Here is a 115,343-nt window from a genome sequence, read left to right as displayed (position 1 = left end):
ACCAAAAATATTTTGGTGAATACCCTTTTATTGACGACGGTTATAAATTAATTCAGGCACCTTATACCGGCATGGAACATCAAAGTGCAGTGACTTATGGTAATGGTTTTCAAAATGGTTATAACCGTGGGCCAGACGTTACAGCCGATTGGACCGGTGTTGGTGTGTCGCTGAAATTCGATTTTATTATTATTCATGAAACAGGCCATGAATGGTTTGGTAATAGTTTAACCAGTTATGATTTTTCTGATTCTTGGATCCATGAAGGCTGGTGTACCTACGCAGAAGCTGTTTATGTTGAAGATCAATTTGGCTACGACGATGCAATAAAATATATAAACGGTTATAAAAATAAGGTTGAGAATAAATTTCCTATCATAGGGCAGCCCTCGGTAGCTCATTGGCCAACATCAGATATCTATTTTAAGGGGACATTATTTATCAATACCCTAAGGCATATAGTTAATGATGATGAAAAATGGTGGGCAGGCGTGAAGGCGTATACCACCGGTTTTAAGAAATCGCATTTATATACAGTTGATGTGTTGAATTTCTTTAATCAATATTTTAATGATGATTTTGAAAAGGTATTCGATCAATATTTATATTTTAATACTATACCTACACTCGAAGTATCAAAATCGAAAGGGCAGGTCAGATATCGATGGCAGTCAGATGTTGATGATTTTAATATGCCCATTGATGCAAGAGTTGGCGGTGATAAAATTCGACTCTATCCCAAAAATACTTGGCAAACTATAGCTACTACTGGCGATTTTTCAGTGTTGGAAGAGCTATTTTATATCCACGTGAAAGAGGTATAACAATGTAAATATGAAATATGTGCTAACTTCAGGCAGTTGATGTTGGCGCATTTCAGATATACTAAACGTGAAGTTTACTTAGCCTTATTTTTATAACTTTGGTCAAATAAGCTAATATCTAGTTCACTTAACAAAAACTTACACTTACTTGTTTTATAAGTTGTTGAATTTATATGTTTATATTTATGGCGCAACATTTGCTTTATCTGTTAATAAATAACAACTCGTTAACTCATTAGTTTTAGTTTGCCTTTAAATAAAAATGACAGTTCAGGCTTAAATTTAGGCTCAGACAAGGTATAGCTTCAGCTTAAACAAGGAAAAGATATGTCAGTAACTCTTGAAGATAGACCGATTGAAACCGTACGTAGTGAAGTGATTGATCAACTGATCATGAACTATAGCCATGGTGAAATATCTTTTGAGGCATTTGAGCGCAGATTAGACCAAGCTATGGAATTGGCTAATCATCAAGATTTAGTTGAGCTAACTAACGATTTATCTCTTGCAGTTGATAAAGCTTTTGTCGAAAGTAAAAAGCAAGATTTATCGCCAAACTATGTTGCCGGTGAAGCGGAAGAGTTAGACTATATGGTTAATGTTTTTAGTGGTAGTACCCGTGGCGGTGTTTGGAAGGTGGCTAAAGAAACCCGCTATTTTAGTGTTTTTAGTGGAACAGATATCGACTTCACCGATGCTCAGTTTAGCCAAGAAGTGGTGCGCATTAAAATATTTAGTTTATTTAGTGGTGATACTATTTACGTACCTGAGAATATTAATGTTATTTCAAAAGCATTTTGTATTTTTGGCAGTATTGATAATTTAGCACCGAGCCAAACAAGGTCGTCATTGGTAAATAAAAATAGTGCTAACAGGCCAACCATTATTATTGAAGGTTTTGCTATTTTTAGTGGTGTAAGCATTAAAGTAAAACGCAGTATGAAAGAACGTTTTGTTGGGCTAGCCGATAGCTTAAAAAATATGTTTTCGTAATATCAACTTGTTTAGTGATTTATAAATAGTGAATGTTAAATAGAAAGTTATAAATAATGAGATTACGCTCGAATCGTTCTTTAGGGCATGCAAAGCTTTAAGATACAAAGCGATAATCTCAATATTAATGGCTATCTACTGGCATACAATAATATCCGAATAGAGTAGTCTACTTTTCATAACTCGCTATTATAGTGGCGCTACCAACGGAATTAACAAAGTACTTTTCTTTAACCACTAAGTATTGTGGCTCTGAGAAAAACCCTTCCATTTTATTCTTACTGCTAAAATTTATAGTAAATACCCGGTTTATATCGATATCGCTATTTTCAGGTGAAATTAATACCTCTGACACGGTAAAATCATAACCAAATGCTCCCTGATAATCAGCCAGAATTGGTTTCATGGCTTTGCGGTAATCTTCATATTTCAGATCATCTAAAACATGCAAACCGACGAGTATTTCATACGACATATAACTTCCCTAAGTTTAATTTTTAGTATTTACAAGTAACCGTTTTGTGTTTTATCGTAAGTAACCTGAACTCTGGATAAGCAGCATTTGTTCAATATTCCCCTTTATCCAATTATCAGCGTTAAAACGTCGATAAATAACTCGTTATTCATAAACGTTTTGCCTTGAAAACCGAATAAATTGAAACATCGATAGAGTATATCGCTATTTAATTCGGTAAATGCTATTTTTTAATAACTGTAAGTTGTTGTTTTTACTTAAACATCAAGTGCTCATTATCCAGAGTTCAGGTTAAGTACTTATTTTGTATTATTTTCCATAACTTGTATCTGCTCTTTTTCTGCATCGGTTAATACCTTGTACCATCTAGGGTACGACCAGCCGTAACCCCAACGAAATGATGTTGGCAGATATGGACTGCCGCCAACACGAACACCCGCTAACATAAGGCTGGCGATGTAAGGTTCACCAACTTTGGCAACACACTGTTGCAGCTCTTTATCAGCAAGCAGCCTTTCTTGGTAAGTGCCACCTTGCCAATAAGCATAATCATGAGCGGTACAGCACGATAGCCATAATTGATTATGCTCAAATGTTCCATCAGGAAATGAGCTACAGCCGTCAGAGGTGAAGGGCTCGATATTCTCTGCATTTAGATGAAATGAAGTAAACAAAAGTAAAAATACAAAAAATATACGCATATAACCCCTACTGGTTAAAGTTAGCTGTTTTGGTTCGGTTCATGGTTCGGTTCATGGTTCGGCTCATAGTCATACCAAATGCCATAGCGATCACCATGCCATATAAGTCCATGATATAAATAAGCAGTAGCCAACATGAGTAAACCACCAACGAGTGCTGCTTCACTTATTAGACCTAAACTACAAAATATAAAGCCACTTATATGACCAATAACTTCAATTCGATGGGCTGATTTTCTGCTGGGTCTGGTTTGTAAAAAGTTAAAAACAAACCAACATTTTAATAACAAAGGTAAATTCTTCCAGTTATCTGATTTTTTATCTATCATAAGCTTCTCCTGATTCAAGGTTGTTACATCAACATCAAGTGCAGCAGCAATACATTTAAGAGACTCTAAGCTAGCATTTTTTCCGCTTTCTATACGTTGGATTGTTCTAACATTTAGTCCAGACATTTGAGCTAATTGCTCTTGTGAAAAGTGCCGGTTAATACGCAGTTCTTTGAGAATCATTAAATTTACCCCTGTACTTAAGAATCACAAGTATTCATTAATTTTGTTATTGTCGGTGACGATTTATACCTGACTTCCCCCCGACATGCACCCGACAGCGTCAGTTTACTGTGTTTATTAGCTGTTGTTCTCCTTCAATGACTCAGCAATACGTAGCCTAAGTGTTGGCAGCAATTCAATTTCAAACCAGGGGTTCTTCTTAAGCCAGATATTATTTCTAGGGCTAGGGTGTGGCAGTGGAACGATATTTGGCCACAAGCTTCGCCATGATTTTACCAATTGTGTCACTGAGGCATTTGTGTCATCTAAGTGATATTTCTGCGCATAACTACCGAGTACAATAGTGAGCTCTATTTGTTTAAGATGAGCGAGGATTTTACTTCTCCAAGCCGGTGCGCACTCTTTTCGTGGTGCAAGGTCACCTGTTTTACCCGTACCAGGAAAACAAAACCCCATAGGTAAAATAGCAACTTTTTGTGGATCATAAAACTCTTCTCGAGTTAACCCTAACCACTCACGTAAGCGCTTACCGCTGGCATCATCAAATGGCACGCCTGAATTATGCACTTTACGCCCGGGAGCCTGACCAGCAATCAAAATCTTTGCTTCGGGATGAGCCTGTACAACAGGCCTTGGTTCTTGGGGTAAAGCCGAAGCACAAATGGTACAACGTCGAACTTCGCTGAGTAGAGATGAAAACTCTGTCATGAATACTCCATAAGTCCTTATTCGCTAATAGTAAAATATGCAACTTAGTCGAACCAGCTGTATTTGGAGCCGTTGCAACTGGTTTTAGCGAGATACAACGACCTCTATTTTACTCGGTGTCTTTTTCTTCTGTTTTAGTGATTTTAGTTCTTAAACTATGAAATAAAGAGGCAAACATCAGGGTTGTGAATAAGAGTGTTGAGCATAACAATTTTATCCCAATACGCTCGGCCTCAATAAATTCATTCAATATGGCTGATAGTAAAATAAAAGCAAGCAGATAATAACTTTGTATGTCTTTCACATAAACTCCTAGGCAGCTACATTTTCGTTAATAGGTAAAAATATATATGTAGTAGTTGGCTAACATTCGTGGCGGTGATGAACAAAATGGCAACAGTATTTTAGTCTGATTTAACCGTTTGTAATTATGGCTAAATAATAAGAATAAGTTAATTTACATGAAATTTTATTAAATTCAAGTTGTTGAGTGAAGAATTTAGATAAATCACTTAGGCGATATTGATATTCTTAAACGTTACCTATAATTTATTTTGAACAAATAACCAATTAATGATTGGAGTTAATACTCAATGGATAATAAGCGGTGCTACAACAGGTCATACCACTTACATATGCTGTTAGCCAAAGGTCTGTTATGCGCTTTCTTTCCCGCCGTCTTGTTATGCCCAATGATTTAAACTACGCCAACTCTTTATTTGGTGGTAGGGTCCTTGAATGGATTGATGAAGAGGCGGCAATTTATGCTATCTGTCAATTAGAGACTAACTGCTTAGTGACTAAGCATATCGGTGAAATTAATTTTGAGTCAGCTGCTATGCAAGGAGATGTGGTTGAGTTTGGTTTAGAAACTAAAAAGGTTGGCCGTACTTCTATCACGATCACTTGTCTAGTACGTAATAAGGCCACTAAAAAAACATTTGTTTAGCTGATGATATTGTTTTTGTGTAAATTGATACGAAAACTCGTTTACCTATACCCCATGGTAAAACTCTGGACATTTTAGAGCAGCAAACTGAAGTATAAATTGATACGCCTAAAATATCGGTTACTGCTAAGCACTCAGTGTTGCTAACCCTCATCTCACTCTTGCTGATTCCCACTATTGCTAAGTAGAGTGCTTAGCAATACACTTACCTCATTATTTACTTATTAATGTCCTAAATATTATGTCTTCTGATCGCTTTGGTACCAGTGCCAACTACAAACAACAAGAAAAAGGTTATCGTGACCGAGCATTAAAATTATTCCCTTGGGTATGTGGCCGCTGTGCCCGTGCTTTTGAGTTTTCTAACTTAAGAGAATTGACCGTACATCATATGGATCACGATCATACTAATAACCCTAATGATGGTAGTAACTGGGAGTTGTTGTGTATTTACTGTCATGACAATGAACATGCCAAGTATACCGATCATGCTAACTATAAAACAGAAGTTAAAGCGGGCGATACCAATCAAGATACCGCTACTTATAATCCATTTGCTGATCTTAAGTCGATGTTAAAGAAATAGGCTACTATCTGGGCACATCTTCTTGGCTAAGATATTGTTCGTAGCCTGAAATGCCAAAAAAGCGAATGGATTTATGCTGTTTGATTTTTTTGGCAATCAGTAATTCACCGCAATAAATTTTAACTATCTGTTTATCACCATTACTGTCGGTTTCATAATCATGTTTACTATTAAGTCTAAGGTTATCAAACTCAGTTTTCATAATTAGTTTCATCGGTTAATGACTCCTGATTAATCAAGAAAAGTTATAACTCACCTAATAGGATTTTTATAACTTATTGATGTCTTTTTGTACTTGATAACCTTCCTCAGTAACAATGGTTTCAAGTACTTGTACACGCTCGGTTAGTGCTAGTATTTCTTTGCTAAGATCATCACTTTTACCATCAGCATCATGATTGTGGGCAATTGTTTTGGCTTTGAATTCGAGATGTTTGTTGTACATCTTATATAAAACACCAAAAACGACACTGACAATAACAACCACCATAGTTGTACCACTCATAATTATCTCCTTTTTATTTTTGTTTTTAGATCTTAACTACTTATTCTTAACTATTTGCTCCTAGTTATGAATTTTGTATTAAGTACAAGGCTGACGACTTTATCAGCCTGCATATTGTTTATATTAGCAATATAACTGCTTAATGCTTTACTGGGAACTTTTCTCCTTCAAAGACAGTACCCCAAATTTTAATATCTTTAAGTTTTTTCGTATCTACTTGATACGGGTCTTGCTCTAAAATAGCAAAATCTGCTTTTTTACCGGCGACAATTGAACCAATTTTATCTTCCCAGCGCATGGTCCAAGCTGCATCAATAGTTATGGCTCGAAGCGCCTCATCAACCGTTAGCTTTTCACCTGCAATATTTTTATTACCGTTAATAGTTGTTCGGTTAACAGCAGTCCAAACCAATGTTAATGGACTTAATGGCGCCATAGGCGCATCAGAATGCAAAGCGATTGGTAGGCCATGTTTTTTAGCGGTACCTAACGGCACCATTTTTCTGGCTCTGTCTTCACCTAGCCATTGCTCAGCATAGGTGTCAGCGAGGATGTATTGGTAATATGGGTTTGCCGAAACCATCATGCCTATTGCACTCATTTGCTTTAATTGCGCCTCAGTAGCATAAGCAAAATGCTCAAGCGTGGTGCGATGATCTACTCTTGGATGTCCAGCTTGTAAGCGGCGAACCATATTGATTAATTCTTTGGTACTGCCATCACCATTGGTATGAGCATGAAGTTGATAGCCATTATCCCAAAAGACTTTTGCATAGTTATAGGTTCTTTCAAGCGGTGCCATCCACATGCCTTTATGGCCATCTTTATAACCTGGGAAGTCCATTTGAGATGCGCCAGAGAAGATAGCGCCATCCATCATCAACTTAAAATGTTTATCATATACAACTCTGTGGCTATTTCCCTCTGTCCATTGCTCAACTTCTTTTAGAGCATTTTCAGGGGATATCCCACGAGCAATGAAATCAGTAACTAAAGGAGTTAATACTAAACGTGCTGGTGCTTTACTTTCTTCGGCAACTTTTCTGATCAGTGCGGTTTCACCAACAGGATCACCAAAAACGCCCATGCCCATATCCATTGCCGTGGTGGTGCCACTTTGGTGCATCATTTCGAAGAAGTTCTTCATACCTTGACCATAACGCTTTGGTGCAAACATAAATGACATTTTAGGCAGCATTAATTGCATGGCACCATTTTCCCAAAAGTGACCTTTATCCCAGTCGGCCTCATGATGGGCAATAGTTGCGGTTTTATCTACTTTCAATAGTTTAAGTGCGGCATCATTCGCAATTAATTCGTGAAATGAGCGATGCCAAAGCATGACCGGTTGGTTGGGGAATAATACATTGAGTTCTTGCTTGTAAACATCCCCATGCCAAAGAGTATGATAACCCCAAGTAACAAACGGGATAGCAGGGTTATGTTTTGGATCGTTATAATGCTGATTAACCAGCTCAGTTAATCGATCAATATAGCCTTTTTTTGTTGTTTCACCGGGAAACTCCCCAGTAGGTAGCGACCAATCATCAGGGGCAATGAAAGGGAATTGTGTTAATACTGCCGGTAAAGAAGGGTGCACGTGCGGGTCAATTAAACCCGGCATGATAATTTTATCTTTAAAAGTAGGGTCTATGGTTGCGCCACGCTCTTTAATCCAACCTTGTAGGGAATCAAGACTACCCACGGAAACGATTTTTCCATCGGCTACCGCAACAGCGGTGGCGTAAGGTTGGCTGTTATCCATAGTAATAATTTTTTTAGCAAGGTATACGGTAAGTTTGGAGGGCTTAGTACTTTGTGCAGCATGGTTGCTTAAACTAATAACGGCCAAAGAACTGGTAATTAGCAGTACGATAATTATATTTGAAAATTTCATTTTTTCTCCGTAATAGATGAATAGTGCTTAATAGGAAATTTTTACATTACATCGGCAACAACTTTACTTGGGAAACAACATAGTAAACATTAATCTAATACCAACACCTTCTGGGCCATTGTCAGTACTTTTAGCCCAATACCTAAGACCGCCGCCAACACTTATCAGCTGACCGCCTACTTTTATCATTTGCGTGACGGTGAAATTAACAGGTACTGCCCATTGCTTAGATTCCCAATCATAAGTTGATTCAGTATTTAAAGCATAAGTTGTTGCTTTTTTTGTAGTGTAAACCAAAAAAGGTTGCATAAAGGTGGCATTTACATCGGCTCTATCACTTCTTCCGCCAACAGACCAGATATGGTTACCTAAGGCGCCATAAGTCCATGGACCTTGTTGTTTTAATGCTACCGCCGTTGGGCCAAGACCAAACTTATCTGCGGTTAACTTGTCGTCAGAGCCTGTAGGTAGCAGTAATACTGGACCTGCGCCCAAAATCCAACCATTATTAGTTGGTGCTTTAGGTGAAAAAAATATGCTCTGTACAATGTCGCCAACGCCAGATTGAGTACCAGCATTATTATGAATACTCTCTTGGTCTATTACCGGCAGAATTGTCCGGGAGATGAGATTCCAATTATCACTGATAGAGAAGGGAATGACAGGTTGAATATTAATAGTGGTTCGACTGCCTTTATCATCAGCACCAATATTTTCATCAAAATTATATTGAATTGGCGCACTAATGAGCGCAGCTACAGGATTGTTTAATTTTTTAGCTAATGCCTCTTTATTTTGTGTATCTTTTGGCAATGCATCACTTTGTCCGTATGCAAAGCTTGAACAGCTAAGTGAGGAAAGTAGTATCAGTTTACCGAAGGGTATTAATTGCAGAGCTAGTTGTTTACTTAGCAATGTCCTTTTTAGAACGCTTTTTTGTGCGTTGTTCATATCTATATCCTTGATATAAAAAGTTATTATGCTATTTTTTATTGACGCTAAAGTAGATGAATTATTCATATTCTCCTACTTAAGCGCTTAAGTTTAATTTATTTTCGCGGCAGCTTGTATTGCTAACGATTTTTTATGATAAAAGCCAACGACAATAAAGAGTACAACAATAAAAGGTAGGCTTGTTATCACTACCCAGTGCCAACCAGCGTTAAATAATACCCAGCCTGCTAATAATGATGCTGCGGCTTGAAAGCCAAATAAAACAAAGTCATTGGTTGCTTGTACTTTATGGCGCTCACTGGCGTGATAACTTTGTGGCAATAAAGAAGTACCGGTTAAAAATAAGAAATTCCAACCAATGCCAAGCAAAATCAATGCCCACCAATAATGCATCACTTCATGGCCTGACAGTGCGATAAAGGCAACTACCGTATAAATTAAGGTGCCTATGAGCATAAGTCCTTTTAATTTTAAGTACTTTACTAACCAAGGAGCAAATAGAGACGGTAGATACATGGCGGCAATATGACTTTGGATAACCCACTTTGTCTCATTTAAACTGTGACCTTGCATATGGTGCATGCTAATTGGGGTTGCGGTCATTAAGTAACTCATCAGTGCAAAACCTATGGTCGCTGTACAAATGGCAATCAAAAAAATGGGCTGTTTAGCAATTTCACTTAACGGTCTTGCTTCGCCAACGGCTTCATCGTGATTGCTAGTAGGGTTTATAAAAGCCAGCATTATCAACATGGCACAAAGAGTAAGGCAGACCATTAGTAAAAATGAGCCAGCATAACCGTAAGGGGAGTTGAGTAAATCTTTGCCAACAACGGCTATTTCAGGGCCTAAAAATGCAGCGAAAACACCACTTAGCATTAATATAGATAATATCTTAGGGACATCGTCGCTGTTTAAGCTACTTTCAATAGCAGCAAAACGTAATTGTTGACCGAAGGCTCCACCCACACCAATTAACAAACTAGCGAAACAAAACAGTTCAAACAGTGCCAGTTTTGCAGCAAATATCGCAGTAATTGACGCCAATAATGAGCAAGTTAAACCGGTATAGACGGCAAACTTTCGGCCTTTGTTTTTTGCTAACATAGCGGCAGGAATAGATCCTGCAGCAACTCCTAGAATCATCAAGGTTAATGGTAGCGTTGCCAATGAAGGATCATTGGCCATTTTACTTGAGAGAATGCCGCCAATAAAAACGATAATGGGCGAAGCTGACATCACGAGCGGCTGAGAAATAAATAATAACCAGATATTTCTCGGCAGGGTAAATATTCGAGAAAGAACAAAGGCTGTTAATAGTAAAAGCGCGATTGTGATCAGGATATTAATTGGCATAGTTAATTTAGTAGCTCAGTTAGTTTAAGCTTAATATCGCTTAGTTTCGCTTAGTTTTTGGCTCAGTTCAGGCTGGTATTTATATCAAAATGGCTTAACCAGATTGCATCGCAAGAATGCTTTTAATATCTAATGTTTCACTGTAGCGGATCATCGCTTCTTGTCGCTTAACTCTGGCTAACACCGCCATTCTGTCAGATAGTTCATTACCTTCTATATTGGCATGACCTTTAACGTGACGGATAGTAATCTTAGTGTGTATGGTTTTATAAAGCGCGTAACATTGCTGTACTAGAGCTAAGTTTTTAATTTCTTCGCCTTTACCGCGAGTCCAACCTTTCGCTTGCCAGCCTTTCGCCCACTTGGTAATACAGTCAATTGAATATTTTGAATCAGAGAGTATGCAAATACTTTTTTCGCTATCTTTATCAATAAAGTGTTGTGCTATTTGAAATGAAGAAAGCAGTCCGTTTAACTCGGCAGTGTTGTTGGTGCCATTTGCTTGATACAGGCCGTAATATAACGAAGTTACTTTACCCAACTCGTAAACAGCAAGGCCAGTACCTGATTTACCAGGATTAGGCGAACAAGCGCCATCACAATATATTTCAATATCTCTTGGGCCATTAGCGCTAATCGTGGCATTTTTAGCGCCGGTACTTTTACTCGCGCTTTTACTACTCGTTTTTCGGCTAGAAGTAGGTGCAGCACTTGTCCCGCCTTTTTTACTTAAAGAGCGCTGCATCAATGCTTTGGTATAGGTTGACGTGAATGCTTGCTCGGCTGCTGCTTTGGATTCAAAACCCATATATTGTGCGTCTGAACGACCGGCAGTATGTTGTTGAACTTCAGGCCAAGTGGTGAAAACACCTGTTTTTGCACCTTTCCAGATGACGTAAAATTTTTTACTCATAACTTAATTAAAAACTCTTATTAACAGAAAATATATAATGATGAATATACATATTGCTTAATGTACTTAATAATTAGCATTATCATCAATATGTTCATGCTTAGCTAGTAAAAGAATGGTCGAGTTGTAAGAAAATTTTTAGCTAAAGAATAGTTAAGTACGCGTTAAGTAATAGGAAAGATCGAGACAAGTGTAAAGTAAAAAAGCCCTCTTAGTTTCTATGAAAGAAAAACTAAACGGGCATAAAGCGTCTGCTATTTTTTGTGGAGGATTCGATGAAAGTTAGAAAAAACCGAGTGGGTTAACATCATAGCTAACCAATAGATTTTTGGTTTGTTGGTATTGCTCTAACGCCATTTTATGGGTTTCACGACCAACACCTGATTTTTTATAACCACCAAAAGCAGCATGAGCAGGGTACATATGATAACAATTTGTCCAGACACGGCCAGCCTCAATTTTTCTGCCCATGTGATAAGCACGGTTCATATCTCGTGACCAAACACCCGCACCTAGACCAAATTCAGAGCTATTGGCTAACTCAAGTGCTTCGGCTTCATCTTTAAAAGTAGTTAATGAAATAACGGGGCCAAAAATTTCTTCTTGGAAGACACGCATATCATTTGTACCTTTAAGTAAGGTTGGTTGAATATAAAAACCACTGTTAAGCTCATCGGTTAATTGTTCAACGTTACCACCCATAAGCACTTCAGCACCTTCATCTTTACCTATTTGAATGTAACTTAGGATCTTTTCGAATTGCTGTTTAGATGCTTGTGCGCCAACCATGGTTGCTGTATCTAATGGATTGCCTCGAGTAATGGCTTTGGTACGTTCAATGACTTTTTCGACAAATTTATCATAAATATCTTCTTGTACAAATAAACGTGATGGACAGGTACATACTTCACCTTGGTTAAAGTAGGCAAGTACAGCGCCTTCAATACATTTACTTAAATATTCATCTTCATGATCAAGCACATCTTCAAAGAAAATATTTGGTGATTTACCGCCAAGCTCAACCGTTGACGGGATAATGTTTTTTGCAGCGGCTTGCATGATTTTTTCACCAACAGGTGTTGAACCAGTAAATGCAATTTTAGCTATGCGTGTACTTGTGGCTAATGCTTCCCCTGCCTCCGCGCCAAAACCATTAACAATATTGAGTACACCTGCAGGTAATATGTCTTCAATTAATTCCATCAACACTAAAATTGAAGCAGGGGTCTGTTCGGCCGGTTTCAATATGACACAGTTTCCTGCAGCTAGTGCTGGCGCCAGTTTCCAAGCTGCCATAAGAATGGGGAAGTTCCATGGGATAATTTGACCGACAACACCTAACGGCTCATGAAAGTGATAAGAAACTGTTTTCTCATCTAGTTCAGCTAATGAACCTTCTTGGGCGCGTAAACAGCCAGCAAAGTAACGGAAATGATCAACTGCCAGTGGAATATCGGCGGCTAAGGTTTCTCTTATGGCTTTACCATTATCCCAAGTTTCAGCAACAGCAAGTAATTCTAAGTTTTGCTCTAGACGGTCAGCAATTCTTAATAAAGTATTTGAGCGTTCGGTTACCGATGTTGTGCCCCAGTCATCTTTTGCTTTATGCGCCGCGTCGAGCGCAAGTTCAATATCAAGGTGATCAGATTGTGGTATTTGACAAAATACTTGACCATTTACCGGACTAATATTATCAAAGTATTTACCATTTTGTGGTTCTACCCATTGACCACCAATAAAATTTTGGTAGCGTGATTTAAAGTTGATTAGGGCATTTTCTGAACCGGGTTTTGCATAAATCATAACATTTCCTTTCATGGGTAATTACTAGTTAAGCGGCTTATTCTTGTTGTATTTTACTATTGCGTTTTTGTATGAGGTTATTTACCTTAGTCAATAAGCGATTGCTTAACTGTGCTGTAAATTCAAAAAACTTGCCTACTAGTTCAAATTAGCGGATAAACTTTTATGATCACACAAGCTATAGATAGTGTTAGAAAACCACCTAATGTGTTGGTTGAAAATAAACTTACCTTTGCCGGTCCTGAGTCTGAGTTAAGTATTTATGATACCTATCAACCGGCTAAGAAGGTTAAGTTACTATCTGATCAATTACTTTTCTGCGCGATGGTGACAGGAAAAAAAGTGATGCATAGCTCATCAGATAATTTTCATGGCGAGTTTTTACCTCATGAGTCTTTTATTATGGCGCCGGGCAGTGAGGTCGAAATTGATTTTCCCATCGCTAAAATTGCAGAGCCGACTACGTGTTTAGCCATCGAAATTTCAAGTGACAGGGTGCATCAGGTTTCTGCGATGTTGAATCAACAGCAACCGCTGAATAAAGTCTTTGGTCATTGGCAATACGACAACAAACTTGTGCATACTCAGCATAATAGTGAAACACAAAACGTGTTAAACCGTATTGTGCAGATTTATTCAGAAAACCATCCTGATCGCAGTGCCATGGTGGCGCTGGCAGTATCAGAGTTAACCATTCGGCTGTTGCATCAACAAACACGTGAGTTTATTTTAGCCTTTTCTCAGCAAGAGCCTGATAACAACGGCCTTAATGCAGCTTTAAATTACATTGAATTACACTTAAATGAAAATGTAGATATTGATGATTTAGCGCGGATTTCTTGCATGAGCCGAACCAAATTTTTTCATGAGTTTAAGTTGCACTTAGGCTGTACTCCGATGGCTTATCAATTACAAAGTCGCCTTAAACAAGCTGCAAACTTATTGAAGAAAGGCCAACAGGTAACCCAAACGTGTTATGCCTTAGGTTTTACTAATAGCAGTCATTTTAGCCGCTGTTTTAAAAAGTTTTATGGTATTAGTCCTCGTCAGTACAAAGATCGTCACTTAGCAAGCTTGCTATAATCAGCAGGTTTAGTCAGCTTTGGTAAGTCACCTAGCTTTCATACGAAAGCTTTATTCCTTTAAATTGTCACTATGGCTAGCCACACTGGTCAAAAGCTTGTTAAAATTGCGCCATTATATTTAGCTACTTTAGGATTTTCATGGCGATTAATTGGTTCCCAGGCCACATGCACAAAGCACAAAAAGAAATAAAAGAGATATTACCTCAAATTGATGTGGTGATTGAAGTGTGTGACGCGCGTTTACCCTTTAGTAGTGAAAACCCTATGATCACTGAGATCAGAGGTGATAAGCCACTGATAAAAATCCTCAATAAAAGTGATTTAGCCGATCCTGCGAGCACCAAAGTTTGGTTAGATTATTTAGAATCTCAGCATAATGTAAAAGCAATCGCTTTAACCACTGAGCAGCCGAGTGTCGCAAAAAACCTTGTTCATTTAATTCGAAAAATGGTGCCAAATAAAGATCAAGAAGGTAAGCAAATTAACGCGATGATAATGGGTATCCCCAATGTTGGTAAATCAACATTACTTAATACCTTAGTAGGCAAAGCAAAAGCAAAAGTGGGTAATGAGCCCGCAGTAACTAAAGGTCAACAGCGTATTCGTCTCGAAGAAGGTCTTTATCTTTTTGATACGCCGGGCATGTTATGGCCTAAAATTGCTAATGAAAATTCAGGTTATCGTCTAGCGGTTTCTGGTGCAGTGAAAGATACTGCTTTTGATCATGATGATATTGCTTACTTTGCTGCGGAATACTTACTTAAAAATTATCCTAAACGTGTTATGGATCGTTATAAACTTGAAGAGTTACCGCTGCACGAAGAAGACTTAATTGAAGCCATAGGCCGCAAACGTAGCTGTGTTAAAAGTGGTGGCCGTGTTGATTTACATAAAGCGTCAGTTATCTTAATCAATGAAATACGTGATAAAACCCTAGGTGCTATTTCTTTTGAGTTACCGGATATTATTGATGCAGAAAATTCTCACTTTGCCGAATTAGAAGAAAAGCGCATTGCGGCTCGAGAAGCTAAAAAGACTGCACGTGGTCGAGGTCGTAAGAATAAACGTTAATTTCCTGAAACTCAGTTCGAGTCTTGAAGTTGATGCTGAGAGTTTGAAGAAAAGCGCATTGCACCGGCTAAAGAGCTGAAGCTAAAAAGACTGCACGTGGTCGAGGTCGTAAGAATAAACGTTAATTTCCTGAAACTCAGTTCGAGTCTTGAAGTTGATGCTGAGAGTTTGAAGAAAATCGCATTGCACCGGCTAAAGAGCTGAAGCTAAAAAGACTGCACGTGGTCGAGGTCGTAATAATAAACGTTAACAATACTTTTTCACAACAAGGTTTCAATCATGACTGAAGCAACAACATTCACTTTACATGCACAATTAGCGACTGACGGTATTGAGTTGGCCGATTTGCCTTTGTGTAAATTACTATTGTGTAACGATAGTGCCTATCCTTGGTTTATTTTAGTGCCTAAAGTTGCCGATATTAGTGAAATATATCAATTAGATTGGCAGCAACAGCAACAATTACTAAATGAGTCTAGCTTGCTAAGTGAATTACTTATGCAAGTATTTACCGGTGATAAAATGAATGTTGCCGCATTAGGTAATGTGGTTGAACAATTACATGTTCATCACGTTGTTCGCTTTAAAGATGACGCGCAATGGCCAAAACCTATTTGGGGCCAACAAGCATTAACACCTTATTCAGAGGAAGCACTAGCGGTAATAAAAGCTAAGTTATTACCGCAATTAGCAGTGGTTTTTACTGAGGAATAACCTTCTAGGTAAGTAGTTATTAGTGAAGTGTTTTTTAAATTAGTATCTTTCAGTTAAGTCGCTTCAATTAACAAATTGCGACAGCTAATAATCAATAAGCCCCATATGTTATGCACATAATGGGGTTTTTGGGTTTAGATTTTTAGTCAAAACTTTTATTAGCCTTTATAGACCACTAAATTATTTAAGAGTTGCTAAGCAGCATTAGATGCCGTGATACTGGTAACTTTATCTGAAGTCGTTTCAGAGACCTTTGCTAGGGCTTGAGTTAAATCAGCAATAATATCATCAACATTTTCTAACCCGACAGAAATTCTGATCAAACTATCACTAATACCTGCATTTGCTCGCTCTTCTGGTGTGTAAGGAGAATGGGTCATCGAAGCTGGGTGTTGAATCAATGACTCGGCATCCCCTAAACTCACCGCAATTGAGAACAACTCCATAGCATCAATAAATGCGGTTCCACCAGCAAGGTCGGTATGTAATTCAAATGCGATAACACCACCCGCAGCTTTCATTTGCTTGCCAATAAATTTATATCCTGAGTGGCTCTTAAGTCCTGGGTAATAAACTTCAGATACCACTGGGTGCTTCTCTAAAAACTCAGCGACTGTTTGCGCATTGCTGCAATGTCTGTCCATGCGAATCGGTAATGTTTTCAAACCGCGCATAATTAACCAAGCATCGTGCGGGCTTATGGTTGCGCCAATATCTTTAAGCGTGGTCATTTTTATTTCGTTAATCATTTCAAAACTAGCACAAACAATACCAGCAACCACATCGCCATGACCATTCAGGTACTTAGTGGCACTGTGCACTACAATATCGGCGCCAAATTTAGCTGGCTGCTGTAATACTGGGGTGAGAAAGGTATTATCTACTATCGATAATAACTTATGCTCTTTGGCAATCGCGCAAATTTTCTCTAAGTCTAATACCACTAGGTTAGGATTAATTGGTGTTTCTAAAAACACTAACTTGGTATTTTCTTTTATCGCCGCTTTGATATTTTCAGGCTCCGTCATATCGACAAAAGTAACTTCGATAGCAAACTTTTTAAGCATGTGACTCATCAAGGCAAATGAACAGCCATAAACAGCCTTTGATGAAATCATATGATCGCCAGCTTGTAAGTTAGTCAGTAGTGCCGCTGAAACAGCAGCCATGCCTGTAGCCGTTGCTGCAGCGTCATCCATGCATTCCATAGCAGCCACACGTTGCTCTAATTGGCGAGTGGTAGGGTTTCCTAAGCGTGTGTATATATAACCCTCACTTTCTCCGGCGAATCTATCACCACCCTGTTGAGCACTATCAAAAATAAAAGTAGAGGTTTGATATAAAGGCGTTGCTAGTGAGCCGAACTGCTTATCATCAATTCTGCCGGCGTGAATAGCTTTAGTTTCTATATTTTTGCTCTTAAACTTGGTCATTGTGTCTTCCATAATAGGTGAGGTGATTATTGTTATGCTTAAAATTTCTATATATTTACGGTGGTCTTATATAAAGTGTTGCAATTATGTTGCCAATTAATAAAACTGTTACTTTTCAACGAGGTAGGGTTTTGTTTTGAAAGAGTGATTATAGGTTGTAATATTTTTAGTACGTTTTTTAGGGGGGGTAATTGATTTATTGGTATATGTGATACGCTAGGTGTAGGTTTTAAGGCATTAATGGATTTATTTTAGTACCTTATGAGTTTGTACTATTAATATTACTGTGTCATATTTATAGTACGAATTATTTTAAAGCGTACCTTTTTATGCGTATTGTTATTGAATCGAACGACCGGATTGGTATTTCACAAGAAATATTAGCGGTGTTCGCCAAACAAGCTTGGAACCTAAAAGCTGTGGAAATTACCAGTTGTTTTACCTATCTACATCTTGAGTATGATGAATTGACGCTATCTAAAATTAAGTTTTGCTTAATAAATATTGTCGGGGTAATAAGTGTTGAGCCTATTAGTTTATTACCTAGTGAGCAGCGGGCAAGTCACTTGCAAGCTCTATTAGATAAAATGCCAGAGCCTATCATTGATGTTGATAGCCAAGGTTTGATTTTAGCGATGAATAAGGCGAGTCATAAACTTATACCAAAAGTCGCCGGCTTTAAGTCTGATTCGATTGCTACAGACTACTTGGGTAAACCTATTGATGAGCTTATTGGTAAAATAAATACCTCAATGCTGACTAATACTGCAACGAGTCAGGCTATTACCATTCAGGGTAAAGCATACATTCTAGATATAAGCCCCGTCTTAGCTAACACATTATCAAATTCATCCACTGATACTTTCTCGCATACAGAAGATAACAAAGTAACACAGGTAACGGGCTCAGTATTACTGCTACGGTCTATGAATACTTTAGGACGGCAAATATCATTATTGCAAAGTCATCAAGAGCACAGTTTTGACAATATTATCGGTAAATCAAGCAGTATCAGTTTAATTAAAGAGCAAGGGAAACGTTTTGCTGAATTAGATTTACCTGTCCTGATCAGTGGTGAAACTGGCACCGGTAAGGAGTTAATTGCCAGAGCTTTACATCAGGCTAGTTCAAGAGCTAAAGCTCCTTTTTTAGCAATTAATTGCTCAGCATTACCAGAACACTTATTAGAAAGCGAACTTTTTGGTTATGAAAGTGGTGCCTTTACTGGCGCACAAAGAGGCGGAAAGCCTGGGCTAGTGGAACTAGCGGAGGGCGGTTGCTTGTTTTTAGATGAAATTGCTGAAATGTCACCGTATTTACAAGCTAAGCTATTACGTTTTTTACAAGATCTGACTTATCGCCGTGTTGGCGGTACTAAGGAGCTGATCGCTAATATTCGAATTATCAGTGCCAGCCATCAAAACTTAGCCAAATTAATAAATCAGAAAACATTTCGAGAAGATCTATATTATCGTCTTAACGTGCTCAGTATTGAACTGCCGCCGCTGCGTGAGCGAATTACAGATATGAGTCTATTAGCCAACTTATTCATTGAAAATGCAGCAAAACAAGTCTGTAATAGTCAGCAAATAAATTTTGTTAAACCCAAACTTACTGCACAAGCGCTGGTTTTATTACAGCGTTTTTCCTGGCCAGGTAATATCAGGCAACTACAAAATGTGCTATTTAGTGTGGTCGCTTTAAACCGTGGCGGCGATATTAGCGCTGACGACTTGCAACAAGTACTGCAGAAACATTCTGCTAATGCTGTAGAGGTTGCCGATGTTATTATGGAAAATGTGCAAGATTGGTCTAGTGCACAAAGTGAGTTCGAAGCTAAATTATTGACCCATTTACACCCCTTATTTCCAACAACACGTAAACTCGCTGACCGTTTGAAGGTGTCGCATAATAAAATTGCCATGAAACTAAGACAACATGGAATTAAGTAAAAATTATCCTGACTTGTCGTTCAAATTATATCTTAATAGTGTACATAAAGTGTTAATCAGCAGTGAGCAATAAAAGTGACTAATAAAAAATTACAGCATTTCTACATTGCTCAAGAGCAATCTATATATTTACTCAGTCATAAAGACGCGACTAAGTTAAAAGAGTGGGTTGATCTTTGCCAGCAACAATTAAAGCAACTTGGCTTTGAATACGTTGCTCTTTTAGGTAAAGGGGCGTATGGCTTTGTTTTTTCAGGTATTAAATCTACCGATGGTTTAGCAGTTGAATTACCCGTTGTTTTTAAGTTCTCTCGTATTAACTTACCGCAACACGTTCAAGACCGTTTAGCAGAAGAAGCCGATATTCAAGGTCAACTCGATCATCCTCAAATTCCCAAAGTGATTGATTATCAGAAGATAAAGCGACAATCAATTTTACAAATGGGTCGAGCTCCAGGTTTAGATTTGGAGAAATTATCTTTGCGAGTGGGGCCATTACCGCCTGAATTGGTAGTGAGTATTGCATTACAATTAGCTGATATACTTCTGTATTTACGTCAAGCCAATAACCACAGGCAGTTGAAGCCCATAGTACATGGCGATATCAAACCCTCTAATTTGGTTTACGATGAAGATACTGGCAAGGTACAGCTGATTGATTGGGGATCATCGGTGAGTGCTCAGCTCGACTGTAATCAACAGAGTACCAGTACCAACGTAATGGAGTTGATGAGTAGCGATTTACAAAATAGTAATGCCCGCTTAGGAGATGTTTATTTTATTGGTCCAGAGCAGCTAAATGGTGGTTTATCGACGCCCCGTTTTGATGAACAAGGTTTAGCCGCAACTTTATACGCCCTGGCATCAGGGCAATCATGTCGTTATGGTGTCAAGGTTATATCGCCTAATGCCCTAGGTTTACCTAAGTTGCTCGCGCAGGTATTAACCGGCATGTTAAGTGATGATGCTAAACGGCGGGGTCAAGCAGGGGATTACTTTTTTAATAACCTTAGTTATTTGAAAAAAGTTGTCTTGTCAGATAAACCAACAAAAGTTGACGCTATCGCACAAATACCTGTTTGGGTGAAAGCTCAAAGTGAGCAAATAGATACGGTAGTTTACGGGTCGCGCAAGTCATTTTTACGTGAACAAACAGATTATGATAATTTATCGGGTATTGATGATGCGCAGCTAGATAAATATTATAAAAATTATCTTATGGGCATGGGAGACAATGAAAAGGCCTTGATTGCGGCGTTAAGCCGGTTAGGTAATTTTCCTGTTGTTGGCGGCATTGCCATTCGATGGGCAAAAGAGGGGGTTTATATTGACTCTAACTTAACCTTATTTGATGAAGCACTGAAAACATCTTTTACTAGCGCGGTGAACAATATTGTTTATTTGGCTCAGGGTATATATCGCGTCGGGGTATTTAAAAGCTGTTTATTTAATGCCCGTAATACACTACATGTTGAACGTCAGAGCGAAGACCTGCCATTTATTGCTGACGGTAACCAAGAAATAGGCTTTGAGATAAGTGCTGTACCTGACGTTGATGATGTGACCCGATTACACTCTTACTTTGAAGATGGTAAAGACCCTGATGAGTATTTATATCTTCCTGATGAGCTAATGTCGGTTTTAGCTGAGCTAAACCTTATTCACCACACAGGCTGTATTATTTTTGAAGTACTGCCAACACATTTAAAAATTCATAGCTACTTGATGTTATTAAATCATGAAAAAGAAGCTGAATTTAAAGCTTGTTTAGCGCAATTTTTAGCGCTATTACCTACTATTGATGGTATTGGTATCTCAGGCTTTATGAAACTACCTTATAAAGATACTCGATTTTTTGAACATATTAGTAGCATGCCTGATAAGTTTTACCCGAGAAATCCTAAGTTAATGAGTGTTTCTCATGAGAAAAATTAAGGTCTCAAAGCCGCGGTGTTATCAAGTACGCGGTCTAATTTAATTACTAAGGAGAATTGTTATGTATGGAGAAGGGCTAGGCGAAATGGCTTGGATGGATTTATCCGTTCCCGATGCACAAGCGGTAAGTGCTTTTTATCAAAACGTTTTAGGCTGGGATAGAGAGCCCATGGCAATGACCTTAGACAATGAAACTTATAATGATTTTATTATGACTTCAGCGATTAAAAGTGATGAATTAAGTGAGGTAACAGGGACAGATAAAGATGACAGTGTTAATGAGGGGGAGTCAGAAAATGCATCATCATGTCTTAAGTCATCAAGCTTAGTAACCGGAATTTGTCATGCAAGAGGTGAAAATAAAGATATGCCAGCGATGTGGTTACCTTATTTTCTGGTAAAGGATCTTGATGAGTCTATCGGGAAAGTTGTTGTGTATGGTGGTAGTTTATTTACAAACATTAAAAATGTTGGAGAGGACCGTTATGTAGTATTCAAAGATCCTGCTGGCGCTATGGCGGCTATTTATCAAAAAGCTGAAAAGTAACGAGTAATGCTCTCGTTACTTTAGATTACAAACAAAATGTCAAAGATCCCGTTTAATTTTAATAAAGTATAAACGGGACCCTCAAAAAGAGTGATCTTATTAACGCTTCTTAATCATTATTATATACATTAAGCCAATAATCATCGTTAGGGCTATACCTGACAGTAAGAAAGGATCTACAGGAAGTTTCAGTACAAACTCACCAGCAGAGACCTTTTTCCAACCCATGAAGTGTTGGTTTGCGGCAACAACAGCACCAAAAAAACCTATGACCAGCGCTGCATATTTTCCAAGCCAATGAGATGAGATAGGTAGAACCAAAATCAAGCCTAATATGCCTATTACCGAACGTTGCACACGACAATACGGGCATTCATAAACCATACCGCTTACATCCATAAGCCAAGCGATGATAGCAATGACAATGGCAATTAGTGCGATAATTTTACTCTGTTTTATATAAGTCTCTAATTTCAATAAATTCATGATTTTCCTGTGTTCGTTGTTTGTTTAATGATTATTATAGGAGGTAATTATACTATGAAAAATAAAGATACATTAGCCGTTAGTCCGTTTTACATTGAATGAATGACTCTTATAGGAAGCCTAAATAAATCATGCATCAAAAAAATATTGATAAAATATCAACTATAAAAAAACCAGTATAAATATACTGGCTTTTTATATTTCATTTATTTACGGATAATTCACTTCGGCGTTATTTAACTTCTTCACCGGCAGCTTGTTTATCGGCATGATAACTTGAACGAACTAAAGGCCCACAAGCAGCATGCACAAAGCCCATCTTTTTAGCTTCACGTTCAAGCATGGCAAAATCATCTGGATGCACGTAACGCTCTACTGCAAGATGATCTTTACTGGGTTGTAAGTATTGGCCGATAGTTAGCATAGTGACGCCATGGTTACGCAAATCTTGCATTACTTCTAAAATTTCTTCGTTGGTTTCACCTAAACCGACCATTAAGCCAGATTTAGTTGGCACCGTAGGGTTAGCTGCACCAAAATTTTTCAGTAAGTCTAATGACCATTGATAGTTTGCACCAGGACGAACCTTGGTATAAAGGCGTGGCGCAGTTTCCATATTATGGTTAAAAACATGTGGTGGATGTTGATTAAGTATTTCTAATGCTCTATCCATACGGCCACGAAAGTCAGGGACTAAAATTTCAACTTTAGTATTTGGCGCTTGCTCACCAATTTCTTTTACGCAATCGGCAAATTGTTGCGCACCACCATCTCGTAAATCATCTCTATCTACTGAGGTGATAACGACATACTTTAAGCCCATATCTTTTAAACTATTGGCAAGTTTTTTTGGTTCATCTTTATTAGGTGGTAGTGGGCGACCATGGCCAACATCACAAAATGGACAACGTCTGGTACATAGATCACCTAAAATCATAAAGGTAGCCGTACCGTGGTTAAAACATTCTGCTAAGTTAGGGCATGAAGCTTCTTCACACACCGAGTGCAAGTTGTTTTTACGTAAATTAGCTTTGATGGCATCAATACGTTCACTCGAGCGAGGTAACTTGATACGTAACCAACTGGGTTTACGTAACATAGTAGCTTTTGTTGAACTGACAACTTTAATTGGAATGTGAGCTAATTTATCTGCATCGCGAAATTTTTCGCCCGCTGCACGATTGGCTGTTTTTGTTGCTGAAATTAAATCACTACTCATGATGCGTGTTATTCTCGTTTGGTAAACCTGTTTGATAACTAACATCATTAGCATCAAGTAAGGTTATTAAATGTTTCACTAAGGCAGTACTTGCACTAGCGGTATCTTGTGGGCCTTGTAAATCGGCAGTTTGTACCATTTCTAAACCGGCATAACCACAAGGATTAATACGTAGAAAAGGTGATAAATCCATATTCACATTGATGGCTAAACCATGAAAGGAGCAACCTTTACGTACTCGTAATCCTAATGAGGCAACTTTTTTCTCATCGACATAAACACCCGGTGCGTCAGCCTTGGCATACGCGTTAATATTATAATCAGCTAAAGCCGAGACAATACTTTTTTCGATCAAAGTTACTAACTGCCTTACGCCAATTTTTTTACGGCGCAGGTTAATCATAATGTAAATTACTTGCTGACCTGGACCGTGATAAGTGACTTGACCACCTCGGTCAACTTTCACTACTTCAATATCGCCAGGTAGGAGCAAATGTTCAGCTTTACCTGCTTGTCCTTGGGTAAAAACAGCAGGATGCTCTACTAGCCATAATTCATCAGCAATAGTGTTATCACGGTTATCGGTAAAGTCTTTCATGGCATGCCAAACTTGACTGTAATCCATGGTATCTAATTGTCGGATGACTAATGAGTCAGCAAGGTTAATAGTCTCTTGCTCGACCGTTGAATTTGAGTGCACTAGGCAAACCTCGTTAATCTAGAGTTTGGAAAACTAATCGCCTTAAAAGGCTACCCACATAAAGTCCCATTGTTGTTCACTATAAAACGTATCGTACTTGTTCAATCGCTGTTAACGTTTCATAGATAGTTTCAATGTGTTTTTTACTGGTAACGGTTACCGCAATAGAAACTGAGAGGTAAGTACCTTTCGAACTAGGCTTAATTTTGGGGGCATAATCACCAGGGGTATGCTTTTGTAGTTCAGCAATGATCAAGTCAGGCAACTCGTCACAGGCAAGGCCCATCACTTTAAAGTTTAATACCGTTGGGAAATCTAATAATTCATCAAAATGGGTTTTCATGGTCACTTACTTCTTTATCTAGCTAGGTTTGTACTTTGACGTCATTTTATCATCAATTATCATGGGCTGATATTGTTTTTATTCTCTGCCTTATACGTTTTTTGGTTAAGGCCATAAAAGTTTTCTTTAAGTGTATAGATTTTTTTCGAGGCAAAAACAAAAAAGCCTCAATAAAGAGGCTCTTATAGTTTGCTAATCAAGTTGTTAATTAGCAAACTGCAATTTAACATAATCTACTAAACGGCTGAACATACTACCTTCATTAACTTCTTCTAAAGTAACCAAAGGGTATTGAGCAATATCTTCATCATCAAGTTGTAAAAATAAAGTGCCAACTACTGTGCCTTTTGCTAAAGGCGCGGTCAGTTGTTTATTTAGCTCAAAATTTGCTTTCAAATTTTTACGTTGACCACGAGGAATGGTGATTGGCGTATCTGAAATAATGCCTAAATCGACATTTTCTTTGTCACCCATCCATACACGGTTGGCAATAAATTTTTCACCGGCTTTATATGGGGTGATTGTTTCAAAAAAGCGGAAACCATAGTTTAATAATTTTTTACTTTCTACTTTTCTTGCTCGTTCACTTGCGGTACCCATAACAACGGTAACTAAACGCATATCGCCTTTAGTTGCAGAGGTTACTAAACTGTAGCCAGCATTTGATGTATGGCCAGTTTTCATGCCGTCAACATTTAAGCTTTTGTCCCACAATAAACCATTACGGTTATACTGTTTGATATTATTATATTTGAATGATTTTTGTTTATAAATGGCGTACTCTTCAGGTACCTCTCGAATAAGTGCGATAGCTAACGTAGCCATATCTCTAGGCGTAGTCATATGAGAGTCGCTGTCTAAACCATGACTATTTTCAAAAAAGCTACTCGACATGCCCAATTGCTCAGCATGAGCATTCATTAAATCAGCAAAAGCACTTTCGCTACCGGCAATATGTTCAGCCATAGCAACACACGCATCATTGCCTGAGGCAACAATAATACCTTGGTTTAACAAGCTAACAGGTACTTCAGTACCAACTTCAATAAACATTTTAGATGAATCAGGAAAGTTCTTAGCCCAAGCATTTTCACTGATCATCACTTTATCAGTGTTTTTAATATTGCCGTTCTCAAGCTCTTTACCAATAATATAACTGGTCATTATTTTAGTTAAACTTGCCGGTGCTAACTGTGTATCGGCATTTTCTTCAGCAATGATTTTACCTGTGGTGTAATCAATTAAGATAAAACCTTTAGCGTTAATTTGTGGGGCGTCGGGAATAATAGTAATAGCATTAGCGGCTGGTGTAAGCACAACTGCAGCGCTTAACAAAGCGCCACTGAAAAAGGTAAATAATTTGTTGGCGTTAAATTTGCCAGAAAATCTTTTTGATTGGGTCATAGTGTTAGTCGTGTGTGAAAAGTAAGGAAAATCAACTGGACGAAAGTATACCACTTCTAAAAAGCTTGGCTATGGGCAAAAAATAGAAATGACCAATAATTTCGCAGAAAAGCTATTAAAAATGTAACAACTTTTATGAAATTTCATTTTATCTGTTTGCACAAACTATTTTTTAAGGCTTTATGGTGCTGTTCTGGGATAAGCATTAGGGTAACCATTTGCTTTTAACGACAGCAATAATGCATTTAATGTTGCAAGATCGCTGATAGGTCCCAATTGAATACGATATATGCCTTGCTTCTCAACATAACTACTGTCTTGTTTATATTGCGTCTTGAGCTTATTTGCTGTGCTAATCGCCAGCTCTTTTTTACTGGTGGCAAATACTTGAATGTAGGGGGTAGTAATGCCCATGACTATTTCTTTTGGGGTGCTCCCTTGCTTTGATTTTTCAGCCTTAATAACAGCAAGGACTGTTGGGTTAGCGTCAGGCGAAACTTTTTCAGTTGAAACCGGGTTTACTAATAGGGTTTTGACCTTACCTGTTTTTTTATCAAAATCAGTTATGGCAGTGATCTTGACCTCTGCAGTACCTGTTTTTAACATATCGAGCTTATAGGCGGCGCTGTAGGATAAATCGATAATCCGTGATTGATGAAACGGACCTCTGTCATTTACTCGCACGATGACTGATTTATCATTGGCAGTATTAGTCACTTTTAAATAAGTAGGCAAAGGTAAGTTTTTATGTGCTGCGCTCATGGCGTACATGTCATAGATTTCACCATTAGAAGTGAGATGACCATGGAATTTTTTGCCATACCAAGAGGCGGTACCGGTTTGTTCAAAACCATGAGCTGATGTTAATACTTTATAGGGCTTACCAAATACTTGATAATCTTTATTGCCACCACGACTATGTGCTTGTGCTCGTGGTAAAGCATCTTTTAACTCGGCTTGGCTGGGTAAACGTGTTGGTGTACTGTCATGTTTTTGTTGATAACGTCCAGAAGTACAGGCACTTAACAACGTTAGTGTTAATACTAAACTGAGTAAAATGAGTGCTTGCTTGTAAACTTTTATTCGATTCATATTTTCAATAACTTTCATAAAAGGAAATAGGGTGGCTTGTGGATTATTTTGCTTAAACGTGAAAACGTCGGTGAGTACTAATAGCCATTAACATGCCAAAACCTAACATCAGTGTCACCATGGATGTACCACCATAGCTGACTAACGGTAGTGGCACACCTACTACAGGTAATAATCCAGATACCATGCCAATATTTACAAACACATAAACAAAAAAAGTTAAGGTGAGACTACCAGCGAGTAATTTGGTGAAAGCGTGTTGTGCATTGACGGCAATCCACAAGCCGCGCATTACGACAAATAAATAGACGGCAAGCAGGGCGGCAACGCCAATTAAGCCAAACTCCTCACTAAAGACTGAAAAAATAAAGTCGGTATGGCGCTCAGGTAAAAACTCTAACTGTGATTGGGTGCCTTGCAGCCAACCTTTACCGTTAATACCACCGGAGCCTATGGCTATCTTTGATTGAATAATATGATAACCCGAGCCAAGTGGGTCTTGCTCTGGGTTTAAGAAAGTCATCACACGTTGTTTCTGATAAGGTTTCATCAAAAACATCCATAAAATGGGCACGAATGCAGAGGCTAAACCAAGACAAACACCAATTAGACGCCAACTTGCACCAGCAAGAAAGATAACAAAAATTCCGGAGCTGGCAATTAGCAGGGAAGTGCCTAAATCGGGCTGTTTAGCAATAAGTAAAGTGGGTAATAATACTAAGATAAAGGCGAGGATCACCGTCGATATTTTTACTGGTAAATTTTCTTGACTAACAAACCAGGCAATCATAATAGGCACTATCAATTTCATTATTTCAGACGGCTGGAATTTTATGAAACCCAAATCTAACCAGCGCTGTGCGCCTTTACCAACATGACCAAAGAGCAAAACGCCAACTAACATTAATAAACCTAAAACAAAAACAGGCACGGCCCATTTTCGATAAACCAGCGGCGGTATTTGCGCAACAATAAACATGCCTACAAGCGCGACACCGATACTTCTAGCTTTACGATATACAACGGCAGTTTCTTGCCCTCCAGCGCTATAAACAAGAAATAAACCTAATGCCAATAATGTCAAAAGCCCCAATAATAACGGCACATCTATATGAAGTCGCTGCCAAATGTTGTGGATTTTTTGTTGGTCTTGTCCGGTACTGCGCATCAGTCAGCCTCTTGTGATGTTTTTGCGATAACTGTAGGGGACTTGGCTTTTATTTTAGACAATTGACTGGTAATCACTCTATCGCCGAAATACTGGTCCATAATCTGTCTAGCCACTGGCGCAGCATTAGTAGCACCACCACCTTTAGCGACATTTTCAATGGCTACCGCAATAACAATTTCAGGTTTTTCAAAAGGCGCAAAAGCAATAAACATAGCGTTATCACGTTTGTTTTCTGAGGTGGATTTAGCATCATACTTCTCACCTTGTTTACGTCGAGCTACTTGTGCCGAACCAGTTTTACCTGAAGCATCATAGGTACTGCCTTTAAATGGTTTATGAGCTGTAGCACCAAATTTCTGTACGGTATTATGCATAGCGTTTAGTACGGTGTCCCAATTCTTTTCATTTCTAAGTTTTAAGGGCGCACGGGGCTCATATTCAATTGGTGTAATTTGATGATACGCATTGCCACTACTCTCAATAATTAATTCACTTTTTGCCTTGAGTAAATGAGGGATTTTTCGTTCACCTCGGTTTACCAAAGTGGTTAAGGCTTGTGTTAATTGTAGTGGTGTTACTGTCCAAAAACTTTGCCCTATACCAACAGAAAGCGTTTCGCCTGTGTACCAAGATTTATTGTATCGAGCACGTTTCCAAGCAACACTGGGCATAATGCCTTTATTTTCTTCGTGGATATCGAGACCGGTATAATCACCAAAACCGAATTTTTCCATCATATCGCTGATTTTAGTAATGCCTAATTTAAAAGCGAGATCATAAAAATAGATGTTACAAGACTGCTCAATAGCCTTGGTCAAATTAACCTTGCCATGACCCCAAGGTAGCCAGTCACGATATTTATTAGGTAGACCATTTAACTGATACCACCCCGGATCGTTAACTTCAGTTGTCGGGGTAATTACATTCTCTTCCAAACCCGTCAGAGCAAGAAAAGGTTTGACGGTTGAAGCTGGAGGATAACCACTTTGCACACTGCGGTTAATAAGTGGTAAATCTTTTGATTCGAGTAACTTTTTATAGTTTTTAGTGCTGATACCATGAACAAATAAGTTACCGTCGTAACTCGGATTGGAATACATGGCTAATATACCGCCTGTTCGAGGGTCCATGGCAACAATAGCGCCACGCTTACCAGACAAGGCGCGTTTAGCAATCATTTGCAATTCAATATCTAAGGTTAAAGTAAGATCTTTACCAGGTACTGGTGGTGTGTAATTTAAGGTACGAATCACTCGTCCTTGGTTATTAACTTCTACTTCTTGATGGCCAATGGTGCCGTGCAGCATATCCTCATAGTACTTTTCAATACCGAGCTTGCCGATACCGTAAGTGGCGGCGTAGTTTTCAGCTTTACCAGCTTGCTCTAATTTATTGGCATCTTTTCTATTTATTCGCGCCACATAACCAAGGTTATGGGTGGTTAAATCGGAAAAAGGGTAATAGCGCTTTAAGCGGGCATTAACAAAAATGCCTGGATATTTATGTTGATTTACCGAGAATAGCGCAACTTGTTGGTCACTTAAACGGGAATGTAATTCGACAGGTTTGAAACGACGTTTACGTTTCATAGATTTAAAAAACTTATTTTGTCGATCGGCGCTGATATTAAGTAACTGACTAACTTGTTCTATGCTAGTTTTAATATCACCAACATCTTCGGCGATAACTTCTAAACTATAAACCGGTTTATTATCGGCGAGTAATACACCATTCCGGTCATAGATTAATCCACGGTTTGGCGCTACCGGTAATAGCTTGATACGGTTAGAATTTGAACGTGTTTGGTATTTCTCGAATGACTCTACTTGTAGGGTATAGAGATTGGCAAAGAGCAGCAGTAATACCAAGACAACGACGGCAAAGGCAATAAAGGTACGTCGGGCAAATAAGTTTGCTTCAGCGGAGTGGTTACGTATAGCAACACGACGTGGAGACATCAGCGCACTCGATTAAACATAAGTCTATTTACTAAAAGTATCGCCAAAGCATTTTTTAACAAAAGTTATTCTCTATGGTATGGGTGGTTAGTGTTTACACTCCAAGCACGATACAGGCTCTCTGCAATAAGTATTCGTACCATTGGGTGAGGAAGCGTTAGCGCCGATAACGACCACTTTTGCTCAGAAGCTTTAATACAAGCAGGTGCTAATCCTTCAGGGCCCCCAACAAGTAATGCAACATCTCTGCCATCAAGTTGCCAGCTTTCTAGTTGCTTTGCAAGTTTTGGTGTTGTCCAAGGTTGCCCTTCGACTTCTAAAGTGACAATGCGGTTGCCTTTAGGGATAGCAGCCAGTAATAATTCACCCTCTTTAGCGAGGATGCGTGTTATATCCGCATTTTTACCACGTTTACCTGCTGGGATTTCTACTAAATTAAAGCTTAAATCACGAGGAAAACGGCGACTGTACTCAGCAAAACCTTGGCTAACCCATGCAGGCATTTTGCTACCAACGGCATATAAAGTGAGTTTCATAAGAGTAGTTTTAGTTGATTATTTAAAGGAGATTATATTAATTACAGGGCTTAAAATTGTAAAATCATAACTGTTGAGTAAAATAACGAGGGCAGGTGGTTGATAGAGTAATAACACTCTATTTAAATTGACACCAACGCAGCACTCGTTTTATTACTAGGCAAAGTTAATAAGTAACTTATTCAGCCCAAAGTTGCTCAAGGTTATACTTATCACGTTGTTCATCGGTCATAACATGAACAATTATATCGATTAAATCGACTAATGCCCATTCACCAACATCATTGCCTTCCATGCCGCGCGGTTCAATTCCCGCAGCACGACATTCCATCGCTACAGATTGAGCAATAGATTTTACATGGCGGTTTGAGTTACCTGAACAAATAATCATGTAATCAGCAAAGCTTGCTTTGTCGCTAATATTAAGGGCAATGATGTCTCTGCCTTTCATGTCTTCAAGTTTTTCTATGACAAATGCTTTAAGTTGTTCAGTTTGCAAGGGGCTATTCCTATCGTTAATCGTAACTTTTGATGCGCTCTTTTAGAAGCGACAATATATAATATTGCAATATTAACACTTTTTACGCGCAGGGTTAACGGTAAAGCTTATTTTTGTGAATATATTCTGAAATTTCTGGCATCAGTTGTAAATTCCAGCTTGTTTTGCTCACTAAATGATGGCGGATTTGTGTGGATGAAACATCAAATAAGTTTGTTTTAGCAAAGTATATATTACCGGATTCAACATTTTTCAGCTCAGCTAAATTAGAAGTTTGATGTTTTTTTAGTAAGGCTATTGTCGCTTGATTTAACTGTTCAAAGGCATAGTTAGGCCTGCTATTAACGATTAAGTGACATAAAGTCAAAATTTCTCGATATTGATACCAATGGGTAAAAGTCATCAGTGAATCCATACCGATAATAAAATACAAAGGTCGGTTGGGATTTTCTTTTTTTAACGCGGTAAGGGTATCTACCGTATAAGAGTGGCCTGAGCGTTTTAATTCTCGTTGGTCACAAGAAAATAGTGTACTGCCATGACAAGAAATTTCTACCATCGTAGCGCGTTGCTGTGCACTTGCATGGGGAACAAGCTCCTGTGAAGTTTTGTGGGGAGGAATATGTGCAGGTATTAATAGTACTTTTTTCAAATCTAACTCATCAGCCACTGCTTGAGCTGATTGAGTATGGCCTAAATGGATTGGGTCAAAAGTTCCGCCTAAAATTCCTATTCCAGGTTTTAGTGGACTCAATTGCTTATTTTGATTAGCCATTAAGTTTGTCTCAGTGTAATTATCAGAGTTAAGCTAGCTACAGTTAAATTATCATCGCTAATTGAGCCATAGTTTAGCCATAGTTAAGACTAAAGGCAGCTGTTTTTTCACCGTGATACAAGGTGATACATAAATCAGCTAACAAAATAAAAATATTAAACTCACTGCTGGTTTTACTCAATAAGTCTATGTCTGCAATGCGTATCATGGCACGTTTGACATTAGCAAGTTTGATGTGTGTTAGTGCGTGTTGGTACAAAGGTTTACGTTTGTCCCAGATACGGTATTGCTTATAAACATTGGCAATGCCTTCACCTTGCTCTAATTGATTTAGCATGGTGTACAACTGATTTACTTCTTTATGGAAAATCCAAATTAGTTGTGCGGGAGCCATACCTTCTTGTTGTAGCTGATCAAGCATGGTTATACATTTAGCGCAGTCCCCTTTTAGTAACGCATCGATAACTTGAAAAGGGTTAAACTTTGCCTGTTTTAGAATTAACTGCTCTGCTTGTTCAATACTAATAGGTTGAGAGCCAAAAAGTAGCGCTAGTTTATCTAACTCTTGGCCGAGGGCGAGTAGATTACCTTCAAACAGTTCTGTTAACAGCGCGTTTAATTCGGCAGATATGGTGAGTTGTCGTTGCCTTGCTTGATTGTTCAACCATTGCGGCATGGCTTTCAACTCAATATCGTACAAGGGCAAGTAACAGCCCAATTGAGCCAGGCTTTTAAACCATTTTCTATTTGCGCTAGCCGCATCAAGTTTCGCACCATGGAAAATAAACATCACATCCTGTGGTGCATTATTGCTATTGAAGTCTTGTATTAAGCGTTCAGCCAAAGCTAATAGCGCTTTGTTGCCAGCATCACCTACTTTTACAGTTGTTAGCTCAACTTCAATAATGCGTTGGCTGGCAAAAAGGCTTAACGCTTGGTACTCGTCAAGTAACTGTTGCCAATCAAAGCTAATGTCACTGCTAAAGCGAATGATTTCACTAAAGCCTTGTTTTTTTGCATGGCTTTTAATAACAGCTAGGCTGTTATCCTTTTGCCAAGGCTCATCTCCAAAAACTAACCAAACCGGTTTAAAACCCTGTTGTAGGGTATTGTCTAGCTGGTTATGGTAAATTTTCATGAAAACCTTATAGAGATGTTGCAGCAAGTTATGATGCTAACAAATGTATTATTGCTAAAAACGAATTACTAGCGTTGTATTCTTGCTAAATCACGTAATATTTTATCTGCGGCCGAGGTTCTCATTTCACTTAATAATAGTGATAACTCACGACTTTTTGCGAGGGCAAGGTTAGGATCGTCTTGGTAATCGCGATACAGCTCAAAGCGGAACTCTTGAGCATCTTCACCAGTAAAGCGCACTTGATAATGTACTGAATAAATCAATTCATATTCAGCCACTTGACCGTTAGAGAAAAGTGACAAGGTGCGTCTGTCTAATTTATCAGAAATTATACGTAATTCAGGTATGTCAGCTTTAGAGTGTTTTAATACTTTAACTTGGTTGCGCGTTAAGTTTAGTTTAACTAAACGTGTCAACTCACCATGGACATCAGTTGAGCTCAAGTAAAGTGTTTGCAATTCATCATCAAGTAGATAATCACCACGCAGTTGAAAACCACAAGCTGACAATAAGCTTGTGGTTAACAGGGCTATAGCAAAAGTTCTAATGGTTAAGCTTTTAATGGCAAGGCTTAATTTATACATTTGTTATTTACCCTTAATGGCGGACACAGGTTGATTAGGTGTAACAAACTAGTTAGCGACAATATTAAGTAACTTACCTGGAATATAGATAACTTTGCGTATGGTATTACCGTCAGTAAATTTCAATACACTTTCATCATTTAAACCCAAGACTTCAACATCTTCTTTGCTTGCATCAGCGGCGACAGTTATTTTTGCACGTAACTTACCATTTACTTGTACAATGATTAACTTTTCATCTTCTACCATAGCGCTGTCATCAACAACAGGCCAAGTGGCATCTTCAACATTTACATCACTACCACCAACTAATTGCCATAAATGATGACAAAGATGTGGGGTAATTGGCGTTAACATTAATACTACAGCACGAACAGCTTCTTGCATTATCGCTTTGTCTTCATCACTTTCTAATTTAGCTTTACCTAAGTGATTCATCAACTCCATGATGGCCGCAATAGCCGTATTGAAAGTATTACGACGACCAATATCGTCAGTAACCTTAGCAATTGTTTTGTGTAACTCACGGCGTAATTTTTTCTGATTAGCGTTTAAGGTTAAATCAGCAAGGTTAGCAATGTCTGCTCCTTTAGTTGTTTCAACAAAGTCAGTCGCTAGTTTATAAACACGCTTAACAAAGCGGTGCGCACCTTCAACACCGGCATCAGACCATTCTAGGGTTTGCTCTGGCGGCGAAGTAAACATGATAAATAAACGTACAGTATCTGCACCGTACTTTTCTATCACTTCTTGTGGGTCAATGCCGTTGTTTTTAGACTTAGACATTTTGCTCATACCGGCAGAAAGCACTGGCAGACCATCAAGTTTACTGATTGAAGAAGTTACATTGCCTTTCTCATCACGTTCTGAAGTAACATCACTTGGTGCAATCCATTCTTGTGCGCCATTATCAGCTTCACGGTAATAAGTCTCTGCTAATACCATGCCTTGACATAAAAGCTTTTTAAATGGTTCATCACAATCTACTAAACCAACATCACGTAATAATTTATGGAAAAAACGTGAGTAAAGTAAATGTAAAATAGCATGCTCAATACCACCAATGTATTGATCTACCGGTAACCAATAGTTGGCTTTGGCAGGATCAATCATTTGTGTATCGTCATTCGGTGAACAATAACGCGCGTAATACCATGAAGATTCCATGAAGGTATCAAAGGTATCCGTTTCACGTAATGCTTCTTCACCGTTATAGGTGGTTTTTGCCCACTCTGGGTCGGCTTTAATCGGTGATGTTGTGCCGTTCATTACGACATCTTCAGGTAACACTACCGGTAATTCATTTGTCGGTACTGGTACTGACTCACCATTAGCAAGGTTCATCATTGGGATTGGCGTGCCCCAGTAACGTTGACGAGAAACGCCCCAATCACGTAAACGATAATTAGTTTTTATCTTGCCTTTGTTTTCACTGGTTAGTTTTTCGCTAATTGCAGTAAAAGCTTGCTCAAAACCTAAGCCATCAAATTCACCTGAATTGATTAAGGTAGACTTCTCAGTAATGGCAGCAGTGTTAATATCATCGCCTTCTTGACCAGCAATAACTTGTTCTATAGCTAAACCATATTTAGTGGCAAACTCGTAATCACGTTGGTCATGACCCGGTACCGACATTACAGCGCCTGAGCCATAATCCATTAATACAAAATTCGCAGCCCATACTGGCACTAATTTATCAGTAAGCGGGTGAATAGCTTTAAGACCCGTATCAACACCTTTCTTTTCCATTGCAGCCATATCGGCTTCAGTGGTTTTACTACCTTTACACTCTTCGATAAAAGCAGCTAATTCAGTATTCGTTTTTGAGGCAGCTAATGCTAGCGGATGCTGAGCAGCAAGCGCGACATAAGTAACACCCATTAACGTATCTGGACGTGTAGTGTAGATATCAAATTTTTCATCTGAATCGGCAACTTCAAAAGTCATCTCAACACCTTGAGAGCGACCAATCCAGTTACGTTGCATAGTTTTTACTTGTTCAGGCCATTCAGTTAACTGGTCTAAATCATTCAGTAACTCTTCAGCGTAATCAGTAATTTTGATAAACCACTGTGGTATTTCTTTACGTTCAACCTTTGCGCCAGAGCGCCAACCGCGACCATCAATAACTTGCTCATTTGCTAATACAGTTTGATCAACAGGATCCCAGTTTACTGTAGCATTTTTCTTATACACTAAACCTTTCTCAAAAAGTTGAGTAAAGAACCATTGCTCCCAACGGTAGTAATCAGGTTTACAGGTTGCTAACTCACGACCCCAGTCATAACCAAAACCAAGCGATTGCAGTTGATTACGCATATAATCAATGTTTTCGTAGGTCCACTTTCCTGGCGCGGTCTTATTTTTAATCGCTGCATTTTCAGCAGGTAAACCAAAAGCATCCCAACCCATAGGTTGCATGACGTTTTTGCCTTGCATACGCTGGTAACGAGAAATTACATCACCTAAACTGTAATTACGCACATGACCCATGTGTAATCGACCGCTAGGGTAAGGGAACATAGCTAAGCAATAAAACTTTTCTTTGTCCGGATTTTCAATAGCTTGAAAGGTGTTGTTATCAGTCCAAAATTTTTGTACTGTTGCTTCAATCGCTTGAGGATTATAAATGGCTTCCATTAAGGTTTTCTCGAATGCTTTTAAGGTGTTATCAACTCGACTACTAGACAATATATATTTGCCTGAATAGTGAAGGAGCCGACGTTAGATTATCGCAGTAGAATACCTTATCTAGCTGGGTAACAACAAGCATATATTTCAACTTTTCCTATACTTAAACCTGAACACTTGAGGGAAATACTAATGGCACATCAAAATGATTACTTTGCTGATATATATCGAAAACTTAACAACTGGTTAGTTGAAGTAAAAGCGGAGCAAAAGCCACACATTGACGAGTTTATTAAACAGGCAAAATTGTATGCGGGCGCCGCTGAGACTATGTCAGAAGAAAAGCTGAAACAATTTGTTGATAATTTAAAGTATGACTTACGTGACTTTTATCAATTAAATAGAACCCAAGCTGAACACTCGCTCTACTTGGGGTTATTAAGTGAAACACTGTGGGATAATCTCGCCAAATTAACCGATAAATCGCAAGTCGAATGGGCAGAACTTATTGAAGACTTTAATCATGATGGTTTATATAAAAGTGGCGATTTCATTGGATTTGGTGAACTGCAATGTGAACAATGTGATGAAAAAATAACTATTATGCATTTTAGTGAAATCGCTGACTGTGCTCATTGTGGTTCAACTGATTTTATTCGCCTACCGCTCATGCCTTAACCTTAATACCTATGCATAAATTGGTTTTAAAGCAGCTATGTTGGGATGTCTGTGCTAACTATGCACTTCATAGCCTGCTTTCTTAAGGCAATGAAAATGACTAAAGGAGATTGCTTGAACATGAGTTAGCTCAGGCTTACTGAAATACACATTTGTTAGTCGTTGGGCTAAAGAAGTAGAACGGTTATATAATCAACTTGTTAGCGAAAAAGTTAGCAAGTACACTAACACTAAATTTTGATACGATAATATTTTCAATATACCCTTAGATACTTTATTTATTAGGAGCGAGACTCAAAAACGCTCTTTAAAGGACTTACATGACTAAAACTGCTATTTGCTCTGCAGATCAAACTCTTCTTGGTGTTGATGATCTCACTTCTCCTTTATCAGCTTCATTATTCGCCCAAACTAAAAAATCAACCAGTAAAATCAATGATTCTTGCGTGCAAGGCTTTGTTGGCCATGAGCGGGCAAAGGAAGCGTTGGAATTTGGTTTATCTATGTCAGCACTCGGTTTTAATGTTTTTGCTCTGGGTGAGCACGGCACTGGTCGACAGACACTAATTAAGCAGATGTTAACCTCGCTTGCTAGTGCAAAAACAACACCTGATGAGTGGTGTTATACTAATAATTTTGACGAAAGTCATATTCCATTAACGCTGTCAATGAAGCCTGGAGACGGTAAGCAATTATTGAAAAGTATGAATAAGTTTATTGATGCTTTACTCAGCTTATTTCCTGAAGTTTTTGATAACCCAAAATATCAAAGACAAAAGTCAGCCATTGATAGAGAGTTTAATCAAAAATACGACCAAGCAATTTCTGTAGTAGAAGAGTTGGCTTTAAAAGATGACGTTGTTTTATATGAAGAAAATGGTGAGGTGGGCTTTTCGCCTTTAGTTGAAGGTAAGCCGCTAAATGATAAGGAGTTCTCTAACTTAAATGAAACGGACAGGGCTAATTTTTATAAATCATTAAATGAATTAGAAAATGTACTTTCTGAGCAATTATTAGAGTTACCGCTATGGAAAAGGTTGTCTTTTGATCAATTAAGAAAGCTTAAAAATGATACTGCTGAGCAAGCCATTCAGCCTTATATTACTGAATTAGAAAAAGAGTTTAATAAGAATAAAGACGTATTAAAGTATTTAAGTAAAGTGAAAGGCCATGTGGTCGATGCAGTCTTAGAAATTTTAGTTACTGATTCTGATGATACACCTACAGACAAAGAGCTACGCAAGTTAATGGTTGAGCGTTTTCTACCTAACTTACTGGTGACACACGATGAAACTCAAGGCGCACCTATTGTTTATGAGCAAAACCCCACGTATCAAAATTTATTTGGACATGTTGATTTTGCTAGCTTTCAAGGGGGAAGTTATACCAGTTATCGTTTAATCAGACCCGGTGCTTTACATAAAGCTAATGGTGGTTACTTATTATTAGATGCTGATAAAGTATTAAGTCAACCTATGGTGTGGTCGCGCTTGAAGCTGGCCTTAAAAACTCAGCAAATAACCATTGAAAATCCTTATTCAGAATATGGCCAATCAAGTGGCTATAGCCTACAACCAGAAAAAATCCCTCTGCAAGTAAAAGTAGTGTTACTTGGTGATGCCGAGATTTATTATACCTTGCAAGACTATGATCAAGAGTTTACTGAGCTATTTAGAGTGTTAGCTGATTTTGACCGTCATCTTGATAAAACGGATAGTAATTTAATCGCTTTTGGCCAATTAATCAGGCAACGCGCCGATAAACATAATTACCCTGAGGTAAGCAATGAGGCTGTGTTAGAGCTTGTACGTTATGCACTTAGACGCGGCGAGCATAAACATAAGGTTTCAGCCAATATAGTGCAGGTTAATGATTTACTTGATGAAGCAAACTACTGTTGGCAGAAGCAAGGCAGTGAAGGGCCACTATCTGCTCAGCATATCGCTTTGGCACAAACAGCGAGAAAACGTCGTATTGGCCGTTTAAGTGAAACTTGGCTCAGTGAAATTAAAGAGCAACAAGTATTAATCAGCACTGAAGGTGAGTTCGTTGGTAAAGTTAATGGTCTAACGGTACTTGAGATAGGTGATAGTGTTTTTGGTACCCCTGCACGGATAACGGCAACCGTTTATGCGGGTAGTGAAGGTGTAACCGATATTGAGCGTGAAGTAGATTTAGGCAAGTCAATTCACTCAAAAGGGGTGTTACTATTAACGGGATATTTAGGTCATAAATATGGGCAAACATTTCCTGTTACTATTTCAGCTAATATTGCCATTGAACAATCTTATGGCCATATTGATGGCGACAGCGCGTCTATGGCTGAACTCTGTGCCCTTATTTCGGCCATTACCTTATTGCCTATAGATCAAAGTTTAGCTATTACAGGTTCAATAAATCAACATGGTGAAGTGCAATCAATTGGCGGGGTTAACGAGAAAATAGAAGGTTTTTTCCAATTATGTCAAGACAAAGGGTTAACGGGAAAACAAGGGGTGATTATACCTAAAACTAATGTCATCCATTTAATGCTTAATGATGAAGTGTTAGGTGCCGTCGCTCGCGGTGAATTTAGCATACATGCTGTTGAAAGCATTGATCAAGCATTACAGTTATTAATGAATGTTGATGCTGGTATCATTAGCCGAACAGGTCGTTACCCGCGTAAATCTATTCATGGTTTAGCCCTTGATAAGCTCGAGAGCTTTGCTGATATACTCAATGGCCCTGAGGAATAAGACTAACGTACCATTATTGAGGTCGAAATATGCACGTCTACTGCTTAATAATTGCACTCTTGTTGGCCTTTTGTTATTGTAATTAGCATAAAAATAACAGGCGGTATTAATCAGGCGGCACTAACAAAATGGAATTCTCTACAGAAGAGTTGAATTTCTTCAATGATGTGTTTACCGAAACATCATCAGAGCAGATGATGAGTGATTCTCAACATCAACTCAGTATAAAAACGGATGTACCTCAATATTTACAGCAAATCCTAGTGGGCAGTAAACTGACACTTCTGGCTGAAGTTAGTCATTATCAATTGTGGTTCCCTGTTTCTTTGTCAATTAATAAGCAGGGTGACTTTTTACCCAGCTTAGGTACCCCTGAAATAATCGATGTCAAAGGCAATGAACGTAGTTGGCGAGTTAATACTCCAAAAAATGTTGCACTCGTTGACGTCTTTCATGATCAAGAAATTGAAGTTTTGTCACTTTCTGCTACAGGATTAACGCTGAAAATTCCTAACTCTAAAAAGAATGTTATAAATCTACAGCAGTCTTCCTTAGAAATGAGTTTAGCAGGTGAAAAGCCGCTTAAGCTTGAGCTTGACTTGGTTCGACACGAGAAAGATGTTGTCGCAGCCAAGTTTAAAGACTTACAAAAGGGTAGGGAATCATTAAGGAAATTTCTATTTAACTCACACAAAAGTAAATACTCGAACCTTTATCAAGATATTATTTTATAAAATAACTTGTTAATTGTCTGAGGAGCTGTATAATGCGCGCCTCGATGACAGAGTGAATGATTTTTACTCTGCGTTAGTCCAAAATGACTTACTTATACCAACTATCAAATAGTTAAATGGATGTATAAGTATATCGAGATGAGTGGGGTTTTACCGCCCAATAGACTTGCCCAGCTAATTCGCCCCTAGAATTAGCAAGAAATATAGCGTAAATAAAACGCTATGCGCCTAAAGTCTTCCTGGTGGTTTCCTCGTATATATTTTACGCAGGTTAAGACTTAGCAATTTAAATCAAATGCTATTAAGTGCAGCTAATTAACAGCCGTTAATTTGGCGGCAGCTTGGTGATTGATTTTTATAATTACGCCCAAGTAATTATGCTCAAGTAATGCGCCTGCCTTGCGAAGATGAAAATTATTTATGACTGATCAAAAAACTGAAACTGTAACTGAAGCTGTTGCTTTTGCCTCTTTAGGCTTACCTGAAAACTTATTATCTGCTGTTCTTTCTATTGGCTTTGAATCTGCTACCGATATTCAAGCACTTACCATACCGCCGCTACTTGCCGGTAAAGACGTACTAGGTGAAGCACAAACAGGTACAGGTAAAACTGCTGCCTTTGGTTTACCTGCATTAGCAAAAATTGATACTTCAATTAGAAAACCACAATTAATGGTGTTAGCACCTACACGTGAATTAGCGATGCAAGTTGCTGAAGCAATAGAGTCTTTCGGTAAAGATATGAAAGGTTTACGTGTTGCTACATTGTACGGTGGTCAATCTTACGGACCACAATTTCAACAACTAGAGCGTGGTGCACAAGTTGTTGTTGGTACTCCTGGTCGTTTAATGGACCATTTACGTCGAAAAAGCCTTAAATTAGATGACTTACGTGTTTGTGTGCTTGATGAAGCAGATGAAATGTTAAATATGGGCTTTTTAGAAGATATTCAATGGATTTTGGATCACATACCAAAAACTGCACAAATGTGTTTGTTCTCAGCAACAATGCCACCAGCGATTCGTAAAATTGCTAACCGTTTCTTAAAAGATCCTGAGCACATTAAAGTTGCTGCTGTTAAAAAAGCCAAAGCTAATATTACTCAGTATGCCTGGAAAGTTAGTGGCATCACTAAGATGACTGCATTAGAGCGTATTGCTGAAGTGGTTGAATATGATGCAATGATTATTTTTGTTCGTACTCGTAACGATACTGTTGATATTGCAGAAAAATTAGAGCGTGCCGGTTATCCTGCATTAGCGCTAAATGGTGATTTGAACCAAGCACAGCGTGAACGTTGTATTGATCAAATGAAATCTGGTAAATCATCTATCTTAGTTGCTACAGACGTTGTTGCTCGTGGTCTAGATATACCTCGTATCTCTTTGGTAATTAACTATGACTTACCTGGTGATAACGAAGCATACGTTCACCGCATTGGTCGTACTGGTCGCGCTGGTCGTGAAGGTATGTCAATTGCTTTTGTACGTCCACGTGAAATGTACTCAATTCGTCATTATGAGCGTTTAACCTCTGGTACTGTTCTTAACTACGATTTACCAAATATCCAAGATATTGGTAAAATACGTATTGAGCGTACTCGTGTTGAAGTTGCCAAGATTGTTGCTGACAAAGATATCTCAAGCATGCGTGAAATTGTTGAAGCTATGGCTGCAGAGTCTGAAGTTTCTATGATTGACCTTGCTGCAGCCTTACTTTTCCAAAAACAAATGAAGCAACCACTGCAACCTAAAGAAGATCCTAAGCCACGTCGTGATGCTCGTGAGCGTAACGACCGAAATGACCGTGGTGATCGTAATAGTCGTGATCGCAATAGCCGTGGTAACGATAGCCGTCGTGATGCGCGTGGTGGTGAACGTGGCGATCGAAATAGCCGTGGTGCACGTGATGAAAGACCTCGTAAAGAAAAAGTAAACCGTAATGATGTTGATTGGCAGACTTACCGCCTTGAAGTAGGTAAAGAGCATGGTGCACGTCCAGGAGATATCGTTGGCGCAATCGCTAATGAAATTTCACTTGATAGCAGCTATATCGGTGCGATTAACTTGCACGAGAAACATAGCTTTGTACAATTACCTAAAGGTATTCCTACAGACTTGTTCAATCAATTGAAAGGTGTACGTGTTCGTCGTCAACCTTTAGCAATTACTACTTCAGACGAAGCTGTTGTTAGTCAAAAACGTGCTCCTCGTCGTACTGAACGTGCACCACGTCATAGTTAATTATTGATTATTGATTAACTATTTAAAAAGCGCCTTTTGGCGCTTTTTTTGTTTTTATGCTTGAAATATTAACCATTAATACTTTTTCTGCTAAAAATTGTCATTTATTATCTTACTTTCCTTGTTTGCTTATCGCATTATCTATTACTATAGAGCCACTTAGCAAAATTGAATCGCTTAACCCTAAAGTAATACTAATAGTAATGTCTGAAGAAGTTTCTAAATCCATAACAGCTCATCATTTTGCTATTCGTGTCTACTACGAAGATACAGATGCGGGTGGTATTGTTTATTATGCTAACTATTTAAAATTTTTTGAGCGCGCGCGAACCGAGTGGCTTAGAGAAATAGGTATAAACCAAGCATTCTTTTTGCAACAAAACTTAGGTTTCGTGGTCAGAAGGGTTGAAATGGATAATCTTGCTTCGGCAAAACTTGATGATTTACTTGCCGTAAGCTCAACCATAGTAACCTTGAAACGTGCGAGTTTAGTGTTTCAACAAAAAATAACCAACCAAGCAAAACAAGTACTTTGTACCGCCAATGTACGTATTGCTTGTGTTGACTTTAGCCAGCATAAACCCTGTGCTATACCCGAATCAATACTAGGAGCGTTTAAACGTGTCAGCTGAAATTTCCTTTTTCCACTTAGTCATGGAAGCAAGCATATTAGTGCAATTTGTTATGCTTATCTTACTTACCTTCTCAATTTTGTGCTGGGCGATGATCTTTCAGCGCAGAAAAATACTGAGAACAGCCGCTTTAGAATTAAAGGCGTTTGAAGATAAGTTTTGGAGTGGTGCTGATTTAAGTAAACTATACAGTGATGTTTGTACCAAGCCGCAAGTACAAGGTATTGAAAACTTATTTGTTGCTGGTTTTAAAGAATTTGCGCGCTTAAGAAAAAGTCATATTGATAATCCTCAAATTATTGTCGATGGTACTCATCGTGCCATGCGTGTTGCTTTATCACGAGAAGTTGATAGCTTAGAAACTCACTTGCCCTTTATGGCAACTGTTGGCTCTATTAGTCCATATATTGGCTTATTCGGTACAGTTTGGGGCATCATGACTTCATTTGTCGCCTTAGGTGCGGTAAAACAGGCAACACTTGCTATGGTAGCGCCGGGTATTGCCGAAGCGCTAATAGCTACCGCTATGGGCTTGTTTGCTGCCATTCCTGCTGTTATAGCATTTAACCGTTTTAGCCATAAAGTTGAAAAACTAGAAAATAGTTATGGTAACTTTATGGATGAATTCTCAAGTATTTTACAACGTCAATCCGCTGCGGAGCAATCTGCGAATAAGGCATAACTATGTATCAAAGAGTTAGACGCCGCAAAGTGGCTGAAATTAATGTTGTACCTTATATCGATGTGATGTTGGTATTATTGATTATTTTTATGATCACCACGCCATTAATTACTCAGGGGGTTAAAGTTGACTTACCCCAAGCTGAGGCTGAGCTGTTAGATGTAGACAGCAAGCCGCCTTTGGTGGCCAGTATCGACGCGCAAGGACGTTATTATTTAACTGTTGGAGCGAATGATAAAGAGCCAATGTCAGCCGAAGAAGTTGCTGTATTAGTGAAAGCACATTTAGCTGTTGAACCAGGTACCCCTGTGGTTGTTAATGGTGATGGCGCTGTTTCATACGATGCTGTAATACAACTTATGGTCATGTTGCAAACTGTTGCCGGTGTGCCATCGGTCGGTTTAATGACAGATTCTATAGGGGAATAGCGTGGTACAGCAACGAGCATCTTTTCTTTCCATTAAATCAGCTTATTTAAAAGCTATATGGCTGAGTATTGCTTTACATCTGGTCTTGCTTTTTGGTTTGTTTGCGGGGGAGTTTACCTCTGTGTCTAAACCAAAACCAACCCCGACAGTACAGTCCAGCGAGCCGATTAAGGCTGTTGTTATTGATACGGCTAAGTATGAACAAGCAATTAACAAGATAAAGAAACAAAAAACGGCACAGCACGATGCTGAAAAGAAACGGCTTAAAGCGGTAGAGAAACGTGCTAGTGATGCTAATAAACGTCGTACTAGAGAAGAAGCCCGCATTAAGAAGTTAGAAAAACAGCGTAAGAAAAAAGAACAAGAAAAAATTAAAGCAGATAAAGCGGCCAAATCATCAAAAGCCAAAGCGGCCAAAGCTGAAAAAATTCGTAAACAAAAGGAACAAGAAAAACAAGTTGCTGAAAAAGCTGCTGCTGCGGCCAGATCAAAACGATTGAAAGAGGAAGCCGCCGCGAAAAAAGCCGAAGATCTGCGTCTGGAAAAAATTGCTGAGCGTAAACGTCAAGAAATAGCCGCTAAAGAGCAAGCTATTCAAGATGCAATGTTAGCTGAGCAAATGGCTAACGAAATGGCGAGTCGTAATCAAGCTAGGCAAAAACAAGTGATGACTGAAGTTCAGCGCTACTCGGCTTTAATCACACAAACCATTAACCGTAATATGATTAAAGACCGTAGTACTATGGCGAATAAATCTTGTAAGTTAGCCATTACGCTAGCCCCTTCAGGTTTCGTTATTGATGTTAAAATTGGCCAAGGAGATAAAGTGGTCTGTGATGCAGCCAACATAGCAATTAGTAGAGCTAACATCCTACCGGTATCGAAAGATCCTGAGGTATTTAAGGAGATGCGTAAGCTTGCGGTGACAGTTACACCAGAATTTTAATGCAGCAGTAGTACTTCGCAGCGTGGCGGGGTATTTACATTAAATTAAACTGTAAATCTTGATAGCAATACATGAAGCTATTTAAAGGGAATAACAAAAAATATGAAATTATTATCAGGCGTTTTATTTAGCGCTGTTATTGCGTTTACCTCAAGTAATGCTATTGCAGCATTAGAAATTGTTATTACGGGTGGTGTAGACAGCGCAAGACCCATTGCCATAGTACCATTTCAATGGACAGGAACCGGAGAGCAACCCGAGTCATTATCAAAAGTGATAAGTGATGATTTACTACGTAGTGGTAAATTTAGTCCTATTAGTCATGACAAGTTTCCGCAATCAATTTCAGACGCAAAAAGCATAGATTACAGTGCTTGGGCAAATTTAGGTGTTGAAGCCGTTGTTGTTGGTAAAATTAATGAAATTTCACCGAGTCGTTATCAAGTTAGCTACCAGTTAGTTGATGTAATACGTGGGCAGATCACCGGTGGTGAAACGTCAATGCTAAGCAATGGCGAACTTGTTAATACAAAAGATCATATATTGGCGCAAAGTGGTGCCAATATTCAGCTAAATCAAGCTCGCCGATATGCGCACAGTATTAGTAATGTCATTTATGAAAAACTTACCGGCAGTAAAGGTGCATTTTTAAGTAAAATTGCTTACGTTATTGTTCGCGATCAAGGAAAGTACCCATATCAACTCGCTTTTGCCGATTATGATGGTTTTAATGAACATGTATTGCTAAGTTCTAAAGAGCCTTTAATGTCGCCATCTTGGCGTCCTAATGGCGAGCAATTGGCTTATGTGTCTTTTGAAAATCGTCAAGCACAAATTCATACTATTGATATCTACACAGGCGACAGAAAATTAATTAGCTCTTTCAGCGGTATAAACAGTGCGCCACGCTTTTCTCCTGACGGCAAAAGTATGGCCATGGTATTGTCTAAAGACGGTAATCCTGATTTGTATGTGATGGAATTAGCGACCAAGAAATTGCGCCGAATAACCCGTAATAGAGCCATAGATACCGAACCAAGTTGGACACCCGATGGTAAATCATTGATATTTAGTTCAGAACGGGGTGGAAAACCGCAGCTATATCGCGTAGATTTAGCCGGGGGGAAAGTAAGACGTTTAACCTTTGATGGTGAAATGAACCTAGGAGGTTCTGTAACACCTGATGGTAAACAACTGATCATGGTCAATAGAACTCGCGGTAATTATCGTCTAGCGAAGCAAGAGTTGGCGTCTGGATTATTCCAAGTGTTAACCGAAACTCGTTTAGATGAGTCGCCGAGTGTGTCACCTAATGGTGGTATGATCATATACAGTACCTTACATAATAATCGACAAGTGTTGGGGTTAGTGTCGGTTGATGGTCGTTTCAAAGCTAGATTGCCAGCACTTGATGGTCAAGTGAAGGCACCAGCTTGGTCGCCATTTTTATAATAATAAAAATGTACAAAACAACTTATTAAATTTTAACTTATAATTTTAGAACAAAGGATAAATAAAAATGCGCTTTAATAACATAATGAAAAGCTTAGCTATTGCTTTACCTCTTACCATTTTATCGGCTTGTAGCTCAAACTCAGATACCGATGAGAACAGCCAAGTAGATACTAATGCTCAAGTTACTCAAAATGCAGAAGATGCTAAAAAAGCAGAAGAAGCAGCAACTCAAGTTACTGCAGCAAAACGCGCAGCTGAAATTGAAGAGCAAAAACGTCAAGAGCTAGAACAATTACGTTCAGAGCATATTGTTTATTTTGATTTTGATGTTTCAAATGTAAATGCTCAATATTCAGCTGTTTTAGATGCACACGCTACATTCTTAAATGCTAATTCAGACGTGAAAGTATTAATTGAAGGTCATGCTGATGAGCGTGGTACTCCAGAGTACAACATTGCGCTAGGCGAACGTCGTGCTAAAGCCGTAGTAACTTACCTAACAAACATGGGTGTTGACGCTAGCCAACTTACCGTTGTTAGCTATGGTGAAGAAAAACCTATGGTTAAAGACCGTAGTGAAGATGCTTTTGCTAAAAACCGTCGTGCAGTTTTAGTTTACTAAGACCTTATCAGCCTCACATAAGCAGGTAACTGAATGAAACTAAATAAAGTTTTATTTGGCATGATATTTACAGCTAGCGCCGTTAGTGCGTTAGCTGTAGCTAAAGCGCCAGTCATTGATGTTAACGCCAATTATATCGACTCTGCTGCGTTAACAGAGCAACTATCTTCTTTATCACGTAAGTTAGATTCGCGTAATAAAGCTCAAGTAAATATTCAACGTCAGTTGGACCAACTGCAAACTGAAGTGAATGAACTTCGTGGCGTAACAGAATTACATACTCATCAATTAAGCCAAGTATTAGACCGTCAACGAGAGCTCTACAAAGAAATTGATAGGCGAGTCAATGAAGTACTTGAGGCGACAGCTAAAACAAGCCCTGTTGTTACAATTCCTAACACAGGTATAAACACCACAGTCAATAATGCTGGTTATAGTGATAACCTAACTGAAAATGAAGCATATGACCGTGCACTCAATCTGGTATTAAAAGACAAACGTTATCAACAGGCAATACATGAGTTTAAAGCGTTTAATAAAAGCTTTCCCAATTCTAGCTACGCACCTAACTCGCATTACTGGTTAGGTCAGTTGCTTTTTAACCAAGGTGAGCTTGTTCAGGCCAATCAAGAGTTCTTAATTGTTGTTAACAAACATAAAGACTCAACTAAGCGTCCTGATGCTTTATTGAAACTAGCCATGGTTGCTCAAAAGCAAAAAGATAATAAAAAAGCGATAGCTAGCTATCAACAATTATTAAAAGAGTACCCTGAATCAACAGCGGCAAAACTTGCCAAGCCTAGACTAGCTAGTTTAATAAAGTAAGATATTTACTGGTCAATCTCATAGTTAGCTCTTTATTTGCTGATAAAACTAGCGTTTTGCTGACAATTTACTCTAACAGTAAATAAAAGCTAAAAAAACGAAGTTTATTGTTGCACTTAAAAATATTATGAGTATTATATGCCCCGCGTTGAGGCAGTGACTCAACACAACGTCGGCCGTTAGCTCAGTTGGTAGAGCAGTTGGCTTTTAACCAATTTGTCGAAGGTTCAAATCCTTCACGGCCGACCACTTTCTAACTTGAACTGATTAGCTTTTGAAGCGTTTAGTTTTAGTTTGAATAAAAGTCTCCTTATCGTTTTCGATGGTGGAGCAAGTAAATCGAAAAATAAAATCTTGAATCGGCCGTTAGCTCAGCTGGTAGAGCAGTTGGCTTTTAACCAATTTGTCGAAGGTTCAAATCCTTCACGGCCGACCAATTCAAGACTGTTATTCGTTTACTCATCATTAGGAACGGCCGTTAGCTCAGTTGGTAGAGCAGTTGGCTTTTAACCAATTTGTCGAAGGTTCAAATCCTTCACGGCCGACCACTCCTGATTGATTAGAAAAATATAAGTATAAAAGTTACAGAGATAGGAACGGCCGTTAGCTCAGTTGGTAGAGCAGTTGGCTTTTAACCAATTTGTCGAAGGTTCAAATCCTTCACGGCCGACCACTCCTAACTTGTATATTTAGAAAATGTAAAAGCTATCACTTTACTTGATGATTAAAGTGAATAGTTAGTTTATTGAGATTAGGAACGGCCGTTAGCTCAGTTGGTAGAGCAGTTGGCTTTTAACCAATTTGTCGAAGGTTCAAATCCTTCACGGCCGACCACTCCTAATAATCACCTCGTGTAAAAATACAAAGCCAGAGCTTTTAACCGCTCAATCAAGATAGTTCGCAGTTTAAAACCTTCACGATCGACCACTTCTAATAATTACTCTTCTTAAAGATAGAAAGCCAAGGCTGTTAACTATATTATCTAATAGAATAGTTGAAGCTTAAAATTCTTAATAAAAAATTACTCTATACATACAGAGTGTAACTAAATACCTGTTATTGAGCCTAGCTTGTTTATTTAAGTCAATTTATCTTGTTAAAACATCTTATTAGCACGTCTTGATATATAGTGGACATTTCCTCTATAACGAAGCACTCATCCAGACCATTATCTACTACACATTAGCGGTGCTTTACCTTATAATTGCCGCGTTTGAACGTGTCCTGAATTAGAGAGAGCTCATGAGTGTAAGTAATACCGCGATAGATTTTGACTTTCAATTTCCAGCCAAACCAAAACCTTTAGCCAGTGATGAAAAGGTGCAATACATAGAGAAAATAAAAAAACTCTTAATTGAAAAAAATGCCGTATTGGTTGCGCATTATTACACTGATCCTGAAATTCAAGCCCTTGCTGAAGAAACGGGCGGCTGTGTTGCTGATTCTCTCGAGATGGCGCGTTTTGGTAAACAACATTCTGCAGAAACATTAATTGTTGCAGGTGTTAAATTTATGGGGGAAACCGCTAAAATTTTAACACCTGAGAAACTTGTTTTGATGCCTGAGCTCGAAGCGACTTGTTCGTTAGACCTAGGGTGTCCAATTGAAGAGTTTTCTGCTTTCTGTGACGAACACCCAGATCATACCGTTGTAGTTTACGCCAATACTTCTGCTGCCGTTAAAGCCCGAGCCGATTGGGTGGTAACATCGAGTATTGCCCTTGAAATAGTTGATATGCTCGAGAGTGAAGGCAAGCCTATTCTATGGGGACCTGACCGTCATTTAGGCTCGTATATAGAAAAAGAGACAGGCGCGAAAATGCTAATGTGGCAGGGCGCTTGCATCGTTCATGATGAATTTAAAGCGACAGCACTTCGAGATTTGAAATTACAATATCCAGATGCTGCCGTACTTGTTCACCCAGAGTCACCAGCTAATGTCGTTGAAATGGCCGATGCGGTGGGCTCAACCAGTCAATTGATTAAAGCTAGCCAAGAAATGCCCAATCAGCACTTTATTGTTGCCACTGATAAAGGCATTTTTTATAAGATGGAACAGGCTAATCCTGAAAAGACCTTTGTCGCTGCCCCTACAGGCGGTAACGGCGCAACTTGTAGAAGTTGTGCTAATTGCCCTTGGATGGCAATGAATGGCTTAAAATCGATTCATGATGCGTTAGTGAGTCCGATAGGTAAAGAGATTCATGTAGATGAAAGTTTGGCAGAAAAAGCATTAATCCCTTTGAATAGAATGCTTAACTTCGCCGCAGAAAATAAATTAAAAGTAAAAGGTAATGCTTAACTTTGTCGGGTGATTTATTCATTTTTTGGTATTTATGAATAAATAAGCAGCAATCAAACCATTTTTTAAAGATAAACTTAAAATAGCCTTGCACCAGCAAGGCTTTTTTTTTACCATAGCGCCTGTAAAATCTGGTGAGCTGGCCGAGTGGCTGAAGGCGCACGCCTGGAAAGCGTGTAAAGGTTTATCCCTTTCGAGAGTTCGAATCTCTCGCTCACCGCCATATTATATAAAACGGGCACTTCATTAGAAGTGCCCGTTTTTGTTTCTAAAACTATTAATTATAAAATGCATTAATTAACTGCTCGTAATAGAAGTAACTGTGATGATTTTGATACAAAATGATCATAGATTACGTAATCTTCTCCATGAAGCCCTATATCAGTAACATAGTCATTAGTTGTCAACGTAAACAGCTTTTTGGGCTTATGTTTGACCATCTCACTAAGCGCAGTCGACATGACCTGAATGCTTTTTGGTTTTTTCTCTACATAATATAGATGATCGCTCTTATTATTTATTTTGATACTGTGCGGCCTAAATTGCAAAGCGATACCTTTAAAGCTCTTGATAATTGACATGACGCCATCGGGCTTCTTTAGCATTAAATTTTGACTTTTGATGTCAGCGAAAATTAAATCGTTATTTGTTTGTTGTTTTGCTATTAGGCCCGCAGAGAGTAATATTTTTTTAGGCTGTTTACTATCTATGTCGAATTGCCAAATATCGTAGAGATTTTCGCTGGCAATGCTCATATAAATATAGTTACCTTCAGCTGACCAAGATAGAAGGTGGGCTTCTTTAGAAATATTTTGATTAACTATAAGGTGCTCTGTATCTATATTGTAAATCATAAGCTTGAGTTGATTATTTTGACTAGCGACAAACGCAAGTAGGTTCTGTTGCTTGTTTAAAATAGGCCGTCTGATACTATCGGCCTTAACACCAGTCAGCTTAGTGTTTTTATTATTTTTATGACTCCATAACTCATAATTACCTGTGCGTTGTGATACGAAGTAAAGGGTACTTGTTGATGTTGACCAAACGCCATTTAAGTCATTTGCATGGCTATTAACTTGCTTTAAATCGATATGTTGTGTTAAACCTTGCGCAGCAATATTAATGTTTGAGCTCTTTTTAAGATAAAAGAATTCTTGAGAAGCTTTATTTGAAGTTAACTCGTATGCATGACTACTTGCTGGTATTAATATCGCTTGCGACACTTCATTTTTTTGTAAGTTTAAACGCCAAATTGAATACAAACTGTCAAGTTGACCAGCAATAAGCAAGCTGTTGTCATCTTCTAAGTGTAAGCTTGTAATTTTAGAGAACCTAGTTGATATTACAGTACTATTTGTAGTTTCTAGGTTGTAACTATTTATTGTTGATTGTGCGTCACTTTGCTGAACATAAAACAATTCAGGCTTAATTTTACTAAATGTTGCAGCATAGTAACTGGCATTTTCGACAAGTTTTAGTGGTGTTTCTTGTTGGGATATTAGTGGTAATAGTGATATTGACAGGCGTTGACTCTCTATCGTTGTTAACGCTAATGTTTTTCCTTTTGGTGATAGCTTAATCGTTCTTATTTTATTTTTTGTTTTATATACCTCCTGTAAAATTCCAGAATCAATAAACAATTTATTTATCTTACATGTAGAAATTTCACATTGAACAAAATAACTAACATTGCCTTGCTCAGCCCAAATAACTGAACGATATACATCGTTACTTCTTTGTAATATTGAATATTTATGGTTAACGACATTCTTTAGTACCAATACTGATTCATCAGTATTGGTATCAGTTTCTATAAAGAGTACTTTGCTTCCATCAGCAGAAAGTGAAGCTGATTGAATCTCAGTTCTACCGTCAGAAAGAACCATTTCCTGGTAACTAACTGGTTTTGTAGCACTGCTCTGAAAATTATCAAGGAGGGTTGTTGGGCCAACAAAGAGAAAAAAAGTAAAAATAAAGAGTAGAGATACAGAAACGGCTACGTTTTTAATATTTGGCTTAGACAAAAAAGAAAGAGGGAAATATGGTCTATTCTGCGCTGTATTTAGTGGCTCAACCTTTCCTATAAAGCAATAACCCTTTCTCGCAATAGTTTCTATATATTTCGGTTTTTTTGGATCATCGTTAAGTACCTTTCTAAGTTCAAAAATCGCACGAGTTATGACTTTTAAACCTACTACATTATCAGGCCAAAGATTATCAGCAATATACTCTCTACTGAGAACTTCACCTTGGTGTTGAACAAGAAAACAAAGTACTTGAATAATTTTGGGTTCAAGAATTGTCACCTTATTTTCACTGATGATTTTATTATGCTTAGGATAAACCATATAGTGTTCTAGAAGGAAATCTTCATTCATAACTTTATATACTTTTGATTTTAAAGGTGAATAAATAAATAATAACATCATTATAACACCATGATTTAACTTATATACAAAATAGGGTAGAAATACAATCCCTATCAAAAATGATATCAAAATATGAAAAAAATAATTTTTAGAGCAATAACGTTTATCTACCTAGTAGGTATAAATTTTACTACCATGGCTTTTAATATAAATTTAAACATCGTAGGGCAGGGACAAGTTGAAGCGTCTGATAAAACCTGTTCAACGAGCTGTGATATTGCAACAGATAACTCGCTTCAAACTTTAGTCGCTAAGGCATCTCCTGGTTGGCACTTCATTGGGTGGCAAGGTCAAAAATGTGATATGGGGAATGGCGTGATAATCCCGTCAGAAAAGCAATATATTAAAGGTATTGGCTCAGCAGCAGGAGGAGCTAAATCATTAGAGACAATAGACTTTAATAATGATGGCATCGATGATTTGATTGGTATCAGTTTGTTTAATGGCAAAGTGAATAGTTATGAAAATTTAGGCGATGGTACTTTTGTTAGTAATAGCATTATATCTGGCTTCGCTTATCCATCCTCCTTGGATAGTTATGATTGGAATAATGACGGGTATAAAGACTTATTTGTCGCTGAGTTTAGTTCAGACGATCGAGGTATTAAAATGTACCTAAACGATGGCAACGGCGGTTTTGTTTATGAAAAAACGTTCACATTTGAAAGTGCACGTCCATATTCTTTTTCTGTTATTGATTATGACTTAGATAGTCGACCAGATTTTGTTATCTCTTCGTTTGGTGCAAATATTAGTGGTGATCTTTTTGTGCTGGTGAAGAGCATAGTCAATGAAAAATTAACTTGGTTTAAAAATACTGAACAAGGGTTTAAAGAGCAACAAGTTATTGCTGAAAAAGCAGCGATAACACTTGATACTTATCAAGCACATGAAGATGCCATTCCACAAATTTTAACCGCAGAAATACAGTTAGGAGAAGTTGCTGTTTACTCAAATGAAGGTGGTAAAGATCGACAGGTTGTTTCATCTATTTGGGCAAGTTATGGCGCGACCTTTGGCGATATTGATGAGAATGGAAATGTTGATATTTTAACCGCTAATTATAAACCCTCAGTACTGAGTTTGTTTTATGGTCAAGGGGAAGGCGAGTATTCTAAGCCTGTAGCACTGGCTAGGCCGGAAGAAGGGCTAACCGCCACTGCCTTCGGTGACTTTAATAATGATTCTTATATTGATGTAGCAACAGGGGAATTTAATGAATTCCAGTTCTATTATTATGCAACTTCAGGTTTCGACCAATGCATAGTAAAGCAATCATCTAGCTTAGATTTAATTGCTACCTTTAAACAGGGGGACAGTGTGTCGAGTGATGGTGAACAAGGGGCAGGGGGGAGTCTAGTTTGGCTTTTATTTATCATAGTGCCCTTGTTGTTTAGAGGCTGTTTACTAAAGAAATACACCCGCTAAAGAAAGTGATTTATGGTTAATCGCTACAGAAAGTTTATTAACTACTGTAGCGATCATAGTGCTACTTTTCTATACTAGGGGGTTGATGAATATGAACATCACGTTGTGGAAACGGAATTGAAACGCCTTGTTTATCGAATTCTTCTTTAACCTGTCGAGTAATATCCCAATATACATCAAGATAATTCTCTGTTTTAACCCAAGGACGGCAAACAAAGTTAACCGATGAATCAGCTAATTGATTTACTTTAACAACAGGAGCAGGCAGCTCTAACACTAACTCATGCTTTTTCACAACGTCTAGCATAATGCGTTCAGCTTTGGCCATATCATCGCCATAGCCTATACCAAAGACTAAATCTACTCGGCGGGTTTTACTCCCTGTCACATTAACAATGGTGGTTCCCCAAATATTATTGTTTGGTACCACTAAATGCTGATTATCAAATGTTTTAATCGAGGTTGAAAGTAAAGTCATTGAATGAACGGTACCAGTCACACCGTCTATTTCGATAATATCACCAACATCAAATGGACGATAAATTAATATCAACATACCACTTGCGAAGTTACTTAAGGTACTTTGCAAGGCCAAGCCAACAACTAAACCGGCAGCACCAATTAGGGCTAATACCGGTCCAACATTTATTTCTATAAAAGTCAGTGAAACAATAAAGCCGATCATTAAAATAACACGGCGTACAGAGACCTTAATGAAAAGCTTTAATAAGGTTGATAAATTTCTGTTACGGTTAAGCGCTGCGTCAGTCAATTTACCCGCTGTTCTTGATAATATGTATACAAATAGAAGAGCTAAGAAAAATTTAATAATGTTTGCTAACCAGCGTAAACCACCATCTTGCGATAACATCCAGCCCTTAATGGTTAACCAAGCAGCGTCGCTGTCGGTTAAGTCAACAGTAGTTCCAGTTAAAGCATTCGCATAAAGGTGTAATTCGGCGGCATCACCACCTTTGCTTTCCCAATTTTTTATGACCAGCAGAAATCGCTCTAAGGCATCATTTTTTTCTTCTCGTAATTGCGTCAGGCTCTTGATTAAATACTGGCGTTTACCTTGCAATTTATCACTGTATTGTTCTGCTTTTATAGCAAGTTCATTAAATGATTCTGGTGTTTTGTCCATCGACTCTATGGCCTTGCTTGTCTGTGCAGATTTCTTATGTTCTAAATCTTGAACAAGGGTATTAATCTCAGCTAAATCTTCTTTTAATTCTTCGGCAGCACCTTGGTTTTCTTTACTCGCTAATATCAATTCAGCACTATCAGCACTAAGGCTAGAGATTTCTTGTGCGGCTAAAATTTTCCTTTGTTTTTGACTAACAAGAATTTCCGCTTCACTGACTATTGTCGCTTTGTGTTTTACTATAGTTAACCAAGCGTCAACTTCTACAGCTAATTCAGCTTTAGTAAGAGGCACAAGAGTGAACTCTAATTCGCCAAGATCAATATTGGCATTTTTAGTTGTACTTGCTTGATAAGGTTTACCATCATCTACAGCTAAGGCGGCCAATGAAGTAGCGCTCAAAGAAAGACAAATTAAGCTAAGGAATATAACCATTAATTGTTTTAATCTTTTGGGGTATTTGAATATAGTCATGATTTAAACCTGATAATTGTTTAGTTATTAACTGGGGGCATTACTAACAAAATAGTCGATATCGATAAAGCAAGTAACCTAATAAAAAGTATAGTAATAAATGCTAAAGTGGTTAATGTTTTAGAGGGTCATATTATGTAGTTTCTGGCAGTGATTGTATGCCTTTACAAATGTCTGCAATTATAGATCTTAGCCAACGGTGAGATTTTACGTGCTCCATACTCCAGTGCCAATTCATATAAGCTATCATTTCTTTTGTTTTAAACGGAGGATTAAACCAAATAAAATCATCTAGATTATGCATAGACTGCAAAACAGAGCCGGGCATAATACAAATTAAATCAGTAGCGCAAACAATTTCCAGAATGTTCTCGATACTGGTGCTGGTATATTTTATTTCTCGGTTAAAACTAAAGTCTTGCAACGCTAACGTAAGTGAATAAACATTACCTTTTCTTGGGGCTAATACCGCATGTTTTTCTGCCAAGTACTCAGAGAGTAATAAATTAACTTTATTGTTGAGATTAGGGTGTTCTTTTCTGGCAATGACAAATAAATTATCGTTGAATAATTCTTGGTGGTGGCAGCCAATTTCGTCAATTGTTAAATAATCCAGATGTAGGTCATATTCTTTATCCCTTAATGATTTTTCGGCATCAATTAACATATCTGTAGTCACGGTAAGTGAAATGTTTGGTGCCAACTGTGCTAAACGTTGGCTCAATTTTGTTAAAAAATCATTATTACCAACCCCTAAAGCATTGATATGAAAATCTAGTTTGGCTGTTTCAGGTGAAAAATCACCAATATCAGGCAGGGTTGATGATACATCAGCGAGTATTTTATTGATTATCGGATAAATTTCATCCGCTTTAAGTGTTGGCATCATTTTGCCTGATTTACGCTCAAATAAGGGATCATTATAGAGCGATCTTAACCGTTTTAGTGCTTGTGACACCGCAGGTTGTGTCATGCCCAAATTTTCAGCCGCATGGCTAATGTTTTTTTCATGCATTAATGCCGTAAATATTGATAGTAGATTTAAATCTACGTTCCTCAAATACCTTGCCATTGCTAATTTTTCCTACTTTTGAGCCAGTTTTACAAAAAATCATTAAACTACTATAAGTGATACTTATAGTCCTGTCATTTTGTTTTATTTCTAAATATATGTACCTTTATTTAAGCTAGCTGCAGATTCATTATTTAACTGATTTGAAAGTTTAACCAAAGGAATACTTATGACAATTCATACTAAATTTACTCAGTTTGCAATTGCATTAGGAATGTTGACTGCATCTGCAACATCACTAGCAACAACAGACACAACAAAGCCTAATATATTAGCCATCTGGGGTGATGATATTGGTCCATATAATATCAGTGCTTATAACCGAGGAGTTATGGGCTATAAAACACCAAATATTGACAGAATTGCCAATGATGGCATCTTGTTTACCGATTCCTATGGTGATCAAAGCTGTACTGCTGGTCGTGCCGGTTTTATAACCGGTCAGCATCCTATACGTACAGGTTTAACCAAAGTTGGCTTACCCGGGGCAAAAGAGGGCATCAATAAAAAGGATCCAACCATTGCAGAGCTGTTGAAACCAATGGGTTATATGACAGGTCAATTTGGTAAAAATCACCTCGGTGATCGAGATGAGCATTTACCGACTAACCATGGTTTTGATGAGTTTTTTGGCAATCTTTATCATTTAAACGCCGAAGATGAACCTGAGCATCCAGATTACCCGCAAGACCCAGCCTTTAAAAAACGATTTGGTCCTCGTGGAGCCATTCATTCATTTGCCGACGGTGAAATTACCGATACGGGTCCAGTGACTAAAAAGCGGATGGAAACTATCGATGAAGAGTTTTTAGGTGCAACATTGAAGTTTATTGATAAAGCACACGCGGCCAAAAAACCATTTTTCGTTTGGTTCAACTCTACTCGTATGCATATTTGGACACGCCTAAAACCCGCATCTCAAGGTGTTACTGGTCAGGGGTTATATGCTGATGGCATGGTAGAACATGATGGTCATGTTGGTCAATTACTTGATAAGTTGGATGATTTAGGAATAACAGATAACACCATTGTTTTGTATACCACAGATAATGGTGCGGAATTAATGCTTTGGCCAGACGGTGGTTATACACCCTTTAGAGGTGAAAAAAACTCAAATTGGGAAGGTGGATACCGTGTACCTATGTTAGTGAAATGGCCAAATAAGATTAAACCAAATCAAGTGTCTAATGAAATTATTTCATTGCAAGACTGGATGCCGACCTTTTTAGCCGCAGCAGGGGATAACAGCGTTAAAGCAGATCTTAAAAAAGGTAAAAATGTTGGTGGTACAAAATTTAAAGTACATCTTGATGGTTATAACTTTCTACCACATTTGTTAGATACCTCGAAGGAAGGACCACGTAAAGAGTTTATCTACAGTTCAGATACCGGTGAAGTTGTTGCTATTCGTGATGGTGATTACAAAATGATCTTTAGAGCACAAAAAGCTCATGGATTAGAAACTTGGATTAATCCTTGGAGCGTATTAAGAGCACCTAAAATGTTTAATCTAAGAATGGACCCTTTTGAGCGTATGGATGTTGAAGGCCACGGTTATGCCGCATGGTACGCAGAACATATGTTCTTAATTGCACCGTCAATGTTTAAGGTCGGCGCATTTAAACAAACCTTTAAAGAGTTTCCTCAGCGTATGAAGCCAGGCAGTTTTGTTCCTTAAGTCTAGGCTCTGAAAATAAAACATAAAAATAGCTATTGGCAACAATAGCTATTTTCCTCAAGAAGACACCGGTTAACGTAAGCTTTAATTACCTTGATATTATCGCCGGCACGATAGATTAGTAATAGATCTTAGTTACCTTGTAGTGGATTATTGGCAATAACAACCAACCTAAATATTCTTCAAACAATTATATATTTAAGGTGTTAATCAAATGAATATACTCTCTATGATTTATCAAATAACTCGGCAAATTATTTTTATCAACCTTATGATTTTGTTGACTATCGGTAATGCCTTGAGTCAAGAAGTGACTATATCCTCAGCTGAAAGTAGCCTGGCGAAAAGCCAACCTAAAAAAGTAATAAAACTAGCACAAACAAAGCAAGATAAAAGTCAGCACACTTTATCACAGGCAAGCCAAAAGCAAGTATTAGCGAGTATGGTTTGGGTAGAAGGAGGTGACTTTGTCATGGGTAGTGACAATGAAAAGGCAAGAAATAGAGAAAAACCTGCCCATAAAGTAAGCCTTAATGGTTTTTATATTGGCAAAACTGAAGTGACCTCCAAACTATGGGAAGAATTAATGGGTTGGAATTACAGTTATTTTACCTGTGATAACTGCGCTGTTAATAATATCAGTTGGAAAAACGTGCAAACGTTTTTCAAGCGTCTCAATGCTGCGACAGGTAAAGTATTCCGTTTGCCTTCAGAAGCCGAATGGGAATATGCAGCAAAGGGTGGTAATAAATCGCGAGGTTTTACCTATAGCGGATCCGATAATATTGATGAGGTCGCTTGGTATGCAGGTAATTCTTCACATAGAAACCACCCTGTAGCTATGAAAAAGCCGAATGAATTGGGGTTATACGATATGAGTGGAAATTTATGGGAGTTTTGTATGGATGATATGAGCCGTTCCATATATAGCAAAGCCGCAAGACATAACCCCCTGCATGCACCGAATAAAGACTTCAATATTACTTCAATGAAAGTTATTCGTGGTAGTGGTTATGACTTTCCTGCCAACGAATCAGAAGTCTATAAACGTGATGGGGCAACCAGTAATGTTCGTATGCCTGATATTGGCTTCAGACTCGCATTAGATTCACTTTAATAAGCTTTAAATAATAATAAGAGTAACGCTACGATAAAAGCTATTCCACATATAACACAGTAGTGAGAATAACTGTTGGCTTCTGTGTGCCTGAAAATACGTATTTTCTTTGGGGTTTATAAGGTAATCAGAACTATAAATGTAACTTATAGTGCCATTGCTTTTATTCATTTTTAAAAGTTAATCAATACCAATATTATTCAGCCATCTAGAGGTTTCGAAAACGAATTTCAATAAGGATTTTCAGAATGAATATTACCGCAAATAAAGTACTGGCTTGGTGTGTCTTGAGTAGCTTTTCTTTTTATAGTGTTGCCGATGATTGGCGTTTTCAATTAGAGCCTTACGTTATGGTAACTAATATTGAAGGTAATGCGAGTCTTGGGCGAGTCAATGGTGTAGGTGTTGATGTAGATTTTGACACTATTTTAAACAATTTAGACAGTGCCGCTATGGTGCATTTTGAAGCACATCATGACTCTGGTTGGGGTTTGGCTTTAGATTACGGTTATATGGACCTAAGTGCTAAAAAAACAAATAGCAATGGCAGCATAGCCAGTGTTGGGATACGACAAGGGGTACTTGAAGGTTTGGGCATCTATCGAACTCAATTATCCAACGGCACCTTAGATTATTTTGCCGGTGTTCGGTGGTGGGGTAATGATATTAGTACTGATATATCACTGTCTCAGCTACCGATAAATGATTTGGAACGAGATGTTAAACCTGATTGGCTTGATGCTGTTTTTGGTATTCGGTGGTTAGCAAATATTAATGAACAATGGACATTCCTAGCCCAAGCAGACATCGGTGGTTATGAAGCTAATTTTACCTCATCAATGCAAACGGGCGTGCAATACGAAATTAGTGAGTTGATGACCTTAGATATGAAATATAAAGCTACTTGGGTTGATTATGATGAGTGGCATCAAGGGCAAGTAGATTATTTTCAATACGACACAGTGACCCATGGTCTTGTTATTGGTTTAATGTTCAAATTTTAGCTTTGTTTTAACGAGTATTTACAGCCTTAGTTACCAATTATTAAGGCGTATGAAGGAGTATGAAATGTTAGATTATTTTGCATTGTTTTTAGTTTTTTTTGTTATTTTAGTGCTGTTTTACGGAATAATCGTCGTACACGATATTCCTTATGAAATAGCAGTGCGTCGTCAACACCCACATCAAGATGCCATCCATGTTGCAGGTTGGATAAGCCTATTTACCTTAGGTGCTATATGGCCGTTTTTGTGGATTTGGGCAACCTTATATAAACCCGGTATCGGCTGGGGCATGATTCATAATAATGACGAAAGCATTGATAGTATAAAAGAAAGCGAAAGTAAATTGGCACAAGATATTGCGGTATTACAACAACAAGTAGCAATACTCACAACGAACCATAACGAACAAGACAAGGAGGTCTAATCATGGATATGCTTATTATTTTAACTTATACAGCTTTATGTGTAGCTATTTTTAAACTTTTCAAAATACCATTAAATAAATGGTCAGTACCAACAGCGGTTTTAGGCGGTGTAGTATTATTATCATCCATTATGATTATCATGAACTACCTGCATCCTTACGCTAAATACGGTAAAGAAGTCTTTGCCACTATTCCAATTACACCGTTAGTTGCAGGTAATATTAAAACGGTTGATGTTGTGCCAAATGTACTGGTTAAAAAAGGTGATGTTCTCTTTACTCTATATAACGATGAACAAAACATTGCGTTAGTAAAAGCTGAGGCTGCGTTAGCGCAAGCAAAAAACCAAGTATTGCAAAACGACCAAGCTTTACTTGCTGCTATCGGCCAAGTTGCCAAAGCTGATGCAAATAAAGACAGGACTCGCGCGAGTTACTTTCGTTATATGGAAGGACATCTAAAGGCTGGTGAAAGCTCACCATTTACCCAGCAAGAGCTGGATAATAGAAGGGAGTTTTATGAAGCAGCATTGGCAAATTTAGACTCAGCAAAAGCGACCCAAAGAAAAGTCCGTTTGTTAACTGAGTCGATAATATTAGGTGAAAATACCCAAGTAGCCCAGTTAAAGTCAGCTAGAAATAAAGCACAACTTGATTATGATAGAACTTTTGTTCGTGCCCCCGTTGATGGCATGCCTACCCAAGTAGCACTTAGGCCAGGCATGCGTGCTGGCATATTAGCGCTTCGCCCGGTAATGAGTTTTATTCCAACTGAGAAACGTCGTTTTGCCGCACGAATTTGGCAAAACTCCTTACTACGGCTGCATAAAGGATTAGAAGCTGAAGTTATTTTAGATGCTGTACCAGGGCATGTATTCAAAGGTAAAGTGATTGATATTTTACCGGCAATGGCCGAGGGCGAATATCAAGGGCAAGGTGTGTTGATGGGGGCAGGTCGCTTAGGTAATCACGGCTTTACTATTGCAATTATTGAGCTTGAGGAAAACCTTGATGATTACAATCTACCTCGTGGTGTACAAGGGCAGGCAGTAGCTTATAACCCTAAAGGCGATTTATTACATACTTCTATGGTGCGTAAAATATTATTACGCATGATGAGTTGGATCAAGTACGTATATCCGATGAAGTAAACTTTAACTGTGCAGTGATAGAAAAATGATTAATTGCTATCTACTTTCAATCAATACCAGCTGAAAAGTTAGCTAGATCAAATAAAGTGATGCAGTACGCCTATAGAAAGTATTGAGATTGTTAAGGGGATATAATTCGTTCAACTAGAATATCAACTCAATTATTTATCCCGTCTTGAAATAATTGACGCTTTATTAAAAGTCCTCTGCAGTAATGCAGGGGCTTTTTTGTAGAGCATTAATGTCAAACCACTCTTATCATATACTGATTATCTCCCTTACTACCGGCGTATGTTAACAGGCATGGAGTATGAATTGTCCTTTAATATATTACTCTTGCCAGCCACCTTAACAATTCAGAAAATACTTCGTGTAAACTTCTTGTTACTAAAATGTTACTTTTTTTAACGAAAATCATTGCTGTTTAATATTTATTACTTCAATGTATGGCTTGGTTTATGGAACAGCTGAGGTTTGAATGTTCAACAGAAGCTTTTGCTTTCATTGTCTTTCAAGGCGCGTTCCTATTTTAATGCCACACAATTGAGTGATGGTTTTTTATTGTGAATAATAGAATAAGTACTTAATTTTAAAAGTCTTTTCTATTATTTATTTTTATATAATGATGATGGAATTATCTATGTCTAAAAAATGTTTGAATAGTGCGGTATTACCACGTACTTTTGGTTTAAGTGCATTAATGTTATGCATGTCGATGAATGTGAATGCTGCTGATGTAGTACAGATTCAAGCGCAAGGGAATGATGCACTCACACAAGTATTAAGTGGGTTGAATAATCCTGGTACCGCTTCAAATATACAATCAAGTGTATCTCATGCCGCCATGGTGGGGGCAACTTATGCGTTAACCCCGATAAAAGGATCAATGCGTACAGTTAAGGGCACTGAACATACTAGATATCAATTAACGTACAATAATATTGATGTATTGGGTCAACAGGCGATAACCCACAGTGCAAAAGGTAAAGGCTTGAATGTAACCGGTCAAATGATGGCAGGCATTGAGCGCGATATTAAAAACTTCAAACCAAAATTTAGTCATGCCCAGGCACTAGACAAGCTTAAATCACCTAATGGTGGTATTGGTGTATTAGCCGCAAAGTCTACTCGCACCTTCCTTAATGAGCAAAGTCAGCTTGTTATTGTTCAAAACTCAAATAAAAAAGCACATCTTGCCTACCTTGTTAGTTATTTTACAGAAGATAAGGCAGGTGGAAACCCCAGTCGACCTTTTGCTATTCTTGATGCAAACAACTTAAAAGTACTTAAGTCATGGGATGGTTTAACGACCGATCAAATAGGCACAGGCCCAGGTGGTAATGAAAAAACAGGCATCTACAGTTATGGAACAGACTTTGATGCTTTAAAAGTAACCACAAGTGATGATGGTTTTTGCTCAATGGAAAATGCTAACGTAAAAACCATTGATTTGAACCATGGTGTTAATGGCAGTGAAGCCTTTAGCTACCTTTGCCCTGAAAATACCCATAAAGAAATTAATGGTGCATATTCACCACTAAATGATGCTCATTCTTTTGGTAATGTTATTTTTGATATGTACAGCGATTGGTATGGCGCTGCCCCGTTAAGTTTTCAGCTGGAAATGCGTGTACATTACGATACTGATTATGAAAATGCTTTCTGGAACGGTAGCTCTATGACCTTTGGTGATGGTCTAACCACCTTTTACCCACTCGTTTCACTTGATGTTGCCGCTCATGAGGTGTCTCATGGATTCACCGAGCAAAACTCCAATTTGATTTATGCCGATCAGTCTGGCGGAATGAATGAAGCTTTTTCTGACATGGCAGGAGAGGCGGCAAAGTTCTACGCACGTGGTAGCAATGATTGGAAATTAGGGTTTGATATAATGAAAGACCCTGAACGTGCGTTGCGATATATGGACAACCCACCAAACGATGGTATTTCTATTGATCATGTTGATGGTTATTATGATGGTATTGATGTACATCACAGCAGTGGTGTCTATAACAAAGCTTTTTACAATTTAGCCACCACAGATGGCTGGGGTACGAGAAAAGCATTTGATGTCATGGTACATGCAAACCAAAATTATTGGTTGCCTGATTCAAGCTTTCATTCAGGAATGTGTGGCGTAATGTCATCAGCACAAGACTTAGGTTATAACGTTAATGATGTTGAAGCCGCTTTTGAGTTAGTTGGCTTAAAAGGCACCTCAATTAATTATATTTCTCCTTCCGATGGTAAGGTTATGATTAACAATCGCAACAATGTATTAGCTGTGGAGTTACTAAACTGTACCTCTGCTGCAGGTGCAAGCGTGGTTATTAGTATTAGTAATGGCGATGTAGTGACATTGCATGACGATGGCGTAGAAGGTGATAGCACCGCTAATGATGGAATTTATTCAGCTCATTGGGTGCCTTCTGTAGCTGGCTCTGTTGTGATGACGACAACGATTAACTTTAATGACATTACAACCGTCAGAGAAGATACCGTTAATGTTATTGACTTAGTTGATTATCAAGTTAGTAATGAAGTTTACCAATGGACAGATACCAGTGGTGGTACTTGTGTTTTTGTAGGTGATGAAGGTACAGAGCAATTACCTCTTCCTTTTGAGTTCTCTTTCTACGGCGTTGATTATAATTCAGTGAATATAGTTGCGAATGGTTTCTTGACCTTCAGTAATTTTGATGGATATTCATGGACAAATAGCCCAATTCCTATGGATAGTGAACCAAACAACATGATTGCAGCGTTGTGGACCGATATCGAGTCAAGCAATGGTACTGTTTGTGCGGTAACTGAGGGTGTTGCTCCAAATAGAAAACTGACCATTGGTTGGCAAAATGTTGCATATTACCCCAACTTTGGCGACGTATCATTTAGCGTAACCCTGGAAGAAGGTAGCAATGATATTGTTTATAACTACAAAGATGTCGAGTTTGGTGATGCAAGTATCGATTTTGGCGCTGACGCAACTGTTGGTGTGGAACATCTTACGGGTGAATTTGGTACCCAACATTCATATAATCAAGCGGTTATTTTAAATGAAACATCAATCCGTTTATCACAACATAGTGTTGGTGAAGACACTGATACCGATGGCGATGGTATTACTGACAACCTTGATAACTGTGTTGATCACGCTAACCCTAACCAAGTCGATGCTGATAATGACGGAATGGGTAATCGATGTGACATTGATTTTAACAATGACGGTCAAGTTAATACAACTGATGCACGTATGATGAAAACCTTATTTAGATCTCGCGATCCAGTAGCAGATTTGAATGAGGACGGTGCTATTAGCGGTGCTGACCTTGTTATATATCGAGAGTTGTGGATGGCAAAAAAATAGTCCACGCTATTAAGGCATATGCCTTTACGGTACATGTTTGATAACAAGCCCCTACAGTAATGTAGGGGCTTTTTTGTGCGCAGAGTATCGTTTTACTTATTTATTACACACGAAGCAGCTTAAAATATATTTTAATTTACGATATGTTAAGCCCATAATTCATATCAAAGTGAATTATGGTCGTTTAACTCATTAGGTTTAGAGTTACTTTATTGAGCTGAGGCCAAATATACTTCCTTCCGTATCCATACATAAACAGACCTAACCAAATAAGTATTGGAAGTGTTTGGTCATCAAAAGCGAGTAACTAATTTTTATCTGAATTAAATACAGCCGTGGGAATATCACTATGTTCTATAGCTAACCTGATCTCTGGATAAGCAGCACTTGTTCAATTTTCCCCCTTTATCCAATTTCCATCATTAAAACGTCGATAAATAATCCTTTATACATCAACGTTTTGCTAAGCAGGAGTAAAATAGTTGACTAAACTGAGCGGGGAGGGCAAAGCCAACTGTTTTGGTCCTTTTAAACTAGGTGTTATGCCAAGTTTCAGTTATTTAGGCTTTTCTTCGTTAACAAGCATGCTCATGAATTTTTCAAATCGCCTTAGTCTGGTTTCGGGTTTCTTAGCATTTATCAATCCGTTTGCGATAGCACAACGATTTGCTTTATTGAGAGTTTCAAAAAACTCTTTAACATTCGGCTTGCTCTCCAATGCAACTAGGAAATCTGCAGGCACTTCCATTTCACTTACCACATAGGCATTTTCCCAACGACCGTCCGCTTTTGCAGCACGAATATGCACGAGTCCTGATTCCATCATCTTGCCCTCACTTATCAAACGCTCCACATGCTCTGTGTTTCTTTTAGACCAGTTACTTCGCGTTTTTCTGGGAGTAATGCGCTGAAGGTAGGCTTGGTCATCGATTGACTTCTTAATACCGTCGATCCAACCCCAACATAGAGCCTCGATCACGACATCATTCCAAGTCACGCTCTGAATCCCAGTATTTTTTTTGTATACCTTCACCCACAGTTCACTTTCAGAAGCATGATTAATCTTGAGCCATCGGCCGAGATCTTTCGGTGTTATAAAGGTCATGATTTTCGATGGATTAGGTTCAGGCATCAAATAAGATTCTCTTCGGCATATCGCCTTGTTAATTGCTTGTATTTGCCCTGTTTACTATTTAGAAAATAGTTTACGAAACAACTCTTCAGATTTTTTTAGCCCTTCATCTGTTAATACAACAGATTTAGCTTTACCAACAGGATCACAAATTAAACCTTTTTCATGTAATCGATTGGTCACCTCCCAATCAATTTGTTTCCAAGCTCGAAAGTGGTCATGCAATGTGAGATACATTAAAGCTAAGGCCGCCTCATCTATTTTATCTTCATCAATTTCCATGATTTACTCCAAATCATTAAGGGCTAATAACGCCTGCTTAAGTTGTAAATTACTGCTGGTTATAATGTTCTAAAAACAAAAAAAGCCAACTATAAATTTTCTTTTTAAAGTTCTTTTCATGCGGATTAGTGTAATGGAGGCTCCATAGTTAAACTAACAATCAACATTCCTAAGCCTATTATAGGTAATGCAACCGTTGTTATAACGACATCCGCCGGCACACTAAGTATCAGTAAACTTTGAGCAGGGTAGCTGTACCAATCCCTATAATCATATTCTAACTCAACTCGATTATTATATTGAAACACTGAAAAAGTCAGAGTTTCACCATTAATCGATAGATCAACTTTTCCACTTGTGGAGCCTTTTTCAGTCCAGATAATATCATCGTAATTAAATTTTACCGAGGCAGTATCAAAGGATTCATCAGAAATATATAAATTCGTAAAAGGTAAAGCTTTTCCATCCGTAACGCCTAATGGATCAGAAATCTTCTCTGCGTAAGCTAAATCTGTTTTAGCTAAGTCAATTCTAGTATCGCCATGTATTGATTTAGCCCCAATTGAAGATATATATGATGAGGCAACACATCCATTAAGCAATATTGTCGATAATATGAGTAAAAATAGTCTCATGTATACTCCATGTGCGCATAGTGTCCTGCTAATGGAACGTTTATTAGTAGGCTAAAATTGTGGGCCGAATGCTAAACCCAAGCAACGGTTAGTTGCGCGTTGTTTACTCGTTGTACTTCATACCCAAACGTCATTTTTTGCAGTTAGTTCACTGCCAGAATCACCTGTGTTAACAACACCTTTTGGCTCAATAATCATAATTCTACATTCACTGTTAGCAACAGGTTTATGTTCTACACCTTTAGGAATTACAAACATTTCGCCTGAGTTTAAGGTAACTATTCCGTCCCGGAATTCAATATTGAGGATGCCTTCAATAACAATAAATACTTCATCTGTATCAGGATGGTCGTGCCAAACAAACTCACCCTCAACTTTTACCAATTTAAATTGATAATCATTCATCTCTGCAATAACACGCGGAGACCAATGCTCTGTAAATTGCGTGAACTTATCTTTAAAGTTGATAGCTTCAAACTTCATTTGAACTCCATAGATTTATGTACGGCTAACGCTTTGCTAAGCGTTGAAAATTAACATTTTCAATACCCTTTTTTTTGGGGGTATTACCACTGCGCCAATAAGCTTGTCATGCGATCCTTGTTTCTTTTTATCCTAGCCTACCGCTAAAAATCCAAGGTGAATTTGCTGATTGCTGTCGTTAAGCATCAAGTAAAAAACTCAACTCAGGAGATGTTTTAGTAGGGATAAACTCTGTGACAACAAACTCAGCTAATTTCTCTCTATAAAAAGGATAGTTAGATAAAATACTTTCTAATTCTACTTTAGACTCAACTGTTGCCAGAATGAAACCACCCGTTCTAGGCTCTTTTCTGCCAGATGCGATAAAATTACCAAGCGAGTATTGCTTATCAAGATGCATTAGGTGTTCTGTTATATGCATATCTATCTCTTCAATAGTAGACGTATAATTAAGTGAAACTATAAACATTTGACTTCCTTTTCGTTATGTTTAAGTTGGCAGTGATTAAGCTCTGGCACATAACGCCAAAATAAAAGCCAACTTGTTTTTATCCGTTTAAGCAATTTGTTATAGGGGCCAACACTAAGGGCTTTACTATATCAAGTTACGAGTTTATTTCTGCTACTTTCTGAGGCTTTTTGTTATCCCAAGCTATGACTGCAGTCCGAAGTTTAAGAAAAGGCCGTTCTATACTTACATACAAAACTATTCCAACTAAAAAGACAGAACCACCATAAACAAAGAATGCGATATATCCATTTGCGCTTAACTGCTCTCCAATGGTTGTATTTATCATGTGAAATACAGATTTATGTGTCAAATAGAGGCTATAAGCTAATGTAGCCACAAAATAGGCGCCGGGTACTTTATATTTACCAAACACGGAAGACGGGCTAGATGCTCCAGCAACAATAAATGCGAAACTGAATGACAATATTGGAAAACCAATTACTGTTGCCATATACCCAAAGCGAGCTTTAAATATCCATATAGCAAGTGCTAATCCTGAAAGCCCGAGAACTAAAACTTTATTAGCGTGGTTCATTGTAAAGTCCCACAAATCAGGTTTAAACACTTTAAGTGTTGCTAGTAATACCCCTGCTAATAGGCCATCTAATCTTGTATATGTAGGGTAATATATATTTTCAAAATATGACTGCCCCCAGCCTAATTGATTTATCCAAATATATCCTCGTAAATACATGCCAAAGGTAATAACAAATAGCGATAGAACTAAAATTTTGGTAACACTACTTCTATGCATTAACAACAATACAGCTATTGGAAAGAGCAAATAGAAATACTCTTCAATGCACAATGACCAAACATGTGAAAATGTATTACTGCTAGAAGTATCTATAAACAAATTAACCGAAAAACTTAAAAACTGCCATAGAGGTTGTAAGCCATTTCCCTCTCTAGTAAAAGGCACTAAAAAGTAAATTGTTAAAACCACTATATATGCGGGAAGAACTCTAAAAGCGCGACTTAAGTAAAAATTACTTAAATTAACCTCCTGTCTTTGGGAAACTAATTTAAACAATTTACTGCCAATTAAAAAACCACTGAGTACAAAGAATAGATCGACTCCCATCCAACCTAGTCCTGAAAACGTTCTAGACGGTGTACCATATTTCGTAGCGTGAAAAAGCATTACCCAGATAATCGCAATGGCGCGCAATAAATCTAGACCACAAAGTCTGTTCATCTTATTCCTGTTTAGAATCCGTAGAGCTGAGGTGCGATATTCAGATAGGCCCAATGCGTTGTTAACAAGTAATAAAATAGTTAGTTAAAATGAGCGGCGCAGGAGCAGTACCAACTGTATATTGCCCTTGTTCAATTGCCTTGTGAGAAAGCCATTAAAACAACTTCTTTATTTGGCTTTATTATATCTAACGCTTAAGGCAAAAATCATCGATGCTATTATGCAGATGAGACCAACAGTTAAGATAAAATAACTATACCAAATAGGGACATTTATATTTGGCGATCCTTCTCCGATGAGGGTTGCGTTGATAGCGAACCTATACGCCCCAAAAATAACAAACGAAGAAAAAACTAAAAAAATCATATTAATGAAATAAAATTGATATTTTGATAAATTTTTAGCTTGAAGAAACATGACTAATAGAAAGCCACTCATAATAGTTAAATATAAAGTTATGTTGTCTTGAACAAGTCCAAGGGATTGCAGGACCAATTCATTCATTTCGTATTCGGTCATTAGTAAAGTTTACCTTATTATATAATTTAGTATTGCACAGGGTTGAGTGGCTTGTTATTTTTGTGACAACTGATACTCATAAAAATCTGTTTCATCATTTTCACTAGCACTCTTAACAAAATCAAGTTTATGGAGCAATTTGGATGAAACGAAGTTGTTAGTGGCTACACCTGCAATTAATCGCTTTATTTTGTTCTCATGCTTAATGAAATCAATTAACCCCTTCAGTAACTCAGTAACTCAGTAGCGTAGCCTTTGCCCCAGAATGACTCACCAAGAAGGTAACCAATATGGGCATTCGCATTGTTTCCGACGTATACGAAAACAAAACCAATTGTCGTATTTGAGCCTGTATGCTTCACCATAAACAAACGGCTTTCCGACACCATTTTTTTATACCAGTCTTGAGCATCGGAGAGCGAATCAATATTTAGAAAATATGGAGGAAGGCTCTCTACTACTTTTGTAGTGAACAATTCCGTAATGGAAACTAAAGTGTCAGTTTCCTGTGTACCACTGAAAACTTCGACCACGGATAACCTTGAGGTTTGATAGGTAAACGTCAAAATTGATACTCCATTTCAATAACAAATATAACACCCTATTAAGGGGCCAATAAAATAGTGGCTTAAAATACGCGATGAAGGAGCAAAAACCTACTTGTTTGTCCTTATTTATTAGCTTGTTATGCACGACTTACCACCAAGCCCTTTAATTTTGACCATAAACTACTTGCGATTACCACACTACAGTCTTTACTAATTGATTCTTCTATAACCTTTCTATCCCCAGAAAAGTAAATTCCAATTAGTTTCCGAATATATTCTGTATCTTGAGTCTCGATAGTGAATTTCTTACCTAGATAGCTTTTATGGTAAACCTCAAATTTACCTGCTTCAAAGACCAATTAGCCAATACAGTATCATCGTCGTTGCATTCAAATGGGTATTCATTAAAGCGAATTATTGCTTCAGCTAAATTTACCTTGCCAAAATGTTGAACGAAGTGAAAAAGCTAGTTGTATTTTCCGTTTGAAGCGCTTGTTATATGCCGCGTCGCCAAACCTAAAACATTATAAAACCGAGGATATTTCAAAGCTACATATTTTCACTATGTCTCATTCTCTTAAGTACCTTTTCTACATTTTTGTCGAACGTATCTATAATTTCTTTTGCGTTGGGATTCTTCTTAGAAACAGCCAAGTAGCCGTTGACTGCTTGCAATTCTGGTATAGCCAACTTTATCTCCTTTGTTAATATATCGTCTTGAGCAATCAAGTAGTTCATATGACCTGTTTCGGCAAACAACGCATCAACCCGTGATAATGCAAGCATACCTAACCCCTGAGACGGATGAGTTAGTTCATGCAACATCCAATTCTGTTGCATTAATACTGCAGGTAAATAACTAGAACGCTGCATCGCAAGAATACCACCTTGAACTTCTTTAAGAGTTTTATCACTTCTAATATAAAGCCCTAACATTTGCTTTATGGCTGGCTTAGTAGAGAAGTGAAAGAGGGCTTTTCGGCGTTTGGTAGGCCATAACCCACCAATCATGCATCTATCATTCTCAGCTTCGTGCATTATTCTCGCCCATGGAGCGATCATTACCTGTACATTAATTCCAGTCAAATTTAAGGCGTTAACGATGACCTCAGATAACGGTCCTTTGTTAATAATATTTTTGCCTGAGTATGGCGGTGACTCCGGTACACATAAAACTTCTTTTTTTGTTGTTTCATAGCCGAAACAATAAAAGCTTGTCACCAAAAGCAATGATATTGGTAGAAACTTTACAATATATCCCATGACACATCCTTATCACTTGGAACAGTGACTTTAATAGCAACACCTACTCAAATGAAGACTTAGCCAAAAGGCATATAACGGCCTGTTAACAGCCAACGTGTCCTTGTTTAACAGCTTGTATGTGTATTTTACACAACTCTAGACTCAATATACTTTGTTTTAAAACAGAGATCCCAAAATGAGTTAATAAAACCAAAATTTACGTTACCAATTGAGTGATGTGCAGTATGGCTCCTCGTATAACGATTAAATAATTGGCAAAATATATTGCTACTATTCAATTTAAGATTGGAATGAATTAACAATGTAAATACGACACCGAGTATGTGAAAAGCGAATATAACACTAAGATGAACTGGAAATATCAACATAAAAAGAGGAGCACTCATACCGATTAATAGCGCTTCGATTGGATGCACGCTATATGCACTCCAAGGTGTCGTCCGGACAGAGTAGTGATGCACGGAATGTGGCTTTCGAAATTGTTTAGTGTGCAGTAATTTGTGAACAAAATATGAGTAGGTTTCATAAAATAATGTAAAAACTGACACTTCAATTAATAATTGAGTGATTGATAATGGAATAACTCCGACAAATAATTCTCTGGCCAAAAGGCTTACTAAGGAAAACATTACACATGCAGTGATTCCGTTTTTAATTTCACTTGTTTGTTGCCCATTTTTAAAAGGACGTTTGTCAATGTACTCACCTAACCAATTATTTTTAGTTATTCTTTGAGTAATAGTGCTTATTAAATAACCAAAGGCGAAATAAACAGCTAAATTAGTAACAAGGGACATTGCAAAAGCAACATACCAATTCGTTTGAATCCAAAATTCAAACATCAACATAAGATTATCTAATATATGCAAAACCTACCCTAATACACATAACGCTTTTTAAACGGCTAATTGCAGTTGGCTAAAATAAATGAGGCACGAACAAAAAGCCAACTGTTATTTTTTGCTTGAATGACTTATACGCGATCTAATTGATCACTTATTCCTATTCGCTTTTCTATAGAGGCGTTTGGCTCATCTACTCTACGAACACCAAAAGTAACTGTTGGAGGAACCCCCATACCAAGTTCAATGTCTGATACAAGATAATTGCAGCCTTTTGCCTTTAAAATTGCATTCACCCTTTCTTGCTTTTCAACAGCTTTAATTACTGTGTTTGCAATGACTTCATCGCTACTAAAAGAAGTTATTGATTCAGTAACTTTATCCGTTAGTTCTTTCGCTTTATCAAATAATTTCAAAAAGTCTACCTTTATTTATGATGAGAGCCAATAGCGTATAACGCTTACATAAACGAAAAACAGCCCACTGTTTAGTCCTTGTTGATTTTCTTAGGTGTTGATAGACACAAAAGACTAAACATCACCACTTCTTTGACCTTTAAGCATGACGCACTTGCTTTACTCTCAGTTGTTTTAGATAAATAGTATTTACTTTTTAAAATATCTTTTGATTTGTTTAAACTACTTATTGTACTTAAACCATCACTGGCATAGCGATTAAAAATGATGGCATGAACTTGGTTGAATATATAAGTTTGATTTCGCTTAAAATCTACATTTAATGAACCATACTTAACTTTGCTTGATTCATTACTATTACCTCTCCATGAAATTTTATGGGGACCTGGAGTTGTTTGAAAATGGAAATACTCTCCATAGAATAATTTGCCAATAAACCCCTTTGAGTCATCAAGCTTATAAGCCACATCCCCCATTTCCTTCTGGCCACTTCCATGAGAGTAATAAATATATACATCGATCAATTCTCCAGAAGACTCTGACTTCAATTCAAAATTCGTTAAAGCTTTTTCCATTTCTTGTTTTGATGGACCGGAAGCACATGAAGCTAACAGAAAACAAAGAAGAGTTGAGAATATTAATTGCGATTTCATTTGATTACCTTTGATTGAATATAAATAATACTCGGTGCTACGAAAGCCTAACGCCCATTTAAGGTGTCCACTAATTGTGGGTAACACTGAAACATAACGCCCCAATAAGAGGCTAAAAATAGTTGGTTAAAATTAGCGACGCAGGAGCAAAACCAACTGTTTTTAGTCCTGCTTAATTGGCTTGTTATAAAGCTATTGCTGTAGTTTCATTAAACCGATAGATAAAATACTTATTTGACTATAGAAATAGATTTAATAATTATATTTTCTACAGGAACATTATCTCTAAAAGGACCTTTTGTTGTTGTTTCAACATTGGCAATTAAAGTTACAACATCCATACCTTTAATTACCTTGCCAAATACTGGATGCCCTTTAGAGTATGCTGAATTTTCTTTCGCTTCTGGTTTATGATCTAAGAAAGCATTATCTGAAGTATTAATATAAAATTCATTGATAATAGGCTGCGAATTCGAATTGATATTCAATGCAATAGTACCTTTTTCATTTAGCAACCCATTATCTGCCTCATTGATATTAGAGGGCTGACTTGGGAGTTCTTCTAATGATGTATTATACGCACCTCCCATAATCATAAAATCTGATTGAGTTAAATGAAATATTGTATCGGAATAAGCTCTTATTTTAATAGCCCCTAAAAAGCTAGCTACGGTTTTAGGCGCTTTATCATTATTCAATTCAACGGTGATATCTCCCATAGTTGTTTTTATAACTACTATCGAATTCTGCCCAGCGTCACTGGAAGAAGAGAATAATGCGCATATAATTAAGAATAATTTTTTCATATCGTAAATCCTTTTTTTTAAATATCTAATTTGCATGAGAAGATGAGTTATGAGCACAACTTCTAGCTTTATAACAGTGTATTAGTGCGCATTTCGAGTTAATACAAAGCCAACTTTGAATTTTAATAAGCCCTAATACACATTTTTATTAATAATTTTAGTACGTTACCAGTAATTATCAGTCTTATCAAACGTTACCGCGATTGGAGAAAGTGAGCATTGAGATATGTGTGCCATAACGGGGCACACTATATACAATTAACAATGAAATTATTATTAATAAAACAAATAGTTAAAAATACCTTTATAAATATTCGTGCCATTTAAAAAGTTACATAGTGAGCCATATCCTTGCATTTATTAAAAAAACAATTGAGACTATGAATATATACAGTTATTGCTTGGGGTATTTAAGATGGGCAAGTTACCTTTTATAGAATTAGTTCGCAATGAACTCAGAACAAGACGATATAGTTTGAGAACAGAAAAAGTATATCGGCAGTGGATTAAAGGTTTCATTACCTTCAATAATTAATAACATCCAAAGCTATGCGGGAGATTTATTTAATACTTTTGAAAAATGAGCAATTAACATTTGATTTTAATCAGTTAAATATTGAGATTAATACCTATTAAGCTCAATGTTATGAGTTTTTATTTAGTTACTCGATTGATGTGCTGTATGTATAAAAATATAATTATTCGTAGGGTCTTGAAGCATTAAGTTGCTAGCCAATCAGCTTTTATCGAAATTTTCCTCTTATTGCATCTTTCCTGTATAATTCCGCGCATTAAACTAATGCCTTAGCAAACAACCTTGACTTCTAATAAGGGCTTTAAACCATCATTTACGACGCTGACTTTCTCTTGATTTAATACTAGAAAAACACCTGTTACAAAATTTAGAATAAGTAGAGAGCACATGATCGTAGAGAAATTTGACCCGCAAGCACCTAAAAATCAGTAATTCTGCTGAAAGCCAAACAACCACGTGAGACATTCCAACTAAAATGATTGGGGATTTTTTAATGCACGTTTACGAGGCAAATGTAGAGCTATTTTAAGCAGTATAAAGTATCAAAACTAACCGTAGTAACATCAAAGGGTATGTGGCTAATTTGTTAGCATATCCTCCCGTCTTTAGATGGTGGTTGTTTAGTTTCATTTAAGTAAGATTGTGTAGATTTAATTGATCTGCGCTGTGAAGAGGAAGCATAATTCGAAAGGTTGTTTTATGATGGTTTGAAAATACTTTAATTTGTCCTCCATGCTCCTCAGTAATTATTTTATAACAGATGTATAGCCCTAATCCTGTGCCTTGTCCTACGGGTTTGGTTGTAAAAAAAGGTGTGAATATATTTTGCAGATTTTCATTGGCAATACCAAGGCCATTGTCGGTAATATCAATACAAGCAAAATTCTCATCTAAGTAAGTTTTTACCGAAATTAAACCGTTATTACGTGAAGCTTGTACTGCATTAAGAATGATATTCATAAAGACTTGATGGATTTTAGTTTCATTACCATAAAGGTCTGGTATTTGGCCAAAATCTAATTCTAAGTGGCAATTATTGTTAATTTCTCCTTTAAGGATGTTGGTAACAATCTTGATACCTTTATTAACATCAAAGTTGGATACTTCCTTTTCTTCATTTCTGGCAAAGCCACATAAATCAGAAACAATATTCTTTATTCTCAACAAACCATTAGCTGTTTCTCCAACTACTTCAGTTATTTCCTCAAGAGATTGCATATAATTAATCGACTGTAATTGCTGCTTAATTTTTGGTGAAATATTTTCATGTTCAAATATCACCTGATGCATATTGGTGATGTCTTTAATACATTCTTTAAAATAAGAGACATTGCTTATGGAAAAAGCTAGTGGGTTATTTATTTCGTGAGCAACACCTGCAGCTAATAAGCCAATAGAGACCATTTTTTCATTTTGAACAAGTACTTCTTGGTTTTCTTTTAATTGCTCTAATGAGTTAAACAATTTATCGTTAGTTTCTTCGAGTTGAGATTGTGTCTGCTTCAGCTCTGAACAATATTGCGCTGAAGCGATACGAGGAGCGGCAATATTGGCAATAATTTGTAAAACTTCCATATCATTGTGAGAGTAGGCGTTTTTTAGTGATGATTCGCTATCGATGACCCCAATAGTTATGTCTTCATAAATAATGGGGACAGCAAGCTCTGACTTTCCTGAAAATTCATCCCAGATATATCGATGGTCAACAGTTGTATCAGCGACTATTTCACTTGCTTGTGACTGAGCCACATAGCCAACAATTCCCTTTCCAACAGGGATTTTTATTTCATTATACAAGTTACGTTTCGTTGGGTTCTTGATGCCGAAAGCTGCTTTTTGAATAAGAGAGTTGTTATCATTTAAATAAATGACACAATCATCAAACCCTAAGGTTTCACCAATATTTTTGGATATCGCCCAGAGTAAGTCGTCCAAAGTTGCGGCTTTGAGCATCGCCGTTGCAAACTGACTAATTATATTTAAATCGCTCATCACTAACTCACCCGTTGTATATATGTAAATTGCATTGCAATTTGAAATTTGCAAAGCTATTTACTGTGTTATTTGGTTCAAATTAGGCAAATTCACAGTAAAATTAACTCTATTAAATAACAATCAATCTATGTGCCAAAGTTGATTGATTTTGCTAATTAACCTCAAGTGCTGAAAAAATATGGTTTTTAATAAATGAGGCAACAAGATGAACACCTTCGTTATTTTCTATTAGGACTAATGACGTTCGAGAGTAAATCCATTTCCTCCTATTGGTAATCTCCTGTATAATCTCGCGCATACACAACTGCCTTAGCAAAGCCCCTGACTTTGCACTTAAAAGCAATTAAATCACCATTTATGACGCTGCTATTCTCTTGATTCAAAACTAGAAAAAGCACCTGTTACAAAATTTAGAATAAGTAGAGAGCACATGACCGTAGAACAATTTGATCCACAAGCACCAAAGAAAAGCAGTAATTCTGCTGAAAGCCAAACAACCACGTTAGACATTCCAGCTAAAATTATTGCAGAGCAACATCAAGAAGTTGTCGATACAGGTACAGCAAAAGGCGCTAAAGTTGGCTTCGTAAGTCTCGGCTGTCCAAAAAACTTAGTCGATAGTGAGCGCATCCTTACTCAGCTTCGTACTGAGGGGTATGATGTAACGAATAGTTATGATGATGCAGAATTAGTGATTGTAAATACTTGTGGGTTTATTGATTCGGCAGTGCAAGAATCTTTAGATACCATAGGTGAAGCACTCGCTGCAAATGGTAAAGTGTTGGTTACTGGCTGTTTAGGTGTTAAGAAAGATGAAATTATTGAATTACACCCTAACGTATTAGGTGTTACTGGCCCTCATGCTTATGATGAAGTTTTAAAGCAAGTGCATGAACATGTGCAGAAGCCAAAACATAATCCTTTTATTGATTTGGTGCCAGAGCAGGGCGTTAAACTTACGCCTAAGCATTACGCCTACTTAAAAATATCTGAAGGTTGTGATCACCGTTGTACTTTCTGCATAATTCCATCAATGCGTGGCGACTTAAACTCGCGACCGGTAGGTGATGTATTGGGTGAAGCTAAGCGTTTAAAAAATGCGGGCGTGAAAGAATTATTGGTAATATCTCAAGATACTTCAGCCTATGGCGTAGATGTAAAAAACAAAACAGATTTTTGGGATGGCATGCCAGTAAAAACCAGCATGTTAGCTTTATGTGAGCAATTAGCTAAAGAAGGCATTTGGATACGTTTACATTACGTATATCCTTACCCAAGTGTCGATAAAGTTATTCCTTTGATGGCAGAAGGAAAAATACTACCGTATTTAGATATTCCTTTTCAGCATGCAAATAAACGTATTCTTAAGCTGATGAAACGTCCTGGAAGCTCAGACCGAGTATTAGAACGCATTGCCAAGTGGCGAGAAGTTTGCCCTGAGTTGGTTATTCGATCAACTTTCATTGTTGGTTTTCCGGGTGAAACAGAAGCAGAGTTTGAAGAGTTATTAGAATTTCTTGAGCAAGCACAACTAGACCGTGTTGGCTGCTTTAAATACTCGCCAGTTGAAGGTGCTACTGCTAATGACTTACCTGATCATGTATCTCCCGAAGTTATGGAAGACAGGCTACAGCGTTTTATGACAGTACAAGCTAAAATTAGCGCTGATAAATTGCAAGCACGTATTGGTCAAGAGTACTTAATTCTAGTTGATGAGATTGATGATCTTGGTATTGTCGGCCGCTCTTATATGGATGCACCAGAAGTTGATGGCAAAGTGTATTTAAGTGATGATTTTGATGCCAAGCCGGGCGATTTAATTTGGGTACAAATAATTCATGCCGATGAACATGATGTTTGGGCTGTTCGCGTAGAAGATTAATATAGCCAAGCCACTGAAGTTGCTGAATCTTGTATCTTCAAATAGCTTGGTTATAGATTTAAGTAAAGCTTATTGTCCTACTTAAGCTTTACTATTATTGACCACTTGTAGTGGTTGAAATGTTCCAAGCAAGAGTAGGTATTTACAAAATGGACTTACATTAATAATTTACGGATGGCGTAGTGTATAGTTCCTTTAAATCACACACAGATAATAAATTTATATATCAATATATTGATAAGGTTACTATATGAAAGTTATTGCATTCATTAGAGAAAAAAGAAGAAATTTACAACACCAAAATGATCAGTTTATTGCCAAATTAGAGCCTAAATTTAAGAATTTGTCAGATTTGTTCAATAACAAAATTACAATGCCTTTTAGAAATACGCTTAATAACCCGTGGTTCTCTCAATTTAGCCCTGTTGATGCAGAGGAAAGCAAGTCCGAAGAGGTATTAATACAAGTACCCCAAGCAGAAAAGACCTATAACAATCTACTTGAAAAAGTAGATACAGTAACCTTTGTTGGTGAATGGCACTCGGTGGAGCAAGAGTGCATTGATCAATTTGCAGAGGTTACGGGTGATAAACAGTGGATACACACAGATCCAATACGTGCAGCGAAAGAGTCGCCTTTCAAATCGACAATTGCCCACGGATTTTTAACCTTATCATTAATTCCTAAATTAACTAATTCAGTTGCTTTGGATAATAACCCCTATCCTGAAGCCAAGATGGTTATTAATTTTGGTTTGAATCAAGTACGTTTTCCATATCCCGTTAAAGCGGGTACACGTGTTAGAGCTAGTATTAAATTAGTTAATTTAGTGCCTATGAAGCGTAGTATCGAAGTTGTTAACGAGGTAAGTATTGAAGTTGAAAACAGTAAACGTTTAGCTTGTGTGGCTGAAACCGTATTACGTTTATATTTTTAGATTACTTTTTAATTAAAGGTGACGTTGTGAAAAAGGCGAGTAGCAGAATAGTTTAGCCCCTCGCCTAATAATAATATCGGTCACAATTACTCACCCATAATTAATGGGCGTTTGTGACCTTAAATGACTAACCGTTAACAGCGTCTTTTAATGCTTTACCCGCTTTAAAGGCAGGAACTTTAGCCGCAGCAATTTGGATTTCTGCACCAGTTTGAGGATTACGACCTGTACGAGCGGCACGGTCATTTACTTTGTAAGTTCCAAAACCAACTAATGCAACATCACCACCACTAGCTAATTCAACGGTTACTGATTCAATCAAACTATCTAACGCACGGCCAGCAGCTGCTTTTGTGATATCTGCGCCTTCAGAAATTTTTGCTACCAATTCACTTTTATTCATTTTTATTATTCCTTGTTTATTGTTGTCGATAACATACTAAGAAATAACAGTGGATTGAGCAATAAAAATCGTCATCTAGGATCGAAAAGTACAAGTTAGCGCTACATTATCATCAATATTCTGATTCTGGCTGTGACTTAAAATGCTCGATATTTGTCGTAAATATAAGTGTACGAAAACTGACTACATTTATTTACAGTTATTTACAAACTCTTTATAAATAAGTAAGATGAATAATGTTCTGTACTGATGTAATTCTTTGTTTTAAATTCATTATTACACCTGTTGTTCTGTATATATGCTGGGTGAAGTGAATTTATCATGGCTAAATGGTAATGCTTAACAGTTTTAAACAGTGCTATTTATTATTCAAATAACCCAGACATTATTCAGGCTTAAAACTATTGTGACAATAATATTTGCATCAACAAGCAGGTGGTTTAATTCGTCGTATAGTCAATACTCGTCTTATTTTGAAATCCACAACGATTTAACAACTTACTATTAATAATTAAAAAAAAGGTAAAAAAACGTCTATGAACAATATGATTTTTGTTCCTGCTTTATTCACTACTACTCTGCTCACCTCTACATTCTTTAGTGCTGAAATAATTGCTGAAGATTCATTTTCTGCAAATGTAGGTATAACCAGTAACTATATTTGGCGCGGTGTTAGTCAATCTGACGATAAATTTAGTGTTTCAGCAGGAGCTGATTACAGTCATGAATCTGGATTTTATCTTGGTACATGGGCGGCCACAGTGGATTTTAACGATGATACTAATTTTGAATATGATTTTTATAGTGGATATCAAACCAATATTGCTGATATCAATTGGGATATAGGCTATATCTATTACGGCTATCAAGGAGAAGATAACTTAGCGTTTAGTGAGATCTATTTACGAGCAAATTATCAAGCCCTGACATTAGCTGCCTCTACGCTTGTTGATAATGATACCGATGGTGAATTTGGCGATAGCCAGTATTACGAAGCAAGTTATGGTTTTACTTTACCATACCACGTATCTCTAGATCTTCACGCTGGTTACTATAGCCTGCCAAGTGATGCTAACTATAGCGATTATAATATTAGTTTAAGTAAGAGTAATTTTACTTTAATGGTGAGTACACTAACAGGTAATGATGCACTTAAAGATACCTTAGTTTCTCTGTCTTATAGCAATAATTTTGACTTTTAATAAATAGACGTAATCTAATGATAAATGTAAATTTATCATTAGAAAATAATGTTATAGACATTATCTTTGAATGGATACACCAATGAAAATTAAGCACCAATTACTTGCCCAAGCAATATTTCTTGCTATTGTTCCTGCCTTTATTATTGCTGTGATAATAACCTTGCAGGCAAACCAGTCATCTTTTAAAGCACTGGAAAAAAAATCAAAAGAACAACTTATCTCACTTCGAGAGTTAAAAAAAGATCAAATTAGTTCATATTTAAACACCATTCAATCCCAAGTTATTTCGCTATCTAAAAACCCTTCGGTGGTTAATGCGGCGACCAGTTATAAAAATACATTCTATAACTCTCAACTCTCTCAACTGCCTCAATCACAAGCCAGCAATGGCAAGAGCCGAGTTTCTCGCTATTATCAAAGTCAATTTAGCCAAGCTTATAGCAACAAAAATCCACAAGAACAATTTTCAGCGCTCAACAAGTTATCTCAACTTGATCCTTTAGCTATTCAATATCAAGATAAATATATTGCTAGCAACAAATTCCCTTTAGGCAATAAAGATCAACTTAATCGTGCCGGAAATAGTGCTTACGACCAAATTCATGAACAATATCACCCGATGTTTAGGGATTACCTTAATCGCTTTGGTTACTATGATATTTTTATTGTTGATGTTGATAGTGGCCATGTTATTTACTCAGTATATAAAGAGTTGGATTACGCAACGTCATTAATTACCGGGCCTTACGCCAACTCGGGACTTGCAAGGGTATTCAATAAAGCCAAATCACTTAATGATGAAGACTCTGTACTGGTTGATTTTGAAAGTTACTTTCCTTCCTATGATCAAGCCGCTTCATTTATCGCCTCTCCTATACAAAACCAATCAGGTCAAGTTGATGCTATTTTAGTTTTTCAAATGCCGATTGACGGTATTAATAAAATAATGACCAATAATGAAAGATGGTCAGATGTAGGCTTGGGTTTATCTGGAGAAACTTACTTAGTTGGACCAGACTATAAGTTACGTAGTGAAAGTCGATTTTTAATTGAAGATAGTCAAAATTATTATAAAGCTTTAGTTGATTCAGGAACTCAGCCTAATGTAGAAAAAATAAAAGCGTACAATTCAGCATTAGGACTTCAGTTTGTAGAAACGCCAGGAGTCACAGAAGCGCTTAAAGGTAATAAAGGTTTTTCTCAATACCCAGATTATAGAAATGTGAAGGTCTTATCAGCATATACGCCACTACAATATGGCGATTTAACTTGGAGCTTGATGGCCGAAATTGATATTGAAGAAGCCTTTTATGACGCCGTGCAACTTTCGGATGAACTCTATTTTTATAGTTTAATGTCACTGCTTATTATTGGTGCCATTAGCATTACTACCGGCTTAATTATCGCTAATATTATTGTTAATCCTTTAAATATATTGGTCAATCGTATTTCTGAGATTTCAGAAGGTGATGGCGACTTAACCGTTGAGTTAGACTTAGCGCGTCGAAAAGACGAAATAGGTGAAGTAGGTAAAGCTTTTAATCAATTTGTTAGAAAAATCAGGAGTCTGATTATTGAAATTGACTTACACGCGGGACAATTAGCCTCTTCATCTGAAGAGTTATCAGCGGTAACAAAAGAGACTAATTCAATAATAGCGATGCAAAAAGGTAAAACTGAACTGACTACGGCAGTAATGTATGAACTGAATACCAGTATCAATTCAATAGCCGAAAACTCTCATCAAACAGCTAACATGACAACTGAAGCGAATACAGAATCAGCTAAAGGCTCTACATTGTCGCAAAGTGCGCAATTAGCAATCCACGACCTCGTTGATTCAGTGGCGGTTGCCTCAAAAGAATTACATCAATTAAATTCTCAAGTGGAGGAAATAACTGGTATTTTAAGTGTCATTGATAGCATTGCGGACCAAACTAATTTATTAGCACTAAATGCTGCAATTGAAGCCGCAAGGGCAGGAGAGTCCGGACGTGGATTTTCAGTTGTCGCGGATGAAGTGCGAACTCTCGCGGCAAAAACACAGGAATCAACCATTGAGATACAACGTAAGATTGAAGGACTTAAAAAATCGTCTATGCAATCAGTTAACGCTATGAACCAAGCTTCAGTAGAAGCAAATAAAGGCGTTGAACTTGTCAAACAAACAGCTACGAGTTTAAAAATAGTTGAAGGTTTAGTTAAAAGTGTAAGTACTAAAAATACGGAAAATGCCGAGGCCTCTCAACTGCAAGGAAATAGTGTTAGTGGCGCTCATCAAAATATTATTGATATTTCTGATTATACCGAGAATACCGCAAGTGCAGCGCTGCAAACCTCGCAAGCTTCTAATGAGTTAGCAACATTAGCTGTAAATATGTCTTCACTGGTCAGACAGTTTAAGTATTAAGCATATAAAATCACCTTATTATAATTCATTGTTTCAAGGTGGTTTTATATTTTTATGTTAGCTTCAACGTTATTGTTGGTGGGTTTATCCGCCAACAATAATCAAGGTGTTTAGAAATCACATAACAAATTAGGAAGTCGTCCCTTTCAAATCGATACTTAAAGTACCAATATATCTTTAGAGCCATCTTTGCACTTAGCTACTAAATCGGTTGCAATACAAAGGTTTTGATATCGACGGCTGGGTGTTGTCGTCAAAATATATTGAAACTCGACTTTCTTTACCCACAATCCTCTAATTCTGGTTTGTAAAAATCACGGTCTAGTTTAATGTCATTGCAAATTCAATAAATTTTTGAATGATTGATTTATCTTTATTTGTTGATCTGTTTTATTGTTAATTAATACTCGGCTAGTTATAGCCTAGAACAAAGCATTTAGATTGATTTTCAGATGATAACTCATCTGAACATTCTCTTTTTAAAATAATTAACTGTTTATCAGCTTGCTTTGACTTCAAGTCATTTTTTTTTGATACCAGCTCACATTCCTCTTCGTGTTTTGCATCATTATTCATGTTTATTCCTCAGTTTTATTTGCTTACGTTTCCTTAAGTCGCGCTTTAATAAGAAAGCGTGACTTAAGGGGGTAGAGATTAAAATACTCACCAGGAAGGGCGCATTTATATTTATTGTTTATGTTCTAATAGTTCACTTGTTCTGGGATGATATTTGCCTTCAGAATATCCTCAGAAACACCTGGTTGTATTTATGATAAGATGATTACATGGTAGTATGCAAGCAGTAAGAACATAATTATGTGAAAATATGGTATTCGGTACGATTTAAAGTGGGTGATTCGCTCAGATCATTTCGTCTTTGTAAGGCTAATTCATTTTGATAATAGATAAATCGATCTGTCAATTCTGCTAATTTCTTGTATAAATAAAGTTTATTTTAAAACTCAAAATATAACGCATACTTAAGTAATTATGTTATTAAAGTTTAGTTGTTCTACATTTAAATGAATAACTACATAGCAGATGCGACAATGGAGTACGAAGCAGGTGGCTAGTATCTTTGCAGTGTAACTTTTTTAAGTGTCTAGCAAAGTATGGGGAGGCCAGTTTAGCTTTATAAGATTTATAGACTAAATATTACAGGCCATATTTTTCAAATATTTTCTGTATAGTACCATCTTGTCTAAGTGTGGATAATGTCTCATCGAATACAGGAATAATATCTATAAAGGAGGATTTCTTACTGATACATAGCTTGAATTTAAGTACACCAAAACCTATTCCAGGCACTTGAATTATTGATTTCTCTAACCTTAATTTTTTTATATTATACAGGGTTACAGCTTTAGATTGTATTAACATATCACCTCTTTTTAGGTACAACTTTTTTAATGCACTTTTTAGATCTGAAGCGCCATAGTCTACATTAAAACCTGGAAATTTTTCGATTGATACTCCATCTCCAAAATATGTAAGTATTTGGAATTCCTTAATATCATCTATGGATTGAATATTTTTCATCTGTGCTAATTGAGGGTGATTTGCATAGGTGAATAAACCCATTGTTTCGATGAATATTGGTACTGTTCCTGTTGAGCTATACTCTGCACGTTCGGGCGTATATAATGTAATCATGCCATCGCTTTTACCACTCTGTACCCGACGTTGAGCTCTTAACCATGGAAAGCTTTCAAATTCAATGCTCATTCCCATCCTTTGTTCAAATACTTCTTTTAGAATATCTACATATATACCTTTAGAAATGCCATTTTCAGACCATATATAGGGCTCAAAATAAGCGTGTGATATTTTAATGGGCTGGTTTTCAAAGGCAGATATTTTTCCACTGAAACTCAGTGTAATTAATAGTATTAACAAAGGTATTAAATTTAGTCTGTTTTTCAATAAAATAGTTCCCGAAAATAGCGGTAAGATCACACTTAAGTATACCTTCAAATATTATAATTCTTATTTAGAAAATAGATAAGCCAGTTTTTGTCGTGAAGAGTTCCAATGCTTTAGTACCAACCAATGAATTACCATATTTGTTCAATGCAGGGGAGTAAACTGCAATAGACATTTTTCCAGGGACAACCGCAACTATCCCTCCGCCGACACCACTTTTACCAGGTAGGCCGACACGAAAAGCAAAATCACCAGAAGCATCATAATGACCGCATGTTAACATTAATGAATTAATACGCTTTGCTTGAGGGGAGCTAATAAAATTCTTTCTTGAAATAGGGTCAGTACCGTTATTTGCTAGATATAACATTGAACGTGAAAGTTGCTTTGCACTCATAGCAATAGAGCAGACCTGGAAGTATGTCTCTATTACACTGTGCACATCATTTTCAAAATTACCAAAGCTTTTCATTAGATTTGCTAATGCAATATTACGGAAACCATGTTCCATTTCAGACTCTGATACAGCTTGATCAAAAGTTATTGTTCTCTCGCCGCAACACTCATGTATAAATGTTATAACTTCATTCAGTGCAGTTTTATCGGGAGAATAGTGAGTAACTAAACTATCACAAACTGCGATGGCCCCAGCGTTTATGAACGGGTTACGAGGTATTCCAGCTTCCTTTTCAAGCTGTATTAAAGAGTTAAAAGCAGTACCAGAAGGCTCTCTCCAAACTCGTTTATATAGATCGTTTTGGTAGGCACGAAGTGCCAAAGTATAGCTAAATACTTTAGCAATACTCTGAATCGAAAACGTTTTTTCATAAGACCCTACACCATAAAACTGCCCATCATTTAGGGTAATAGCCATACCAAATTGCATTGGATCTGTTTTCGCCAGCGCAGGAATATACTTAGCAACATTTCCCTGCCCAAGTAACGGTGTAACTTCCTGATGTATTTCTTTTAGTACTGCTAATAAATTCATAAATATTACCTAAAATAACGCTTTAAATTAAAGTATTAGTAACGATATCCCCCTTAAAACGCAAAAGTACTAGCCAATTAGCCTTACAAAGACAAAATGATGTGAACGAATCACACACTTTAAATAGTGCTACAGACCATATTTTCACAAAATACTCTTTTTACTGCTTGCATAGTACTACATAATTATTTTTGTATGTATATATTCTCGGGTTATTCTGAGGGTATTCTATGTTAATTTAAAGGGACATTACAACAATTTTAAGTTAGGAATATTAATTTTAATTGCTTCAGTATTTATTTGAAATATCGCTTATGCAGGTCCTAAACCTCTTAAACCGACATTGGATGAACCAACCCCACCACTTGAAGTCGCTTCAGATGTATTGGAAGTATCGAAATTTACAATGTAAGAACTATCAAATTGCTGCCCATTCGCCATCGACGTATTTTGTAGCAAGGCACTCACTGAAGTAAAATAGGACAGAAACCTTACCCAAGCGCGATATTTATAAGGAGTATGTAACATTTTTATTGCGATTTGTTCAAGGTGGTAAATGCAAGACAAGGAGCTACACTCTACAAAGACAACACCTAATAATAATTTGGCTGTTAGTTATTGGTAGCCGAAAAAATACAAGTATTGAGTCCCCAGAAATTCAACGACAATTTTAAGGAGGAAGAGCAAGTGAAGAGCAATTTGATATTGGCAAAATTAAGAAAAAATATTTTCTTGTTCTGCTTTATTGTCTTCATTGTTGGCCTTGTTGTACTCACCGTTTTTATCTATACCAATTCAAAGGCTAAAATTCTTAACGATACTGAAAATGCATTTTCTGACCGTCGTTCTACCTTAGAAGCAGATATAGCCAGAAACACTGATTTTATCTTAGTGATGAAAAATATATATGATCGCTATATTGACAAGAAATGGAGCGATGATGAAATCAGAAACTATGAAAAAACGTTGAAAAACATCTCTATAAATCATAAAGAAAAAGGATATTATGAAATTCCTGTTGGTAAGCACCTCGGCTCTCATCAAATCTACAATTCAATGTTTTGCTATGGCGATGGCAGCAAATTTTCCGGGAAAGACATCTCACAAATATTAGTGATGTTACGCATGCAGAACTTTCAATATGCCGCGCAAAAAAATATTAAAAGCTTGATACTGAGCTATTATTTCACAAAAACAAATACCTTAACGTCCATTTATCCGCAAATATCAATGGGGGATATTTTACAGGGGTATGATACTTTCGAAAAATGGTCGGTGCATGCATATGACGTTTACGATGAATTTGCTCCTCCGGATGTTAACCCCAAGGCGCGGCTGTTTTGGACTGAACCTTACCTGGATCGTACTGTTAATGGCATGATGGTTTCAACCGCCATTCCGACCTATTTAAAGGGAAATTACAATGGCGTGATTGGTGCTGATATCGAATTAACTTTTCTAAATCGGTTTGTCAAAAAATCAGCAGTACTGAGCGGGGAGACAATACTGGTTTCACAAAAAGGATATGTGATCACTGGGTCAGATATGATTTACCAAAAAGAAGAGGAGCTTGTTTTATTTAGCGATCTGATGTCAGAGACAACAGATATAATTTTGTTCCAAGAGCCGTTACTGAATACCCCCTGGAAAATAGTGTATCTAGTATCACCCAATGATATTCTCGATAAAACTCTGCTCAATACCCGTATTTTTAATATTTTTATTGTGGCCACATTGGTATTTTCTCTTATTGGCTACGTATTAATTATTAAGTTCTTTATCAAGCCTGGTATTGTTGCAGAAACAAACCTGGTGATGCTAAACAAAGATCTTGGATTAGCCAAAGAGAAACTTGAAAAGAACCTTTTTGAACTGAAAGAGGCTCAAAAACAAATTGTTGAATCTGAAAAACTAGCGGCGTTGGGTGTTTTAGTGGTCGGTATTGCACATGAAATAAATACCCCAGTGGGCATTGCCATTACCAGTAACTCTTTCCTGGTGCACATTAATAATAACGCATCTACAAAGCTTCAAGGCAATAAACTGACTAAACTCAATTTAACAGAGTTTTTTACTCAGGTAGATGATTCAACTCGCTTAATCGCCAACAGTTTAGAAAAAACAGCACAGCTGGTAAATGATTTTAAATTAATTTCGGTAAACAGTATTTCTTACCCTCTGACTAGATTCAATTTCAAAGACTACCTGATAAAAACTATTTCAGTTCATGATAGTTTAGATGAAAATAAAGGGTTAGAAATTAATATCGAATGTGATGACCTGGTGTTGGAGAGCTATGCGGGAGTATTTAATCTGATCATTGCCAACCTCTTTGAAAACTCAATGATCCACGGGCTAATTGATACCTCTGATAGCATGATCACCATTAGCATGAAGGAACATAAAAGTCATTTTGAGTTCATCTATGCAGATAATGGCTGTGGTATACCAGATTCAGACAAAGAGAAGATTTTCGAGCCTTTCTATACCTCTTGTCGCACGAAAGGAACAGGTTTAGGGTTATTTACTGTTCATAATATGGTTAAAGAGAAGTTAAAAGGAAAGATCGAAATAAAAGACACGGCTGGCTCCGGGGTTACATTTATAATTACCTGGCCTCGGACAAGTTCCTAAGGTTTCAACTTGCAATATAAATGGGTATATCCAAGTCTGACAAAAATTAACAGACTGATACGTCCTCAGTTATCTAGACAGTTTTAAGTTCTCAAACTACGCTCTTTCAAAGTCATGGGGACATAGACCATTATTAGCACCATGACTTTGTTTTGAGTTTTAGAATAATACAATATAATTAACGACATCAGCCTTAGCTTCATCTCTTGTTTTATAAATCTTACGATTGATCCACTCTTGGATCTTTCTTCATCGACCAGCCAACAACTTTCCATGAGAACAAATCAAACACAACCGTAGATACAACTAATCTTGGTGTGTACTAATGTACGTGAAATCAGTAATCCAACATTTATTCGGCTCAACGACATCAAACTGATGCTTTAACAAATATGATGAATATTGCCACACGTTTCAGCTTTTTGATGTGTAATCTCAGCCTCTAACTCGGGTAATTTTTACTGCTCATTTTAGTCAGCGCCAAACTGTTACATCCAATTGTTAATTCGTCTGGTTAGCTTTCAGTTGCTGTTGTTTACAGCTATTAATTTTAGTTCATTATAACTGAATTAGGTGTCTAGGAAATTGGGGAAATCTCATATTCCATTTCAACACTGAAAAAAATTGGCTGAATAGCCTTACAAAGACGAAATGAAGTGAGCGAATTATACGAGTTAAACTCGTGCCACATATCATATTTTCAAAAATACTATTTTTATGCTTGCATATTACCTAGAGATCACCTTATCATTAATTCGACCTCGGGCGATTCTGAGGATATTCCTCGAAAAATAAGTGTCTAAAAATAAGAGAAAAAATAAACAATACAAATAGGTTATTTCGGATTAACTGAAAAATCTTTTCGATGGCAGAAGAAATAATTTTTGAGCTTCAGGAATTTGCACATGCTGTAAGAGAAAGATCATGTGTATCGGGTACTAGAATGTAACTATTTGCACATATGTTCAATCGGTGCGGTGTGTTATTTACTTGAGAGTATGGGACTTAAGTTAAACCTGTCTAAAGGGATGTATGACATCTACACTTTTACCTTATACAAAAATATTTACTAAACGATGTCGAAGAAATACACATGTTGACAACAAATAAAAATACACACAGGAAATAATTAATGTCTAAACATCTCTATGGTGATTACTCTACGCCGGAAAAATTTTTACAGTGCTTTATGGCTGGGTTAATTAAAAGAAACCCGGGTGAGGTCGAATTTCATCAGGCCGTTAAAGAAGTTGCTGAAAGTGTCGTGCCTTTTATGTTTGAGCATAAAGAATATTTTAGCAACCTCATACTCGAACGTATGACTGAACCGGATCGTAGCGTTACTTTTCGCGTATGTTGGGAAGATGATCAAGGAAACGTGCACGTAAACAGAGGTTATCGTGTGCAATTTAATAATGCGATAGGTCCTTATAAAGGCGGACTCAGATTTCACCCCAGTGTCAATTTAAGTATTCTTAAATTTTTAGGCTTTGAACAACAATTTAAGAATAGCCTGACGACCTTGCCCATGGGAGCGGGTAAAGGCGGTAGCGATTTTAATCCTAAAGGTAAATCTAACCGGGAAATAATGCGTTTTTGCCAGGCTTATATGACAGAGTTATCAAAACATATAGGTGAAAATATGGATGTTCCCGCCGGAGATATAGGGGTAGGCGCCCGTGAGATCAGTTATATGTTTGGTCAGTATAAACGCATTAACGATAACTTTGTCGGTGTACTCACAGGCAAAGGAATTTCCTTTGGTGGCAGTTTGATCCGTACCGAGGCGACAGGGTTTGGCACTGTCTATTTCACCCAGCATATGCTGAATCACATAGGTGATAGCATTAAAGGTAAACGTTGTGTTATTTCAGGCTCAGGCAATGTTGCCCAATATGCAGCCAAAAAAATCATCGAGCTGGGAGGCAAAGTCGTCGCTCTGAGTGATTCAGGCGGTTACATTTTAGATGAAGACGGGATTGATAGTGAAAAGCTTGAATATGTAATAGATCTGAAAACAAACAAGCGTGGCCGTATTGAGGAATATGCCCAAAAATACGGAGTACCATTTATTGCCAATAAACGCCCCTGGGAGGTTAAATGTGATCTGGCATTTCCTTGCGCAACGCAAAATGAACTTGAACTGGAAGATGCTCAGATCTTGGTGAAAAATGGCGTAATGCTGGTTGCCGAAGGTGCAAATATGCCTTCGACGATTGATGCAATACATTATTTTAAAGAGCATAAGGTACTGTTTGCACCTGCCAAGGCTGCCAATGCCGGAGGAGTCGCTATTTCAGGTTTGGAAATGACTCAAAACAGCATGCGTATTTCCTGGACCAGTGAAGAAGTTGATCAGCGACTTCAGGACATTATGAAATCAATTCATGATCAGTGCTTAAAGTATGGGAAAAATGGTGAGGTAGTTGACTATCTTAAAGGCGCTAATATTGCCGGTTTCGTCAAGGTCGCCGATGCTATGCTGGCTTATGGTGTGGTTTAGTTTTTATTGAGCCTGGCAGTTTTGAGCAAAGAAGGCTTATCGCTTACCGTTAATACCCTGATTAAAATCCAGTTCCATTCGAAAGTGATAAAGATTAACGAGGTATTTACAGCCTTTAGTCTCTGCGAAACAACACATCATCTTGGTGAACAACGGAGTAAACATGCTGAAAAATAATAAAATAACAACAGCAATTCGCGTTGCGATGATGTTTGGTGCTGGCACTGCTGTGACAGTTTCAGCAGTAGATAGCGAAGAGAAAAACGCTTCAGTAGAACGTATACAGGCTACAGGAATACGTATGTCACATACTGACATGGCATTAGCTTTACCTGCTGCTTGGTATAATTCTGAGGGCATTCTACATGTGAGTACGGTTATTTCTAAAATGTTATTGAACTCACAAGATAGTTGGGAAGCTAGTGCTGGCGCTTCTTGGGTTAGGAATTTATCTAAAGGGTCTTGTGAACTGGGTGCTAATAGAACACTAACACTTATTAATGGTAAGCGTACAGCACCGTATGGCCTTGCTAGGTATTAATGAAGTTATAACTTTGAGTATTTGTAAAAGAGATAAAACAGCAACAATTCACTTAGTTGAACATAGGAGTACAGATTAACGAAGCAGTTATAGCTTTGAGTATTTATAAAATTAAACAAAAACATAAACAAAAATAATTCACTTAAGTGAATAACGGAGTAAACATGCAGAAAAATAATAAAATTACAAAAGCCATTCGCGTTGCGATGATGTTTGGCACTGCCGCAGCTATTTCAGCCCCAGCTTTCTCAGCAGAAGAGGGCGAAGATAAAGCAGAAAAAATAGAACGTATAGAAGTAACTGGCTCTCGTATTTTTCGAGAAGGTGCTATCGCTCCGTCACCTGTTACTGTAGTGACAGGCGCAGATTTATTGAAGACTGGCGCAGTTAGCATTGGCGAATCTTTAAGAAGATTGCCGGCATTAAGTAACAGCTCATCATTTGCATCGAGTGATAATTTTACAAATGGCACAACAGGTACAAGTAGACTTAATTTAAGAAATATGGGAGAAAACCGTACCCTTGTACTTGTTGATGGCAAGCGTCATGTTGCGGCCTCACAGGGTTCGGCTACTGTTGATATTAATACCATTCCTGCTGCTTGGGTTGAACGTGTTGAAATTATCACCGGTGGTGCTTCTGCTATTTATGGTGCGGATGCGGTAACCGGTGTTGTTAATTTTATTTTGAAAAAAAATATCACCGGCTTAGACTTTTCAGCAAAGCAAAGTGCCTCTGAATTATCAGATGCTAAAACCTCTCGTTTTTCACTTTCCTATGGCATGGACTTCGACGATGGCCGAGGTAATATTGCAGTAGCTGCCGAATACTCCAGTCAAAATCAGGTTAAGAAGGGCGATCACCCTTGGTCAAGCGAATCCGTGGGTAACTGGCATGATCATACCAATAATCCAGATACCCCTGATAATGTATTGACTCGCGGTGTAGGATGGTATCCTGCACAAGTTGGGGGCTATGCAAGTCTTGGACAGCAGGGTGTTTTCACGTTTAGAGAGGATGGCTCACCAAGACTTCTCGATTTAGGAGTCAATCCTGATACCATCTGGCGTAACTGTATTGATTGTGATGGCATTAACTTCGGTAGTTATCTGGATCTTCGTTCAGAGTTCGATAATAGCAATTTTAGTTTTAAAAGCAATTATGATATTACCGACGATATCAATGTCTATTTTGACGCTAAGTATTCAACAACACAGAGTATAAAAGAAATCGATGCTTCATGGGGAGGGTTTTGGCATGATGTAGACCACCCTTATATGCACCCAGAAATGGCTGCAATGATAGTTGATAATGGCTGGACCGGTACGTGGTTTAACCGTCAAAATGATGATTTAGGCTTTCGTACAGAAATCAATGATCGTGATACCACTCGTTTTGTTGTTGGCGTTGAAGGATATGTAAATGATGACTGGGGTTATGACGTATCTTTAGTACGAGGCGAAACGACAGTAGATCGCACTACCCCTCAAAATAGGATAAATGACAATTTAGCGTTCGCTGTAGATGCTATCGAATTGGACGGAGAAATTGTTTGTGCTAGTGCTGAGGCACGAGCTGATGGTTGTATTGCGTTTAATTATATGGGTGGCCCTAATCAAGCAACACAAGCACACCTTGACTATCTAACGACAACTTCATACTTTACTACCGTGTTAACTCAAACCGTGTTTAGCGCAAGCGTTAATAATAGTCAGTTATTTGAACTACCAGCTGGTGACGTAGGCTTTGCTGCGGGTATTGAATATCGTAAAGAAGAGAGTAGAGATTCTGAGCCAAAAGGCTATGAAGGTACATTCAGTGTTGCTCCTAGTTTAGCGATTGGTGAGTTTGATGTGAGTGAGGTGTTTGCCGAAGTTATCGTACCTCTAGTGTCAGATGTTTTTTTGGTTCAAGATTTAAGTGTCGAGACTGCAGTACGCTATGCTGATTACAGTACCATTGGCGGTGCAACCTCTTGGAAGCTTGGTTTGAATTGGGCGGTTAATGATGAACTACGCTTTAGATCGACACTATCTGAAGCCGTTAGAGCGCCGAATATTGGTGAACTTTTTAATGCAGTATACAAGAATCCAACATGGATTGCAGATCCATGTACAACGGATAACTTAGCGACTATTGACAATCCTGAAACACGAATTGCCAATTGTGCCGCTTTAGGCATACCAGCTGACTTTAACCCTAGCTATGATACTGATGCACAGTTATGGCTAGACCAGGGCGGTAATCCAGACTTAAAGCAAGAAACATCCACCAGTACAACGGTAGGATTCGTCTACCAACCAGAGTTTTTGGAAAATTTTGTTGTCACGGTAGATTACTGGAACATTGAAATTGATGACGCAGTCGGCAGCTTCGGTCATCAAACGATAGTCGATAACTGTGTTGATGCTACAGCCGGCATTAACAATCCATTTTGTGACATTGTAACCCGTGATGCTTCGACTCATTACATTACAAACGCACTGAGTAGTGTTATTAACACGGCATCATTAACCGCTGAAGGTATAGATATCGAGTTAAACTATAATTTTGATGTAATGGGAGCAACCTTTAATACCAATTTAATTGCCGAGCATAAACTTGACCGTACCGCTTTTACGAATCAGGCTGATCCTACCAGTTTGACTGAGCTTACTGGAACTACCACCCACCCTGATTGGTCCGGTGTTTTCAATTTTGCTATGGTTAAAGAGCAGTTGAATGCCTCTTGGAGTACGCGTTATAAAAGTGCGGTAGATATTTATACTGCACAATCTTTAGCTGTTAACCCAAATCCAAGTAATATTATGGGCTTTGGCAGTTATCTTATATCGAATGCAACTGTTGGATACAATTTTGAAAATGGATTAAGTGTATCTGTTGGTGTTGACAATATCTTTAATACCCGCATTCCTTTTGGTGCAAACTCCGGTTCTGGTTACGATAATATGGGACGAGTTGGCTACTTAACGTTAGAATTTTCAATGTAAGTACCATTCATTATAAACGATGATAAGAAAGCTTTCGGGCTGACGAATCTTTAAAAGGTAACAGGTATAGCAATTTATTAACTTATGTAAGTCACTACAACACACATAAGTAACAGCTGTTATGCCTGAACCTTTATTTTGCTATAAATATTTCAAAAACGCCTTATCTTCTTTCATACGGCAGAATGAAAACATTGCGGAGTTTTAGTGATGCATTTATATCAGGTAATAAACTAACCTTGACAGAAATAGGAAGGAGCTTGCAGGCGCTGCGTATATAAAGCACAAAATAAAGCAGCTTGACCGTTTTAAAAAAAAACGGCTTTTATTTAGTCATTATCTTACTCTAGCATTCAGCAAAAGCATTTGAAATTTAATTTTAAAGTTCAAGATCTTATTGGAATACAATGACTAACCCTTGACATCAAAATATATCTGGTATGTCGCTAACCACAAGGGAAAATTAACATTTACCATAAAACCAGTGTAATCATTGGCATTTTTTCCTGACAAACTAATGGCAGAATCAATTATATCTTTAGAGTATTTGGAGTTTAGATGCTGGGAATAGTTAAAGTTTCCAGGCTGAAATGTATTCACAGTTAAGGTCGAAGGAATTTTCTCAAAAATAAAATCCTGCTTTACAAGCTCTTTATTATTTTGACCAAAACTGGCAGGGTAACAGCCAACATTTGGTAGAGAAATTCGGGCTAAACTTTTAGGCAACAGAACTATTATGGCCAGTTGTTTAGTTGGAGAGTGACATGAAGTACCAAAAGAACATACGTTGAAATTTCTGTTTGATATTTTAGCATAGTCATTGTCATGCCTTCCACAGACATAGCTAAACTTTTGTAATGCTTCTGAATTAAACGAAAATAAAAAGGCATTCTCAAAACTATTAACGCCAGAGAAAAAGCGATCAATATTTGCATGACTATAATCCTGAATTATGAATTCAGATGATTTTTTTGAGTTAATAAAAGCGGGATAGCATTCACTTTTAGAAATAAAGCTTGGCTCTGACAAAGGTGCCGTTTCAATATTGCGATAGAAATGTTGCGCGTAAGGCCTTGCACCACTAGCTAGCACAATATCACTGTGAGATTCAATGCACAGTGACTTTATTTGACCGCTTTTTTCATCATAATCGACTGTGTGTATAGATATTATTTGTTCAAGCGACTCTCCTAATAAGGTAGAGTTTGTAAAAAATTGCTCTTCATTAACTGTTAATAATTCTAATTGTGGTTTTTCGCTTAGCGATGATGTTAGCTTCCGCTTTAAATCACTATGACTCTTCGCGTTAGCGGATATAGTTTCTTTGAGTAAGCCTATCGCCTCATCAAAATCGGATTGAATGTTTTTGTCTTTTAGCTGAATATCAATTTGTTGAGCTATTTTTTTTAGTCCCTCTGGACCATTAATATTCAACAAAAAATCTATTCCGCCTTTGTCAGAATTTGCAGAAACTATTAATCTACGACTATTTGTCATTGTAATACTGCCACAGAACTCTTTAAATTCAGAGATCGTGCCTGAAACGAGCGGTAATCGATTTAATATATTTTGTACTAGGCGCTGGAGTTTTAGGCCATTTTTTTCGATTTTTTTTAACTGTTTATCATTCATCAAAGCTCTTCCACAAAGTAAAAACCGTTATAAATCAGTGGTGGTTAATGAATTACTGTATTCAAAATACATACGGTAGGTGGTAAACCATAGTGGATATTCTACAGTTATATAGTAACCTATTAATTCATCTGGAGTACGTCCATTCAATTTAGCTGCACTATTGATCAACTCTTGAACAGGGTAATTAATTTCGCTTTCAATGGCAGCAGCTTGGCTAGGATCAAACATATTAATTACAATTTCATTTGAGAACCTATCGCTCCATACTTCCTCTGGATTTTTGGACTGTTCTTGTGCGCTAAAATTGGTCATGTAATTTCCCGCTATTGCGATAGAATTCAGAGCTAATTCTCTATCCATTAGAGAAATCAATGTTAAACGTTTGGTTGGCATTCGACACTCAATACCATGAATTGTTGGTCCTGAATTAATCTGTCCTGAATTAGTTTGTAATGGATTGCGTTCAGACTCTCGGTCAAAATGTCCAAGACAAATATCGATTAAATTATCGGAATCAATATTTTTAAAATCATAAACTAGCTTGTTGCCAGAATCGGACAAGCCTGCAAAACAAGAGCTAACCTTCGATGAAGTATATTTTTGATATAAGAACTGACCAGTACTCCTATTTTCAAAATCATTATCATGCAAGTCGGTAAGTAGTTCTGGTGTTTCTAACAGGTAATTTTTTTCATTGCCAACAAAAGGTTGCATAAAATAACTAGACCGTGGCCCAAATTTCATACCATTCCTATTTGCAATAACGACTTCGGATAGAAATTCCGGATTTTTCTTATTTACAACTGAACAATTAATACCAATAACCGACTCAATTGATGCATCGGCGATTCGACTGTTAGAACTAAGCAAGGATTGTTTTAAAGCTAACTGAGCTTTGCCAATTGGCTCATTGGAAAACTCTAAATACTGGCGAATATTTTTTTTAATTTGATTATGGCTGGTGTTCAATTCAAGTAATAGATTACCAAATTTTTGATTTAATACATTCAAATCATCCGAATGATCATTTGTCAGGCTTTTAGACTTGATAGCGAGTAGAAAATATTGAATACCTTGAATTGAAGGCATATGTAAAATAACTTCAAGTGGGCTAGCACAAGTTAATATATATAATATTCTCTGAGAATTTGAGTGGCTGATTGTTAACCATTTAGAAAGTCCAGCAACAGTTCTAACGTTTACCGGAATTTGGTCAACTATCTTTTTAATTATATTTTGGTATTCAGCACCAATATCTTTCAAAGATATTAAATTTGAGCTATTTATTCCGCTGAGGAAGTCCATTAGTCACACTACTAGCCATTAAATTACGGCATCTTATCACAGAGTATTAATTAGCGTTACTGAATTTAGGCTCATGAATAGCCTTAAATTATCGAACTTGGAAGCTACAAAAGAACGCTAAATGTGGAAAAACATGAAATTCGGTAAGTTTATTAGCTGTATTATATATACGCTACTATGGGGGCTCATCCATAACTATTCGCTAATGATTAATACACGATAAGCTTAGAAAAACGGTATATATTCAAATTAATAATAAACTAATTTAGCATCACTTCTAAAAGTCTAAAAGTTGGAAAGTAGTCAGTATTAGTAAACAAATATACCTAGATCGGATTTCCTCCAATGAGAGGAAATCCGATTATAAGATGTATATTAGCAATGGTTAATTGCAGGCCCCGAGATCATCCCATTTGGAAAACCCACCACCGGTACCCGGCTCTGAATTCCCGAACCAAAAGTTTTTCAAGTACAAGTGTCCATTATGAGTAACATTATCACCCTGAGAGTAATTAGCTGAGCTACTCCACGGTGACACGCCAGAGCAATTTCCACTAGGATCACCACTTGTAACACTGATAGTACGTGCAGAAGAATCAGTCGCACCTTCACTATCAGTAACTGTCAAGGTAACCGTATAACTGCCAGCCGTGTTATAACTATGTGAAGGATTGGAGCTATTACTGCTGCTACCATCCCCAAAGTCCCAACTGTAACTCGCTATGTTCCCATCAGGATCACTACTGCCACTGCTGTCAAAGCTACACTCTAAATCACTGCAATTATCAGTAAAAGATGCCGTTGGTGGAGTATTACCATCTGTCACACTTATAGTACGTGCAGAAGAATCAGTCGCACCGTCACTATCAGTAACTATCAAGGTAACCGTATAACTGCCAGCCGTGCTATAACTATGTGAAGGATTGGAGCTGTTACTGCTGCTACCATCCCCAAAGTCCCAACTGTAACTCGCTATGTTCCCATCAGGATCATTACTGCCACCGCCGTCAAAGTGACAATCTAAAGCACTGCAATTATAAGTAAATGATGCCGTTGGTGGAGTATTACCGCCGGGTACATCTTCTGCTTGTAAGTTCACCGTTAGGTTATTCGTTGCTGACCAAGCTTTTACGCCAATATAATATCGTCCCTGCTGCAGGTTACTGATGATACAAGACTCATTACTATCTGCAGAGTCATCCTTACAATCATATGTTGCTGTGTTTGGCTCTGCTTTAAATAAAACATATAAGTCTAGATCACCATTATTTGCCGCCGTCGTTACGGTAAATTCGCTGTAACTACCGTCATTATCAAAGTAATAACGCAGCCATTCGTCTTTAGGCAGAGTCGCTACTGTACGATAATCGCCATCGGTCAATAGCTTATCATCAACAGGCTCGCCAATACGGACAATATGTGATGTGGTTTTTGTTGCGTCTTCATTGTCCATAACCGTGAGTGAAACGGTATATGAACCATCGCTGCCATAACTATGAGAAGGATTCACGCCACTATCACTTGAACCATCGCCAAAGTTCCAACTGTAGCTCACAATTGAACCATCTGGATCACTACTGGCACTCGCATCAAAATCACAGCTTGAATCAGTACAATTTTCACTAAATGATGCTGTCGGTGGTAAATTGCCATTGCTGCTATTTATATAGAGAAATATAGCGCGAACTTCTCCCCAGTTATTATCTGCATCTTGACCTCTAATATACAGTATGTGCTGGCCTTGAGACATACCCGACGTATTAATATAAGCAATCATATTTTCTGTAGTAGAATTAAAAGTGCCATCACTAACAGAAAGTACCTCGGCACTTGCCCCACTTTGCCAAGGCGGAATATCAATATAGTATTCACCAGAGCGAATATGTTGACTTGGCTCTGTGCCTCTTCGGCTACTGTATTGGTTATCGTTAAGGGCTAAATTCAAAGACACGGTAGTGCCTGCTTGTACACCTTGAGGCATAGACGCATTGTCACTTAAAGTTAGTGATAGAACATCAGGGCCAAGTGGTGTTATGTAAGGATACCTTGCCACTCTAGCGGCATATAATAAACTCGGCATTACATCGGGGATTATTGTATTATTGAAATAATTACAGCTTTGGAAAAATTGGGTTCCCACCTCAATAGTTAATGCCGCTACGCCAAGCTCGCCGTATGAAATTGCATCGGTTGTGCCATCAGTTTCATAAAGTTGAGTTCCTCGTATCGGATCGTAACCATTACCAAATGCCAACTTGCGTGCAAGCCTCCTTAGTTGAGCCTCATTAGGAGCAGGTACACTATTTTGACCATACGGATAAATAATCAAATTTCCATAGCTATGTATATCTAAATGTATACCACTGGTATCTGCTGGTGCAGGAGAAGATTTTGAAGAGCCACGTCGATCAGGCCAAAGACTTCTTACATAGCTTTCCATGGCTGCAGTTTCTGGCTCAGAAGCAGCATTCGGTCCACGATAAGTAGCACTACATTGGTTACCGCTAGAACCATTACTGGTAGAATTCCAAGTATAACTAAAGTTACGATTAAGATCTGCTCCTCTATTTCCACTTGTTGAGCCGCAATAATTTTGATTGGTATTTTTACGCCACAATACGCCAGCTTCAGCTTTTTTTCTGCCATCTGGGTTAGATTGCAGTAATAAATGAACCTCGTGATGATCAAGTACCCAAGTGCTATCGGCATCGACACCATAACCATTAATCAAATCTTTAGCGAACTGCAACACTAAAGGAGCTGTAGCATACTCACGTGCATGGATAGCGCTATTAATAAATAATTTTGGTTTATCACCACCAATGGCACTATTCGTTAATTTCAGTACCATGAGGTCGTGGCCACCAAGACCTGCACTTTTTTCCCAAGAATTTCCGATATCTACCCATTGAGCTAAGTCGGGATTATTATTTGCAATCTGTGCTGCTTCAGTAAACGTTTCTTCAACGGTTTGATAACAAGGGTAACCAGATACTGCTTGTAGCTGAGAGTCGTTGTTCAGAAATTTTGAAGTGATATTCTGATGAAACCATTCATTTTCTTGTTTAAGGTTAAAACCCATTTGCAATAGTTCTTGATGGGCTTTATCGTCAAGGTTGACAATAAAGTAACCTTGTTCATAGTTTACTGATAAGGCATCAAAACGAAACATTGCTTTGTATGCATGATCTCGATCTTCGAAGTATGCTCGATAAATCGACTGATACTTTTCTTCTTGTTTTAATAGTTCTTCTTTGTTGGAATGTTCACTTGCTTTTATGACCCCAAGGCTCATGGTCGATAAAATTAGAATTTGAAACAACTTTTTAAGGTTTTTCATTATTCGTCTCCTTTGGTGAATTTTTAAAATCAGCTAATTTGACTTAACTTCAAACTAAGTGCTTAAAACTTACTGCTAGAAATAGCACAATGCCGATTAGCCCAAAGAGCTAATCGGCAAGTCAAAAGTTAATAAATTAAAAGTTAACTGTTGTTATTAGAGGTTTATGAACTACAAGGTCCTAAATCATTCCACTTGGAAAATGCACCACCAGTACCCGGCTGTGTATTCCCGAACCAAAAGTTTTTCTCGTACAAGTGTCCACCAAAAGTAACCTGATCACCCTGAGAGTAACTCGCTGAACTACTCCACGGCGACACGTCAGAGCAAATTCCCGGAACAGTTATATCACCTTCTACAGTTACAGTATGTGTAGCAGAATCAGCCGCACCTTCACTATCAGTAACGGTCAATGTAACGGTATAAGTGCCAGCCGCGCTATAACTATGTGAAGGGTTAGCGGTGTTGTCGCTGCTATTATCACCAAAGTTCCAATTGTAACTCACGATGTCACCATCGGGATCAGTACTGCCATTGCTGTCAAAGTTACAAGCTAAATCACTGCAATTTTCAGTAAATGATGCAGTTGGTGGAGTAGGGTCAATAGGGTCATCATTTTCTGCGTGGAAGTTCACCGTTATGTTATTCGTTGCTGCCCACGCTTTTACGCCGATATGATATCGTCCCTGCTGCATGTTCTCGATGGTACAAGTCTCATTACTATCTGCAGAGTCATCTTTACAGTCATGTGTATTTGTGTCTGGCTCTGCTTCAAATAAAACATATAAGTCTAGGTCACCATTATCTGCTGACGTCGTTACCGTAAATCTGTCGTAACTACCGTCATTATCAAAGTAATAACGTAGCCAATCGTCTTTAGGCATAGTCGATACTGTACGAGAATCTATGTCAGTCAATTGATTTTCATCAACAGGCTCGCCAACACGAACATTATGTGCTGTAGTACCTGTTGCATCTTCATTATCCGTAACCGTGAGCGTTACTGTATAGTTATCATCGATGGCATAACTATGAGAAGGATTCACGCCACTACCGGTCGAACCATCACCAAAGTCCCAACTGTAGTTCTCAATTGTACCATTTGAATCAGTACTAGCACTTGCATCAAAGTCACAGCTTAACTCAGTACAGCTTTCACTAAACTCTGCTTCCGGTCTTGGGTTGCCAGGGCCGCCAGTAAGATAGAGGTATGCTTCCATAACATCGATTCTTCCGGCACCAGCCATACTCGAACTACCAATATTTACCGCGGTATTAACTAACGCTTCTCTAACTTCTGACGGAGTTGCGTCATTCTTTGCACTAAACAATAATGCCGCGGCGCCCGCAACATGAGGTGAAGCCATAGATGTACCAGACAAAGTTTTATAACCATTATTTAATACGGTTGAATATGTGCCATGTCCCGGAGCAGTCAGCTCACCATTTTGGCCAACACCCGTCAACGAGTCGCTAGAATTACTTTGATTTACAGCAATTACACTATCAAATGCAGCTGGGTAAAGTGGATCCTTACCATTGCTATCATTACCAGCGGCTGCAATGAGTATAGTACCCGCATCATATGCCGCTTGATGCACCATTCCATAGTTAGGGTTAGTCGCAGTTGGGTCGCCATAACTCATATTAATAACACGAGAGCCTTGGTCAACACACCATTCTACAGCTTCCATAAACGTACTTTGTTGTACGAACGCACCATTAAACACATCGGCGTCGATAAGATTAGCTTCAGGAGCAACACCTACCACACCGCCATTATTATCGAGGGCACCTGCTGTACCAGCAACATGAGTTCCATGAAGGCCAGCACTTAGAGGCCCCCCCCATGGATTTTGTGCTATAACCTTATTGCCAAAGTCTGAATGGCTAGCTTCAATGCCACCATCAATTATACAAATACTAATATTAGATCCAGTGGCTCCTTCTGCCCATACTTCGTGAGATCTAATTTTTTCTACACCCCAAGGCTTATTATCGGCTTGTTGTTGCTCAGCTGGGAGAGCATCTATCATTTCAACAACATGATCCTCTGCTACTGTATAACCTTTATCCCTCATTATTTGTGCTTGAGTGGGAGTCATTTCTACAAATGAAATTGGCGCTAACAGTGAAAGACCGCCTGTTATTTTACCACCAATCTTACTCAATTCAGTAGACATGCTGCTTTGTTGCTGCTGAATCTGAGATTTCCGCTGCTGCTTTTGCATCATGTTATTGGTGCTTGTTGAAATCACTTGTAACTGACTAAGCTGTTGGCTTGGCGGTGACATTGTATACGAACGAACTTCTTCAAATGCATTTGCAGAAAAAGTTAGCGATAGCATAACCGCCGTCGCAGAAGCTGTTAAAGACAGTCTTACGTTATTTTTATTCGCCAGTATTGGATTGTTTTTACAATTCATAATTTATTCTTCCTAATTATTATTTTATTTTATTATTTTCTAATGGCTCACGACTATGAAATGAAAGACTGTTCGGAATGTCCTCAGAAACACCCGAGAGCTGATCAATAATAAGGCGATTACGGGATGAAATGCAAGCAGTAAAAGTAATGCGTTGTAATAAATTTGTTATAAAGTTGTAATTACGTGGTAATTTTAACGATTTGAAGTGGGGGATTCGCTTACATCATTTCGTCGTAGTAAGGCTGATTTCTTCTGATAATTTGTTCGTTGAATATGCTCTGGATTGGAGTCGTACAACTGTTCAGTTAATTATTAAATACCTTTTAATTTCATTAGTGTAAGTGTGCTTTTATTGGTGTTTTTCCGTTGTGGAAACTATGGGGTCCGCTCCCCATTGTTGACATTCTGCCATAATAGTTGAAGGTTTAGTTGAAAGTGTAAGTACTAAAAATATGGAAAATGACGAGGCTTCTCAACTGCAAGGAAATAGTGTTAGTAGCGCTCATCAAAATATTATTGATATTTCTGATTATACCGAGAATACCACTAATGCAGCGCTGCAAACCTCGCAAGCTTCTAATAAGTTAGCAACATTAGCTGTAAATATGTCTTCACTGGTCAGACAATTCAAGTATTAAGAATATAGAATCACTTTATTGCAATTCATTGTTTCAACGTGGCTTTATGTATTTATATGCGCTTCATTTTCTGCTGATGATAGCGCTAGCAGAGCAGCTAGATAAACTTGCGATGAATGACGGGGTATTGCTAACGATGCGTTTTAGTGATTTGATGAATTAAACTAGCTGCAGAGCAGGCAACTAACTTTTATTTTCAAACAAATCAGTTAGAGCAAGTTAGTTAAAGCGATACCTATGCCAAAACGCTTTTGGTTGACGTTATAGTCAATTAAACTTTCGCCGTAACCACTACTTATTTGCGCGTAACCTTTTAACTTACCCCATAAAGGAAAAGTCAAACCAAACTCAACAAAACCTTTATGGGTAGCAAAGTTATTACGACCCATAAAAGAAAGCTCATATTCAGAGTCATATTTATATAACATGCCAAGTTCGAAGTAGCCCATATAATCTAAAATGTCAGGATTATCATCACCTTGACCATCTGAAGGTGATTTTTTTTCACTTTCGGGTATGCGATACCAAGGGCGCAGAGAAAGTGCAAAATTGCGTTTTTCATACAGGTAATTAACATAAACTCTATTCCAGCCTCGTGACAAGATTTGTGAGCGACCGTTAGATTGGTGCTCAGCGCCAACAACTAACGCCGAATTCCCGCCAAATGGGTGAAAGCTTATAGGAGTGAAATAGAAAAATTCTGGCTGATAATTAGTTTCTCTAAAAGGCTTAGATATTTCTTCTGAGTAGATTTGCCACCATGATTGTAAGGTGAAGCCAAAAAATATTTGATCACCTTCTCGAAATAGGCTGTCAGTAAGCAGCGGGACTTTTAAACTGATTTGAAACTTTGCTTCGACGTCTTTTAATTCATCAGCCCAGTCAGAAAATCCTTGATAAGCTTCACGGTTAATTTCATCGACCATAGATAAAGGTAAAATGTAATTCATCTTATGTGGCGTAAGTACATAAGGATCGGCAGCCGTTCTTTTCTCTCGGATAACTCTATTGGCTAATACCCCTAGTTCAAGGGTTTTACCATTATTTTTGTTAATAATGCTTCGGGCAATTTGTTGTTCACAGTATGTTTCAATTTCCGCTAAGGTAGCTGTTTTATCGGCAGCTTTAATCGCTTTAAATAAACAAGTTTCAAAGGCTTTTTTATGAGGTTTAGCTGCAGACTCACCAATGCCGTTGTCCTCAGCAAGCACCTGTAGGGGAAATAAAAAAGTAAGTAAGAGTAGGTAGCGTCTGATTAAAACTAGCAATATCATAAGAAAATTTGTATGAACAGGAATTGTTGGCGATTATATCTTATCGCGGACTTAATCTGTAGTTAGCTTAAGTTAGTATTTTAAGTAATCTGAACTCAGGATAAGCAGCTCTTGCTCAATATTCCCCTTTATCTAATTATCAGAGTTCAGGTTAAGTAGTAAACAAATATAGAAATGAAGAGCATATTTAGCGTTTAACATTTAGAACAACAAAGCAACATTCACTTATTACTAAATAATTACCAACTTACAACTAAGCTATAAGCAAGTATGTCTAATTATTTCAGGTAATTTCAAAGCATTTCTCATTAGTAATTGGTCGTGTTTTTATCTCGATTAACCGCAAGCTCACTTTCTTTATTACCTTAGCCTTGTATCTTAATTGTTAATTAATGTAATCCACCTTTGGAATAACAATGAAACTCACCAAGAGCGCTTTAACTAGTCCAGCAGCGGTCGCTGTCGTTGTCGCCTTAACCTTACTTGTCGGCATGCTCAGTTTATTTAAATTACCTGTGCAGTTATTTCCTGATATTGAACGTCCACAAATTGGTATTCAAACCACTTGGCGCGCTGCATCACCTAAAGAGATTGAATCTGAGATTGTTGAGCCGCAAGAGCAAGTTTTACGTGGTATTCCTGGGTTAGAGTCAATGAGGGCATTTGCCAATAGGGGGGGAGCGTACATTAATTTATCCTTTGGTGTTGGCACCAACATGGAGCAAACGCTAATAGAAGTAATTAGCCGCATGACCCGTGTTGCTAACTTACCACAAGATGCAAGGCCACCTCGAGTCATGCTTGGCGGCGGTCGAGGAAATACCCCAGCATTAACTTTTTTCTTTTTGCAGGCGTTACCCGGTAATGACCAAGATATTAGTAAATATATGGATTTTACCAATGATGTCATCAGACCACGCCTAGAAGCGATTGAGGGGGTAGCTAGCGTGGAAACCTTTTCGGAGCGAAACCGAGAAGAACTGCAAATTCGCTATGATCCAGTGAAAGCGGCTGAATACGGTATTGAAATACCACGTTTAATTTCCTTAGTTTCAGCCAGTGATGATGTTTCAGGTGGTTTTATTGATGTTGGCAGACGTCAATACACTTTACGTTATAGCGGCAAATACAGTGTTGATGAGTTATCACAATTAATGCTTGAGTCTCGCGGCGGGCGTAATATCCGTTTAAGTGATATTGCCACGGTGAAAGTGGGCAATACAGACAGACAAGGCATGGCGGTACAAAATGGTAATCCAGCTTTTTCAATGCGCATTAATCGGGCAAATGGCGCCAATGTTTTAGAAACGTTAAACCGAGTAAAAGCAGAAGTAACCCTACTTAATACTGAACTATTGGCAGATAAAAAATTAGTGATGGTGCAATCTTTTGATGCTTCGGTGTTTATTTACCGCGCTATTAACCTTGTTACTAGTAATTTATTCGCCGGCATTGTCTTGTCGCTATCGGTATTGTGGTTTTTCATCCGCCGCATACGCGCTACGTTAATTATTGCCACCGCTATTCCGGTGAGCTTGTTAAGCACCTTTATTGTCTTAGAGATCACTGGCCGTTCACTAAATGTTATCTCATTAGCAGGTTTAGCTTTTGCCGTGGGCATGGTGCTTGATGCTGCCATTGTGGTGTTAGAAAATATATTACGTATGCGCGATAAAGGCCTCAATGAACATGACAGTGCAGAGCAAGGTGCAGGGCAGGTTTGGGGCGCTTTGCTTGCCTCTACCGCGACCACTGTGGCGATATTCCTGCCGGTGTTTTTCTTAAAAGATATAGAAGGGCAACTGTTTGGCGACTTAGCCTTAACTATCGCCATCGCTGTGTCGGTATCACTTATTGTTGCCGTAGTATTACTACCGGTTTTATCTAAGTATTTTTTGAAACAGCAAGAAGTTAACGATCCCAATAAAAAGCTATGGCAGAGAATTACGGGCTTTGTTATGAACAGTACCAGTAATCGTACTAAGCGCTTATCACTGTCCGCTAGCTTATTAATATTACCGGTTGTCATAACGATAATTGCTATGCCAAAACTTGATTATTTACCGCCGGTAAAGCGTGATGCCATAGATGCTAACTTGCAATTCCCACCGGGTTCAAATGTTAAAACCATTGAAAGAGAAGTTATTCAGCCGATTGTAGATCGTTTAAAACCCTATATGGATGGTACCAAAGAGCCCGCATTAAAAAATTACTATATTTTTGGTGGTTCGTGGGGCGGTAGTTTAGGTGTACGAGTAAAAGATCAAGACCGAGTTGATGAGCTACTTGAGATTGTTAAAAATGAAATATTAATCGATCTTCCAGATACCCAAGTTTTTGCTCGGCAAGGTAACTTATTTGGCGGCTTTGGCGGTGGCAGACAAGTACAGGTGCACCTGCAATCAAAAGATACCCAAGCATTACAAGAAGTGGCACGTCAAGGCATGGATTGGATAAAAGCAGCCATTGAAGGGGCTAATGTAAATGCTAACCCAGGTCTTGCTATGTCAGAGCCAGAAATCAACTTAAGTCCTAACGATCGCAACATATTAGAGCAAGGTTGGAACCGCCGTGATGTTGGCCGAGTGGTCAGAACATTAGGTGATGGCTTATATGTTGGAGAGTACTTTAACGGCAGTAAGCGCTTGAATATGATATTACGTGCCGATGGTTGGGATGATCCCGATAACCTAGGTGATGTTCCTGTGGTAACAGGTAATGGCAACGTAACTCAATTATCTAGCTTGGTAGATATACAACGCACTGTAGGGCCAAGTCGTTTAACACGTATTGATGGTCAGCGTACTATCACGCTAAATGTTAACCCACCCAAAGGCTGGTCGCTGGAAGAAACTATTTCGGTATTAAAATCACAAGTAGAGCCTAAATTGCGCGATATTATGCCAGAAGGTGGCAATATCCAATATGGTGGTAGTGCCGATCAGTTAGAGAAAGCTATCGGAGTGATGGCGGAAAACTTTGCTTTTGCTTTAGTCATTTTATTCTTATTGATGGCCGCTTTATTTAAATCAATTAAAGACAGTTTATTGGTGGTTATCACCATTCCTTTAGCAACTGTTGGCGGTATTTTAGCATTGCAATTGCTTAACCTCAGTGTTTTCCAACCGCTTGATTTACTGACCATGATTGGTTTTATTATTTTACTGGGCTTAGTGGTTAATAACGCTATTTTACTGGTTCATCAAACTCGCCTTGGTCAAGAAGATGGTCTTGAACGCTCAGACGCTATTGAGCAAGCATTAACGTTACGTTTACGACCAATCTTTATGAGTACAGCAACCAGTTTTTTTGGCATGTTGCCACTATTACTAATGCCCGGTGCCGGTAGTGTTATTTATCGCGGCCTAGCGGCGGTTATTGTCGGCGGCTTAGCGTTTAGTACCATATTTACCATAGTATTACTGCCATGTTTGTTAAGGCTATCTAAGCACGATTTTTTCTTAGGTGAGAAGCAAGCCAAGCAACATCAACAGCTACCAACAATTCACGTTAAAACGTCATAGATACTGAAAAGGATTAAGGAATTTATTATGAAAAATGAAATATTTAATAAGCAGAGCATTATCAATAGTGATAATCAAAGCAATAACTACGGTACGAGTCTTAGCGATAGTTACGGCGATAAATTAACGCATAAAATAGTAAAGATATATTCATTCACTTTGTTGTTCGCTGCTATTGTGGTCAGTTTTCATCAAGGCGCCTATGCTGCAACACCTGAAGAACCTGCGCACCTAGTGAGTGTTGAATCGGTAAAAAAAGAGCAAGTGAAACCGAGTATTTGGTTACCTGCCAATGTTATTAGCCGTACAAATGCGCCTATTTCTGCCGAGCAAACAGGACAATTATTATGGATTGAAGATGTTGGTAGTCAAGTTGAAAAAGGTCAGTTGTTAGCAAAAATAGATGACCGCCATTTAAAATTACAATTAGCGGGTTTAAAAGCTCAAGGTAAACAACACCAAGCTAATGTTGATTACCTCACCGGACAAAAGGCTCGTTTTTTAAAGTTACGTGAAAAAAATAATTCAGCGTTAAGTGAATATGAACGGGTTAATAAAGACCTTATTATTGCCATAAATGAAGTAGCAGCGTTAAATATTTCGGTTGAACAAACGTTATTGGCCTTGGAAAAAACCACGGTTAAAGCACCTTTTTCTGGCAATATCAGCCAACGATTTGCTCATGTTGGTGAACTAATCTCTATTGGCCGACCTTTAGTACAGTTAATCGATACTAAAAATTTGGATGTTAAAATCGCCGCGCCGATTGCTATTGCGCCTTTTTTACAACGAGGCAGCAAAGTGATGGTTAAATGGAACCAAACCTTGCTTGAGTTACCTGTGCGTACATGGAGTCAAGCGGGGGATCAAGCTTCGCGTACCTTTGATGTCAGGCTTGATGCGGATGGCATAGCAATACTAGCAGGTACTGCTGTGACGGTTTCTTTACCTAAGCAGGCCCCTAGAGAAGCTATTTTAGTGCCGCGCGATGCATTGATACTGAGAGAAAAAGAAACGTACGTATTGACCATTGATGACGATAACAAAGCACAAAAAGTTTCGGTATTGGTTGGTCAAGGTATTGATAGCTGGATTTCGGTAACAGGCGCTTTATCTATTGATGATAGTGTTGTTGTTCGGGGCGGAGAGCGCTTACAAAGTGGTGAGGCGGTGCGTTTTATTGATGACAAAAAAGAAGCGATAATTGCCAATGTAAATTAAGCAGTTTTGATTATTAGTGACTGTCAACCTTGATAGTCACTAATAATCTCAGCCGACTCGTGTGGCCACTTGTCGGCTTTTTTATAACTTGTAATTCGCCAAGTTATTAATCTTACTTTTTACCTTGCTACTTACCAAGTAAGGAAAATATCTTTTTAGCAATATCGGTATTATCTATTTTACCGTGAAATATCTCACTACCTTTACCAAAAGCAAATACAGGCACATCGATAGCAGTATGGCCAACAGATGTCCAACCACTATTAGTACGTTGATCAATAAGCTTTTTAACAGCAATATAAAGGCTATTGTCAATATTAGGTTTAGTTTCTTGCTGTAGTTGTTGCTTTTTATCTAACTTATTAAAGGTAGCAAGTTCTTTGAATGCCTGTTTTTTTGCTTGTTGTAATTGTTTAACTTCTACTTGGCTAAGTTCAAAGTTAAGTAATTCGCTAGCATATTTCGTGGTGATTTCTTTTTTTGCCAATTGCTTAGCAATGTGTTCTGGCGAATGGATCATCGTACGCAACACTTCAGGATTCCATTCGTATTTACCATTTGCTGCAATGGTAAAGCCACCGGTGCTGTGATCGGCGGTAAGCACAACTAAAGTATCAGGATTATTTTGTACATAGTGCTCAAGATATAACATGGTTTTCGCAAGGTCTGTCATTTCAGCCATGGCTGAGGCAATATCATTACTATGACCCGCCCAATCAACTTGACTTGCTTCAACGAGTAGAAAGTAACCTTGGCTTTCTTTAGGTTGAGTTTCTTTAGATTGAGTACCTGCTGACTGGTAACTTTCTAAGTGCTTCGTGGCAGCTTTAGTCATAGTTGATAGACGAAGTTTGTCGGTATCATCTAATGCCCAAGGCAGAGCAATATCACCAAACAAACCTAAAACAGGTGCCTGTTGTGGTAGTTTGTTTAATTTTTGAAAGTCATCAAGGTAATGAAAACCTGCTGCTTTAAATTCATTTACTAAGTTTCGGTCATCACGAATATAATACTGCCAACCACCACCTAGGTATAAATCGGCTTTAATACCATCGTCAATGTAACTATCAGCAATGGCGTTATAATTTCTTCTACTTTCATTATGGGCAAGATAAGAGGCAGGTGTGGCATGGTTGATTTGTGAAGTCACCACAATACCGGTTTTCTTTCCTTGTTTCTTAGCCCACTCAAGTACAGTTTCAACGGGGTTTTTATCAACATCTAGGCCGATAGCGCCATTATAACTTTTTACACCGGTAGCTAAGGCCGTTGCTGCTGCTGCCGAGTCAGTGACATAACCTGACACCCTTGCTGGGTAGGTACTTGCCATACCGACAAGGTGGCGGTCAAATACTGTTTCTTCAATAAGAGCTGTTTTGGGATTATCATTAAAATAACGGTAAGCGGTAGTGTAAGCGGGTCCCATGCCATCGCCAACAACCATAATAATATTTTTAGGTTTGCTCATTGAACTTGTTGTTAAAGAGGAGTTTGATGAAATTCCAGCGGGTGTCTCATGAGTAGTACAGGCGCTTAGCGTTAAACTGATAACAATTGTGGTAAGTAATTTTTTCATTATGTTAGCTTTTTGTTAATTTTAAGAGTATTAGTTCTAGGAATATTCGTGTAGGAACTTTCCTTTTAGGTGCGGTTTGTACTTATTATTTTGATGTTAATCTTTCACTTCAAGTTCTAGCTCAAGCCAAACCAAGCGATGATCTGATGAAGCTTTTCTATCTTTGATCAAACGGTAAGTCTCTTCATTTTCTAAAGGCCAAAAAATACCGGAATCGTTCACTGTTAAACCCAAGACAGACGCTAATACATAGTCGACTCTCATACCCCAATTCGAAGTATGATTTTTTGCATTGATATTATCAGGCTTGTGCAGCTTTCCTGCTTGACTCTGTGGCATCACATCTTGAATCTTAGGATTGTTTAATAGTGAAGCTATGCCTGTTTTAATGGCATTGCCATCAACTGTCGTGGCATTTAAATCGCCTAACAACACAAAAGCTTGATTGGCTTTAATTCCGCCTGTTTGGCCATTATCATCATAAATATAGCTAGCTTTATTTGCTGATATATAGTCTTGCCAAAAACGTATTTCATCATGATTACGTTTACCATTTCTATCTTCTGGGCCATCAAAAACGGGCGGTGTTGGGTGGCTTGCTAATACATGAATAGCTTTACCATTTACCATAACGGGTACGTCCCAGTGAGATTTTGACGATAACCTGAGTTTTTGCCAAACGTCTTTACTGTACCAAGGTTTGTTTGTCGCGGGATCCATCGGCATAAGAGCATTGGGCATATCATGCCATTTGAAGTGCTGAAAGCTGCGAATATTATCAATATCTATCGGGTATTTTGATAATATCGCCATACCAAAATGACCAGGGAAATGTCCATAACCGTAACCATCACCAGGTAATTTACCCTTTACACCGTCACCATCCAGATCTAAACCTGAATTTATGCCAGTGTTAACCGGGCCTTGGTAAAAATAGGGGAACTCAATAGCCTTTTGATCATGTTGGCTTTTATTTAAATAATGACTAATAAAGTGCTTTAAAGCTTGATTGTTATCGTTAAGGTAATCAAATTCATTAAGCAAAATAATATCAGGGTTTACTCTCTGTATTATTTCGGCAATGTTTTTTATTTGTTGATGATCACTGGCTAAAGCATTCGCGAGTGTGTTTGTTGAAACGTTGGCAGCTTCACCACGTTTGTGCTCACTATAATTTAATGCCTCCATGCTAACATTAAAGGTCGCAATTCTTAATGTCGTTGCTTGCACGTTAGCCATTATAAAAAGTCCCGATACAAGTAAGGAAAATCTGAAAAGTTGCTTCATAGTCGCACCTTAATCTAAGCCGCAGCCACGTAGAATAATATCGCATAGAAAAGCGATAACCTGCTCAACATCATCTTCCTCGAAGTCAGCACGATTCATTATTGTTAAAATTTGCGTCTCAAAGTCAGCATAATGTTGGGTGGCGGACCAAATAAGAAAGATAAGGTGTACGGGATCAACATTGGCCATTTCACCCTTATCTATCCACTGTTGAAATAATTTAGCCTTTTCTCTTACCCACTGACGTTGATAAGTACGGGCATAATCTTTTAAATGTTGAGCACCTTGAATTATCTCCATGGCGTAAATTTTTGAAGCTTCAGGGTGTTTAAATGACATCCTTACTTTGGCTTCAATTATTTTTTCAATGGCGACTTTTGGTCCCTGATCAGCTTCTATATCGCCAATACCTTCATCCCACATCTCAAGAGTATGCTCAAGCACGGCATGATAAATATTTTCTTTATTTTTAAAATAATAAAGAATATTTGCTTTGGGTAGGGCAGCACGGTCAGCTATAGATTGTACCGTTGCACCTCTATATCCCTGTAAAACAAACTCGGTTCTAGCTGCTGTTAGGATTTTAACTTGGCTTTTTGCGCGAATATTGCCGGTTTTCTTAACTTGATTTGCGTTGGTCATACTCTGTACTCAATGTTCGTTATTATATTCATGATTACTTTAGCGAGTGTTTTCATGCGACTTTTTACCAGTAGTATTGTTATATGTCACACACTTTTTTAAATTGTTGTTAACCATTTAGTCAGGTAACTTAAATTAGAGTTCTGTATTTCTACTAATTATATCGACTATAAATGTAATTTATTAAAAAGGAAAAGTACATCATAT

General features: G+C 37.8%; 96 protein-coding genes, 6 tRNA genes and 1 pseudogene (1 of these 103 running past the window's edge). 47 read left to right on the top strand and 56 right to left on the bottom strand.

Annotated features, from left to right (window positions below; genetic code table 11):
• On the top strand, window positions 1-824 hold the 3' end of the coding sequence (locus GAB14E_RS15160; protein WP_231562009.1) for a M1 family metallopeptidase. 1,042 nt of this gene lie to the left of the window's left edge; 824 of the gene's 1,866 nt are visible here — the last part of the coding sequence; the start codon falls outside the window, past its left edge; the stop codon is at window positions 822-824.
• Window positions 825-1,151: 327 nt separating this feature from the next.
• Window positions 1,152-1,817, top strand: a complete 666-nt coding sequence (locus GAB14E_RS15165; protein ID WP_033081621.1) for a LiaF domain-containing protein — start codon at window positions 1,152-1,154, stop codon at window positions 1,815-1,817.
• A 169-nt stretch (window positions 1,818-1,986) separates the two neighbouring features.
• Here the strand turns inward: GAB14E_RS15165 and GAB14E_RS15170 are convergent, their stop codons facing one another.
• From GAB14E_RS15170 to GAB14E_RS15190, 5 genes are all read right to left on the bottom strand, one after another.
• Window positions 1,987-2,292 (bottom strand): DUF1330 domain-containing protein, encoded by a 306-nt coding sequence (locus tag GAB14E_RS15170; protein ID WP_033081620.1) that lies wholly within the window; start codon window positions 2,290-2,292, stop codon window positions 1,987-1,989.
• A gap of 299 nt (window positions 2,293-2,591) precedes the next feature.
• A complete protein-coding gene (locus tag GAB14E_RS15175; RefSeq protein WP_033081619.1) occupies window positions 2,592-2,993 on the bottom strand; it encodes a hypothetical protein in 402 nt (133 codons plus the stop codon).
• A 20-nt stretch (window positions 2,994-3,013) separates the two neighbouring features.
• A complete protein-coding gene (locus GAB14E_RS15180; RefSeq protein ID WP_033081618.1) occupies window positions 3,014-3,505 on the bottom strand; it encodes a helix-turn-helix domain-containing protein in 492 nt (163 codons plus the stop codon).
• 117 nt (window positions 3,506-3,622) lie between these two features.
• A complete protein-coding gene (locus tag GAB14E_RS15185; RefSeq protein WP_033081617.1) occupies window positions 3,623-4,213 on the bottom strand; it encodes a uracil-DNA glycosylase family protein in 591 nt (196 codons plus the stop codon).
• 109 nt (window positions 4,214-4,322) lie between these two features.
• Window positions 4,323-4,517, bottom strand: coding sequence for a hypothetical protein (locus GAB14E_RS15190; RefSeq protein ID WP_033081616.1), 195 nt, complete (start codon window positions 4,515-4,517; stop codon window positions 4,323-4,325).
• 354 nt (window positions 4,518-4,871) lie between these two features.
• Between GAB14E_RS15190 and GAB14E_RS23715 the strand changes: the two are divergent.
• Window positions 4,872-5,260 (top strand): annotated as a pseudogene (locus GAB14E_RS23715) (acyl-CoA thioesterase).
• A 143-nt stretch (window positions 5,261-5,403) separates the two neighbouring features.
• Window positions 5,404-5,748, top strand: a complete 345-nt coding sequence (locus GAB14E_RS15195; protein WP_033081615.1) for a YajD family HNH nuclease — start codon at window positions 5,404-5,406, stop codon at window positions 5,746-5,748.
• A 4-nt stretch (window positions 5,749-5,752) separates the two neighbouring features.
• On the opposite strand, the gene GAB14E_RS15200 is transcribed toward GAB14E_RS15195, so the two are convergent.
• The 7 genes from GAB14E_RS15200 to exaC form a co-directional block, all read right to left on the bottom strand.
• The gene (locus GAB14E_RS15200; protein ID WP_033081614.1) at window positions 5,753-5,962 is read right to left on the bottom strand and encodes a hypothetical protein; all 210 of its coding nucleotides are present in this window, start codon (window positions 5,960-5,962) and stop codon (window positions 5,753-5,755) included.
• A 54-nt stretch (window positions 5,963-6,016) separates the two neighbouring features.
• Window positions 6,017-6,253 carry a hypothetical protein gene (locus tag GAB14E_RS15205; RefSeq protein ID WP_033081613.1) on the bottom strand — a complete coding sequence of 79 codons (237 nt, stop codon included), beginning with the start codon at window positions 6,251-6,253 and terminating at the stop codon, window positions 6,017-6,019.
• Window positions 6,254-6,392: 139 nt separating this feature from the next.
• Complete coding sequence (locus GAB14E_RS15210; protein ID WP_033081612.1) at window positions 6,393-8,150, bottom strand: amidohydrolase; 1,758 nt, start codon at window positions 8,148-8,150, stop codon at window positions 6,393-6,395.
• Window positions 8,151-8,213: 63 nt separating this feature from the next.
• Window positions 8,214-9,101, bottom strand: coding sequence for a transporter (locus GAB14E_RS15215; protein ID WP_231562008.1), 888 nt, complete (start codon window positions 9,099-9,101; stop codon window positions 8,214-8,216).
• Between the two features lie 93 nt (window positions 9,102-9,194).
• Window positions 9,195-10,460 carry an MFS transporter gene (locus GAB14E_RS15220; protein WP_052093560.1) on the bottom strand — a complete coding sequence of 422 codons (1,266 nt, stop codon included), beginning with the start codon at window positions 10,458-10,460 and terminating at the stop codon, window positions 9,195-9,197.
• A 94-nt stretch (window positions 10,461-10,554) separates the two neighbouring features.
• The gene (locus GAB14E_RS15225) at window positions 10,555-11,373 is read right to left on the bottom strand and encodes a ribonuclease H family protein (protein WP_033081611.1); all 819 of its coding nucleotides are present in this window, start codon (window positions 11,371-11,373) and stop codon (window positions 10,555-10,557) included.
• Window positions 11,374-11,655: 282 nt separating this feature from the next.
• A complete protein-coding gene (gene exaC, locus GAB14E_RS15230; protein WP_033081610.1) occupies window positions 11,656-13,176 on the bottom strand; it encodes an acetaldehyde dehydrogenase ExaC in 1,521 nt (506 codons plus the stop codon).
• Window positions 13,177-13,341: 165 nt separating this feature from the next.
• Here exaC and GAB14E_RS15235 point away from each other — a divergent pair, with 165 nt between their 5' ends.
• The 3 genes from GAB14E_RS15235 to GAB14E_RS15245 all read left to right on the top strand — a co-directional run bounded on the left by GAB14E_RS15235 (window position 13,342) and on the right by GAB14E_RS15245 (window position 16,046).
• Window positions 13,342-14,259, top strand: coding sequence for an AraC family transcriptional regulator (locus GAB14E_RS15235; RefSeq protein WP_052093559.1), 918 nt, complete (start codon window positions 13,342-13,344; stop codon window positions 14,257-14,259).
• A 140-nt stretch (window positions 14,260-14,399) separates the two neighbouring features.
• A complete protein-coding gene (gene ylqF, locus GAB14E_RS15240) occupies window positions 14,400-15,332 on the top strand; it encodes a ribosome biogenesis GTPase YlqF (RefSeq protein ID WP_033081609.1) in 933 nt (310 codons plus the stop codon).
• Between the two features lie 279 nt (window positions 15,333-15,611).
• Window positions 15,612-16,046, top strand: a complete 435-nt coding sequence (locus GAB14E_RS15245; protein ID WP_033081608.1) for an HIT domain-containing protein — start codon at window positions 15,612-15,614, stop codon at window positions 16,044-16,046.
• A 194-nt stretch (window positions 16,047-16,240) separates the two neighbouring features.
• Here GAB14E_RS15245 and megL read toward each other — a convergent pair whose 3' ends face one another.
• The gene (gene megL / locus GAB14E_RS15250; protein WP_033081607.1) at window positions 16,241-17,479 is read right to left on the bottom strand and encodes a methionine gamma-lyase; all 1,239 of its coding nucleotides are present in this window, start codon (window positions 17,477-17,479) and stop codon (window positions 16,241-16,243) included.
• Window positions 17,480-17,808: 329 nt separating this feature from the next.
• Here megL and GAB14E_RS15255 point away from each other — a divergent pair, with 329 nt between their 5' ends.
• The 3 genes from GAB14E_RS15255 to GAB14E_RS23990 all read left to right on the top strand — a co-directional run bounded on the left by GAB14E_RS15255 (window position 17,809) and on the right by GAB14E_RS23990 (window position 21,913).
• Window positions 17,809-19,431, top strand: a complete 1,623-nt coding sequence (locus tag GAB14E_RS15255; RefSeq protein ID WP_033081606.1) for a sigma 54-interacting transcriptional regulator — start codon at window positions 17,809-17,811, stop codon at window positions 19,429-19,431.
• 75 nt (window positions 19,432-19,506) lie between these two features.
• On the top strand, window positions 19,507-21,366 hold the full coding sequence (locus tag GAB14E_RS15260) for a serine/threonine protein kinase (protein ID WP_033081605.1): 1,860 nt from the start codon (window positions 19,507-19,509) through the stop codon (window positions 21,364-21,366).
• 61 nt (window positions 21,367-21,427) lie between these two features.
• Window positions 21,428-21,913, top strand: a complete 486-nt coding sequence (locus GAB14E_RS23990) for a VOC family protein (RefSeq protein ID WP_052093558.1) — start codon at window positions 21,428-21,430, stop codon at window positions 21,911-21,913.
• Window positions 21,914-22,012: 99 nt separating this feature from the next.
• Here the strand turns inward: GAB14E_RS23990 and GAB14E_RS15265 are convergent, their stop codons facing one another.
• The 14 genes from GAB14E_RS15265 to leuS all read right to left on the bottom strand — a co-directional run bounded on the left by GAB14E_RS15265 (window position 22,013) and on the right by leuS (window position 36,461).
• Window positions 22,013-22,399, bottom strand: coding sequence for a disulfide bond formation protein B (locus GAB14E_RS15265; protein ID WP_033081604.1), 387 nt, complete (start codon window positions 22,397-22,399; stop codon window positions 22,013-22,015).
• Window positions 22,400-22,631: 232 nt separating this feature from the next.
• On the bottom strand, window positions 22,632-23,618 hold the full coding sequence (lipA, locus tag GAB14E_RS15270; RefSeq protein WP_052093557.1) for a lipoyl synthase: 987 nt from the start codon (window positions 23,616-23,618) through the stop codon (window positions 22,632-22,634).
• Window positions 23,611-24,318 carry a lipoyl(octanoyl) transferase LipB gene (lipB, locus tag GAB14E_RS15275; protein WP_414734059.1) on the bottom strand — a complete coding sequence of 236 codons (708 nt, stop codon included), beginning with the start codon at window positions 24,316-24,318 and terminating at the stop codon, window positions 23,611-23,613. The genes lipA and lipB overlap by 8 nt, the downstream gene beginning before the upstream one ends.
• Before the next feature lie 79 nt (window positions 24,319-24,397).
• Window positions 24,398-24,661, bottom strand: a complete 264-nt coding sequence (gene ybeD, locus GAB14E_RS15280) for a DUF493 family protein YbeD (RefSeq protein ID WP_033081603.1) — start codon at window positions 24,659-24,661, stop codon at window positions 24,398-24,400.
• 204 nt (window positions 24,662-24,865) lie between these two features.
• The gene (locus GAB14E_RS15285) at window positions 24,866-26,065 is read right to left on the bottom strand and encodes a serine hydrolase (protein WP_033081602.1); all 1,200 of its coding nucleotides are present in this window, start codon (window positions 26,063-26,065) and stop codon (window positions 24,866-24,868) included.
• A gap of 180 nt (window positions 26,066-26,245) precedes the next feature.
• Entirely contained in the window at window positions 26,246-27,157 is a 912-nt protein-coding gene (locus tag GAB14E_RS15290) for a septal ring lytic transglycosylase RlpA family protein (RefSeq protein WP_033081694.1), read from the bottom strand.
• Between the two features lie 52 nt (window positions 27,158-27,209).
• Complete coding sequence (gene rodA / locus GAB14E_RS15295; RefSeq protein WP_033081601.1) at window positions 27,210-28,325, bottom strand: rod shape-determining protein RodA; 1,116 nt, start codon at window positions 28,323-28,325, stop codon at window positions 27,210-27,212.
• Entirely contained in the window at window positions 28,325-30,286 is a 1,962-nt protein-coding gene (mrdA, locus tag GAB14E_RS15300) for a penicillin-binding protein 2 (RefSeq protein WP_033081600.1), read from the bottom strand. Before mrdA ends, rodA begins: the two co-directional genes overlap by 1 nt.
• Window positions 30,287-30,351: 65 nt before the next feature.
• On the bottom strand, window positions 30,352-30,822 hold the full coding sequence (rlmH, locus tag GAB14E_RS15305) for a 23S rRNA (pseudouridine(1915)-N(3))-methyltransferase RlmH (protein ID WP_033081599.1): 471 nt from the start codon (window positions 30,820-30,822) through the stop codon (window positions 30,352-30,354).
• A gap of 178 nt (window positions 30,823-31,000) precedes the next feature.
• Window positions 31,001-31,321 carry a ribosome silencing factor gene (gene rsfS, locus GAB14E_RS15310; protein ID WP_033081598.1) on the bottom strand — a complete coding sequence of 107 codons (321 nt, stop codon included), beginning with the start codon at window positions 31,319-31,321 and terminating at the stop codon, window positions 31,001-31,003.
• A 94-nt stretch (window positions 31,322-31,415) separates the two neighbouring features.
• Entirely contained in the window at window positions 31,416-32,096 is a 681-nt protein-coding gene (gene nadD / locus GAB14E_RS15315; protein WP_033081597.1) for a nicotinate-nucleotide adenylyltransferase, read from the bottom strand.
• Window positions 32,097-32,169: 73 nt separating this feature from the next.
• The gene (holA, locus tag GAB14E_RS15320) at window positions 32,170-33,234 is read right to left on the bottom strand and encodes a DNA polymerase III subunit delta (protein WP_033081596.1); all 1,065 of its coding nucleotides are present in this window, start codon (window positions 33,232-33,234) and stop codon (window positions 32,170-32,172) included.
• A 68-nt stretch (window positions 33,235-33,302) separates the two neighbouring features.
• Entirely contained in the window at window positions 33,303-33,821 is a 519-nt protein-coding gene (locus GAB14E_RS15325) for an LPS-assembly lipoprotein LptE (protein WP_052093556.1), read from the bottom strand.
• A gap of 48 nt (window positions 33,822-33,869) precedes the next feature.
• Window positions 33,870-36,461, bottom strand: coding sequence for a leucine--tRNA ligase (gene leuS / locus GAB14E_RS15330; protein WP_033081692.1), 2,592 nt, complete (start codon window positions 36,459-36,461; stop codon window positions 33,870-33,872).
• Window positions 36,462-36,644: 183 nt separating this feature from the next.
• On the opposite strand from leuS, the gene GAB14E_RS15335 reads away from it, so the two are divergent.
• The 18 genes from GAB14E_RS15335 to GAB14E_RS15415 all read left to right on the top strand — a co-directional run bounded on the left by GAB14E_RS15335 (window position 36,645) and on the right by GAB14E_RS15415 (window position 50,960).
• Complete coding sequence (locus GAB14E_RS15335; RefSeq protein ID WP_033081595.1) at window positions 36,645-37,130, top strand: zinc ribbon-containing protein; 486 nt, start codon at window positions 36,645-36,647, stop codon at window positions 37,128-37,130.
• A 320-nt stretch (window positions 37,131-37,450) separates the two neighbouring features.
• The gene (locus GAB14E_RS15340) at window positions 37,451-39,868 is read left to right on the top strand and encodes a Lon protease family protein (RefSeq protein ID WP_033081594.1); all 2,418 of its coding nucleotides are present in this window, start codon (window positions 37,451-37,453) and stop codon (window positions 39,866-39,868) included.
• A 128-nt stretch (window positions 39,869-39,996) separates the two neighbouring features.
• The gene (locus GAB14E_RS15345) at window positions 39,997-40,602 is read left to right on the top strand and encodes a hypothetical protein (RefSeq protein WP_033081593.1); all 606 of its coding nucleotides are present in this window, start codon (window positions 39,997-39,999) and stop codon (window positions 40,600-40,602) included.
• 420 nt (window positions 40,603-41,022) lie between these two features.
• Complete coding sequence (locus GAB14E_RS15350; RefSeq protein ID WP_033081592.1) at window positions 41,023-42,846, top strand: DEAD/DEAH box helicase; 1,824 nt, start codon at window positions 41,023-41,025, stop codon at window positions 42,844-42,846.
• A 203-nt stretch (window positions 42,847-43,049) separates the two neighbouring features.
• A complete protein-coding gene (ybgC, locus tag GAB14E_RS0122705; protein WP_033081691.1) occupies window positions 43,050-43,478 on the top strand; it encodes a tol-pal system-associated acyl-CoA thioesterase in 429 nt (142 codons plus the stop codon).
• A complete protein-coding gene (gene tolQ / locus GAB14E_RS15355; protein ID WP_033081591.1) occupies window positions 43,468-44,160 on the top strand; it encodes a protein TolQ in 693 nt (230 codons plus the stop codon). Before ybgC ends, tolQ begins: the two co-directional genes overlap by 11 nt.
• Window positions 44,161-44,162: 2 nt before the next feature.
• Window positions 44,163-44,588 carry a protein TolR gene (gene tolR / locus GAB14E_RS15360; RefSeq protein ID WP_033081590.1) on the top strand — a complete coding sequence of 142 codons (426 nt, stop codon included), beginning with the start codon at window positions 44,163-44,165 and terminating at the stop codon, window positions 44,586-44,588.
• A 1-nt stretch (window position 44,589) separates the two neighbouring features.
• A complete protein-coding gene (gene tolA / locus GAB14E_RS15365; RefSeq protein ID WP_231562007.1) occupies window positions 44,590-45,534 on the top strand; it encodes a cell envelope integrity protein TolA in 945 nt (314 codons plus the stop codon).
• Between the two features lie 102 nt (window positions 45,535-45,636).
• The gene (gene tolB, locus GAB14E_RS15370) at window positions 45,637-46,986 is read left to right on the top strand and encodes a Tol-Pal system beta propeller repeat protein TolB (protein WP_033081589.1); all 1,350 of its coding nucleotides are present in this window, start codon (window positions 45,637-45,639) and stop codon (window positions 46,984-46,986) included.
• Window positions 46,987-47,053: 67 nt separating this feature from the next.
• Complete coding sequence (pal, locus tag GAB14E_RS15375; protein ID WP_033081588.1) at window positions 47,054-47,611, top strand: peptidoglycan-associated lipoprotein Pal; 558 nt, start codon at window positions 47,054-47,056, stop codon at window positions 47,609-47,611.
• Window positions 47,612-47,644: 33 nt separating this feature from the next.
• The gene (ybgF, locus tag GAB14E_RS15380; protein ID WP_052093555.1) at window positions 47,645-48,436 is read left to right on the top strand and encodes a tol-pal system protein YbgF; all 792 of its coding nucleotides are present in this window, start codon (window positions 47,645-47,647) and stop codon (window positions 48,434-48,436) included.
• Between the two features lie 173 nt (window positions 48,437-48,609).
• A tRNA-Lys gene (locus GAB14E_RS15385) sits at window positions 48,610-48,685 on the top strand.
• 111 nt (window positions 48,686-48,796) lie between these two features.
• A tRNA-Lys gene (locus GAB14E_RS15390) sits at window positions 48,797-48,872 on the top strand.
• 36 nt (window positions 48,873-48,908) lie between these two features.
• Window positions 48,909-48,984: transfer RNA gene (locus tag GAB14E_RS15395), tRNA-Lys, on the top strand.
• 49 nt (window positions 48,985-49,033) lie between these two features.
• A tRNA-Lys gene (locus tag GAB14E_RS15400) sits at window positions 49,034-49,109 on the top strand.
• Window positions 49,110-49,194: 85 nt separating this feature from the next.
• A tRNA-Lys gene (locus GAB14E_RS15405) sits at window positions 49,195-49,270 on the top strand.
• A 408-nt stretch (window positions 49,271-49,678) separates the two neighbouring features.
• Window positions 49,679-50,737, top strand: coding sequence for a quinolinate synthase NadA (gene nadA / locus GAB14E_RS15410; RefSeq protein ID WP_033081587.1), 1,059 nt, complete (start codon window positions 49,679-49,681; stop codon window positions 50,735-50,737).
• A 133-nt stretch (window positions 50,738-50,870) separates the two neighbouring features.
• A tRNA-Ser gene (locus tag GAB14E_RS15415) sits at window positions 50,871-50,960 on the top strand.
• A 70-nt stretch (window positions 50,961-51,030) separates the two neighbouring features.
• Here the strand turns inward: GAB14E_RS15415 and GAB14E_RS15420 are convergent.
• Window positions 51,031-53,166 (bottom strand): winged helix-turn-helix domain-containing protein, encoded by a 2,136-nt coding sequence (locus GAB14E_RS15420; protein WP_033081586.1) that lies wholly within the window; start codon window positions 53,164-53,166, stop codon window positions 51,031-51,033.
• A gap of 72 nt (window positions 53,167-53,238) precedes the next feature.
• On the opposite strand from GAB14E_RS15420, the gene GAB14E_RS15425 reads away from it, so the two are divergent.
• Window positions 53,239-54,594, top strand: a complete 1,356-nt coding sequence (locus GAB14E_RS15425) for an FG-GAP repeat domain-containing protein (protein ID WP_033081585.1) — start codon at window positions 53,239-53,241, stop codon at window positions 54,592-54,594.
• Between the two features lie 61 nt (window positions 54,595-54,655).
• On the opposite strand, the gene GAB14E_RS15430 is transcribed toward GAB14E_RS15425, so the two are convergent.
• Both GAB14E_RS15430 and GAB14E_RS15435 read right to left on the bottom strand, forming a co-directional pair.
• Window positions 54,656-56,212: a mechanosensitive ion channel family protein gene (locus GAB14E_RS15430; protein WP_033081584.1), complete on the bottom strand. Its 1,557-nt coding sequence runs from the start codon at window positions 56,210-56,212 to the stop codon at window positions 54,656-54,658.
• A gap of 133 nt (window positions 56,213-56,345) precedes the next feature.
• Entirely contained in the window at window positions 56,346-57,284 is a 939-nt protein-coding gene (locus tag GAB14E_RS15435; protein WP_081967758.1) for a LysR family transcriptional regulator, read from the bottom strand.
• Between the two features lie 169 nt (window positions 57,285-57,453).
• Here GAB14E_RS15435 and GAB14E_RS15440 point away from each other — a divergent pair, with 169 nt between their 5' ends.
• The 6 genes from GAB14E_RS15440 to GAB14E_RS23985 all read left to right on the top strand — a co-directional run bounded on the left by GAB14E_RS15440 (window position 57,454) and on the right by GAB14E_RS23985 (window position 66,025).
• Window positions 57,454-58,962: an arylsulfatase gene (locus GAB14E_RS15440; protein ID WP_033081582.1), complete on the top strand. Its 1,509-nt coding sequence runs from the start codon at window positions 57,454-57,456 to the stop codon at window positions 58,960-58,962.
• 214 nt (window positions 58,963-59,176) lie between these two features.
• On the top strand, window positions 59,177-60,079 hold the full coding sequence (locus tag GAB14E_RS15445; RefSeq protein WP_033081581.1) for a formylglycine-generating enzyme family protein: 903 nt from the start codon (window positions 59,177-59,179) through the stop codon (window positions 60,077-60,079).
• A gap of 248 nt (window positions 60,080-60,327) precedes the next feature.
• On the top strand, window positions 60,328-61,083 hold the full coding sequence (locus GAB14E_RS15450; RefSeq protein ID WP_052093553.1) for a hypothetical protein: 756 nt from the start codon (window positions 60,328-60,330) through the stop codon (window positions 61,081-61,083).
• A gap of 64 nt (window positions 61,084-61,147) precedes the next feature.
• A complete protein-coding gene (locus GAB14E_RS15455) occupies window positions 61,148-61,507 on the top strand; it encodes a DUF3302 domain-containing protein (RefSeq protein WP_033081580.1) in 360 nt (119 codons plus the stop codon).
• Between the two features lie 2 nt (window positions 61,508-61,509).
• Window positions 61,510-62,658 carry an HlyD family secretion protein gene (locus GAB14E_RS15460; protein WP_033081579.1) on the top strand — a complete coding sequence of 383 codons (1,149 nt, stop codon included), beginning with the start codon at window positions 61,510-61,512 and terminating at the stop codon, window positions 62,656-62,658.
• A 640-nt stretch (window positions 62,659-63,298) separates the two neighbouring features.
• On the top strand, window positions 63,299-66,025 hold the full coding sequence (locus tag GAB14E_RS23985; protein WP_052093552.1) for a M4 family metallopeptidase: 2,727 nt from the start codon (window positions 63,299-63,301) through the stop codon (window positions 66,023-66,025).
• A gap of 556 nt (window positions 66,026-66,581) precedes the next feature.
• Here GAB14E_RS23985 and GAB14E_RS15465 read toward each other — a convergent pair.
• The 12 genes from GAB14E_RS15465 to GAB14E_RS15520 form a co-directional block, all read right to left on the bottom strand.
• Window positions 66,582-67,157 carry a YdeI/OmpD-associated family protein gene (locus GAB14E_RS15465; protein WP_033081578.1) on the bottom strand — a complete coding sequence of 192 codons (576 nt, stop codon included), beginning with the start codon at window positions 67,155-67,157 and terminating at the stop codon, window positions 66,582-66,584.
• 57 nt (window positions 67,158-67,214) lie between these two features.
• Entirely contained in the window at window positions 67,215-67,439 is a 225-nt protein-coding gene (locus GAB14E_RS15470; RefSeq protein WP_033081577.1) for a DUF6429 family protein, read from the bottom strand.
• Window positions 67,440-67,564: 125 nt separating this feature from the next.
• Window positions 67,565-68,074: a hypothetical protein gene (locus GAB14E_RS15475; protein ID WP_033081576.1), complete on the bottom strand. Its 510-nt coding sequence runs from the start codon at window positions 68,072-68,074 to the stop codon at window positions 67,565-67,567.
• 117 nt (window positions 68,075-68,191) lie between these two features.
• Window positions 68,192-68,557 (bottom strand): cupin domain-containing protein, encoded by a 366-nt coding sequence (locus GAB14E_RS15480; RefSeq protein ID WP_033081575.1) that lies wholly within the window; start codon window positions 68,555-68,557, stop codon window positions 68,192-68,194.
• Between the two features lie 178 nt (window positions 68,558-68,735).
• The gene (locus GAB14E_RS15485; protein WP_033081574.1) at window positions 68,736-69,026 is read right to left on the bottom strand and encodes a YciI family protein; all 291 of its coding nucleotides are present in this window, start codon (window positions 69,024-69,026) and stop codon (window positions 68,736-68,738) included.
• 136 nt (window positions 69,027-69,162) lie between these two features.
• Window positions 69,163-70,266, bottom strand: coding sequence for an acyltransferase family protein (locus GAB14E_RS15490; protein ID WP_052093551.1), 1,104 nt, complete (start codon window positions 70,264-70,266; stop codon window positions 69,163-69,165).
• Between the two features lie 743 nt (window positions 70,267-71,009).
• On the bottom strand, window positions 71,010-71,351 hold the full coding sequence (locus GAB14E_RS23980) for a GNAT family N-acetyltransferase (RefSeq protein ID WP_197061168.1): 342 nt from the start codon (window positions 71,349-71,351) through the stop codon (window positions 71,010-71,012).
• Between the two features lie 531 nt (window positions 71,352-71,882).
• Entirely contained in the window at window positions 71,883-72,596 is a 714-nt protein-coding gene (locus GAB14E_RS15500; RefSeq protein WP_033081572.1) for a substrate-binding periplasmic protein, read from the bottom strand.
• Between the two features lie 128 nt (window positions 72,597-72,724).
• A complete protein-coding gene (locus tag GAB14E_RS15505) occupies window positions 72,725-73,468 on the bottom strand; it encodes a sterol desaturase family protein (RefSeq protein ID WP_231562005.1) in 744 nt (247 codons plus the stop codon).
• Window positions 73,469-73,572: 104 nt separating this feature from the next.
• Window positions 73,573-73,857 carry a hypothetical protein gene (locus GAB14E_RS15510; RefSeq protein ID WP_033081571.1) on the bottom strand — a complete coding sequence of 95 codons (285 nt, stop codon included), beginning with the start codon at window positions 73,855-73,857 and terminating at the stop codon, window positions 73,573-73,575.
• Window positions 73,858-73,928: 71 nt separating this feature from the next.
• Window positions 73,929-74,510 (bottom strand): hypothetical protein, encoded by a 582-nt coding sequence (locus GAB14E_RS15515; RefSeq protein WP_033081570.1) that lies wholly within the window; start codon window positions 74,508-74,510, stop codon window positions 73,929-73,931.
• Between the two features lie 230 nt (window positions 74,511-74,740).
• Window positions 74,741-75,316 (bottom strand): peptidylprolyl isomerase, encoded by a 576-nt coding sequence (locus GAB14E_RS15520; protein WP_033081569.1) that lies wholly within the window; start codon window positions 75,314-75,316, stop codon window positions 74,741-74,743.
• A 415-nt stretch (window positions 75,317-75,731) separates the two neighbouring features.
• Here GAB14E_RS15520 and GAB14E_RS25650 point away from each other — a divergent pair, with 415 nt between their 5' ends.
• Entirely contained in the window at window positions 75,732-75,851 is a 120-nt protein-coding gene (locus tag GAB14E_RS25650; RefSeq protein ID WP_414734058.1) for a phage integrase N-terminal SAM-like domain-containing protein, read from the top strand.
• Window positions 75,852-76,481: 630 nt separating this feature from the next.
• Here GAB14E_RS25650 and GAB14E_RS15525 read toward each other — a convergent pair.
• On the bottom strand, window positions 76,482-77,897 hold the full coding sequence (locus tag GAB14E_RS15525; RefSeq protein ID WP_156115688.1) for a GAF domain-containing sensor histidine kinase: 1,416 nt from the start codon (window positions 77,895-77,897) through the stop codon (window positions 76,482-76,484).
• Window positions 77,898-78,276: 379 nt separating this feature from the next.
• Here GAB14E_RS15525 and rimO point away from each other — a divergent pair, with 379 nt between their 5' ends.
• The gene (gene rimO / locus GAB14E_RS15530) at window positions 78,277-79,728 is read left to right on the top strand and encodes a 30S ribosomal protein S12 methylthiotransferase RimO (protein WP_033081567.1); all 1,452 of its coding nucleotides are present in this window, start codon (window positions 78,277-78,279) and stop codon (window positions 79,726-79,728) included.
• A 250-nt stretch (window positions 79,729-79,978) separates the two neighbouring features.
• Window positions 79,979-80,665: a MaoC family dehydratase gene (locus GAB14E_RS15535; RefSeq protein WP_033081566.1), complete on the top strand. Its 687-nt coding sequence runs from the start codon at window positions 79,979-79,981 to the stop codon at window positions 80,663-80,665.
• 127 nt (window positions 80,666-80,792) lie between these two features.
• Here GAB14E_RS15535 and GAB14E_RS15540 read toward each other — a convergent pair whose 3' ends face one another.
• On the bottom strand, window positions 80,793-81,068 hold the full coding sequence (locus tag GAB14E_RS15540; protein ID WP_033081565.1) for an HU family DNA-binding protein: 276 nt from the start codon (window positions 81,066-81,068) through the stop codon (window positions 80,793-80,795).
• A gap of 536 nt (window positions 81,069-81,604) precedes the next feature.
• Between GAB14E_RS15540 and GAB14E_RS15545 the strand changes: the two genes are divergently transcribed.
• Complete coding sequence (locus tag GAB14E_RS15545; RefSeq protein WP_033081564.1) at window positions 81,605-82,270, top strand: TorF family putative porin; 666 nt, start codon at window positions 81,605-81,607, stop codon at window positions 82,268-82,270.
• Between the two features lie 82 nt (window positions 82,271-82,352).
• A complete protein-coding gene (locus GAB14E_RS15550; RefSeq protein WP_033081563.1) occupies window positions 82,353-84,683 on the top strand; it encodes a methyl-accepting chemotaxis protein in 2,331 nt (776 codons plus the stop codon).
• A gap of 411 nt (window positions 84,684-85,094) precedes the next feature.
• On the opposite strand, the gene GAB14E_RS24770 is transcribed toward GAB14E_RS15550, so the two are convergent.
• From GAB14E_RS24770 to GAB14E_RS24765, 4 genes are all read right to left on the bottom strand, one after another.
• Window positions 85,095-85,259 (bottom strand): hypothetical protein, encoded by a 165-nt coding sequence (locus GAB14E_RS24770; RefSeq protein WP_156115687.1) that lies wholly within the window; start codon window positions 85,257-85,259, stop codon window positions 85,095-85,097.
• 579 nt (window positions 85,260-85,838) lie between these two features.
• Window positions 85,839-86,606 carry a substrate-binding periplasmic protein gene (locus tag GAB14E_RS15555; RefSeq protein ID WP_197061167.1) on the bottom strand — a complete coding sequence of 256 codons (768 nt, stop codon included), beginning with the start codon at window positions 86,604-86,606 and terminating at the stop codon, window positions 85,839-85,841.
• Between the two features lie 67 nt (window positions 86,607-86,673).
• The gene (locus tag GAB14E_RS15560; RefSeq protein WP_033081561.1) at window positions 86,674-87,597 is read right to left on the bottom strand and encodes a glutaminase; all 924 of its coding nucleotides are present in this window, start codon (window positions 87,595-87,597) and stop codon (window positions 86,674-86,676) included.
• Window positions 87,598-87,909: 312 nt separating this feature from the next.
• Complete coding sequence (locus GAB14E_RS24765) at window positions 87,910-88,125, bottom strand: hypothetical protein (protein WP_156115686.1); 216 nt, start codon at window positions 88,123-88,125, stop codon at window positions 87,910-87,912.
• A gap of 159 nt (window positions 88,126-88,284) precedes the next feature.
• Between GAB14E_RS24765 and GAB14E_RS23975 the strand changes: the two genes are divergently transcribed.
• From GAB14E_RS23975 to GAB14E_RS15575, 4 genes are all read left to right on the top strand, one after another.
• Window positions 88,285-90,231, top strand: a complete 1,947-nt coding sequence (locus GAB14E_RS23975) for a sensor histidine kinase (protein WP_156115685.1) — start codon at window positions 88,285-88,287, stop codon at window positions 90,229-90,231.
• A gap of 1,132 nt (window positions 90,232-91,363) precedes the next feature.
• Window positions 91,364-92,734 (top strand): NADP-specific glutamate dehydrogenase, encoded by a 1,371-nt coding sequence (gene gdhA, locus GAB14E_RS15565; protein WP_052093548.1) that lies wholly within the window; start codon window positions 91,364-91,366, stop codon window positions 92,732-92,734.
• 163 nt (window positions 92,735-92,897) lie between these two features.
• Entirely contained in the window at window positions 92,898-93,275 is a 378-nt protein-coding gene (locus tag GAB14E_RS15570; RefSeq protein WP_033081560.1) for a hypothetical protein, read from the top strand.
• Window positions 93,276-93,439: 164 nt separating this feature from the next.
• Window positions 93,440-96,265 (top strand): TonB-dependent receptor plug domain-containing protein, encoded by a 2,826-nt coding sequence (locus tag GAB14E_RS15575; RefSeq protein WP_033081559.1) that lies wholly within the window; start codon window positions 93,440-93,442, stop codon window positions 96,263-96,265.
• A gap of 411 nt (window positions 96,266-96,676) precedes the next feature.
• On the opposite strand, the gene GAB14E_RS15580 is transcribed toward GAB14E_RS15575, so the two are convergent.
• From GAB14E_RS15580 to GAB14E_RS23965, 4 genes are all read right to left on the bottom strand, one after another.
• Window positions 96,677-97,897, bottom strand: coding sequence for a hypothetical protein (locus GAB14E_RS15580; protein WP_033081558.1), 1,221 nt, complete (start codon window positions 97,895-97,897; stop codon window positions 96,677-96,679).
• A gap of 27 nt (window positions 97,898-97,924) precedes the next feature.
• Window positions 97,925-99,205, bottom strand: a complete 1,281-nt coding sequence (locus GAB14E_RS15585) for a hypothetical protein (protein WP_033081557.1) — start codon at window positions 99,203-99,205, stop codon at window positions 97,925-97,927.
• 385 nt (window positions 99,206-99,590) lie between these two features.
• Window positions 99,591-102,545 carry a PKD domain-containing protein gene (locus GAB14E_RS25485; protein WP_052093547.1) on the bottom strand — a complete coding sequence of 985 codons (2,955 nt, stop codon included), beginning with the start codon at window positions 102,543-102,545 and terminating at the stop codon, window positions 99,591-99,593.
• Between the two features lie 164 nt (window positions 102,546-102,709).
• Window positions 102,710-104,971, bottom strand: coding sequence for a S8 family serine peptidase (locus tag GAB14E_RS23965; RefSeq protein ID WP_052093546.1), 2,262 nt, complete (start codon window positions 104,969-104,971; stop codon window positions 102,710-102,712).
• 455 nt (window positions 104,972-105,426) lie between these two features.
• Here GAB14E_RS23965 and GAB14E_RS15590 point away from each other — a divergent pair, with 455 nt between their 5' ends.
• The gene (locus GAB14E_RS15590; RefSeq protein WP_033081556.1) at window positions 105,427-105,612 is read left to right on the top strand and encodes a hypothetical protein; all 186 of its coding nucleotides are present in this window, start codon (window positions 105,427-105,429) and stop codon (window positions 105,610-105,612) included.
• Between the two features lie 209 nt (window positions 105,613-105,821).
• On the opposite strand, the gene GAB14E_RS15595 is transcribed toward GAB14E_RS15590, so the two are convergent.
• The gene (locus GAB14E_RS15595; protein ID WP_081967753.1) at window positions 105,822-106,886 is read right to left on the bottom strand and encodes a phospholipase A; all 1,065 of its coding nucleotides are present in this window, start codon (window positions 106,884-106,886) and stop codon (window positions 105,822-105,824) included.
• Between the two features lie 416 nt (window positions 106,887-107,302).
• Here GAB14E_RS15595 and GAB14E_RS15600 point away from each other — a divergent pair, with 416 nt between their 5' ends.
• Window positions 107,303-110,410, top strand: a complete 3,108-nt coding sequence (locus tag GAB14E_RS15600; protein WP_033081555.1) for an efflux RND transporter permease subunit — start codon at window positions 107,303-107,305, stop codon at window positions 110,408-110,410.
• Between the two features lie 27 nt (window positions 110,411-110,437).
• Entirely contained in the window at window positions 110,438-111,631 is a 1,194-nt protein-coding gene (locus GAB14E_RS15605; RefSeq protein WP_081967752.1) for an efflux RND transporter periplasmic adaptor subunit, read from the top strand.
• Between the two features lie 127 nt (window positions 111,632-111,758).
• Here the strand turns inward: GAB14E_RS15605 and GAB14E_RS15610 are convergent, their stop codons facing one another.
• The 3 genes from GAB14E_RS15610 to GAB14E_RS15620 all read right to left on the bottom strand — a co-directional run bounded on the left by GAB14E_RS15610 (window position 111,759) and on the right by GAB14E_RS15620 (window position 115,136).
• Complete coding sequence (locus GAB14E_RS15610) at window positions 111,759-113,207, bottom strand: alkaline phosphatase (protein WP_081967751.1); 1,449 nt, start codon at window positions 113,205-113,207, stop codon at window positions 111,759-111,761.
• A gap of 96 nt (window positions 113,208-113,303) precedes the next feature.
• Complete coding sequence (locus GAB14E_RS15615) at window positions 113,304-114,494, bottom strand: endonuclease/exonuclease/phosphatase family protein (protein ID WP_033081554.1); 1,191 nt, start codon at window positions 114,492-114,494, stop codon at window positions 113,304-113,306.
• A 9-nt stretch (window positions 114,495-114,503) separates the two neighbouring features.
• Window positions 114,504-115,136, bottom strand: a complete 633-nt coding sequence (locus tag GAB14E_RS15620; RefSeq protein WP_033081553.1) for a TetR/AcrR family transcriptional regulator — start codon at window positions 115,134-115,136, stop codon at window positions 114,504-114,506.
• Window positions 115,137-115,343: the final 207 nt, after the last annotated feature.

The organism is Colwellia psychrerythraea, from assembly GCF_000764185.1.
Taxonomy (GTDB): domain Bacteria; phylum Pseudomonadota; class Gammaproteobacteria; order Enterobacterales; family Alteromonadaceae; genus Colwellia; species Colwellia psychrerythraea_B.
The sequence above is the reverse complement of the archived record's forward strand: the minus strand, read 5'-3'. Positions and strand labels throughout refer to the sequence as shown.

Bases quoted from the DNA above. Each gene is read 5' to 3' on its own strand.
- GAB14E_RS15265 (WP_033081604.1), bottom strand. From the start codon at position 22,399: ATGAATTTATTGAAATTAGAGACTTATATAAAACAGAGTAAAATTATC.
- tolR (WP_033081590.1), top strand. From the start codon at position 44,163: ATGTATCAAAGAGTTAGACGCCGCAAAGTGGCTGAAATTAATGTTGTA.
- GAB14E_RS15245 (WP_033081608.1), top strand. From the start codon at position 15,612: ATGACTGAAGCAACAACATTCACTTTACATGCACAATTAGCGACTGAC.
- GAB14E_RS15490 (WP_052093551.1), bottom strand. From the start codon at position 70,266: ATGAACAGACTTTGTGGTCTAGATTTATTGCGCGCCATTGCGATTATC.
- GAB14E_RS15215 (WP_231562008.1), bottom strand. From the start codon at position 9,101: ATGAACAACGCACAAAAAAGCGTTCTAAAAAGGACATTGCTAAGTAAA.
- lipA (WP_052093557.1), bottom strand. From the start codon at position 23,618: ATGAGTAGTGATTTAATTTCAGCAACAAAAACAGCCAATCGTGCAGCG.
- GAB14E_RS15210 (WP_033081612.1), bottom strand. From the start codon at position 8,150: ATGAAATTTTCAAATATAATTATCGTACTGCTAATTACCAGTTCTTTG.
- GAB14E_RS15620 (WP_033081553.1), bottom strand. From the start codon at position 115,136: ATGACCAACGCAAATCAAGTTAAGAAAACCGGCAATATTCGCGCAAAA.
- GAB14E_RS15535 (WP_033081566.1), top strand. From the start codon at position 79,979: ATGAAAGTTATTGCATTCATTAGAGAAAAAAGAAGAAATTTACAACAC.
- GAB14E_RS15520 (WP_033081569.1), bottom strand. From the start codon at position 75,316: ATGAAAAAATTATTCTTAATTATATGCGCATTATTCTCTTCTTCCAGT.
- GAB14E_RS15225 (WP_033081611.1), bottom strand. From the start codon at position 11,373: ATGAGTAAAAAATTTTACGTCATCTGGAAAGGTGCAAAAACAGGTGTT.
- GAB14E_RS15560 (WP_033081561.1), bottom strand. From the start codon at position 87,597: ATGAATTTATTAGCAGTACTAAAAGAAATACATCAGGAAGTTACACCG.
- tolB (WP_033081589.1), top strand. From the start codon at position 45,637: ATGAAATTATTATCAGGCGTTTTATTTAGCGCTGTTATTGCGTTTACC.
- holA (WP_033081596.1), bottom strand. From the start codon at position 33,234: ATGAAAATTTACCATAACCAGCTAGACAATACCCTACAACAGGGTTTT.
- GAB14E_RS15600 (WP_033081555.1), top strand. From the start codon at position 107,303: ATGAAACTCACCAAGAGCGCTTTAACTAGTCCAGCAGCGGTCGCTGTC.
- GAB14E_RS15195 (WP_033081615.1), top strand. From the start codon at position 5,404: ATGTCTTCTGATCGCTTTGGTACCAGTGCCAACTACAAACAACAAGAA.
- GAB14E_RS15420 (WP_033081586.1), bottom strand. From the start codon at position 53,166: ATGATGTTATTATTTATTTATTCACCTTTAAAATCAAAAGTATATAAA.
- GAB14E_RS15550 (WP_033081563.1), top strand. From the start codon at position 82,353: ATGAAAATTAAGCACCAATTACTTGCCCAAGCAATATTTCTTGCTATT.
- ylqF (WP_033081609.1), top strand. From the start codon at position 14,400: ATGGCGATTAATTGGTTCCCAGGCCACATGCACAAAGCACAAAAAGAA.
- GAB14E_RS15255 (WP_033081606.1), top strand. From the start codon at position 17,809: ATGCGTATTGTTATTGAATCGAACGACCGGATTGGTATTTCACAAGAA.
- GAB14E_RS15595 (WP_081967753.1), bottom strand. From the start codon at position 106,886: ATGATATTGCTAGTTTTAATCAGACGCTACCTACTCTTACTTACTTTT.
- GAB14E_RS15235 (WP_052093559.1), top strand. From the start codon at position 13,342: ATGATCACACAAGCTATAGATAGTGTTAGAAAACCACCTAATGTGTTG.
- GAB14E_RS15575 (WP_033081559.1), top strand. From the start codon at position 93,440: ATGCAGAAAAATAATAAAATTACAAAAGCCATTCGCGTTGCGATGATG.
- rodA (WP_033081601.1), bottom strand. From the start codon at position 28,325: ATGCGCAGTACCGGACAAGACCAACAAAAAATCCACAACATTTGGCAG.
- GAB14E_RS23965 (WP_052093546.1), bottom strand. From the start codon at position 104,971: ATGAATTGTAAAAACAATCCAATACTGGCGAATAAAAATAACGTAAGA.
- GAB14E_RS15610 (WP_081967751.1), bottom strand. From the start codon at position 113,207: ATGAAAAAATTACTTACCACAATTGTTATCAGTTTAACGCTAAGCGCC.
- GAB14E_RS24770 (WP_156115687.1), bottom strand. From the start codon at position 85,259: ATGAATAATGATGCAAAACACGAAGAGGAATGTGAGCTGGTATCAAAA.
- GAB14E_RS15500 (WP_033081572.1), bottom strand. From the start codon at position 72,596: ATGGGATATATTGTAAAGTTTCTACCAATATCATTGCTTTTGGTGACA.
- GAB14E_RS15480 (WP_033081575.1), bottom strand. From the start codon at position 68,557: ATGAAGTTTGAAGCTATCAACTTTAAAGATAAGTTCACGCAATTTACA.
- GAB14E_RS15540 (WP_033081565.1), bottom strand. From the start codon at position 81,068: ATGAATAAAAGTGAATTGGTAGCAAAAATTTCTGAAGGCGCAGATATC.
- megL (WP_033081607.1), bottom strand. From the start codon at position 17,479: ATGACCAAGTTTAAGAGCAAAAATATAGAAACTAAAGCTATTCACGCC.
- GAB14E_RS15185 (WP_033081617.1), bottom strand. From the start codon at position 4,213: ATGACAGAGTTTTCATCTCTACTCAGCGAAGTTCGACGTTGTACCATT.
- leuS (WP_033081692.1), bottom strand. From the start codon at position 36,461: ATGGAAGCCATTTATAATCCTCAAGCGATTGAAGCAACAGTACAAAAA.
- GAB14E_RS15545 (WP_033081564.1), top strand. From the start codon at position 81,605: ATGAACAATATGATTTTTGTTCCTGCTTTATTCACTACTACTCTGCTC.
- rimO (WP_033081567.1), top strand. From the start codon at position 78,277: ATGACCGTAGAACAATTTGATCCACAAGCACCAAAGAAAAGCAGTAAT.
- GAB14E_RS15605 (WP_081967752.1), top strand. From the start codon at position 110,438: ATGAAAAATGAAATATTTAATAAGCAGAGCATTATCAATAGTGATAAT.
- GAB14E_RS15335 (WP_033081595.1), top strand. From the start codon at position 36,645: ATGGCACATCAAAATGATTACTTTGCTGATATATATCGAAAACTTAAC.
- GAB14E_RS15170 (WP_033081620.1), bottom strand. From the start codon at position 2,292: ATGTCGTATGAAATACTCGTCGGTTTGCATGTTTTAGATGATCTGAAA.
- nadD (WP_033081597.1), bottom strand. From the start codon at position 32,096: ATGGCTAATCAAAATAAGCAATTGAGTCCACTAAAACCTGGAATAGGA.
- GAB14E_RS15180 (WP_033081618.1), bottom strand. From the start codon at position 3,505: ATGATTCTCAAAGAACTGCGTATTAACCGGCACTTTTCACAAGAGCAA.
- GAB14E_RS15460 (WP_033081579.1), top strand. From the start codon at position 61,510: ATGGATATGCTTATTATTTTAACTTATACAGCTTTATGTGTAGCTATT.
- GAB14E_RS15200 (WP_033081614.1), bottom strand. From the start codon at position 5,962: ATGAAACTAATTATGAAAACTGAGTTTGATAACCTTAGACTTAATAGT.
- GAB14E_RS15470 (WP_033081577.1), bottom strand. From the start codon at position 67,439: ATGGAAATTGATGAAGATAAAATAGATGAGGCGGCCTTAGCTTTAATG.
- GAB14E_RS15175 (WP_033081619.1), bottom strand. From the start codon at position 2,993: ATGCGTATATTTTTTGTATTTTTACTTTTGTTTACTTCATTTCATCTA.
- GAB14E_RS15485 (WP_033081574.1), bottom strand. From the start codon at position 69,026: ATGTTTATAGTTTCACTTAATTATACGTCTACTATTGAAGAGATAGAT.
- ybgC (WP_033081691.1), top strand. From the start codon at position 43,050: ATGTCTGAAGAAGTTTCTAAATCCATAACAGCTCATCATTTTGCTATT.
- GAB14E_RS15465 (WP_033081578.1), bottom strand. From the start codon at position 67,157: ATGCCTGAACCTAATCCATCGAAAATCATGACCTTTATAACACCGAAA.
- GAB14E_RS15580 (WP_033081558.1), bottom strand. From the start codon at position 97,897: ATGAATGATAAACAGTTAAAAAAAATCGAAAAAAATGGCCTAAAACTC.
- GAB14E_RS15475 (WP_033081576.1), bottom strand. From the start codon at position 68,074: ATGAGACTATTTTTACTCATATTATCGACAATATTGCTTAATGGATGT.
- GAB14E_RS15290 (WP_033081694.1), bottom strand. From the start codon at position 27,157: ATGAATCGAATAAAAGTTTACAAGCAAGCACTCATTTTACTCAGTTTA.
- exaC (WP_033081610.1), bottom strand. From the start codon at position 13,176: ATGATTTATGCAAAACCCGGTTCAGAAAATGCCCTAATCAACTTTAAA.
- GAB14E_RS15440 (WP_033081582.1), top strand. From the start codon at position 57,454: ATGACAATTCATACTAAATTTACTCAGTTTGCAATTGCATTAGGAATG.
- GAB14E_RS15325 (WP_052093556.1), bottom strand. From the start codon at position 33,821: ATGTATAAATTAAGCCTTGCCATTAAAAGCTTAACCATTAGAACTTTT.
- GAB14E_RS25650 (WP_414734058.1), top strand. From the start codon at position 75,732: ATGGGCAAGTTACCTTTTATAGAATTAGTTCGCAATGAACTCAGAACA.
- mrdA (WP_033081600.1), bottom strand. From the start codon at position 30,286: ATGTCTCCACGTCGTGTTGCTATACGTAACCACTCCGCTGAAGCAAAC.
- GAB14E_RS15585 (WP_033081557.1), bottom strand. From the start codon at position 99,205: ATGGACTTCCTCAGCGGAATAAATAGCTCAAATTTAATATCTTTGAAA.
- ybgF (WP_052093555.1), top strand. From the start codon at position 47,645: ATGAAACTAAATAAAGTTTTATTTGGCATGATATTTACAGCTAGCGCC.
- GAB14E_RS23985 (WP_052093552.1), top strand. From the start codon at position 63,299: ATGTCTAAAAAATGTTTGAATAGTGCGGTATTACCACGTACTTTTGGT.
- GAB14E_RS15615 (WP_033081554.1), bottom strand. From the start codon at position 114,494: ATGAAGCAACTTTTCAGATTTTCCTTACTTGTATCGGGACTTTTTATA.
- GAB14E_RS15590 (WP_033081556.1), top strand. From the start codon at position 105,427: ATGGAAAATGACGAGGCTTCTCAACTGCAAGGAAATAGTGTTAGTAGC.
- GAB14E_RS15570 (WP_033081560.1), top strand. From the start codon at position 92,898: ATGCTGAAAAATAATAAAATAACAACAGCAATTCGCGTTGCGATGATG.
- GAB14E_RS15450 (WP_052093553.1), top strand. From the start codon at position 60,328: ATGAATATTACCGCAAATAAAGTACTGGCTTGGTGTGTCTTGAGTAGC.
- GAB14E_RS15455 (WP_033081580.1), top strand. From the start codon at position 61,148: ATGTTAGATTATTTTGCATTGTTTTTAGTTTTTTTTGTTATTTTAGTG.
- GAB14E_RS15435 (WP_081967758.1), bottom strand. From the start codon at position 57,284: ATGGCAAGGTATTTGAGGAACGTAGATTTAAATCTACTATCAATATTT.
- pal (WP_033081588.1), top strand. From the start codon at position 47,054: ATGCGCTTTAATAACATAATGAAAAGCTTAGCTATTGCTTTACCTCTT.
- GAB14E_RS15425 (WP_033081585.1), top strand. From the start codon at position 53,239: ATGAAAAAAATAATTTTTAGAGCAATAACGTTTATCTACCTAGTAGGT.
- GAB14E_RS25485 (WP_052093547.1), bottom strand. From the start codon at position 102,545: ATGAAAAACCTTAAAAAGTTGTTTCAAATTCTAATTTTATCGACCATG.
- GAB14E_RS24765 (WP_156115686.1), bottom strand. From the start codon at position 88,125: ATGTTACATACTCCTTATAAATATCGCGCTTGGGTAAGGTTTCTGTCC.
- GAB14E_RS15205 (WP_033081613.1), bottom strand. From the start codon at position 6,253: ATGAGTGGTACAACTATGGTGGTTGTTATTGTCAGTGTCGTTTTTGGT.
- GAB14E_RS23990 (WP_052093558.1), top strand. From the start codon at position 21,428: ATGTATGGAGAAGGGCTAGGCGAAATGGCTTGGATGGATTTATCCGTT.
- GAB14E_RS15340 (WP_033081594.1), top strand. From the start codon at position 37,451: ATGACTAAAACTGCTATTTGCTCTGCAGATCAAACTCTTCTTGGTGTT.
- GAB14E_RS15445 (WP_033081581.1), top strand. From the start codon at position 59,177: ATGAATATACTCTCTATGATTTATCAAATAACTCGGCAAATTATTTTT.
- GAB14E_RS15515 (WP_033081570.1), bottom strand. From the start codon at position 74,510: ATGAAATCGCAATTAATATTCTCAACTCTTCTTTGTTTTCTGTTAGCT.
- GAB14E_RS15430 (WP_033081584.1), bottom strand. From the start codon at position 56,212: ATGACTATATTCAAATACCCCAAAAGATTAAAACAATTAATGGTTATA.
- gdhA (WP_052093548.1), top strand. From the start codon at position 91,364: ATGTCTAAACATCTCTATGGTGATTACTCTACGCCGGAAAAATTTTTA.
- ybeD (WP_033081603.1), bottom strand. From the start codon at position 24,661: ATGAAAACCCATTTTGATGAATTATTAGATTTCCCAACGGTATTAAAC.
- nadA (WP_033081587.1), top strand. From the start codon at position 49,679: ATGAGTGTAAGTAATACCGCGATAGATTTTGACTTTCAATTTCCAGCC.
- GAB14E_RS15285 (WP_033081602.1), bottom strand. From the start codon at position 26,065: ATGACCCAATCAAAAAGATTTTCTGGCAAATTTAACGCCAACAAATTA.
- GAB14E_RS15345 (WP_033081593.1), top strand. From the start codon at position 39,997: ATGGAATTCTCTACAGAAGAGTTGAATTTCTTCAATGATGTGTTTACC.
- GAB14E_RS15165 (WP_033081621.1), top strand. From the start codon at position 1,152: ATGTCAGTAACTCTTGAAGATAGACCGATTGAAACCGTACGTAGTGAA.
- GAB14E_RS15350 (WP_033081592.1), top strand. From the start codon at position 41,023: ATGACTGATCAAAAAACTGAAACTGTAACTGAAGCTGTTGCTTTTGCC.
- rlmH (WP_033081599.1), bottom strand. From the start codon at position 30,822: ATGAAACTCACTTTATATGCCGTTGGTAGCAAAATGCCTGCATGGGTT.
- GAB14E_RS15220 (WP_052093560.1), bottom strand. From the start codon at position 10,460: ATGCCAATTAATATCCTGATCACAATCGCGCTTTTACTATTAACAGCC.